General features: G+C 70.5%; 78 protein-coding genes, 1 pseudogene and 1 riboswitch. Of the genes and pseudogenes, 17 read left to right on the top strand and 62 right to left on the bottom strand.

The genetic code is table 11. The annotated features are described in order from the left end of the window. The 4 genes from mshC to PFX91_RS20640 all read right to left on the bottom strand — a co-directional run. Window positions 1-1,094, bottom strand: a 1,094-nt coding sequence (gene mshC / locus PFX91_RS20655; protein WP_285734343.1) for a cysteine--1-D-myo-inosityl 2-amino-2-deoxy-alpha-D-glucopyranoside ligase, incomplete at its 3' end; no start/stop codon positions are given. 106 nt (window positions 1,095-1,200) lie between these two features. Continuing rightward, complete coding sequence (locus PFX91_RS20650; RefSeq protein ID WP_285734342.1) at window positions 1,201-1,389, bottom strand: hypothetical protein; 189 nt, start codon at window positions 1,387-1,389, stop codon at window positions 1,201-1,203. Window positions 1,390-1,544: 155 nt separating this feature from the next. Continuing rightward, on the bottom strand, window positions 1,545-1,754 hold the full coding sequence (locus PFX91_RS20645) for a hypothetical protein (protein ID WP_285734340.1): 210 nt from the start codon (window positions 1,752-1,754) through the stop codon (window positions 1,545-1,547). 410 nt (window positions 1,755-2,164) lie between these two features. After that, window positions 2,165-2,983: an NRDE family protein gene (locus PFX91_RS20640; protein WP_285734338.1), complete on the bottom strand. Its 819-nt coding sequence runs from the start codon at window positions 2,981-2,983 to the stop codon at window positions 2,165-2,167. 293 nt (window positions 2,984-3,276) lie between these two features. On the opposite strand from PFX91_RS20640, the gene PFX91_RS20635 reads away from it, so the two are divergent. Next, the gene (locus PFX91_RS20635; protein WP_285734336.1) at window positions 3,277-5,901 is read left to right on the top strand and encodes an HAD-IC family P-type ATPase; all 2,625 of its coding nucleotides are present in this window, start codon (window positions 3,277-3,279) and stop codon (window positions 5,899-5,901) included. 50 nt (window positions 5,902-5,951) lie between these two features. Beyond that, the gene (locus PFX91_RS20630; RefSeq protein WP_285734334.1) at window positions 5,952-6,431 is read left to right on the top strand and encodes a nucleoside deaminase; all 480 of its coding nucleotides are present in this window, start codon (window positions 5,952-5,954) and stop codon (window positions 6,429-6,431) included. A gap of 13 nt (window positions 6,432-6,444) precedes the next feature. Here PFX91_RS20630 and PFX91_RS20625 read toward each other — a convergent pair whose 3' ends face one another. Together PFX91_RS20625 and lnt are read right to left on the bottom strand one after the other, a co-directional pair. Continuing rightward, window positions 6,445-6,978, bottom strand: a complete 534-nt coding sequence (locus PFX91_RS20625; RefSeq protein WP_285734332.1) for an FxsA family protein — start codon at window positions 6,976-6,978, stop codon at window positions 6,445-6,447. A gap of 87 nt (window positions 6,979-7,065) precedes the next feature. Continuing rightward, a complete protein-coding gene (gene lnt / locus PFX91_RS20620; protein ID WP_285734365.1) occupies window positions 7,066-8,760 on the bottom strand; it encodes an apolipoprotein N-acyltransferase in 1,695 nt (564 codons plus the stop codon). Window positions 8,761-9,368: 608 nt separating this feature from the next. Here lnt and PFX91_RS20615 point away from each other — a divergent pair. From PFX91_RS20615 to PFX91_RS20600, 4 genes are all read left to right on the top strand, one after another. Further along, window positions 9,369-10,589 carry an ABC transporter ATP-binding protein gene (locus PFX91_RS20615; RefSeq protein ID WP_285734363.1) on the top strand — a complete coding sequence of 407 codons (1,221 nt, stop codon included), beginning with the start codon at window positions 9,369-9,371 and terminating at the stop codon, window positions 10,587-10,589. A 317-nt stretch (window positions 10,590-10,906) separates the two neighbouring features. After that, window positions 10,907-13,009, top strand: coding sequence for a prolyl oligopeptidase family serine peptidase (locus tag PFX91_RS20610; RefSeq protein ID WP_285734331.1), 2,103 nt, complete (start codon window positions 10,907-10,909; stop codon window positions 13,007-13,009). Between the two features lie 233 nt (window positions 13,010-13,242). Further along, window positions 13,243-14,445: a cupin domain-containing protein gene (locus PFX91_RS20605; protein ID WP_285734330.1), complete on the top strand. Its 1,203-nt coding sequence runs from the start codon at window positions 13,243-13,245 to the stop codon at window positions 14,443-14,445. Between the two features lie 812 nt (window positions 14,446-15,257). Continuing rightward, complete coding sequence (locus PFX91_RS20600) at window positions 15,258-16,118, top strand: (2Fe-2S)-binding protein (protein WP_285734329.1); 861 nt, start codon at window positions 15,258-15,260, stop codon at window positions 16,116-16,118. A gap of 29 nt (window positions 16,119-16,147) precedes the next feature. Here PFX91_RS20600 and PFX91_RS20595 read toward each other — a convergent pair whose 3' ends face one another. The 11 genes from PFX91_RS20595 to PFX91_RS20545 form a co-directional block, all read right to left on the bottom strand. Further along, window positions 16,148-16,903 carry a hypothetical protein gene (locus PFX91_RS20595; protein ID WP_285734328.1) on the bottom strand — a complete coding sequence of 252 codons (756 nt, stop codon included), beginning with the start codon at window positions 16,901-16,903 and terminating at the stop codon, window positions 16,148-16,150. 158 nt (window positions 16,904-17,061) lie between these two features. Further along, on the bottom strand, window positions 17,062-18,360 hold the full coding sequence (locus PFX91_RS20590; protein WP_285734327.1) for an MFS transporter: 1,299 nt from the start codon (window positions 18,358-18,360) through the stop codon (window positions 17,062-17,064). A gap of 101 nt (window positions 18,361-18,461) precedes the next feature. Further along, window positions 18,462-18,719, bottom strand: coding sequence for a hypothetical protein (locus PFX91_RS20585; protein WP_285734326.1), 258 nt, complete (start codon window positions 18,717-18,719; stop codon window positions 18,462-18,464). A gap of 92 nt (window positions 18,720-18,811) precedes the next feature. After that, window positions 18,812-19,216, bottom strand: a complete 405-nt coding sequence (gene panD, locus PFX91_RS20580) for an aspartate 1-decarboxylase (protein ID WP_285734325.1) — start codon at window positions 19,214-19,216, stop codon at window positions 18,812-18,814. A 280-nt stretch (window positions 19,217-19,496) separates the two neighbouring features. After that, on the bottom strand, window positions 19,497-22,334 hold the full coding sequence (locus tag PFX91_RS20575; RefSeq protein WP_285734324.1) for a DEAD/DEAH box helicase: 2,838 nt from the start codon (window positions 22,332-22,334) through the stop codon (window positions 19,497-19,499). Window positions 22,335-22,346: 12 nt separating this feature from the next. Continuing rightward, window positions 22,347-23,243 carry a diacylglycerol/lipid kinase family protein gene (locus PFX91_RS20570; RefSeq protein WP_285734323.1) on the bottom strand — a complete coding sequence of 299 codons (897 nt, stop codon included), beginning with the start codon at window positions 23,241-23,243 and terminating at the stop codon, window positions 22,347-22,349. A gap of 90 nt (window positions 23,244-23,333) precedes the next feature. Continuing rightward, a complete protein-coding gene (locus PFX91_RS20565) occupies window positions 23,334-23,756 on the bottom strand; it encodes a DUF397 domain-containing protein (protein ID WP_285734322.1) in 423 nt (140 codons plus the stop codon). A gap of 105 nt (window positions 23,757-23,861) precedes the next feature. Next, window positions 23,862-24,692 carry a twin-arginine translocase subunit TatC gene (gene tatC, locus PFX91_RS20560; protein WP_285734362.1) on the bottom strand — a complete coding sequence of 277 codons (831 nt, stop codon included), beginning with the start codon at window positions 24,690-24,692 and terminating at the stop codon, window positions 23,862-23,864. 249 nt (window positions 24,693-24,941) lie between these two features. Further along, on the bottom strand, window positions 24,942-25,256 hold the full coding sequence (tatA, locus tag PFX91_RS20555) for a Sec-independent protein translocase subunit TatA (RefSeq protein WP_285734321.1): 315 nt from the start codon (window positions 25,254-25,256) through the stop codon (window positions 24,942-24,944). Between the two features lie 66 nt (window positions 25,257-25,322). After that, window positions 25,323-25,508, bottom strand: a complete 186-nt coding sequence (locus PFX91_RS20550; protein WP_285734320.1) for a hypothetical protein — start codon at window positions 25,506-25,508, stop codon at window positions 25,323-25,325. Window positions 25,509-25,600: 92 nt separating this feature from the next. Further along, the gene (locus PFX91_RS20545; RefSeq protein WP_285734319.1) at window positions 25,601-27,619 is read right to left on the bottom strand and encodes a helix-turn-helix transcriptional regulator; all 2,019 of its coding nucleotides are present in this window, start codon (window positions 27,617-27,619) and stop codon (window positions 25,601-25,603) included. A gap of 96 nt (window positions 27,620-27,715) precedes the next feature. On the opposite strand from PFX91_RS20545, the gene PFX91_RS20540 reads away from it, so the two are divergent. Continuing rightward, window positions 27,716-28,822: a DUF3866 family protein gene (locus tag PFX91_RS20540; protein WP_285734318.1), complete on the top strand. Its 1,107-nt coding sequence runs from the start codon at window positions 27,716-27,718 to the stop codon at window positions 28,820-28,822. A gap of 100 nt (window positions 28,823-28,922) precedes the next feature. Here PFX91_RS20540 and PFX91_RS20535 read toward each other — a convergent pair whose 3' ends face one another. From PFX91_RS20535 to PFX91_RS20510, 6 genes are all read right to left on the bottom strand, one after another. Then, window positions 28,923-30,077: a methionyl-tRNA formyltransferase gene (locus tag PFX91_RS20535; protein WP_285734317.1), complete on the bottom strand. Its 1,155-nt coding sequence runs from the start codon at window positions 30,075-30,077 to the stop codon at window positions 28,923-28,925. 179 nt (window positions 30,078-30,256) lie between these two features. Then, window positions 30,257-31,369, bottom strand: coding sequence for an FKBP-type peptidyl-prolyl cis-trans isomerase (locus PFX91_RS20530; RefSeq protein WP_285734316.1), 1,113 nt, complete (start codon window positions 31,367-31,369; stop codon window positions 30,257-30,259). A 148-nt stretch (window positions 31,370-31,517) separates the two neighbouring features. Beyond that, window positions 31,518-32,876: a Pup--protein ligase gene (gene pafA / locus PFX91_RS20525; protein ID WP_285734315.1), complete on the bottom strand. Its 1,359-nt coding sequence runs from the start codon at window positions 32,874-32,876 to the stop codon at window positions 31,518-31,520. Between the two features lie 112 nt (window positions 32,877-32,988). Continuing rightward, on the bottom strand, window positions 32,989-33,744 hold the full coding sequence (prcA, locus tag PFX91_RS20520; RefSeq protein ID WP_285734314.1) for a proteasome subunit alpha: 756 nt from the start codon (window positions 33,742-33,744) through the stop codon (window positions 32,989-32,991). A gap of 56 nt (window positions 33,745-33,800) precedes the next feature. Next, the gene (prcB, locus tag PFX91_RS20515) at window positions 33,801-34,643 is read right to left on the bottom strand and encodes a proteasome subunit beta (protein WP_285734313.1); all 843 of its coding nucleotides are present in this window, start codon (window positions 34,641-34,643) and stop codon (window positions 33,801-33,803) included. 164 nt (window positions 34,644-34,807) lie between these two features. Further along, window positions 34,808-35,011: a ubiquitin-like protein Pup gene (locus tag PFX91_RS20510; protein ID WP_285734312.1), complete on the bottom strand. Its 204-nt coding sequence runs from the start codon at window positions 35,009-35,011 to the stop codon at window positions 34,808-34,810. A 1,469-nt stretch (window positions 35,012-36,480) separates the two neighbouring features. Here PFX91_RS20510 and PFX91_RS20505 point away from each other — a divergent pair. After that, window positions 36,481-37,644: a S1 family peptidase gene (locus PFX91_RS20505; RefSeq protein WP_285734311.1), complete on the top strand. Its 1,164-nt coding sequence runs from the start codon at window positions 36,481-36,483 to the stop codon at window positions 37,642-37,644. A gap of 90 nt (window positions 37,645-37,734) precedes the next feature. Here PFX91_RS20505 and PFX91_RS20500 read toward each other — a convergent pair whose 3' ends face one another. After that, complete coding sequence (locus PFX91_RS20500) at window positions 37,735-39,348, bottom strand: amidohydrolase (protein ID WP_285734310.1); 1,614 nt, start codon at window positions 39,346-39,348, stop codon at window positions 37,735-37,737. A gap of 66 nt (window positions 39,349-39,414) precedes the next feature. After that, window positions 39,415-40,717: pseudogene (locus tag PFX91_RS20495) on the bottom strand (MFS transporter). A gap of 192 nt (window positions 40,718-40,909) precedes the next feature. On the opposite strand from PFX91_RS20495, the gene PFX91_RS20490 reads away from it, so the two are divergent. Continuing rightward, window positions 40,910-42,421 carry a PucR family transcriptional regulator gene (locus tag PFX91_RS20490; RefSeq protein ID WP_285734360.1) on the top strand — a complete coding sequence of 504 codons (1,512 nt, stop codon included), beginning with the start codon at window positions 40,910-40,912 and terminating at the stop codon, window positions 42,419-42,421. A gap of 51 nt (window positions 42,422-42,472) precedes the next feature. Here PFX91_RS20490 and dop read toward each other — a convergent pair whose 3' ends face one another. The 3 genes from dop to PFX91_RS20475 all read right to left on the bottom strand — a co-directional run bounded on the left by dop (window position 42,473) and on the right by PFX91_RS20475 (window position 47,198). Then, entirely contained in the window at window positions 42,473-43,990 is a 1,518-nt protein-coding gene (dop, locus tag PFX91_RS20485; RefSeq protein ID WP_352231708.1) for a depupylase/deamidase Dop, read from the bottom strand. 148 nt (window positions 43,991-44,138) lie between these two features. Further along, window positions 44,139-45,908, bottom strand: coding sequence for a proteasome ATPase (gene arc / locus PFX91_RS20480; protein ID WP_285734309.1), 1,770 nt, complete (start codon window positions 45,906-45,908; stop codon window positions 44,139-44,141). A gap of 363 nt (window positions 45,909-46,271) precedes the next feature. After that, window positions 46,272-47,198 (bottom strand): tRNA (adenine-N1)-methyltransferase, encoded by a 927-nt coding sequence (locus tag PFX91_RS20475; protein ID WP_285734308.1) that lies wholly within the window; start codon window positions 47,196-47,198, stop codon window positions 46,272-46,274. A 287-nt stretch (window positions 47,199-47,485) separates the two neighbouring features. On the opposite strand from PFX91_RS20475, the gene ppgK reads away from it, so the two are divergent. Continuing rightward, a complete protein-coding gene (gene ppgK / locus PFX91_RS20470) occupies window positions 47,486-48,250 on the top strand; it encodes a polyphosphate--glucose phosphotransferase (RefSeq protein ID WP_285734307.1) in 765 nt (254 codons plus the stop codon). Window positions 48,251-48,311: 61 nt separating this feature from the next. Here the strand turns inward: ppgK and PFX91_RS20465 are convergent, their stop codons facing one another. Further along, window positions 48,312-48,677, bottom strand: coding sequence for a hypothetical protein (locus PFX91_RS20465; protein WP_285734306.1), 366 nt, complete (start codon window positions 48,675-48,677; stop codon window positions 48,312-48,314). Between the two features lie 152 nt (window positions 48,678-48,829). Here PFX91_RS20465 and PFX91_RS20460 point away from each other — a divergent pair, with 152 nt between their 5' ends. Continuing rightward, window positions 48,830-50,152: a helix-turn-helix domain-containing protein gene (locus tag PFX91_RS20460; protein WP_502888345.1), complete on the top strand. Its 1,323-nt coding sequence runs from the start codon at window positions 48,830-48,832 to the stop codon at window positions 50,150-50,152. Window positions 50,153-50,184: 32 nt separating this feature from the next. Next, window positions 50,185-50,658 (top strand): DNA-processing protein DprA, encoded by a 474-nt coding sequence (locus PFX91_RS20455; RefSeq protein ID WP_285734305.1) that lies wholly within the window; start codon window positions 50,185-50,187, stop codon window positions 50,656-50,658. Window positions 50,659-50,671: 13 nt separating this feature from the next. On the opposite strand, the gene PFX91_RS20450 is transcribed toward PFX91_RS20455, so the two are convergent. After that, a complete protein-coding gene (locus tag PFX91_RS20450) occupies window positions 50,672-51,763 on the bottom strand; it encodes a site-2 protease family protein (RefSeq protein ID WP_285734354.1) in 1,092 nt (363 codons plus the stop codon). A 168-nt stretch (window positions 51,764-51,931) separates the two neighbouring features. Here PFX91_RS20450 and PFX91_RS20445 point away from each other — a divergent pair, with 168 nt between their 5' ends. From PFX91_RS20445 to PFX91_RS20430, 4 genes are all read left to right on the top strand, one after another. Continuing rightward, the gene (locus PFX91_RS20445) at window positions 51,932-52,768 is read left to right on the top strand and encodes a RecB family exonuclease (protein WP_285734304.1); all 837 of its coding nucleotides are present in this window, start codon (window positions 51,932-51,934) and stop codon (window positions 52,766-52,768) included. 38 nt (window positions 52,769-52,806) lie between these two features. After that, on the top strand, window positions 52,807-53,514 hold the full coding sequence (locus PFX91_RS20440) for a response regulator (protein WP_285734303.1): 708 nt from the start codon (window positions 52,807-52,809) through the stop codon (window positions 53,512-53,514). A gap of 267 nt (window positions 53,515-53,781) precedes the next feature. Further along, window positions 53,782-55,212 carry a threonine/serine exporter family protein gene (locus PFX91_RS20435; protein WP_502888344.1) on the top strand — a complete coding sequence of 477 codons (1,431 nt, stop codon included), beginning with the start codon at window positions 53,782-53,784 and terminating at the stop codon, window positions 55,210-55,212. A 181-nt stretch (window positions 55,213-55,393) separates the two neighbouring features. After that, the gene (locus PFX91_RS20430; RefSeq protein WP_285734302.1) at window positions 55,394-55,582 is read left to right on the top strand and encodes a DUF5999 family protein; all 189 of its coding nucleotides are present in this window, start codon (window positions 55,394-55,396) and stop codon (window positions 55,580-55,582) included. Between the two features lie 261 nt (window positions 55,583-55,843). On the opposite strand, the gene PFX91_RS20425 is transcribed toward PFX91_RS20430, so the two are convergent. The 10 genes from PFX91_RS20425 to PFX91_RS20380 form a co-directional block, all read right to left on the bottom strand. Then, a complete protein-coding gene (locus PFX91_RS20425; RefSeq protein WP_285734301.1) occupies window positions 55,844-57,112 on the bottom strand; it encodes a tetratricopeptide repeat protein in 1,269 nt (422 codons plus the stop codon). A gap of 225 nt (window positions 57,113-57,337) precedes the next feature. Then, entirely contained in the window at window positions 57,338-60,232 is a 2,895-nt protein-coding gene (gene gcvP, locus PFX91_RS20420) for an aminomethyl-transferring glycine dehydrogenase (protein WP_285734300.1), read from the bottom strand. 97 nt (window positions 60,233-60,329) lie between these two features. Then, window positions 60,330-60,418: riboswitch (glycine riboswitch) on the bottom strand. Between the two features lie 408 nt (window positions 60,419-60,826). Further along, complete coding sequence (locus tag PFX91_RS20415; protein ID WP_285734350.1) at window positions 60,827-61,315, bottom strand: MerR family transcriptional regulator; 489 nt, start codon at window positions 61,313-61,315, stop codon at window positions 60,827-60,829. Between the two features lie 468 nt (window positions 61,316-61,783). Continuing rightward, window positions 61,784-62,257: a bifunctional nuclease family protein gene (locus PFX91_RS20410; protein ID WP_285734298.1), complete on the bottom strand. Its 474-nt coding sequence runs from the start codon at window positions 62,255-62,257 to the stop codon at window positions 61,784-61,786. Between the two features lie 169 nt (window positions 62,258-62,426). Beyond that, the gene (locus PFX91_RS20405) at window positions 62,427-62,969 is read right to left on the bottom strand and encodes an FHA domain-containing protein (protein WP_285734296.1); all 543 of its coding nucleotides are present in this window, start codon (window positions 62,967-62,969) and stop codon (window positions 62,427-62,429) included. Window positions 62,970-63,579: 610 nt separating this feature from the next. Further along, on the bottom strand, window positions 63,580-66,081 hold the full coding sequence (locus PFX91_RS20400; protein WP_285734348.1) for a mannose-1-phosphate guanyltransferase: 2,502 nt from the start codon (window positions 66,079-66,081) through the stop codon (window positions 63,580-63,582). A 195-nt stretch (window positions 66,082-66,276) separates the two neighbouring features. Next, window positions 66,277-66,948, bottom strand: a complete 672-nt coding sequence (clsA, locus tag PFX91_RS20395; protein WP_285734346.1) for a cardiolipin synthase ClsA — start codon at window positions 66,946-66,948, stop codon at window positions 66,277-66,279. A 212-nt stretch (window positions 66,949-67,160) separates the two neighbouring features. Beyond that, the gene (locus PFX91_RS20390; RefSeq protein ID WP_285734294.1) at window positions 67,161-68,084 is read right to left on the bottom strand and encodes an ArsA family ATPase; all 924 of its coding nucleotides are present in this window, start codon (window positions 68,082-68,084) and stop codon (window positions 67,161-67,163) included. Beyond that, window positions 68,081-68,386, bottom strand: a complete 306-nt coding sequence (locus PFX91_RS20385; protein ID WP_502888346.1) for a cory-CC-star protein — start codon at window positions 68,384-68,386, stop codon at window positions 68,081-68,083. Before PFX91_RS20385 ends, PFX91_RS20390 begins: the two co-directional genes overlap by 4 nt. A 13-nt stretch (window positions 68,387-68,399) precedes the next feature. Further along, entirely contained in the window at window positions 68,400-70,217 is a 1,818-nt protein-coding gene (locus PFX91_RS20380; RefSeq protein ID WP_285734292.1) for a carbon starvation CstA family protein, read from the bottom strand. Between the two features lie 122 nt (window positions 70,218-70,339). On the opposite strand from PFX91_RS20380, the gene PFX91_RS20375 reads away from it, so the two are divergent. Beyond that, entirely contained in the window at window positions 70,340-71,134 is a 795-nt protein-coding gene (locus tag PFX91_RS20375) for a hypothetical protein (RefSeq protein WP_285734290.1), read from the top strand. A 53-nt stretch (window positions 71,135-71,187) separates the two neighbouring features. On the opposite strand, the gene PFX91_RS20370 is transcribed toward PFX91_RS20375, so the two are convergent. The 22 genes from PFX91_RS20370 to PFX91_RS23195 all read right to left on the bottom strand — a co-directional run bounded on the left by PFX91_RS20370 (window position 71,188) and on the right by PFX91_RS23195 (window position 95,301). Then, window positions 71,188-72,570, bottom strand: coding sequence for a flavin monoamine oxidase family protein (locus tag PFX91_RS20370; protein ID WP_285734288.1), 1,383 nt, complete (start codon window positions 72,568-72,570; stop codon window positions 71,188-71,190). A gap of 189 nt (window positions 72,571-72,759) precedes the next feature. Continuing rightward, window positions 72,760-73,527 carry a PRC and DUF2382 domain-containing protein gene (locus PFX91_RS20365; RefSeq protein ID WP_285734286.1) on the bottom strand — a complete coding sequence of 256 codons (768 nt, stop codon included), beginning with the start codon at window positions 73,525-73,527 and terminating at the stop codon, window positions 72,760-72,762. Between the two features lie 306 nt (window positions 73,528-73,833). Further along, entirely contained in the window at window positions 73,834-75,492 is a 1,659-nt protein-coding gene (locus tag PFX91_RS20360; RefSeq protein WP_285734284.1) for an RICIN domain-containing protein, read from the bottom strand. 320 nt (window positions 75,493-75,812) lie between these two features. Further along, entirely contained in the window at window positions 75,813-76,634 is an 822-nt protein-coding gene (locus tag PFX91_RS20355) for a class I SAM-dependent methyltransferase (RefSeq protein WP_285734282.1), read from the bottom strand. 25 nt (window positions 76,635-76,659) lie between these two features. Continuing rightward, on the bottom strand, window positions 76,660-78,285 hold the full coding sequence (locus PFX91_RS20350) for a class I adenylate-forming enzyme family protein (RefSeq protein ID WP_285734280.1): 1,626 nt from the start codon (window positions 78,283-78,285) through the stop codon (window positions 76,660-76,662). Window positions 78,286-78,347: 62 nt separating this feature from the next. Beyond that, window positions 78,348-80,135, bottom strand: coding sequence for a CoA transferase (locus tag PFX91_RS20345; RefSeq protein WP_285734278.1), 1,788 nt, complete (start codon window positions 80,133-80,135; stop codon window positions 78,348-78,350). Next, on the bottom strand, window positions 80,132-81,751 hold the full coding sequence (locus tag PFX91_RS20340) for a class I adenylate-forming enzyme family protein (RefSeq protein WP_352231710.1): 1,620 nt from the start codon (window positions 81,749-81,751) through the stop codon (window positions 80,132-80,134). The genes PFX91_RS20345 and PFX91_RS20340 overlap by 4 nt, the downstream gene beginning before the upstream one ends. Beyond that, entirely contained in the window at window positions 81,751-83,118 is a 1,368-nt protein-coding gene (locus PFX91_RS20335) for a protoporphyrinogen/coproporphyrinogen oxidase (protein ID WP_285734273.1), read from the bottom strand. Before PFX91_RS20335 ends, PFX91_RS20340 begins: the two co-directional genes overlap by 1 nt. Further along, window positions 83,115-84,104 carry a UbiA family prenyltransferase gene (locus PFX91_RS20330; protein WP_285734272.1) on the bottom strand — a complete coding sequence of 330 codons (990 nt, stop codon included), beginning with the start codon at window positions 84,102-84,104 and terminating at the stop codon, window positions 83,115-83,117. The genes PFX91_RS20335 and PFX91_RS20330 overlap by 4 nt, the downstream gene beginning before the upstream one ends. Further along, on the bottom strand, window positions 84,101-85,246 hold the full coding sequence (locus PFX91_RS20325) for a DegT/DnrJ/EryC1/StrS family aminotransferase (RefSeq protein ID WP_285734270.1): 1,146 nt from the start codon (window positions 85,244-85,246) through the stop codon (window positions 84,101-84,103). The genes PFX91_RS20330 and PFX91_RS20325 overlap by 4 nt, the downstream gene beginning before the upstream one ends. Beyond that, window positions 85,243-86,418 (bottom strand): DegT/DnrJ/EryC1/StrS family aminotransferase, encoded by a 1,176-nt coding sequence (locus PFX91_RS20320; RefSeq protein ID WP_285734268.1) that lies wholly within the window; start codon window positions 86,416-86,418, stop codon window positions 85,243-85,245. Before PFX91_RS20320 ends, PFX91_RS20325 begins: the two co-directional genes overlap by 4 nt. A 106-nt stretch (window positions 86,419-86,524) precedes the next feature. Further along, window positions 86,525-87,052 carry an EF-hand domain-containing protein gene (locus tag PFX91_RS20315; RefSeq protein WP_285734266.1) on the bottom strand — a complete coding sequence of 176 codons (528 nt, stop codon included), beginning with the start codon at window positions 87,050-87,052 and terminating at the stop codon, window positions 86,525-86,527. 177 nt (window positions 87,053-87,229) lie between these two features. Beyond that, entirely contained in the window at window positions 87,230-87,691 is a 462-nt protein-coding gene (locus tag PFX91_RS20310; protein ID WP_285734264.1) for a DUF6917 domain-containing protein, read from the bottom strand. Continuing rightward, entirely contained in the window at window positions 87,688-88,659 is a 972-nt protein-coding gene (locus PFX91_RS20305) for a Gfo/Idh/MocA family protein (RefSeq protein ID WP_285734262.1), read from the bottom strand. Before PFX91_RS20305 ends, PFX91_RS20310 begins: the two co-directional genes overlap by 4 nt. Then, window positions 88,656-89,789 carry an Ldh family oxidoreductase gene (locus PFX91_RS20300; RefSeq protein WP_285734260.1) on the bottom strand — a complete coding sequence of 378 codons (1,134 nt, stop codon included), beginning with the start codon at window positions 89,787-89,789 and terminating at the stop codon, window positions 88,656-88,658. Before PFX91_RS20300 ends, PFX91_RS20305 begins: the two co-directional genes overlap by 4 nt. Continuing rightward, complete coding sequence (locus PFX91_RS20295; protein ID WP_285734258.1) at window positions 89,786-91,078, bottom strand: M20/M25/M40 family metallo-hydrolase; 1,293 nt, start codon at window positions 91,076-91,078, stop codon at window positions 89,786-89,788. The genes PFX91_RS20300 and PFX91_RS20295 overlap by 4 nt, the downstream gene beginning before the upstream one ends. Continuing rightward, the gene (locus PFX91_RS20290; protein ID WP_285734256.1) at window positions 91,075-91,965 is read right to left on the bottom strand and encodes a sugar phosphate isomerase/epimerase family protein; all 891 of its coding nucleotides are present in this window, start codon (window positions 91,963-91,965) and stop codon (window positions 91,075-91,077) included. Before PFX91_RS20290 ends, PFX91_RS20295 begins: the two co-directional genes overlap by 4 nt. After that, a complete protein-coding gene (locus tag PFX91_RS20285) occupies window positions 91,958-92,971 on the bottom strand; it encodes a Gfo/Idh/MocA family oxidoreductase (RefSeq protein WP_285734254.1) in 1,014 nt (337 codons plus the stop codon). The genes PFX91_RS20290 and PFX91_RS20285 overlap by 8 nt, the downstream gene beginning before the upstream one ends. Window positions 92,972-93,261: 290 nt before the next feature. Next, window positions 93,262-93,579, bottom strand: a complete 318-nt coding sequence (locus PFX91_RS20280; RefSeq protein ID WP_285734253.1) for a hypothetical protein — start codon at window positions 93,577-93,579, stop codon at window positions 93,262-93,264. Window positions 93,580-93,861: 282 nt separating this feature from the next. Continuing rightward, the gene (thyX, locus tag PFX91_RS20275; protein WP_285734251.1) at window positions 93,862-94,659 is read right to left on the bottom strand and encodes an FAD-dependent thymidylate synthase; all 798 of its coding nucleotides are present in this window, start codon (window positions 94,657-94,659) and stop codon (window positions 93,862-93,864) included. A gap of 265 nt (window positions 94,660-94,924) precedes the next feature. Next, the gene (locus PFX91_RS20270; protein ID WP_285734249.1) at window positions 94,925-95,065 is read right to left on the bottom strand and encodes a GPGG-motif small membrane protein; all 141 of its coding nucleotides are present in this window, start codon (window positions 95,063-95,065) and stop codon (window positions 94,925-94,927) included. 149 nt (window positions 95,066-95,214) lie between these two features. Further along, window positions 95,215-95,301: an IS3 family transposase gene (locus tag PFX91_RS23195; RefSeq protein ID WP_352231709.1), complete on the bottom strand. Its 87-nt coding sequence runs from the start codon at window positions 95,299-95,301 to the stop codon at window positions 95,215-95,217. Between the last annotated feature and the right edge of the window lie 2 nt (window positions 95,302-95,303).

Raw genomic sequence — 95,303 nt, 5'->3', positions numbered from 1 at the left:
AGGTCCTCGGCCAGGGCCGCGCGCACCGCGGCCAGCAACGGGGCCGCGTCGGGGCCGGCCCCCAGTGCCAGGGCGGCCCGCCAGCGCTCGGCGCGGGCCGTGGCGGCCGGCAGTTCGGCGTCGGTCCACTCCCACGACGCACGATAGTGGTGGGCGAGCATGGCCAGGCGGATCAGGGACGGGTCCACGCCCTGCGCGCGCAGCCTGGAAACGAACACCAGGTTGCCCAGGGACTTGGACATCTTCTCGCCGTTCAGACCGACCATGCCCACATGCAGGTGGTTCTGGGCGTTGGGTCCGCCCGTGACACACCGGGTCTCGGCCGCGCCCATCTCGTGGTGGGGGAAGATGAGGTCGTCGCCGCCGCCGTTGAGGTCGAAGGCGGGACCGAGCCGGTCCAGGGCGATGGCGCTGCACTCGATGTGCCAACCAGGACGGCCTCGGCCCAACGGGCTGTCCCAGGCGGGCTCGCCCGGCCGTTCGGCGCGCCACAACAACCAGTCCAGCGGGTCCTTCTTGTCGGCGCGCCCGGGGTCGCCCCCGCGCTCACCGAAGAGCTCCAGCATGCGACCGCGGTCCAGGTTGCCGACCTCGCCGAACGCGGGGGCCTCGGCGACGGAGAAGTACAGGTCGCCGTCGAGCTCGTAGGCGGCACCGATGTCGCGGATGCGCGCGGCGAGTTCGCTGATGAGGTCGATCGACTCCACCACGCCCACGTAGGAGGTCGGGGGGATGATCCGCAGAGCGGCCATGTCCTCGCGGAACACGTCGATCTCTCGATGGGCCAGGTCACGCCAGTCGACGCCGGTGGCCTCCGCCCGTTCCAACAGCGGATCGTCGATGTCGGTGATGTTCTGCACGTAGTCGACCTCGTGCCCGGCGTCGCGCCACACCCGGTTGACCAGGTCGAAGGCGAGATAGGTGAAGGCGTGGCCGATGTGGGTGGCGTCGTAGGGAGTGATCCCACAGGCGTACATCCCCGCCTTGGGACCCGGCGTCGTCGTCCGCATCCGACCGGTGACGGTGTCGTGGACTCGGAGGGGACCGCCGGTACCCGGCAGGGGGACGATGTCAGGCGCAGACCATGAACGCATACCGGGAAGACTATCCGCCCGGCCGCGCGGGTGACCTCCAAGGGAGGGCACCCGTCCTACGTGATCCTCGCCCCACGCACGGAGGGAATAGTTCACCGGGGCGGATTCACCGGGGCGCGGCGACGTCGCGGCGCCTCCTGCCGATGAGTATCGCGCCGAACACCGCCGCGGTCGCGCACACCGCGGCCATCCCCTCGTTGCCCAGCCGCCAGTGCAGCAGTGCACCGCTGACCGAGACCACGTAGAGGAGCCAGTACGCTCCGCTCTCCATCAGACCGCCGTTTCGGCCCTCCATCTTCGCCCCCTGCCATGAACGCGTGTCGCCACGCGGGCCCGACGGCCGGTGCGCCGTCCCTCTCAGGGACGCTTCGGTCACTTTGGGGGTTGACACCGGTGTCGATCGTCACGGGCCGGGTCCGGGGGCCGGGGAGGCACATCGCGGATCGAGGGTCAGGGCCGGGCGTCGGCGGCGATCTCCAGCAGGTCGAGCTCTTGGCGCACACGTGCCAGTTCGGGGCTCTGGGGCGCACCGAACTCGAGGATGTCGGCGTGGTCGGCGCGCAGACGCCACCGCGCCCGGGACGTGTCACGGCGGGCGGCCCGCGCGGACGCGGCTCGGGCGTCGAAGAGTTCCTGGTCGTGAACGGTGATGAAGCTCATGGGCGGCCCTTCGGGGTGGGTGGACTGGCAAGGGGTCCCCGGGTCACGGTGTGACGAGCACTCCACGTCCCGGGCTCACCGTGAACACGATCCCGTCTCACGCCTACGGCACGGTTCCAGAATCCTTTCGCCACCTCCCAGGTCAGCGGGTACCGGTGAGGTGCGCCGTCACGGTGTTCCTGCTCCTCTACCCGTGGTCCCGCTCGGGAATGCACGACATCGGGGCGCCGGCGTCGCCCATCCGACGGACACGTCTCCTCACGCCGCTTCCGAGGGCGCCCGCCGGATCGTCGACGGGGAGCGTGCGCCCTGGTCAATCGCCCGTGGGGGGGGCGTCGGTCGTGCCCGATCACAGAGCGACCCACCACGGTGTGCCGTGGACGCACGGACGACGACCCGTCACCGCGGTCTCAGGCGGCGTCCTCCCGTGAGGACAGGTCGATCATCCGCCACGCCTCCGGGTCGGCCGGGGCGTCGGTGAAGGCGTAGCGCACGGTCTCACGGGCCATGGCAAGCAGGGTCACCGAACCGGTGGCCCAGATCCTGCCCTCTCCCAGGTCCGCACGGGCGATCAGGCCCGTGGGGTCGCCCGAGTCGTCGACGCCCGCCGAACGTGGTGCGGAACGGGCCGCCTCGGTGATCAGTTCCGGCCACCGCCCCCACACCTCCTCCACGTTCTCGGCGCGGGCCAGGTCGGTCGGATCCGGGCGGGTTCCGGCGAATCTCGGCGCGTGGCGGGCGGCCCGGGGGTCGTCGGGGTCCCATCCGGTGTTGACCACGACGCTCACCCCGACCGGAAGGGTCCGAACGTCCAGGCACCGACCGTCCCAGCTGTGCAGACCGACCCTGTGCGCGTCGGCGTCCAACAGGTGGAAGGGCGCGTACAGGGTGGGGTCCTCCCCGTGCAACGGGTCCCTCTCGGGTCTTCTGCCCGCTTGGGCCAGAGCGCGCAGCGGCAGCTCTCCCCTGCTGGCCGGGTAGGCGCCCTCCCAGGGCATACGCCCGTCCCAGGGCCATCCGTTGAGCAGCGCGGCCGCACGGACCCGAACGGGGTCGACCGCCAACCACGTGCCTCCGGCCAGGCGGTCACGACCGCCGATGAGGCCGGGCCGCTCCGGCCAGTGGTACGCGGGCCAGTCCCAGGGGCGCGAGGACATCTCGTCCCTGATCGCCGCGATGACCAGGGGCGTGTCCGCGCCGGGGTCGAAGCCGACGATGACGGTGCACATGAGGACCTTTGCTGTGGTTCTGTCGGAGAGCGCTGTCCGGGTGCCGGGCGCCGAGGACGAGGGGTCGAACGCAACGGTACCCGGACTCCACCGCCCCGGGCCATGGTCGGAAGCGGGAGCGCCCCGGTGTGACGCGCCCACCACACCGATCAGGGGGCGGTCCCGCCCCGCTCATGGCAGGAGTCTTCTAGGCTTTGTTCCTCCCTCCCCCGGTCCGGTTCGATCGTGCCGGTCGGACGCCTGCGTCGCGGCCCCGGACCGATCCCGACCTTTCGTCACCATCAGGAGTGTGCGTGCCCGAACGATCCGACCGGCCCGAGGGCGGTGCGCAGAGCACCGCGGACGGAACCCAGGGGGCCGCCCCGACCGTCATGGACCCCTCCGCGGACGCCGAGCCCCCGCCTTCCGACGTCGGCGCCGCACGAAGCGCCCTGGACGACAGGCCCGGACCACACGATCCCTCCGACGAGGCGGGGCTGAGCAGTGACGAGGTCGCCGAGCGTGTCGCCACCGGCCGGAGCAACGACGTGCCGGTACGCGCCGGTCGGACCGTCGCCCAGATCGTCCGCGCGAACGTGTTCACCCGTATCAACGCGATGATCGCGGTGCTGTTCTCCATCATCGCCGTGATCGGCCCGGTGCAGGACGGGCTGTTCGCGATGGTCATCCTCATCAACACGCTCATCGGCATCGTGCAGGAACTGCGGGCCAAGCGCACCTTGGACAGGCTCGCCATCGTCAACGCCGCGCGCCCTCGGGTGTTGCGTGACGGAGCCGTCACCCGAGTGGCCACTCAGGAGATCGTTCTGGACGAGATCCTGGAGGTGGGCGTGGGCGACCAGATCGTGGTCGACGGCACGGTCACCCGGGCGGGCGGGTTGGAGGTCGACGAGTCGTTGCTGACCGGCGAGGCCGACCCGGTGGTCAAGCTCGCCGGGGACACGGTGATGTCGGGCAGCTTCGTGGTGGCGGGCACCGGCCGGTTCCGGGCCACCAAGGTGGGAAGGCACGCCTACGCGGCACGTCTGGCCGAGGAGGCGAGCCGGTTCTCGCTCGTGCACTCGGAACTGCGTTCGGGCATCGACAGGATCCTGACCTGGATCACCTACGCCCTGTTCCCCATCGGGGGGCTTCTGATCTACAGCCAGCTGTTCATGGGCGGACACGTGAGCCTGGAGGATCCGACCGCGGGCGGACAGCTCTCCGGCCCGCTGGCGGACGCGCTGCGCGGCATGGTGGCGGCCCTGGTGTCGATGATCCCCGAGGGGCTGATCCTGCTCACCAGCATCGCGTTCGCGGTCGGGGTGGTCCGGTTGGGGCGGCACAACTGCCTGGTGCAGGAGCTGCCGGCGATCGAGGGCCTGGCGCGCGTGGACGTGGTCTGCACCGACAAGACCGGCACGCTGACCGAAGCGGGCATGAAGTTGGCCGAGGTCCGGGATCTGGGCGGGTACGGCGACGGGCCGGCGCCGGCCCGCGTCCTGGCCGCGCTGGCCGCCGTCGACCCCGACCACAACGCGAGCATGGCGGCGATCGCCCGGGGATGTGAGGCCATGGGCCAGGCCGCACCGGACTGGTCCGTGACGGCGCTGGCCCCGTTCTCCTCCGCCCGCAAATGGAGCGGGGCGAGCTTCGCGGCCCCGGGGGGCGAGGAGCACTGGGTTCTGGGAGCGGCCGACGTCCTGGCCGCGCCCGGGGACCCCGCGTCGGAGGAGGCCGCGCGTCTGGGGGCCCAGGGCCACCGGGTGTTGTTGCTGGCCCGTGCCTCGGTCCGGGTGGACTCCGAGGACGCCCCGGGGACGGTGGTGCCCGTGTCCCTGGTGGTGCTGGACCAGAAGGTGCGCGCGGACGCCGGTCCGACACTGGACTACTTCGCCGAGCAGGGGGTGGAGGTCAAGATCGTCTCGGGCGACCACGCGGCGTCGGTGGGCGCCGTGGGCCGTGAACTGCGTTTGCCTGGATCGGAGCGACCGGTGGACGCGCGGAGACTGCCCGAGGATGACGGCGAGCTCGCCCGCACGGTGGAGGAGCACGCGGTGTTCGGCAGGGTCGGCCCCGAACACAAGCGCGACATGGTCAAAGGTCTGCGCGGGCGCGGGCACACGGTGGCGATGACCGGTGACGGCGTCAACGACGTGCTGGCCCTGAAGGAGGCCGACATCGGCGTGGCGATGGGCTCGGGAAGTCCGGCGTCGCGTTCGGTGGCCCAGCTCGTGCTGCTCGACGACCGCTTCGCGGTGTTGCCGCGCGTCGTAGCCGAGGGGCGTCGGGTGATCGGCAACATCGAGCGGGTGGCCGGCCTGTTCCTGACCAAGACCGTGTACACGATGACGCTGGCCACGGTCGTGGGACTGCTCGCGGTGGCCTACCCGTTCTTCCCGCGCCACGCGACACTGATCAACGCCGTGACCTTCGGCATCCCGTCGTTCTTCCTGGCGCTGGCGCCCAACACCGACATCGTCCGTCCGGGGTTCGTGCTGCGGACGCTGCGGCTGGCGATCCCCTCCGGTCTGGTGGCCGGGTTCGCGGCCGTGACCACCTATCTGCTGGTGTTGGGCGGGCGGACGGTCCCCGAACCGGCGGACCGCACCGCGGTGGTGATCACGTTGTGCGCGACGACGTTGTGGGTCCTGCTTCTGGTGGCCAGACCCTACGTGTGGTGGAAGATACTGCTGGTGGGTTCCATGGTGAGTCTGTTGACGTTGGCCATGGTGACGCCACTGGGGCGGTGGTTCTTCGACCTGGACGTGAGCGATCCGACCAAGGTGCTCACCGCCCTGGCGGTGGCCTGTGCGGCGATCGCGGCGATCACGGTGATCCGTGTGGTGGACGACCGGATGACCGCCCGTTCCCGCCGGGCCCCGCAGACCGGGCGGCCTGAGGAGGACTCCGAGAGTCGCACCTTCGCACCGGTCTGAGACCGCGGGCCCCGGGCCCGCGCGAACACGTGGGGAGGAGACGAGGAGACATGGTGGACGAGACCGACCTACGGCACCTGCGGCGCGCGGTGGAGTTGGCCGCCGTGGCGCTGGAGAAGGGGGACGAACCGTTCGGTTCGGTACTGGTGGGCGCGGACGGCGAGGTCCTCTTCGAGGACCACAACCACGTCGCCGGCGGCGACGGCACCCGGCATCCGGAGTTCGCGATCGCCCGGTGGTCCGCGAACCACATGAGCCCGGAGGAACGCGCGGAGGCGACCGTCTACACCTCCGGCGAACACTGTCCCATGTGCGCGGCCGCGCACGGCTGGGCGGGTCTGGGGCGGATCGTGTACGCCAGTTCCTCGGCTCAACTGGTCTCGTGGTCGAAGGAGTGGGGCCTGCCTCCGGCTCCGGTGCGGGCCCTGCCGATCAACGAGGTCGTGCCCGGAGTCACCGTGGAAGGTCCGGTGGACTTCCTGGCCCAGGAGGTGCGCGCCCTCCAGGCCCGCTTCCACGGCCGGGGATGACCCCGGGACCGGGTCACTCCTCCTCGGGCTCGAAGCGGGCCTGGATGACACGGCCCCGGGCGGGCGATGAGGTGTCGTCGGTGCCGGGGCGGGGGCCGAAGCCCCCCGCCCCGGTGTGGGTGTCGGGTCCCGGCACGGTGGCGCCCCTGACGACGAACTCCTCCTGCATCCTGTCCTGCATCCGTCGTACACGTCGCCGGGCCCAGCCGGCGAACGCCCAGCGCAGCAGGGGGCGGGTGAAGGGCAACACCATCAACAGGCCCAGCACGGCCGTGACGAACCCGGGGACGACGAGCAGGACGCCGCCCGCCATGAGCATGAGCGGGTCGAGGAGGCCTCCGCGCGGCGGCTCTCCCGAGCTCATGGCCCGGTCCGCGTCCCGGAAGGCCCGGGTGCCGGCCCGGCGTAGCACGGCCACGCCCAGGATCATCGACGAGACCAGGGCCGCCAACGTCCACGGCACACCGATCCAGCCGCCGACCACGATCATCAGCCACACTTCCACGAAGGGCAGCGCCATCAGCGCCGACACGGTCAGCAGTGGCATGCGGAACCATCCTCAGGGTCGTCGGCCGAAAACGGGAGTCCTTTCCCTTGGAGGAACGCTCACGAGGGCCCGGAGGTTCCCCCGCGCTCAGGCGCGCCGGGTCCTTCCTCTCCGGCCGAGCAGCACGGCGGCGGCGACCGAGGCCGCCCCCACCAGGCCGAGCAGGGCCTCGGGAGCGGCACCGAGTCGGGTGGCGACGGTCGTGCCCTCCATGGTCCGCAGTCGCGCGACGTGGACGTCGGCCACGCCCTCCTCGGAGGTGTGGTCGAGGGTCCCGTCCGGGGCGACCACCGCGCTGACGCCGCTGGTCGAGACGACCACCGCCGGGCGTCCGTGCTCCACGGCGCGCAGCCGCGTGATGGCCAACTGCTGGTCGGTCTGACCGGTGAAGTTGTAGTTGGCGTTGTTGGTGGGGATCACGATGATCTCGCCGCCGGCGGCCACCGCCTCGCGCACCGGAGGGTCGAAGGCCACGTCGAAACAGATACCGACGCCCACCGTGTTCCCTCCCACCTCCAGAGCACCGGGCTCGGTGCCGGGGACGGCGTCGGAGCCGACCTGCTGCAAGCGGTCCACGAAGCGCGTGAAGAAGTCGCGGTAGGGGATGTACTCCCCGAAGGGCACGAGGTAGCGCTTGTCGTAGATCTGTCCCGGCCCCTCCCCGGGCTCCCAGACCACACTGCTGACGTGGCGGGTGCCGTCGTCGTTGAAGCGGCTCATCCCCCACAACAGCGGCACGCCCGCCTCGGTCGCGGCGTCGTCGATGATCTCCCACGCCACGGGATCACGGAAGGGGTCGATGTCGCTGGCGTTCTCGGGCAGCAGCACCATGTCGGGCCGAGGGTACTCGCCGGCCCGGACCGCGGCGGCGAGCTCGTGTACTCCCCGGGCGTGGTTGTCCAGGACCTGCATGCGCTCACCGAGGATGGACATCTCACCGACGTTGGGCACGTTGCCCTGGACCATGCCGACCGTGACGGTGCCCGTGGCCGTCGGGCGGCCGATCGCCGGAGCCAGGAGGCCTCCCGCGACGACCGCGGCGGCGACCGCCAGACCGACGGCGGCCCGTGCCAGGGCACCGGCGTCACGGCCGCGCTCGGGGGCGTCGGGGCCCCCTGGCCCGGGGCGGAGGGCGTGGAACGCGCGCAGCGCGCTCCACAACAGCAACCCGCCGGTGAGGGCGACGGTGAAGGAGACCAGCGCCGAGGATCCCAGTGCCGCGTAGCCCACGAAGGGTGTGTCGGGTTGGGCGAAGGCGAGCTTGCCCCAGGGGAAGCCCCCCAGGGGCCAACGGGCGCGCACCGCCTCCTGGAGCACCCACAGGGCCGCGGTCCACACCGGCCACCCGGGCAGCCTCATGACCAGAGCCAGCCCCATCGCCATGGGAAGGAAGTACACGGTCTCGGCGGCCGCGATGGCCAGCCACACGTCGATGCCGAAGATGTCCTGCCAGCGCACCAACGGCACCATGAGCGCGGCCCCGGACAGGGCGCCGAGCCAGGCGGCGTCGCGCACGCGGGCCCCGGCGACGGCGAAGGCGAGCAGGGCGGCGCTGAGCGGTCCCAGCCACCACAGGCCGTACGGCGGCAGCGCCAGGAGTTGGGCCAGCCCCGATCCGGCCGCGGCCAGGACGCGCCACGGCATGTCGGCCCGACCCCACCGGTGTCCCGGTGCGAGGACGTGGGAGCGCGCCGGGGCCACCGCACGCTCCCCTGCCGCCGGTTCCGGCGAGGGCCTGTCGGGGCCGGGGGCATGGCCCTGATCGGTGTGCTCGGCGACCACGTGGGATGCTCGCTTTCCGCTGACCGGTGAAGTGCTCGCGATCAGCATATGGGGGGACGCGGAAAAGGCCCGTGCCACCCTTCGGACCGGCTCCGTCCCGTCGGCGGCGAGCTCGGAAGACCGTTGTCTACTGGATGTTCGGGCCTTTTCCGGGTCCAACCCCCCGCCCGGTCACGGTGCTCCGCCCCTCACCCGATCCCGGCTGCACCTGGCGCGTGATGCAGCGTCCGATCGGACGAGTGGGGGCCGCATAACCGGTCCGTCCAGTGCTGGACTGGTCGTTAGGTTACCCAGACTCCCCGACCCGATGCCTCAACCCGGCTGCCGTGTCGTGGCCGCCGGCCCGAGGGCCCGGAGGGAAGAAAGTGATGAACCGTCGGACAGGCTAACGCACCTGGGGCCGCCACGCCAGCCGGGTCGACGGGGTGGACGGCCGACCTCCATCAGATCGACACCGACGCGAGTATGGACTTTCTGATCAAGATCGTGTCTGATGTGATCAGTAGAACAACTCATTTCGATCAAGTTCGAAAGCATCGGAAGGCGTGGCGAGGGTCCCACCGGATCCGTGTCGCCTTTTCCACGACCCGACCCAGGAGCTGATGACCATGGCGGAGATCGTCCTTGAGGGCGTCGACAAGATCTACGGCGGCGATGTCAAGGCCGTGGACAACCTGAATCTGAAGATCGAGGACGGCGAGTTCATGGTGCTCGTCGGCCCCTCGGGCTGCGGTAAGTCCACCGCCCTGCGCATGATCGCCGGACTGGAGGAGATCTCGGCGGGCACGCTGGTCATCGGCGACGAGATCGTCAACGACCGTCCGCCCAAGGACCGCGACATCGCGATGGTCTTCCAGAACTACGCGCTCTACCCGCACATGACCGTCGAGCAGAACCTGGCCTTCGGCCTGAAGCTGCGCAAGGTCGCCAAGCCCGAGATCGCCCGGCGCGTGAAGGAGGCGGCCGAGATGCTCGGTCTGGAGCCCTACCTCAAGCGCAAGCCGGGCGCGCTCTCCGGTGGCCAGCGCCAGCGTGTGGCCATGGGCCGTGCGATCGTGCGCGAGCCGCGCGCGTTCCTCATGGACGAGCCGCTGTCCAACCTGGACGCCAAGCTGCGTGTGCAGATGCGCGCCTCCCTCAACCAGCTCCACGATCGTCTGGGCGTGACCACCGTCTACGTCACCCACGACCAGATCGAGGCGATGACCCTCGGCGACCGGGTCGCGGTGCTGCGCGACGGTCGTCTCCAGCAGGTGGACACCCCCAAGCGCCTGTTCGACTCCCCCGTCAACCTGTTCGTGGCCGGGTTCATCGGGTCTCCGGCGATGAACTTCGTCGACGCCGAGCTGGTCCGTGAGGGGGACGGCGCGGTGCTCACCTTCGCCGAGCACAAGCTCCCCGTCCCGGTGAGCGTCCTGGACTCGCGTCCGAAGCTGCGCGAGTACCTGGGCCGTAGCCTCATCCTGGGTATCCGCCCCTCGGACTTCAACGACGCCGAGCTCGACGGCAACGGCGATCCGCGCATCCAGGTGACCGCGGGGGTGACCGAGGAGCTGGGCACCGAGATCAACGTGATCTTCACCGTGGACGCCCCACCGGTACGCCACGAGGACGCGGCGGCCCTGGCCAAGGACGCCGCGGGCGAGGAGGGGGACTCGGACGAGGCGTCCCTGCCGCTGGGCGGCGGCAAGTCGCTGTTCACCGCCCGCGTGAGCCCCCGCAGCGACGTGCGTCCGGGCCGCCTGATCAGCCTGTCGGTCGACGTCAGCCAACTGCACTTCTTCGACCAGGAGACGGGCCTGGCCATCGGCCACCCGGACAACTCCTGAGGGCGGCGGGCGGGGAGGGCGGTGACGCCCGCCCCGCCCGCACACCGGCGGCGAGGGCCTTCCGGTACCGGCGTGGACCACGACGTCCACCGCGGGAACCCAGAAGACCCTCTCCTCTCTCGCGCCCTTCCGCCTCGGCGCCCGACCGACCCCGCCCCTCCCTTTCCCTCGGCCCCGGAAGGGCGCGTGCGCGCACCCTGGAGCAGGGGCGTTCGTGCAGGGTCACGACGACAAACCTTCCTCCAGGGTCACAGTCATATCGCCGAGGGTGAGGCATCTCTTCCTTGACCCTCGGCTCAACGCACCCCAACGATGTGATGGTGCGTAATCGAGCCCACGGAGCCGCCCTCGCCCCCGAGCCGGCACCCGTCATCGACACACTGCATGGTCGACCCGTCGCCGATCCCTACCGGTGGTTGGAGGCCGCCGAATCCCCCCGGACCCTGCGGTGGCTGGAGGAGCGGAGCAGCGAGTACGAGCGCGAGGCCGCCACCTGGCCCCTGCGCGAACGCCTGGCCACGCTGATCCGTTCCCTGGTGGAGACCGACCTGTGGAGTCCGCCCGTCCACCGAGCCGGAACCGCGTTCGCCACCGTGCGCCCCGCCGGGACCGAGCACCCGCGCCTGGTCGCCCTGACCGACGACGGGACCGTGCGCACCCTGTACGACCCCGCGGCCGAGGATCCGTCCGGACGCACCACCCTGGACGCCTGGGAACCCGGGCCGGACGGGAGCCTGGTCGCGGTGCAGACCTCCTCGGGGGGCGTGGAGCGCGGCGGTCTGCGGGTGTTGCGGACCGACACCGGTGAGCAGGTCGGACCGCCCGTGCGGGGTGTGCGCTACTCCCACGTGGCGTGGGTTCCCGAGGGCGTCTCCTCCTTCTACTACGTACGCCGGGACGGAGAACGCGGCGTCCGCGGTGTGTGGCTGCGCCGGATCGCGGACGGGACCGAAAGACTCGTCCACGCCTGCACCGCGCCCGACACCGTGCCCGGGGTGCGGGTCCTGGGCGACAGATGGCTGCTGGTGACCGAGAGCCACGGCACCGGGCACCGCACGGACCTGTGGTTGGCCGACCTGGACCGGACCGCGCCGGAGCGTCCCGTTCTCAGACCCGTCCAGGTGGGCGTCGAGGCCGAGACCGAGGCCCGTCTGGGCGCCGACGGGCTGCTCTACCTCCGTACCACCCTGGGCGCGCCCTGGCGACGGATCTGCGTGGTCTCCCCCGGGGAGCCGGGTGTGGAGCACTGGCGCGAGGTGGTGCCCGAGGAGAACGGGGCCACCCTGGACGCCTTCGCACCGTGCGCGGAGGGTCCCGGTGCGACTCCGGCGCTGCTGGTCTGCCGCACCCGACTGGGGATCAGTGAGGCCGCGGTCCATGACGCCCGTACGGGCCGGCGGCTCCGCGCGGTGGAACTGCCCGGAGAGGGAATGGTCTCCGACCCCGTGACCGGGCCGGACGGATCGGTGTACCTGGGATACGCGGACGTGGCCACGCAACAGCGCGTACTGCGTCTGCCGCCCGACGGGCGTGGTACGCGGCCCTGGCCCTCCGACACGGGCGGGATCGCCTCCTCCCCGCCCGTGAGGCGCACCGTGCTCTGGTGCCGTTCCGAGGACGGCACCCGGGTCCCGGTGACGGTGTTCACCGCCGTCGACGGCGCGGGACCGGACCTTCGGCCTTCCGGTCCGGGACCGACCATCCTGCACGCCTACGGCGGATTCGGACGCCCTCGACGGTTCGGGTTCAGCGCGACGGTACTGGCCTGGCTGCTCGTGGGAGGCCGGTACGCGGTCGCCCACGTGCGCGGAGGCGGTGACTCCGGCCGTGAGTGGCACCTGGCCGGCGCGCGGCGGAACAAGCCACGCGCCGTCCAGGACCTGGTGGCCGCGGCGGACGCCCTGGTCGCCTCCGGCGCCTGCACCCGCCGGCAACTGTGCCTGTCGGGCGGCTCGGCCGGCGGACTGCTCGTCCTGGCCGCCGCGACCGCGCGCCCGGACCTGTGCGAGGCCGTGATCGCCTCCGCACCGCTGGCGGACATGGTCCGGTTCGAGCGCATGGGCCTGGGGCGGATGTGGACCCGCGAGTTCGGCACCGTGGCCGACCCCGAGGACTTCGCCGCCCTGCTGTCCTACTCCCCCTACCACCGGGCGCTGGAGGAGGCGGTGCACGCGCCCGGCCGACGCCTGCCCGGTGTCCTGCTCACCGGGTTCCACGGTGACACCCGCACCGACGCCGCCCACCCGCGCAAGATGTGCGCGGCGTTGCTGGCCGCGGCTGGGGAGGAGGGACGCCCACCGGTCCTGCTCCGGTACGAGCGCGATGTGGGCCACGGTCCACGCGCCGTCAGCAGGGCGGTGGGACTGGCCGCCGACGCGCACGCGTTCGCGGCCCATCGAACGGGACTGTCGGCACGTTGAGCGTGAGCGCGGTCCTGCCAAGAAGAACAGCGCACAGAAAGCGAGGTGTGGTTCCCATGGACCCGATCGAGGTCGAGGTCGAGGACCTGGCGGAGGTGACCTCCCGCGACATCACCGCGGGCGGTGACAGCGACGGCACCGACTCCAGCTCCGACTTCATCTGACAGACGTCCCGCCCGGCCCGTTCCCCCCTGGCCGGGCGGGGCCCTGACCACGCACGGAAAGGACGCGCCGTGAGTGATCCCGGCCATCTGTTCACCCGGACGCTGTGCGACGCCGTGGGTCGGGAGTCCCTGACCACACGTCTGTCGGAGGAGTTCGTCTTCGCCGACCTGGGCGTGGACGCGGTACGTTCGCTGCTGACCTTCGACGACCTCAACCGGCTCCTGGCCACGTGTTCCCCCGAGCCGCCGAGACTGCGCCTGCACCGGGACGGGACCCCGGTCCCCCTCGACCACTACACCGAGCCGGTGATCTCCTCCCGGAGCGAGCGGCGGATGGTGCGCCCCGAGGCCCTGTATCGGGAACTGCGGACGGGGGCGAGCCTGGTCCTGGACGGCCTGGACCGCATGCACCCACCGGTGGGCGCGGCGGCCGACGACCTGATGCGGTTGGTGCGTGAGCGAGCACAGGCCAACCTGTACCTGATCTGGGGCGAGTCACGCGGTTTCGACACTCACTGGGACGACCACGACACCGTGATCGTGCAGGTGGAGGGCACCAAGCACTGGCAGGTGCACGGCCCCGGATCGCGGCCGTACCCCATGAAGAACGACGTGGACCACGCCCACACACCACCACGCGACGCCGACGGCGAACTGCACACGGTGTGGGAGGGCGTGCTGCGGCCCGGCCAGGTCATCCACGTGCCCCGCGGTTGGTGGCACACGGTGACCGGCACCGGCGAGGTGAGCATGCACCTGACCTTCGGTTTCACCCGGGCGACCGGCGTGGAGTGGGCCGAAGCGCTGGTGCGGAGGCTCTTCGAGGAGGAGGTGTTCCGCAGGGACCTTCCGCGTTTCTCCGAACCGGAGGTAGGGCGCAAACACCTGGCGGAACTGCTGGCCCGGATGACGGAGCTGGCCGAGGAACAGGACCTGGACGACTTCCTGGCCGAGCGCGACGCGCGCTTTCCTCGCCGGACCTCGTTCTCGCTGCCGTGGCCGGTGGAGGAGGGGGCGCCGCCTCCCGAGGCCCGGGTGGAGTTCGTGCCGATCCTGCCACCGCCGCTGTCCCACGAGGGGGAGCGGGTGGCGGTCACGGTGGGCGGACGGCGCTACCGGTTCCCGGCCGTGGTCGCACCGGTCCTGGAGGCGATCGCCGAGCACCGGGAGCTGAGCGTGGACGAACTCGCCCGGCACGCGGGGGTGGACCCCGGTCGCGCGGCGCAGATCGTGTCCGTGCTCTCGCGACACCACCTGGTGTCGGTGCGCTGATCTCCCCGGGGCATCGGGGTTCGGGTCCGGGCACCCGACCACGGGTGTCCGGTCGCGGCCTCAGAACGCGCCTCAAAACGCCCTGCCCCGGGCCTGCGTGCCCACGTCGCCCCCGTCCGCACACCGGAAGAAGACAAGGGGGACCGACCACGGGTACGAATGCCGCTGCCTCCCGACACGCCGCCCCCGACCCCGCGCCCGCCCGTGGCAGTGCCCTGGGGCCCCGCCACCGACCCTGTGCGGCGTGACCCTCCTGCCCGACACCGTCGCGCCCCGTCCTCGGTCGAACCCCGTCGACACCTGACCTTCCGCCCGGCAGCCCGCCCGGTACCTCCCGCTCCCGGCCGGCCGCACCTTCGGCCGCGTTCTGCCGACACGGCCGGCGGTCCCACAGAGGTGGCCACGGCCGGGCACCCGGTGCTCGACCGTCGGCGCGGACGTGCCCGGGTGTTCGCCGAAGATCCCCTGTCGGAAGTCCCCGCCCCCACCCGCCCCACCGTTCAGCGACGGTGATCCCGGTCTTCCTCATCGATCCCCGACGACCTGCCGGACCGCTTCGCCCACCGCCACCGATGGGCCTCGCGCGGTCCCGCCTCGCCCGGCGGCGGCCCCGTCCCTCACCGGGCGGGAGCGCCCGGACCTGCCGTTCCTCGTCCAGGATCCCGAGGCGGGGGCGGGGAACGATCATTGCGACATCAGAGCTCGTTAGGGTAGCCTCACTTAAGAGACGCAGGAACCCGTCGCACATAGGTCACTGCGATCACACTCTTCCCGGATGTCACGACACTGTGCGAGAAGGGCAGGTTCACGCGGTGAAGACAGACCTGTTCGACGCGTTCCGCGACACCTGTGAACAGCTGAAGTTCGCGCCCCTGCCCGACCTGCTCTCCCTGGAGGAACTCCACTCCTCCCCGGTGGCCGACGTGCACTGGTACCAGGCCGGCGTCCTGGCCCAGGACGGCTGGCTGCCGGTCCTGTTCGACAAGCTCAAGACCGAGCACGGCCCGGGCCACCGGCTCCCCGCCGCCACGAACTTCCTGCGTGTCACCCTGCGCGAACCGATCTTCCTGGTCTCGGCGTCGCTGTACCTGACAGGGCGCGCTCCCCTGCTGACCCCTCACACGCTCTACCTGCCCTGGGACACCGTCCGGTCCCGGTTCGGCACGCCCACACTGGTCGACACCCGTATGGTGGTCCTGCCGGACGACCCCGCGGTCGACCATCCCGCCACGATCGTCGCCAGGGACGAGGACGATCAGCTGCGCATCGTCGCCGCATCCTTGTTCGCCACGTTCGAGCCCCTCCTCGACGCCTTGCACGCGCACTCGCGCGCGGGCAAGCGCACCCTGTGGGGATGGGTGCTCGACACCCTGCACTTCTACATGCTCAACCCGGCCCGGTATCTGGGACGGGACGCCGAACAGGCCTGGGATCTGGCCACCCGGCTGGGGGACGCGGTGATCGAGGCCGGGGCGGTGACCCGTAGACGGCCCCGCCTGTTCCCCTTCGCCCCGGACCACCTACGCGGGACCTGGGCGGTGCGCGGTACGTGCTGCTTCGACTACAAGGGCGATCCCGAACACGGGTACTGCACCACGTGCCCGCTCAAGTGCGACGGGGAGCGGCAGCAGGAACTGGTCGAGTGGCTGCGTGATCCGGCCCTGGCGCCCTGAGCGGCGGGGCGTCGGTCTCGACCCCGCCCTCAGGCCACGAACAGGGCGATCGTGATGACGACGCCCGAGATGAACAGGACGAGCAGGGCCACACCGCAGCCGACCCCGAAGATCCTGCCCCAGGGAACGGCCTCGGTCTCTCCCGTCCCGTGACCGTCCCGCGCGGGGCCGCCCGGGTCCGTGTCCGGGTCGTGGCCGGGCCCCTGAGCAGGGCCGCCGCCCCGCGCCGGTCCGGCGGACGGGCGGGGAGGCGTGCCCTCACCATCGCTCTCCCCATGCCCGGGGGCGTAACCGGCGCTCTCGTAGCCGGCCTGTCCGGGACCGTTGGGCCCCTCGGACAGCTCACCGCCCGTCTTCTCGGGAGGCGAACCTGTGTGCTCCCCTGCGGGGAGGCCGCTCTCGGAGGGAGTGCCGTTCCGCGGGGGAGGGTCCTCGGCGGAGGGCCCCTGGTGGGCGTGCGCACCCGTGGTCTTGGGCCCCGCGGCGTGCCGTCCCACGGAGGGCATGTGGCCGGGGTGCCCGCGCGGCGGCTCTCCCAAAGGGCGCCGTCCCTCCGTGAGGGGGTCGGTCGGATCGCCCGGTCGCCACTCCTCGGGCGGATGACGGTTCACCGGAGGTTCGGGACCCGATCTGCCGTGCGGCGGTTCCCCCAGGGGTTGTCGTCCCCCCATGAGGGGGTCGCCCGGATCGCCCGGTCGCCACTCCTCGGGCGGATGACGGTTCACCGGGTCCCGATGCCGCCCCGGCTGCTCCCCCGTCACGTCCTCGGGTTCGCGATCGGACACTGGGAACACCTTTCATCAGCGCGGATCCGCCAACCGGTCACCTGCTCGGTCCGGAGAGGCGCTTCACGCCTGTACGGTAACGCCGCGAACCCGGTTTCGGGTGGAGATCGACGGGCGTTTTCGGTAAAGATCCGCCCGCCTCCACCACGCCGAGGCCTTCACCCCGTGGGAGCGGGCCTCGTGTCACGGTCGCGCCGCGCCCTGCCCGCGCGCAGGGCGAGCACGAACACCGGCAGGGTGAGCAGGGCCGCGAAGAGGTTGAGACCCCCGAACCCGACCTGGACCAGCGCCACACCCGACAGCGCGCCACCGGCGGCACCACCCAGGTTCATGACCAGGTCGCTGACGCCTTGGGCTCGGGGACGGACCTCGGCGTCCAGGGAGTCGGCCAGCAGAGCCGTCCCCGACACCAGACCGAACGACCATCCCAGTCCCAGCAGGACCAGCCCGACCGTCACCAGGACCTCGTCGTCTCCCGCCGTCCCGGCCACCGCGGCGGAGACCACCAGGACCACCTGACCGGTCATCAGCATCGACACCCGACCGAACCGGTCGGTGAGCCATCCCACCACCGGCGACAGCGCGTACATACCGGCGATGTGCAGGGAGATGGTCAACCCGATCACCGTCAGCGCCGAGCCGTGGTGCGACATGTGCACCGGGGTCATGGTCATGACCCCGACCATGACCGTGTGACTGACCACGATGCCCGCCACCGCGAGCAGGGCTCGGGGAACGGACCCGATCACTCTCAGCGCCCCGAGCACGGACAACCGTACCTGCGGGGTACCGCCGTCCCGGGGCCGCGCGGCGACGGCCGTCACGAGCGGATCCGGGCGCAGCAGCACGAAGGTCAGCACCGCCCCCAGGGAGAAGCCGGCCGTGGTGAACAGCACCGGCCCCAGGAGTTCGGGCAGCCCCAGGAACGCCGCCACCCTTCCGCTGGGAGCGATCAGGTTGGGGCCCAGGACCGATCCGACCGTGGTGGCCCACACCACGATGGACAGGTCCCTGCCACGGCTCCTCTCGGAGGCCAGATCTGCGGCGGCGTGCCGGGCCTGGAGGTTGGTGGCGGTCCCCGAACCGATCAGCACCATGCCCACCAGGAAGAACACGAAGGTGCCCAGCATCGTGGCGATGATGGCGACGGTGCCGCCGAGCACGCCCAGGACCCACCCCGCCGTGAGACCGGGACGACGCCCGTGCCTGGCGGCCAGGGAGGCCAGGGGCAGGGCGAACAACGCCGCGCCCAGGGTGATCATGGTGGTGGGCGCCCCCGACCAGGCGTCGGAACCGGTCAGTTCCAGGGCGATGAGAGCGCCGACGGCGAGCATGGACCCCATCCCGACACCGCCGGCGACCTGGGCGAGCATGAGGGCCAGGACGGTACGACGTTGGAGCCGGGCCCGTGCCTCTTCCGTGAGGTCGCCCCTGAGCCGAGCAGTATGTACCGACACGCATCCACCCTTACGATTCATCCCACCAAAAGAGGAATCGTAGCCTGAGGGAGGAAAGACCGACCATAGCGGGACGGGACACCCTCCTTGCGGGCATCGGTTCAGCCGCGCCCGTAACGCCACCGCAGGAAATCGTGTTCCCGTTCGACGTAGCGCATCTCCGAGTACAGAACGTGCGGATCGTCGGCGCTGATGACGACACCGTTCTCAGGGATCACCGGCCAGCACGCGAACGCCCAGAAGCAACGGGTGTAGGGACCCCACAGGACCACCCAGGCACCCTGTTTCTGCCATTCGATGTGCTCGGCGATCCGGCGCTGTTCCTCGTCCCCTGTGTCGTCCATGCCGACCTTGGACATACCCGGCATCGGGCGGGCCGATCAGGCCGGAACCGGCCACGGCGAGGGACTCCGGACCCTTTTGCGTGCGGTCGTCGGCGGCCGGTGCGGGGTCACCGGCCCGAGACCAGCTCGCTTCCCGGAACGGGCTCGGCGGGGTCGTCGCCCAGGGCGATGATCCTGTTGTCCCGGTCCACGTGCACGATGTGCTGGACGTGCTCGGCACGCTCGGCCTCGGTGAGCTGGGCGTAGGAGATGATGATCACCAGGTCGCCGGGGCTGACCAGCCGTGCCGCGGCACCGTTGATACCGATGACGCCGCTGCCGCGCTCACCGGTGATGGCGTAGGTCACCAGACGGGCGCCGTTGTCGATGTCGACGATGTGGACCTGTTCGCCGTCGACGATGTCGGCGGCGTCCATCAGGTCGGCGTCGATCGTGACCGATCCGACATAGTGCAGGTCGGCCTGTGTGACCGTGGCGCGGTGGATCTTGCCGTTGATCAGGGTGCGCAGCACTGTTCGAGCCTCGTTTCAGGTGTTTTACGAACTACAGGCCCCAAGGGTCCCGTGTCCTTCCATGATGCCCCTATCCGTCCGCCTCTTCGTCCACCGGGGTCGCCATCGCGTCCAACACCCTGGTGGGTCCGGGTGTTCCACCGGCCGTGCCCGTGCGCACCGCCGTCACGGGGCCGGGCCCGCGCATGGCGGGGGCGAGGGCTTCAGGGGGTGACCGGGCGCATCCGATCGCGGAAGGGATCCGGCGACGTCACGGTCGCGACGTCGCCGGATGCTCCCCTCACGCGAACGAGGAGTAGGCCACGACCCCGCGACGGACGAGGTCACCGGCCTTGCGCGCGGTGGAACGCACCTGCGCGTCGCCGGTGGCCCCGGCGATCTGGCCCAGCATGTCCACCAACATCTTGGCGGTGCGCACGAAGTCGCCCGCGGGCATGTCGGCCTGGCGCAGGATGGCGTCCAACCGGTCGCCGGCGGCCCACCGATGAGCCGTCCACACGAAGCCCAGGTCCGGCTGACGCAGGAACGACACCCGATGCCGGGACTCGACCTCACTGAGCTCGCCCCACAGACGCACCATCTCCGCGAGCGTCTCGTCGATCCGTCCACCGGGCAGGCGCGGATAGGCGTCGTCCCCGCGGCGGGCCTCGTAGACGAGTGCGGCGACGCAGGCCGCCATCTCCACCGGGGTCAGGTCCTTCCACAGCTCCCGTCGCAGGCACTCGGCCACGAGCAGGTCCAGCTCCGAGTAGATCTTGGCCAGGCGCGTCCCCTCCTCGGAGACCTCCTCCCCCGACAGGTATTCCAGGTCCTCCAGGACCCCGCACACGCGGTCGAAGGTGCGTGAGATGACGTGTGAACGCCCTTCCACCCGGCGACGCAGACCTTCGGTCTCCTTGCGCAGGCGGAAGTAGCGCTCGGCCCAGCGGGCGTGGTCCTCACGGTCGGCGCATCCGTGGCAGGGGTGGGCACGCAGCTCGGCACGCAACCGCAGTACCTCGGCGTCCTCGCCCGCGTCGCGCCTTCCCCGTTCGTAGAGGGGGTCGGAGCCCTGCTCCCTGAGCTTGTTGCGCAGCGTGGAGGCCAGGTCCTGACGCGAACGCGGCGACTTCGCCGAGAACGACTTGGGCACGCGCATGCGTCCGGACGGACGCACCGGAACGGTGAAGTCACTGGCGTTGATCCGTTTGACCTGCTTGTCCACGGTGAGCACCAGCGGCGCGGGCAGGTCGAGCCTCAACCCCGGATCCAACACCACCGCGTGGCCGGAGTGACGCCCTGAGGGGATGCGGATGATGTCGCCGGTACGCAGCTTCTCCAGACTCTCCAGGGCCTCGTCCCGGCGTCGGAGCGAACGGTTCCTGGAGAGCACGGCCTCACGGTCGCTCAGGGCACGACGCAGCGAGGCGTACTCCATGAAATCGCCCAGGTGGCACGTGGCGGCCTCGGCATAGCCCTCCAACGCCTCCTCGTGCTTGCGCAGTTGCTTGACCAGGCCGACCACCGCGCGGTCGGCCTGGAACTGGGCGAAGGAGGCCTCCAACATGTTGCGGCTGCGCTGACGACCGACCTGGCCGACCAGGTTGACCGCCATGTTGTAGGACGGTTGGAAACTGGAGTTGAGCGGATAGGTGCGCGTCCCCGCCAGGCTGGCGATCGTCTCGGGGTCGGTGCCGGCCTGCCAGATCACCACCGCGTGGCCCTCCACGTCGATGCCGCGCCTCCCGGCGCGTCCGGTGAGCTGGGTGTACTCACCCGGGGTGAGCGGGGCGTGCGTCTCACCGTTCCACTTGTCGAGTTTTTCGATGACCACGGTGCGGGCGGGCATGTTGATGCCCAGCGCCAGGGTCTCGGTGGCGAACACCGCGCGGATGAGCCCCCGGGAGAACAGGTGCTCGACGATCTCCTTGAAGGTGGGCAACATTCCGGCGTGGTGAGCGGAGATGCCCGCCTCCAGGGCGCGTATCCACTGGTCGAAACCGAGCACGGCCAGGTCGGAGGCGGGGATGTCCGCGCATCTGGTCTCGGCGTACTCGCGGATCTCGTCGGCCTCCTCCGGGGTGGTGAGCACCAACCCGGCCGACACGCACTGGCGGACGGCCTCGTCGCAGCCCGCGCGGCTGAAGACGAAGGTGATCGCGGGCAGCAGCCCCTCGTCGTCCAACTCCTCGATGACGGTGGGGCGTGAGGGCGGGGCGAACCGGGAGCGGGGGCGCACGTTGCCACGGGCACGCGTCTGCGGATGGCGACGGCGGTTGGCCAGTTGGGTCAGGCGCGAGTCGTCCTCGGCCATGCGGATCAGGCGCGGGTTGATGTGCAGTCTCTGCCCTCCCACCTCGATCTCGCGGGGTCGCCCGCCCTGGCGTCGACGCTCGCGTCTGCGCTTGTTCCCGCGGCCTCGCGACTCCTCCCCGGAGTCGACGGTGGACTCCTCCTCCACGTTCACGAACAGGTCGTGGATACGGTTGCCGACCATGACGTGCTGCCACAGCGGTACGGGGCGTTTCTCGTCGACGATGACGGTGGTGTCACCGCGCACCTGCTGGAGCCACTCACCGAACTCCTCGGCGTTGCTGACGGTGGCCGACAGGGCGACCATGCGCACCGACTCGGGCAGGTGGATGATCACCTCCTCCCAGACCGCGCCGCGGAAACGGTCGGCGAGGTAGTGCACCTCGTCCATCACCACATAGGCCAGCCCGCCGAGGGTCGCCGAGCCCTCGTAGAGCATGTTGCGCAGCACCTCGGTGGTCATCACCACCACCGGGGCCTCGCCGTTGATGCTGTTGTCCCCGGTCAGCAGTCCGACCTGTTCGGTGCCGTAGCGTCTGACCAGGTCGTTGTACTTCTGGTTGGACAGTGCCTTGATGGGAGTGGTGTAGAAGCACTTGGTGCCCTCGGCCAGGGCCAGGTGCACGGCGAACTCCCCGACCACGGTCTTGCCGGAACCGGTCGGCGCGGCCACCAGCACTCCATGGCCGTTCTCCAGGGCCTTGCAGGCCCTGATCTGGAACGGGTCGAACTCGAACCCGTAGAGGCCCTGAAAGGCCTCGATCGCGGCGCTGGAAGCCCCTTGGCGCCGACGGAAGGCGGCATACCGCTCAGCATGACTACTCATATGGTTTCCAGCCTATGAGGTCAGTTCCAGCATCTCGACCGCTTTGGGCACGACTTCGCACACCAGTGGCGGCTCTCCCATGCGTTCCCCGTCGGCGTAGGCCGCACCCGAATCGGCACGAATGGTAACGGTACGCCCACGTTCGGCCACCACCTCGCCCAGTCCGATGTGTCCCCCACCGAACACGCGCGGGAACACCCGCAGGAAACGGCCCAGTCCCACCTGGCGCACGAAGACCACGTCGACGAGGCCGTCGTCCGGCTCGGCCTCGGGACACACGCGCATGCCACCGCCGTAGGCGGCGGTGTTGCCCACCGCGACGAGCATCCCCGGTTCGGCGATGCGGCGTCCGTCCACGTCGATCTCGAAGTCGATGGGACGGAAGGAGCGCAACTCCGCCAGGAGCCCGGCCACGTATCCGGCCCGACCGAAACGGAACCTGAAACCGTTGACCCGCTCGTTGACGCGGGCGTCGAAACCACAGGCCAGAACGCTGAGGAAGTAGCGATGCGTGCCGTCGGCCAGACTCAGCCGCACGACGTCGGCGGGCCGGGTACGACGCCTCAGGATCGCGGCGGCCACGTCACCGGCCGAACCGCGCGGGCGGCCGAAGGCACGGGCGATGTCGTTGCCGGTCCCCGCGGGGACGGCGGCCAGGGGCACACCTGTGCCCACCACCGCCTGTAGTGCCTGATGGACCAGGCCGTCACCGCCCACGGCCACCAGGGCGTCGGGACGGTCGGAGGCCGCCAGACGGGCCAGGCGGCGACTGTCGACCGCCGAGCGACCCGTGTAGACGTGCACACGCGCTCCTGCTTCGCGCAGCGCCTCCTTGAGACGCACCCCCGTCACGGCCGCGCGGCGCCGACCGGAGTGCGGGTTGACCAGAAGGGCGATGTGAGGGGGCATACGGATCCTTGCTACCTGGAAGACGGAGGTGACGAGGGTCGTGGGACCTCGACGTGCACCCGCACTCGCGCCGGGGTGCGCGAGGGGTCCTCAGGAGCCGTCGGCCCGTCCGCCCTTCGCCTCCTCGCGTTGGCGACGGTGGTACTCCTCCATCGCCTTGGGGGTGTTGAGCGGAGAGGGTACCCAAGCCACCTCGACGTCGACCTCACCGCGTTGGATGCGGCGTTCCTCCTCGGTGAGGTACTCCTCGGGGATGTCGAACTCACCGTCCCGGGCGCCCAGGACGAAGGCCTCCCACTCGGCGGGGGTGAAGAACAGCGTTCCCTTCTCGGGGGACTTCCCGTCACGCACCGCACGGAAGCCGTCATCGAAGGTGGCGACCTCGACCACCGCCTCGGACTCGTCCTTCGAGAGGGAGGACCGCATCCAGACCGCGTCGGTGGTGTCGTGCCACTTCTCGTTGCCCATGGCCTCAGGCGGGAGCTCCCGCCTGGCCTCGGCCTGCTCGCTCATCGCACTTCCTCTTCCCGACAACCGTTCCCGGCCGGGGTCCCGGACCGGTTGGGACGGCGCCATCGGACGTCCCACCGCTCGACCCTAACCTGTGGCCCGGGTTCTTCAGGTGCGTTTTCCGGACTGTTCCCCGACGTCGGGGCCGTCCAGAGGCGAGGGCGTCTCGTCGAGCTGGGAGATCTCGTCGTCGTCCAGGTCCGCGTAGGGATCCTCCCGGCGCCTACGCCGGTCGTTGAGGAAGGCGAACAGTTCGGCCAGTTCGAAGAGCAGCACCAGGGGCACGGCCAGGGCGAGCATCGAGATCGGCTCGGCGGGAGTGATGATGGCCGCGACCAGGAACGCGCAGAAGATGATGACCCGGCGCCACTTGGCGAGGGTCGCGTGCGGCAGGACCCCCGCGAGGTTGAGCAGGACCACCAGCAACGGCAGCACGAACCCCACACCGAACATGACCATCATGATGACCATGTAGTCGAGGTACTGACCGATGGTGAGGAAGGTCAACGCGTCCTCGGGCAGGAACCCGAAGAGCATGGTCAGGGCGTAGGAGGTGATGTAGTAGGCCAGGGCCGCGCCGAGCGCGAACAGCAGGGCCGCCAGCGGGGCGAAGATGTAGGCGTAGCGCTTCTCACGCGTGTGCAGCGCCGGGGCGACGAAGGCCCACAGCTGGTACATCCAGAAGGGAGCGGAGACGAGCGCGCCCACGAACAGCCAGACCTTGAAGGCCACGAAGAAGGCGTCGAAGGGCCCGGTGACGATGAGGGAGCATCCTTCGGAGTCGACCGCTTCGGACTCGGGCAGCGAACAGTAGGGCGCCTTGAGGAAGTCCCACACCTGGTCGTAGACCAGGTAACCGACCACACAGCCCAGGGTCAGGGCTATCATCACCTTGAACAGGCGGTTGCGCAGCTCACGCAGGTGATCCATGAGCGGCATCCGGGCCTCGGGGTTGTCCCGACGCCGTGCCCTTTCGGTCACTCTCTCGTCTCCTTCGGCCCGCGCCGTCGGCGGGCAGCCGTACCACGTGCCCCGGCCGTCCCACGCGCCGTGATCGCCCCGGGACGGCATGGGCGGTCATCACCCGGCCGCGGGGTTCTCGTACGCGTCCACGTCCCCACGTCCAAGACGCTCGCGTCCCACGCCGACCGGGCACCGGCCCGGGCTCGGCCGGCACCGCTTTCGCGGCTAGCTGCCGTAGGTGCGGTTCGTGGTCTCACCGGACTCGTTGACGATGCGCTGGCCGGGAGGCAGCTGCGGGTACCCCTGCTGGCGGGGCTGCTGCGGCTCCTCGGAGGCGTTGTGCCGGGAGGCCTGCTGATCGCGGCCGCCGTCGGTGCCCTCGGTCTCGTTGTCCTCGTCGATCAGGCCCTTGCTCTCCGCCTTGAGGATGCGCGCGCTGCGCCCCAGGGAACGGGCCAGGTCCGGAAGCTTCTTGGCTCCGAACAGGAGAAGGGCCAGGATCACCAGAATGGCGATGGTAGGTCCGTTGAACGGTCCCATGGTTCTACCTCTCTGTGGGGCGCGACCAAGCGTCTTCGATGGTACGCGCATTCGGACGCGAGGCCATCATGCCCCCGCACCACTTCGGCCGATGCCCTCACGCGGGCTCGCGCCACTCGCCCGGCACTTCTCCAAGGCCCGTGCCGCCGTCGTCGACAACGTGCCCGTGGCACGGCGCGTACGCAGCACCAGCAGACCGATGGCGGTGAGTCCGGTCACGGCCGCACCGAACAGGACAGCGAGGATGATCACCCTCCAACCCTAGCGCTTCCGACATGATCTCCATTTCGCCTCGGAGAAAACGTCCGACCCCTACCAGGACGCCGACATGCCTTCGAGGGTCCTCACGAACTCCAGGGCCTTCGATAGTGCTCCAGCGTCCGCCTCGCCTCCGCCCGAACCTCCTCTGCGAGTTCCGCCGGGGCCACCACACGCCCCCGTGCTCCCAGACGCAACGCGAGCCTCACCACCCAGGCGGGGGCGGGGGTCCGCAGGGTGGCGCGGACCCTTCCGTCGGGCAGATCGGCCACCGACTCGCACACGTAGTCCTCGGTCACCCAACGGGCGGTCGGCTCCAGGTCCAGGGTCACCTCGGTGTCCAGGTCCGAGCGCTGGAGCACACCACCGGACAGGTCACGACGGCCCACACCCTCGGGCACCTGGGCGGCGTAGGGCAGCACGGTCAGTTCCAGGACCCGGTCCAGACGGAACAGGCGCACGTCACGGCGCAGGTGGCAGTAACCCTCCAGGAAGGGGTAACCGTCCTGGACCACCAGGCCCATGGGGTCCACGTCACGCTCGGTGACCTGGTCCAGGTAGCCCGACAGGTAACGCAGGTGCAGCCGCTGGCCCGACTCCAGGGCGTCGGCGCAGCGGCGACGGAGCCGGTCGATCTGTTCGTCGTCCTCCACGCGCACCTGGACCGAGTCGGCCAGGGAGCCCAGGGCCGCGCCCGCCGCGGTGCGCAGTTTCTCGCCCACCCTCTTGAGTGCTCCGACCTCCAGGCCCTCGGTCTCGGGCAGCGCCTCCAGAAGGGACAGGCCCACGATCAGGCTGGCCGCCTCGTCCGCGGTCAGGTGCAGCGGTTGGGCGAGGGTGTCGGCGTTGCCGATGATGATCTCGCCGGTCTCCTTGGCCGCGTCGAGGTCGACGTCGATCAGGTCCCCGGGTGTGTATCCGGGAAGACCGCACATCCACAGCAGGCTGAGGTCGGCCACCACCTGCTTCTCGCTGAGTCCGAAGTGCCGAGCCACCTCGGGCACGCGTACGTCCTGGCCCAGCGCGTAGGGCACGAGCATGAGCAGGCGGCGTAGCTGGTCGGCCGACCGCGGGCCGCGCGCGGGCGGCTCGGAGTGCTCGGGAACGGCGAGATCGTCGAAGTCCCCCGCGTCGGGAGCGGCCTCGGTGAGAGCGGTCAGGTGAGCGATCATCGCCTCACGGGCCTCGGCGGGTTCGACGATGACCGCCCGGGATCCGAAGGAGGCCACGTTCCGCACGAGTTCGGAGGTGTCGGCGTAGGGGCAGCTGAGGGTGTCCCAGCCGCCCCCCGAGCTGTCGCGCTCCCCCGGTACCACGCGCAGCGCGTTGCGACGCAGGGCGTAGGCGGAGTCGGTGCGTACCCGCAGCAGGGCGGTGCGTTCGGGTTCGGCCTTCTGGCCGGCGACCACCGAACGAAGGTCGACGCCCTCGGGGACGACGACGTCGGGGCCGCCTCGCAGGATCGTCACCTCCCCACGGACCCGGCCGAGGCGGAAGACCCTACGGGCCCGGCGGTGGCGATCGTGGCCGACCATGTACCAGTGCCCGCGCAGGTTGACGATGCCCCAGGGTTCGACCTCCCGGGTCTCGGCCTTGGTCTGCCCGGGCTTGCGGTACTCGAAGGAGACGGGACGTCGGTCGCGCACCGCCTGCCACACGGGTCCGAAGGAGGGCTCGTCCGTGCGCATGGCCGGGGTGAGGGCCGGGGCCGCCTCGTCGTCGACCGGGACGCCGGCGGAGCGGAGTTTGAACAGCGCGTCGGCCGCGGCCTCGCCCAGTGCGGCGTGCCGCCAGGCCCGGGCCGCCAGTCCCAGGATGAGGGCCTCGTCCGGCAGGAGCTCGATCTCGGGCAGCTCGTAGTCCGCGCGGGAGATGCGGTAACCCTCCTCACCGCTGATGGCGTCACCGGTACCGACCTGGATGGGGATACCGCTGTCACGCAGCTCGCGCTTGTCCCGTTCGAACATCCGCTTGAAGGCGGATTCGGTCTCGGCCTCGGCGTAGCCGTACACCGTCCGTCTGATCTCCTGGGCGGTCAGGTGGCGACGTGTGGACAACAGGCAGATGACGAGGTTCAGCTGTCGTTCCGTCTTCCTGCGCGACATCGTCCGCACCCTTCTCGGCCGTGGTGGAGGGACCGGTCCGGGCGCCTTGGTGTGTCGCCCCGTCACCGGTTCAGCAACGACGGTACCGTGCTCGACATGATCCGGTGGCGCCGTGGACAAGTCCGTCAGATCCTCCCCTCCTGGTCGGGGGTCGTCCTGTGCTCGGTGGCGGTGGAACCGGCCCCCCGAGCCGCCTCGGACACCGGTGGTCCGGCCTCGGAGACGACGTGTCGGGCGCTGGCCTACACCGACCTGGTCGGCTCCCCCCAGGTCGGCGATGAGGTGCTGCTCAACACCGGGGCGTTGGACCTTGGCCTGGGCACGGGCGGATACGCGCTGGTCGTGGCCGTACCGGATCGGCTGCCCGCCGACCGCCAGGCCCCCGGGCACCTGGTCAAGGCCCGGTACACGCCGCTACAGGCGACCGTGCTGGGCGCCGACGAACAGGGCTCTCCCCATCACCGGACCCTGCGTTCGGCCGAGGGCGTGGACGGTGTGCCGGTGGTGGTGGCCGACCTGCACTCGGCGCTGCCGGCCGTGGTGGCGGGGGTACGTGAGCGTCGGCCCGGGGCCCGGATCGTTCACGTGATGCTGGACGGGGGCGCGCTTCCCGCGGCGTTCTCCAGGTCGGTGGGCGCGCTGCGCGAGGAGGGGCTGCTGTCCGGATGCGTGACCACGGGGCAGTCCTTCGGCGGTGACCTGGAGGCGGTGACCCTGCACTCGGGGCTGTTGGCGGCCCGCCACGTGCTGGACGCGGACGTGGTCGTGGTGTGCCAGGGCCCGGGCAACCTGGGCACCGGGACGCGGTGGGGTTTCTCGGGGGTCTCGTGCGGTGAGGCGGTGAACGCGGCGGCGGTCCTCCAGGGACGGCCGGTGGCCTCGTTGCGGATCAGCGAGGCCGATCCCCGTGAGCGGCACCGGGGGGTGTCCCACCACAGTCTCACCGCCTACGGTCGAGTGGCGCTGGCCAGGGCGCGGGTGGTCGTCCCACTGCTGCGCGGAGCGTTCGGCGAGCGGGTACGTGCCCAGGCCGAGGCGTTGGGGGAACGACACGATCTGGTGGAAGTGGAGGTGGAGGGCCTGGAGGAGGCCGTGCGGGCTCTGCCGGTGAAGGTCTCGACGATGGGGCGTGGGCTGGAGGAGGACCGTGCGGCGTTCCTGAGCGCCGCGGCGGCGGGCCGTCACGCGGCCGACCTGTTGTGACCGGGACCGTGGGCGCCCCACCGGTCGCCGGTGGTCCTGCGGGCCACGTCCGACCCGGCCGTGGTGCCCGGTGACGGTCACCGCGGCCGGTTCCGTACCGTCACTGGCCGTCGGTCCTGCCGTCCCCCGTCATGGCGGTGTCGGCCGCGGCGTCCGGTTCGGATGAGGAACGCGGTCCCGGCACCGCGCCCCGCTCGGAGGCGGGACCGAGCGACGTCGAGCGCTCCACCGCGTGCGTGGACGGGAGCGCCGATCCGTTCACCGTACCCACCGTCTGCCCCGGGAGGGGCACCCCGCGGGTGGCCTCCACCAGAGGGGCGGAGGGCACGTCGAAGAAGGCACCCGGCCGGAACATGGCCAGCGAGGCCGGTTCGGCCTTCACCCCCTCGTCCACCCTCAGTGCCTCGGGCACGAACACGGTCCCGTCGCCGCAGGTGACGCCCCACTGTCGGTTCCTTCCCGCCGCGACCACCTGTCCGGGCGCTCCTCCTCGGATCCGGTCGGTCAGTCGCCCCGCGCACAAGGTGATCCGCGCACCGCCGAACATCGCGAACGCGCCCGGGTAGGGGTCGGCCAACGCACGCACCATCCGGTCCACGTCGCTTCCGGCCGCGGTGAGGTCGAGCCGGCCGTCGCTGGGACGGCGACCGGGCCACACCGAGACGTGTCCGGTCTGTGGGCGCCGGGGTGCGGTGCCTTCCAGGAGGCCCTCCAGGTGCCGTACGAGCAGTTCCGTCTGGAGCTGGCCGACGCGTTCGTACAACCTGGTGGCGGTGAGGTCGGAGGCCACGTCGAACCAGGCCTGGTCGACGATGTCGCCGGAGCCCGGCTCCCCTCCCAGGTGGAGGAGGGTGACCGCGCTGGAGCGCATACCGCGCAGGATGGTCCAGGGGATGGGCGCACGGCCGCGTCCGACGGGCAGCGGAGCGGGGTGCAGTCCGACTCCGCCCAGGGAGAGGCGGGACAGGACGTCTTCTCCGATCCGCTCCGACCAGCCCGCGACGACCATCAGGTCGATGCCGTGCTTGGTGAGGGCTTCGTGCACTTCTTCGGAGTCGATGTCGGCCGCCCTCAGGTGTGGCAGGTCGTGTCGGCGGGTGACCGCCTCGTAGTCGAGGTATCCGGAGCGGTGCGCGAGTTCGGCCGGGTAGGACACCACCAGGTCCGGGGGGCGCCCCTGTGCGCAGAGTTCCTCCAGAGCCGGAACACCGAGGCTCAGTCCGGACACATAGCAGTAACGCCGCCGGTCTGACATCAGCTCCCCCTCGCCTGACCACTGATGTTCCGACTCTACGCACCGGCCGGGAGAGCGCCGGGGAGGGAGGAAAGGTGTGTCTACGGCCGAAGGGGCGGCCCGTGGCGGGGCGGAGGAACGGTCGAGGCCCCGGGGGTCTCCCCCGGGGCCTCGGATCGCTCCCGCGACGTCGGTGTGGCCTACTCCTCGTCCTCGCCGCCGTCCTCGGGGGCGTCGGCCTCCTCGTCGGCGCCTTCCTCACCTTCCTCGCCCTCGATCTCCTCGGGCTCGGGGGGCGGCGGGTTGTCGTAGGCGCCGAGGATGTCGACGACGAAGACCAGCGTGCCGGCGGGGGCTCCTCCGGCCTCCTCCTCGCTCTCCCCGTAGGCCATGTCGCCGGGGACGACCAGCATCAGACGGCTCCCGACCTTCTGGCCGACCATGCCCTCGTCCCAGCCCTGGATGACGGCTCCGGCACCGATCGTGGTGTCGAACGGGTCGCCACCGCGGCTCCACGTCGAGTCGAACGACTCGTGGCCGCCGTTGTCGTCGGCCTCCCACCGCACTCCCGTGTACTGGACGATGACCTGTTGGCCCTCTTCCACCTCGGCGCCGCCGCCCTCGATGAGCGGGACGACCTCCAATTCCTCGGGAGGGTCGGTGTCGGGGATCTCGATGACGGGTTCGGAGTGGCCCTCCTGGGTGACCTTGGGCAGGTCCCCGCCCCCCTCCTCGGTCTGCTCCCCGGGTACGACCGCGCCCTTGTTGTAGCGCTCCATCAGGTCGATGACCAGGACGCTGGCGCCCTCCTGGGCGGGCTGGCCGGCCATTTCCGCCTGCTGGCGCTCCTCCTCCGTCATCGGCGGGAAGACGTACACGGCCCGGCTTCCGATGGGCTGGTTGACCAGCACGTCACCGATCTGCTCGGGCATCTGCTCCATACGCACCAGATCGGGGGCGCCGGTCTCGTAACTGGACTGGCCCTCCACGGGTTCCCCCTCGCCGGGGCCGGTCCACTGGTACTGGATGACGTTGGCGATCAGCAGGTCGTCGGCGCGTACCAGCTCGTCCTCGCCCGACCCCTTGCTGACGATCCCCGAGAGCTCCTCCTCGGGTGGTTCGGTGTCGGGGAAGGTGATCTCGGGTTCCTCACCGACCGGACCGGTGACGGTGGGGATCCGCGAGTCGAGCTGCTCCTCCCCCATACGCATGAAGGCGGGGGTACGCCACTCCTCAGGAATGTTCGCGCAGCTGGATATCGCCAGGGCGATGGCGGTCAGCGGCACCGCGAGGGCGGCAGCACGTCGGTGCATGGGTCACAACCTCTGATCTCCGGCTCAGGACAGGGTCACACTACCGAAAAGAAAGACCGTAACCACCCCCAGGAACGTTACGAACCGGACGGCCCCGCCGCGGACGGTCCGTCACCGCCGGGCGGGGCCCGATGCCAAGGTCCGAAAGTCACATTCCGGCGATGAGTTTCTCCACCCGTTCGTCCACCGACTTGAAGGGGTCCTTGCACAGCACGGTGCGCTGCGCCTGGTCGTTGAGCTTCAGGTGGACCCAGTCCACCGTGAAGTCGCGGCGTTGCTCCTGGGCCCGCCGGATGAACTCGCCGCGCAGCCGGGCCCTCGTGGTCTGCGGCGGTACCGACTTGGCCTCGAAGATCTTCAGGTCCCCGACCACCCGGTCCATCTGACCGCGGTTCTGCATCAGGTAGAACAATCCGCGATCGCGGTGGATGTCGTGGTAGGTCAGATCGAGTTGGGCCACCCGGGGCGAGGACAGCGAGAGGCCGTGCTTGTCGCGGTAGCGCTCCAGCAGCAGGTACTTGGCGACCCAGTCGATCTCCCTGGAGACCGTCTCCAGGTTCTGGGTCTCGACCGCCTCCAGGGTGCGTTGCCACAGCTCCAGGACACGTTTGCCGGTGGCGTCGGTGCCGTGCCGGTCGACGTAGCTCTGCACCTTGTCCAGGTACTCGCGCTGGATCTCCAGCGCGCTGGCCTCGCGTCCGTTGGCCAGACGCACCTTGCGACGGCCGGTCATGTCGTGGCTGACCTCGCGGATGGCCCGGATCGGGTTCTCCAGCGTGTAGTCGCGCATGACCACCCCGGCCTCGATCATCTGTAGCACGAGGTGGGTGGAGCCCAGCTTGAGCAGGGTGGTGGTCTCGCTCATGTTGGAGTCACCGACGATGACGTGCAGGCGGCGGAAGCGCTCGGCGTCGGCGTGCGGCTCGTCCCTGGTGTTGATGATGGGGCGTGAGCGCGTGGTGGCCGAGGAGACGCCCTCCCAGATGTGCTCGGCACGCTGGCTGACGCAGAACAGGGCCCCGCGAGGGGTCTGGAGGACCTTGCCCGCGCCGCAGACGATCTGCCGTGTGACCAGGAAGGGGATCAGCACGTCGGCCAGTCGACCGAACTCGCCGTGTCGGCCGACCAGGTAGTTCTCGTGGCAGCCGTAGGAGTTGCCCGCCGAGTCGGTGTTGTTCTTGAACAGGTAGATGTCCCCGGCGATGCCCTCCTCGTGCAGACGCTGCTCGGCGTCTATCTGCAGCCCCTCCAGGATGCGCTCGCCGGCCTTGTCGTGAGCGACCAGGTCCATGAGGTCGTCACACTCGGGGGTGGCGTACTCCGGATGGCTGCCCACGTCCAGGTAGAGGCGGGCGCCGTTGCGCAGGAACACGTTGCTGCTGCGCCCCCAGGAGACCACCCTGCGGAAGAGGTAACGGGCGACCTCGTCGGGGGACAGGCGCCGCTGTCCCCGGAAGGTGCACGTGACCCCGTACTCGTTCTCCAGCCCGAAGATCCGTCGCTCCACGCGGCCTCACCAACTTCCCATCCGGGGTGCGGACGGCGGAGTCCCACCGCCGGCACCCCCTCTTCCGGTGCGGCGCCTCGGGCACGCCGCACCGGCGGTCATCGTTTCCAGGTCATTCGTCGGCCTCGTCCGTGGTGCCGGTACCGCCGCCGGAGGAGACGGGGCTCCCGGTGGCCTTGCCCTCCTCCAGGAGGCGGGCCAGCCGCCGGCCGTGGACGCGACGGAACTTGCGGTGTTCTCGTGCCCGCTCCAGAACGGCGACCTCCAGGTTGGCGGCCTCCAGTTCGCGCGCCTCACCGTTCTCGTGCGCCAAGGCGTGCGTGGCCGCGTTGAGTGCCGCGCTGAGCGGAGCGTCGGCGGCGAAGCGGTCCTTGAGCACACCGGACACGTGCTCGGAGGAACCGCCCACCGCCACGAAGCCCTGTTCGTCGACGATGGAGCCGTCGAAGGTGATGCGGTAGATCTCGTCCTCGTCGGGAGTGTCACCGACCTCGGCGACGACGAGTTCCACCTCCCAGGGCTTGAGGCTCTCACTGAAGACGGTGCCCAGGGTCTGGGCGTAGATGTTGGCGAGCTGACGCCCGCTGACGTCGCGACGGTCGTACTGGTACCCGCGCACATCGGCGAAACGCACGCCCATGAGACGAAGGTTCTCGAACTCCGGATAACGACCGACGGCCGCGAAGGCGATGCGGTCGTAGAGTTCGCTGATCTTGTGCAGGGTGCGGGACACGTTGTCCGCCACCAGGAGGATGCCGCCCTCGTATTGCAGGACGACGGCGCTGCGGCCGCGCGCGATGCCCTTGCGCGCGTAGTCCGCTTTGTCCTTCATCTGCTGTTCGGGGGCGACATAGAACGGCATCGACACCGCGGATCGTTTCCTTGTCTAGTCGGAAGATGTCTGTTGTGGGGACGGGTGCCCGCTCAACTCAGCGAGGCCGTGGGCCCGTCGGGGCTGGCCGCGCGTCCCTCCACCACCTCGGTCGCCAGGCGGGCGACCTCTTCGGTGGGCAGGCGACGGTGACCGTCCTCGGTGATGACGTCGACGAGGGGGAAGATCTTGCGGTGCAGGTCCGGCCCTCCGGTGGCGGAGTCGTCGTCGGCGGCGTCGTAGAGGGCCTCCAAGGCGACCTTGGCGGCACCGGTCCGGTCGAGGTCCTCACGGTAGAGCTTCTTGATCGACCCCTTGGCGAAGACCGAGCCGGAACCGATGGAGTGGTAGCGCTGCTCCTCGTAGCGCCCTCCGACGGCGTCGTAGCTGAAGACACGCCCTTGGTCGCTGCCTTCGTCGTAACCGACCAGGAGCGGGACGACCACGAAGCCCTGCATGGCCATGCCCAGGTTGCCGCGGACCATCTGCGCGAGTTTGTTCGCCTTACCCTCCAGGGAGAGCGAACGGCCCTCCATCTTCTCGTAGTGCTCCAGCTCCACCTGGTAGAGGCGGGCCAGTTCGATACCGATCCCCGCGGAGCCCGCGATGGCCACCGCGGAGAACTCGTCGGTGCGAAAGACCTTGTCCATGTCGCGGTTGGCGATGACGTTTCCCTGTGTGGCACGGCGGTCCCCCGCCACCAGCACGCCCCCGGGGAAGGTCAGGGCGACGATGGTCGTGGCGTCGGGAGTGAGGTGCTCGGTCCCGCCGCCCGGGGGCAGCTTGTGTCCGGGCAGCAGCTCGGGTCTGACCGAACTGAGAAACTCGGTGAAGGACGAGGTTCCCGCACTCATGAAAGCGGCTGGCAACCGTCCGCCCTCGAACCCTTCGAACACGCGTCTCCCTTCACTCGCGCCCCACCCCGACGTGGGGGCGGGTGGGGCGCCTGTTGTCCTTGTTCACACGGCGGCCCATGTCGGCCGTCGTCATTGACCCTAGTCGTGTGCGCGGCGGCGCCGACGGCGCTGAAGTGCGCTGTCAGCGAACCGCCGCGCGGCGGCTACTGACCGCCCTTTTGCACGAACTGCCGGACGAAGTCCTCGGCGTTGCTCTCCAGCACGTCGTCGATCTCGTCGAGGATGTCGTCCACGTCCTCGTCCAGCTGTTCCTTACGGTCCTGGACATCCGCCGAGGCCTCGGTCTCCTCGACCTCCTCGTCGCGGCGCGAGGCGTGCTTCTGGCCGCCGGTATCCTTCGTCGCCATAGCCTGTTACCTCCCGTTCGGGCTCCCGTTCGGGGCTCTCGCCCTTATCTTGGCCCAACACCGCGCGGCTCAACCCCCTTCCCGGGGCCCGATACTCGCTAGTTACCTCGGATCACCCCATGTGCCCGTGCATGTTCCCGTACACGCGCCCGTGTCCCGAGGGTCCATGGTCGGCGTCGTCGGACGAACGCGGTGGAGGTGCCTTGGTGAGCCGGGCCGACGTACGCCCGGGGCCACCGGTGCACGCCGTCGTCTCTTCAGGCCCACACCCCGATCCTCGGAGCCGCTCCTGCGCATCGACGAGGTGACGGACGCCCCGGGACCGATGACCGCATCCGGCCATCCGATACCCCTTGCGCCCTCCGTGTACGCGTGGATCGGAGACATTGATCTGGAGGAACTCCAAGGTCAGACACATGGTCGCCCCAGGCCCCGGGAGCCCGTGCGATGGGTCGTCCGACCAGCCCATCATCCGAAGGAACGATCTGCCCTCGTCCTTCACCCGTCCCAGGCGCGCACTCCTGGCGTGTGGCCGTTCGTCGGGTGTCGCGACGACGCACGTCTGGGCGAACGTCTCGGAAGACCCCATCTCGGGTGCGGACCCCCGCCCCCGGAGATCCGACGTCCTCGCCGGCGGGCGTCGGACCTCAGGGCCCCTTCCCCCTCAGAGGGGGACAGGGACTCGTGAGCGGCGGCGCGCCGTTCCGGTTCCATCACCGACCGACACCACGGCCCCCTCCGGGCCCGCGAGGAGGCCGTCCCCCGTGACCGGCCGACCCGGTGTCCGCGTCGTCCCCGCCCATGACGGTGGACGGGGACGCCCGCCTTGGGGACCAGCCGGGGAAGAGGCGGGACCGGCCCCTTCGACGGCACTCCGCTCGGCTTGTGGGGTCGCTCGGACACGGAGGCTCCCGCACGCGGGGTTCAAGGGGTCGCGCGAAGCGGCGCTCGGGGAGGGCGTTGGACGCGACGGGCCCACGGGACACCACTCCTAGGGTCCTACGTCCGGAACCGGCCACGAGTTCGCACGAGTGTGCGCATGGCAAACCGGTCACAGGCCTCAGAGAGGAAGCCTTGACCTCTGGGGTTACACCTGCGTGACCGAACCCTCACCAATGGTACTCGGTACCGTGTCCGCATCCGGCCACGGAACACCCCTTGCGCTCGACGCCCGACTTCGGTTCGTCACACGGCGACTGCGAAAACCACAAGGTCGCACGCACCCCGACTACAGGTAGCCATCATGATACAGAGGGTCATGGGATGATCCTCTGTTCTACTAAATGGAACCACACCAAGAGGGTCTTTCCACCACCAAAGTGTGCACTTATGGTTGGGAATCGTTTACCGGATGTATCGGTGAACTTCGTGAATCGGACCAACTCCGATCCATGAAAGGGGCTTTTTCGCACCTACCGGAGCGGAAGTTCCCCTCCCCCGCTATTCCCCCCTTGGAGAGTTAGGGACCTATGCGACCCTCCCCCGTTATCTCCGCCGTAGGCACAGGAGCACTGGCCTTCGGCTTGGCACTGTCCATGGCCCCCGGAGCCCTCGCGGCGCCCGGACCGGTACCCCAGAACCCCGTCGCCGACGACACCGTCGCCGCCGCCGGCATGATGGACGCGCTCAAGCGCGACCTCGACCTGACCCCGTTCGAGGCCGAGTCGCTGCTCGAGGCCCAGGAGACCGCCTTCGAGGTCGACGCCGAGGCCACCGAGGCCGCCGGTGCGGCCTACGCCGGCTCGCTGTTCGACACCGACACCCACGAGCTCACCGTCCTGGTGACCGACACCGCGGCCGTTGAGGCCGTGGAGGCCACCGGCGCCGAGGCCACCGTGGTCTCCTACGGCACCGAGGGCCTGGCCGAGGTGGTGGAGGACCTCAACGAGGCCTCCGTCCAGGAGGGCGTGCTGGGCTGGTACCCGGACGTGGAGAGCGACACGGTCGTGATCGAGGTGCTGGAGGGCTCCGGCGCCGACATCGACGGTCTGATCGCCGAAGCCGGGGTGGAGGCCTCCGCGGTCCAGGTCGTGGAGACCGACCAGGCCCCGCAGGTCTACGCCGACATCATCGGCGGCGTGGCCTACTACATCGGCGGCGGCCGCTGCTCGGTCGGGTTCTCCGCGACCAACAGCGCCGGCCAGCCCGGCTTCGTGACCGCGGGCCACTGCGGCAGTGTCGGCTCCGCCGTCACCATCGGCAACGGCCGCGGCACCTTCGAGCGCTCGGTCTTCCCCGGTAACGACGCCGCCTTCGTCCGCGGTACCTCCAACTTCACCCTGCGCAACCTGGTGTCGCGCTACAGCTCCGGCGGCACCCAGGCCGTGACCGGCACCACCCAGGCCCCCATCGGCTCGGCGGTGTGCCGCTCCGGCTCCACCACCGGCTGGCACTGCGGCACCATCCAGGCCCGCAACCAGACGGTCCGCTACCCGCAGGGCACCGTCAACGGCCTCACCCGCACCAACGTGTGCGCCGAGCCCGGCGACTCCGGCGGCTCCTTCATCTCCGGTTCGCAGGCCCAGGGCGTCACCTCCGGTGGCTCGGGCAACTGCCGCACCGGCGGCACGACCTACTACCAGGAGGTCATGCCGATGGTGAACTCCTGGGGCGTTCGGATCCGCACCAGCTGACCCGTCCCTTCCCCTGTGACACGTCCCCCGTCCGCGCGTTGGCGCGGGCGGGGGACGCCCCTGTGGGCGCCCTTCCGCTCCGCCTCGGGGTCAGGCGACGCGGTGGACGATCCGCCCGTCGAGCACCGTCATCCACGCGTTCACCTCGCGCAGTCGCTCCTTGGGCAGGGACTCCACGTCCTGGTCCAGGACCACGACGTCGGCCAGGTACCCCGGACGCAGCGCGCCCAGACGGTCCTCCACGCCCAGCGAGTAGGCGGCGTCCAGGGTGTGGGCCCTCAGTGCCTCGTGCAGGGTGACCGCCTGCTCGGCGCCGATCGCCTCCCCCTCACGCGTGGTACGGCACACCGCGTTGGCGACGGTGTCCATCGGGCGCAGGCTGGAGACGAAGGAGTCGCTGGAGAGCACAGGACGCAGACCCAGGTCGATCTCCTCACGCATGGGCTGGAGTCGGTGGGCCCGTTCCCCCAGGCGTCGCATGAAGTCACCGCCGCTGTCATGAAGGAAATTGGGCTGGTTGACGGGGATCACCCCGTACTCGGTGAAACGCCTGGCCTGCTCCGGAGTGGGGTAACCACAGTGCTCCACCCGCGGACGCGGGTCGGGACCGCTCACACGTGCGGCCGAGGCGATGGCCGCCAGGGTGTTCTCCATGGCGACGTCGCCCTGGGTGTGAACGGCCACCTGCCAGCCCTCCCGGGCCGCACGCGTGACCAGGTCGACCAGCTGGTCGGGGTGGTGGTAGAGGCTGCCCTCGAACTCGCCGTGCTCACCGTAGGGAACGCTGAACTTGGCGGTTCCGCCCAGCAGGGTGCCGTCGGAGTAGAACTTCATACCGGTCAGGCGCAGCCAGTCGTCACCGAAGGGGCTCGCCAGTCCGGCGGAGGTGAGCGCCTCCAGCTGGTGGGAGAGCGGCATACCGAACGTGCGCAGCGGCAGGGTCCCGGCCGCACGGGCGGCACGGTACACCCGCAGCTCACGGGCCGAGACCTGCGGGTCGCACACGGCGGTGACCCCCGCCGACAGGTAGGGGGCGGCGGCGTCCGACAACCACCCCAGGAGCTGTTCGGCGGGCAGGTCGGTGTGGAAGTTGGGTCCGTGGCAACCGATGTCCACGGCCAGGGGCAGCAGTAGCTCCATGGCCGAGTCCAGGACCATGCCGGTCAGACGTCCTCCCTCGTCGCGGACGAAGGAGCCGCCCGCCGGGTCGGAGACGTCCTCACCGATACCGCTCCAGACCAGGGCCGCGGAGTTGACCACAGCCTGGTGACCGGAGACGTGGTAGACGATCACCGGATGTTCGTTGGTGGCCTCGTCCAGATCACGCCGTGTGGGACGGCCCCCCGGGAACTTGGCGTCGTCCATGTGGAAGGCCCGGATCCACTGCCCCGCCGGGGTCCGCTCCGCCTCGGCGGCGATGACGGCGACCAGGTCGGCCGCACTCGCCACGCGGGGATACCCGGCGTCGACGGCGGCCAGGGACTCGGCGGTGGACAGCAGGTGGTTGTGCGGGTCGATGAACCCGGGCAGGACGGTCCGTCCACCCGCGTCCACCTCCACGGCCCCGGGGCCGGCGGCGGCACGGGCGTCCTCCAGGCTCCCCGCCAGGCGTACCCGCCCCTCGCGCACGGCCACGGCACCGGCTCGCGGATTGGTGTCGTCCATGGTCAGGACCTTGGCGTTGTGGATGAGCAGACTGGACACGGGTGCTTTCCTCCTCTGTGCTCCGACACCGGTCCGGTGGTCCGGCGACGATGCCGTGACGGGGTCTCAGGACGCGGTGGCCAGATCGGCGTCGCGGTACCAGGGGGCCTTGACCAGGCAGGCGATGCTGACCAGGGCCATGAGCATCAGCAGTCCGGCCACGGGCAGGATGCTGCCGGTGGCGGCGAGCAGGGCGGTGCACACGATCGGGGACAGACCACCGAAGATCGCGCCCGCGACCTGGTAGGCGATGGAGATGCTGGTGTAGCGGGTGCGCGGCGGGTACATCTGGGCCAGCACACGGGCGATGGGGCCGTAGACGGCGGCCATGACCAGACGCATGAGACCCAGCATCAGGAAGATCAGGGCGGTGCTTCCGTTGTCCAGGAGCAGGAACTGCGGAAGAGCCAGCACGATGACGCCGACCAGACCGGCGACGACGACGCGGACGGTCCCGACGCGGTCCGCCAGCCAGGCCACCAGCGGGGTGGCCACGAGCTCGACGAACGCCGCCATGCTCAGCGCGTTGAGGATGACCTGCTCACTGATGCCGACGTCGGTGACGGCGTAGCCCTGGAGGAAGGTGGTGACGATGTAGTAGCCGCCGACCGCCACCGGAAGGATGCCGATACCGAGCAGCAGGGACCGCCAGGAGCCGCGCACGGCCTCGCGCAACGGCAGCTCCTCGGGCAGGTCCTGCTTCTCCTGCATCGCGGAGAAGACCGGGGACTCCTCCACCTTCAGACGGATGAGCAGCCCCACCAGGACCAGCAGGATCGAGGCCAGGAAGGGCAGACGCCAGCCCCAGCTGTAGAGCAGGTCGGTGTCCCAGGCCGCGATGAGCCCGAACGATCCCGTGGCCAGTAGCGCACCGGCCGGGTTGCCGAGTTGGGCGAAGGAGCCGTAGAAGGTCTTGCGATCCTCCGGAGCGTGCTCCACCGCCATCAGGACGGCGCCGCCCCACTCCCCGCCCACGGCGATGCCCTGGATGAAGCGCAACAGCACCAGCAGCAGCGGAGCCACGAAGCCGATCTGCTCGTAGGTGGGCAGCAGACCCACGCAGAAGGTGGCCACACCCATCATCAGCAAAGTGATGACCAGGGCCGACTTACGTCCCAGGCGGTCGCCGAAGTGTCCGAAGACCAACCCGCCCAGAGGCCTGGCGAAGAAACCCACCGAGAAGGTGGCGAAGGAGGCCATCAGGCCGACCAGGGGGTCGGTGCCCGGGGGGGAAGAAGAGGACGCCGAACACCAGGCCGGCCGCCGTGGCGTAGATGTAGAAGTCGAACCACTCGATGGTGGTTCCCACGAAGGCCGCCACCGCCGCACGAGCCGGGTGCGGGGAAGTGGGGGCGTTCCGTTCTGACATGGCTGCTCCGTTGGGCACTCGACTGGACCTGGTGCGCGGGCCGGGGGCCGGCGCACCGATGACCACGGCCGATGATTCACGTTCTGTTGTGACCGTAGACACCGAAGGACTCTTCGGCCTGGGACGATATGCACCTCCTAGCCTGTTACACAGGTGCGAAACGCACAGTGCGCGACGTGGGAGGAGGCGGGGTTGACCATCACGGTCCGTGACATCGTCGCCGACCCCTCCCTGGAGGTACGGATCGCGGCGGGACACGCCGGACTGGACCGCGCCATCAGGTGGGCGCACGTCACCGAACTCCCCGATCCGGTGCGCTGGCTGCGCGGCGGAGAGCTGGTGTTGACCGTCGGTCTGGGGCTGGGTTCGGGTGAGGAGGAGCGCCGAGCCTACGTGCGCCGGTTGCACGGAGCCGGATGCGCGGGCCTGGCCTTCGCGATCGACATGTGGGTTCGCGAGGTCCCGCCCGAGGTGCTGGCCGAGGGCGAGGCACTGGGACTGCCGATCCTGCGGGTGGAGGGAGGGACCTCCTTCATCGCGGTGGTGGAGACCGTGGCCGACCATCACGCGGCCGAGCGCACACGCGAGCAACAGCACGTGCTCACCGCCCAGGACGCGATGGCACGCGCGTCGCTGCGTTCGGGGCCGGCCGGGGTGATGCGCGAGCTGTCCTCGGCCACCTCGGGAGAGTCACTGCTGTCGGACCGTAACGGGATGACGAGCATCGCCTTCCCTCAGGCCGAGCCGCCATGGCACGCGTTGGTACGCTCCACACTGGTGAGACGTCCGCGGGGGATGACGCTCCTGGCCGACGGTGAGGCGACCGTACTGCTCCAGAGCCTGGGTCCCAGCGGACACACGCTCGGTTGGTTGGCGTTGCGCCGTCCCGGTGAGGTGACCCCGTACGTACGGATGCTCGCCAACCACGCGGCGTCGCTGCTCGCGGTGGACCTGCTCCACTCACGGGACACACGGCGTGCGCTGTACCACGCACGTGCTCCGGTGCTCCTCGCCGCGCTGACGGGACGCACCCGGCCACCGCTGACCCTTCCCCCTCCTCCCTGGGAGGTGGTGTGCCTGCGCGGTCCCGATGCCCGGCGGTCGATGGACCACGCGGCGGACGCGCTGACCGAGGTGCTGGGCGACACCGAAGCCGCCCACAGGAGCGGTCTGTGCGTCGTGCAGGACGACGTGGTGGCGGTCCTGCCCGACCCGGGCGGCACCCGTCTGGGGCGTCGGTTGTTCTCGGCCCTGTCCGGTCTCACCGCAGGGCCCCGCGCCGCCGGTGCCTGTGGTGCCCGCGATCCCGACGATCTGCCCTCGGCCCTGGAGCGGGCCCGCCAGGTCGCCACGGAGGGCTACCGGCACGTGGACGAGGCCGACGCCTGGTCGTTGCTGCGGTCCATGGTCCCCGACGAGGGGGTGCGCGCCTTCGACCAGGCCGTCCTCGGTCGGCTGCGTTCCCACGACGCGCGCAACGGCACCGAACTGGCCCACACCCTGCGCCACTACCTGGACAACAGCGCCCAGGTGGAGGCGACCGCCCGGGACCTGCGGATCCACCGCAACACCCTACGGTCGAGACTGCGCGTCGCCGAACGGGTCATGGACCGCACACTGTCCGAACCCCGGACCCGTCTGGAACTGTGGACCGCCCTGAGTCTGGAACCGATGCGCTGCCACGACGGCAGCTGGCACACGTGAGGCTCCGGACGTGGCACGGGAGGTCGGGACCCCCGACCTCCCGCCCGTGGGTCAGTGCCCGCCCGTGAGCACCGAGACCAGGTCGGCCGCCGTGTCGGAGGCGTCCAGCAGGCCTCCCACGTGCTCCTTGGTCCCCCGGAGCGGGTCCAGGGTCGGTACCCGCTGTAGGGAGTCATGGCCCGGAAGGTCGAAGATCACCGAGTCCCAGGAGGCGGCGGCCACCTCGTCGGCGTACTTGGCCAGGCAGCGCCCGCGGAAGTAGGCCCGGGTGTCCTCCGGGGGCTCGGTGACGGCGCGTTCCACCTCCGCCTCGTCCACCAGGCGCCGCATCCGCCCGCGTTCCACCAACCGGTTGTAGATCCCCTTGTCGGCGCGCACGTCCGAGTACTGCAGGTCCACCAACTGCAAGCGCGGGTGCGACCACTCCAGACCGTCCCGGGTGCGGTAACTCTCCAGCACCTTGAGCTTGGCCACCCAGTCCAGCTCGTCGGCCAGGCTCATCGGGTCCGTGCCCAGCCGCCGCAGCACCGACTCCCAGCGATCCAGGACGTCGGCGGTGTCGGGGTCCACATCGGTGCCGAAGCGGTCCTCGACGTACTTGCGGGCCTGGTCCAGGTACTCCGCCTGCAACTCCAGGGCGGTCACCCTCCGCCCGTCGCGCAGCCGCACCCGGTGGGTCAGTCCGGGGTCGTGCGAGACCGCCCTCAGGTCGGCGACCGGGGTCTCCAGGGACAGGTCCGCCTCCAGGAAGCCGTCCTCGATCATCGACAGCACCAGCGAGGTCATGCCCAGCTTGAGGTAGGTGGAGATCTCGCTCAGGTTGGCGTCGCCGATGATCACGTGCAGACGCCGGTAACGGTCGGGATCGGCGTGCGGTTCGTCCCGGGTGTTGATGATGGGACGCTTCAGGGTGGTCTCCAGCCCCACCTCGACCTCGAAGAAGTCGGCGCGTTGGGAGAGCTGGAACCCCGCCCCCTGCCCGTCCGAACCGATGCCGACCTTGCCCGCGCCGACGATGACCTGCCGGGAGACGAAGAAGGGAATCAGGTGTCGGACGATGTCACCGAACGGCGTGGACCGTTTCATCAGGTAGTTCTCGTGGCAGCCGTAGGCGGCGCCCTTGTTGTCGGTGTTGTTCTTGTACAACTGGATGGGTTCGATCCCCGGTGTGGCACCCGCCCGCGCGGCCGCGTCGGCCATCACCCGCTCTCCGGCCTTGTCCCACAGCACCGCGTCGCGCGGATTGGTGACCTCCGGCGCCGAGTACTCGGGATGGGCGTGGTCCACGTACAGACGGGCCCCGTTGGTGAGGATGACGTTGGCCAACCCCAGGTCCTCGTCCGTGAGCTGACTGGGGTCGGCCGTCTCGCGCGCCATGTCGAAGCCGCGCGCGTCGCGTAGCGGGTTCTCCTCCTCGAAGTCCCAGCGAGCACGCCTCGCCCGGGCAGCCGAGGCGGCCCGATAGGCGTTGACCACCTGGGTGGAGGTGACCATCGCGTTGGCCCCGGGGTTGCCTGGTACGGAGATCCCGTACTCGGTCTCGATACCCATAATCCGCCGCACACTCATGATGAGAGGTTATCCACCGTGGCCCGGTCTTGAACGCTTCCGCGCCAATTGTGGCCCAAGTGCCGTGTTCCCGGGCGTTGCGCGGTTTCGGCGCACGACACGGCGAGGGACCCGCCGAAGAGTTCGGCGGGTCCCTCCCCTCATACCGTCACAGGTACTGACCGGTGTTGGGCACCGTGTCGATGCTGCGACCGGAGTCCGCGCCCTTCTTGCCCGTGACCAGGGTCCGGATGTAGACGATCCTCTCGCCCTTCTTTCCGGAGATCCGCGCCCAGTCGTCGGGGTTGGTGGTGTTGGGCAGGTCCTCGTTCTCGCTGAACTCGTCGACGCAGGCCTGCAACAGGTGCGAGACCCGGATGCCCTTGGACTTGTGGTCGATGAAGTCCTTGATGGCCATCTTCTTGGCCCGTGCGACGATGTTCTCGATCATCGCTCCGGAGTTGAAGTCCTTGAAGTACAGGACCTCCTTGTCACCGTTGGCGTAGGTGACCTCCAGGAAGCGGTTCTCCTCGTCCTCGGTGTACATGCGCTCCACCACGCGCTGGATCATCGCGTCCACGGTGGCCTTGGTGGAACCGCCGTGCTCGGCGAGGTCGTCCTCGTGCAGCGGCAGGTCCTCGGTGATGTACTTGCCGAAGATGTCACGGGCCGCCTCGGCGTCCGGCCGCTCGATCTTGATCTTGACGTCCAGACGGCCGGGCCGCAGGATCGCCGGGTCGATCATGTCCTCGCGGTTGGAGGCGCCGATGACGATGACGTTCTCCAAGCCCTCCACACCGTCGATCTCACTGAGCAGCTGCGGAACGATCGTGTTCTCCACGTCGGAGGACACACCCGAACCACGGGTACGGAAGATCGAGTCCATCTCGTCGAAGAAGACGATGACCGGGGTGCCCTCGGACGCCTTCTCCCTCGCCCGTTGGAAGACCAGGCGGATGTGACGCTCGGTCTCGCCCACGTACTTGTTGAGCAGCTCCGGACCCTTGATGTTGAGGAAGAAGCTCTTGCCGACGTCACGGCCGGTCCGCTCGGCCACCTGCTTGGCCAGCGAGTTGGCGACCGCCTTGGCGATGAGCGTCTTACCGCATCCGGGGGGTCCGTAGAGCAGCACGCCCTTGGGCGGACGCAGCTGGTGCTCGTAGAACAGGTCCTTGTGCAGATAGGGCAGCTCGACGGCGTCGCGGATCATCTCGATCTGCCCGGCCAGACCACCGATATCGGTGTAGGAGATGTCGGGCACCTCCTCGAGGATGAGCTCTTCGACCTCGGACTTGGGAATACGCTCGTAGACGTATCCGGACCGGGGCTCCAGCAGCAGCGAGTCGCCGGGGCGGATCGGCTCGTCGCGCAGCGGTTCGGCCAGCCGGACGATCCGCTCCTCGTCGTGGTGGGAGATCACCAGGGCACGTTCGCCGTCCTCAAGGATCTCCTTGAGCATGACGACCTCACCGACGGTCTCGAAGGACTCCGCCCCCACCACGTTGAAGGCCTCGTTGAGCATGACCTCCTGCCCCGGACGCAGGCCGTCCAGGTCCAGTGAAGGACTGACGTTGACCCGCATCTTGCGGCCGTTGGTGAAGATCTCGACGGTCTCGTCCTCGCGCGAGCCGAGGTAGACACCGAAACCGGACGGCGGTTGGGCCAGCCGGTCGACCTCCTCCTTGAGCGCGAGGATCTGCTCACGCGCCTCCTTCAAAGTGGAGACGAGCCGTTCGTTCTGTCCGTTGGCCGCGGCAAGGTCGGCCTGCGCCTCGCGCAGACGCTCTTCCAAAAGGCGTACATGCCGGGGAGAGTCAGCGAGTTTGCGTCGCACCACGCTGAGTTCCTTCTCCATGTAGGAGACCTGGGCCCTGAGTTCTGCGACTTCACGGTCCTGGTCGCTCTGACGCTCATCGTCGCGCTCGGCCACGTCCGCCACCTCCCTATGAGGAACTACATCGGAGCCTACCTACCCCCGCCCATTTCCTAACCTCCTGAGGCGGACGAGTGTCGTAGGCCTCATTTTCAGGTCTTGCGTCACCACAGGTCAGGGTGCTAGCGAGGGACCCGACGTAATGAGAAAGTAACCTCCGGGTCCGGCCTCGGGCAAGCTTTTCGCGCGCTCGCGCGACCTTCCGGCGCACGTCAGCGGGCCTGCCCGCGCGGGCGGAAACCCTCTGGACGTTCGGTGCCCCGCCTGCCTGTCCGCACCGCGCCGGCGGCGGTCGGGGCGCGGGCGTGCACGGGCGCCCTCGGAGGGGTCCGCGGGCGGGCCGCCTCCCAGAGCGCCTCCGTCGGAGCGTCAGCCCTGCGGACCGGGGGACTCGGTCTCCTGCGGGGCGTCGCCGCCGCCCCGCTCACGCGTGGCGACGAAGTCCTTGCCGTAGGCGCCCTTGGCCGGGCGCCGACGCCGCTCGGGGGCCTCGATCCCGTCGGCCAGGCGCCGCGCGACCACCAGGAACCCGGTGTGCCCGATCATGCGGTGGTCGGGTCGCACGGCCAGCCCCTCCACGTGCCAGGTGCGCAGCATGGTCTCCCACGAGCGCGGCTCGTAGAAACGGGCGTCCTCGCGCAGATCCTCCACCACACGCGACAGCTGGGTGGTGGTGGCGACGTAACAGCACAGCAGACCGCCCGGGATCAGGGCCCGGGCGACCGCGTCCAGGCATTCCCAGGGGGCGAGCATGTCCAGGAACACACGGTCGACGTCGGTCTCGTCCAACTCCTCCACCAGATCGCCCACCGTGAGCCTCCAGGCCGGGTGCGGACCGCCGTGGAAACGCTCGACGTTCTTACGGGCGATCTCGGCGAAGTCGGCACGGCGCTCATAGGAGTGCACCATGCCGTGCTCGCCGACCGCGCGCAGCAGCCAGTTGGACATGGCACCCGATCCGGCGCCGGCCTCCACCACGCGTGCGCCGGGGAAGATGTCGGCCTCCACCAGGATCTGTGCCGCGTCCTTGGGATAGACGATGGTCGCGCCCCTCTTCATCGACAGGGTGTAGTCGATGAGCAGGGGACGCAGCGCCACGTAGTCCGTACCGGTGTTGGAACGGACCACGCTGCCCTCGGGCCGCCCGATGAGGTCGTCGTGCTCCACCTTGCCCTTGTGCGAGTGGAAGGCACCGCCCTCGCGCAGTGTGATCGTGTGCATCCGCCCCTTGGGGTCGGTCAACTGCACGGTGTCGCCGTCGGTGAAGGGGCCGCGGCGGCCATGGATACCGGTCAACGTCGTTCTCGTCTTCCCACGTCGCACTTGCCTGGCAGAACGGTCGTCCAGCGTATCGGCCCCCGCAGGCCGTAACGAACGGGTCGGAAGGGCCGGGAAAGGACACGACACGGCCGAGGGGGCGGGCGAAGACCGGCAGTGGGGCGGCGGATCGGACCCGGGCATCACCCGGGACGAGGGTGGCGCGTGCGAAAAACCGCTTCCCGGGGCAGTATCGGCTGCGGGGCCGCGATCGCGCTCACGCACCGCACCACCCACCGCACGAGGACCACGGGAGACGATCACGCATGTCACAGTTGACCACGGGGTTGGGAATCGACATCGGCGGCAGCGGGATCAAGGGAGCGCCCGTCGACCTGGCCACCGGCGACTTCCTCAAGGAACGCAAGAAGATCCTCACCCCCGAGCACTCCACACTCGACACGGTGGCCGCGATCGTGCGTGAGATCGCCGAGTACTTCCCCGAGGCCTCGAAGGCACCGGTGGGCGTCACCTTCCCCGGTGTGGTCCAGCAGGGCGTGGTGCGCACCTCGGCCAACCTGGACAAGCACTGGATCGGCACCGACGCGCGGGTGTTGTTCAGTGAGGCGGTCGGCCGACCGGTGCGCGTCCTCAACGACGCCGACGCCGCGGGCGTGGCCGAGAGTCGCCGCGGCGCCGCGAAGGGGGTCCCGGGGGTGGTGTTGGTGACCACTCTGGGCACGGGGATCGGCAGTGCCCTGTTGGTGAACGGAAGACTGGTGCCCAACACCGAGTTCGGACACCTGGAGGTCGACGGCCACGACGCCGAGACCCGTGCCTCGGCGGCGGCCAAGAACAGGGAGGGCCTGTCCTACGAGGAGTGGGCGACCGAGCGCCTGCAACGTTACTACCGCGTGGTGGAGGACCTGCTGTGGCCGAACCTGATCGTGGTCGGCGGCGGGGTGAGCCGGCAGGGGCACCGGTTCCTTCCGTTGTTGGACATCCGAACCCCCATCGTGGCCGCCGAGTTGCGCAACACCGCCGGAATCGTCGGCGCCGCCCTGGCCGCGGCGGAGCAGGAGTCGATCTGAGGCGCTCCACCGGCACGGGGCGTTCCGAGGAGGGGCCTTCAGGCCCCGTGCCCGTGCTCGCTCAGGTCCGGTCGACGGACATCGCCAGCGCGCCCACGACCCGCCGTGCGGCGTCGGCGGTTCGGGTGACCGGTGAGATCGGTACCCCCGCCAGCGCCGGGGGCATCCCCTCCTTCGGGGGCCAGCGCATCCACCACCACAGGTCCCCGCGGTGCGGACGCAGCAGGACCTGCTGGGAGTGGGACCGAGGTCCCACGTCGACCGCTCCGCGCGCTCCGTCCTCACGGACCTCCCACCCTCGCGCACGCAGCTCGGTCGCCAGTCCGCGCAGGACCAGGCCGGTCGACTCTCCCCGACTCTCCGTCTCGGCCCGAGCCGGGTTCCGCCTCGGGCTCGGACTCCCCGCGGGCGGGGTCTCAATGGTCACGGGGCTTTCCCTCCCAGGCACTACCGGGACCAACGACCCTTGTACTCTGCCGTATCGAGAGTGTGGACGAAGAGGCCTATGCCGATCCCGCATAGGGCCTTCTTTCTCCCATATAGCCCCCAAGACCCACCGACAGTCCCTAACCTAAGCTCATGCCCCAACCAGACGGCGGTCCTCCCGTGGACCTGTGGACGCGGCCTCGCATAGCCCAAGCGCTGGCCACCTGTGACATGGCGGCGGTGCTCGAGGGGGTGCGCGCCGCACGCGGTTGGTCCCAGGGCGACCTCGCCCGCGCGATCGACTACTCCCAGAGTTGGGTCTCACGCGTGGTCAACGGACAGCAGTCACTGACCATCGACCAGGTGCGCGACCTCGCCGAACGGTTGGACATTCCGCTGCACCTGTTGCGCTTCGGCGGGGCCCCGGCCCGGGCCGCTCCCGCCGCGAGGGGGGTGAACACCACGAGACGCCGCGACTTCGCCCGCGTGGTCGCCACGGGCGCCCTGCTCACCGCCGCTCCCGCGACCACGCCCGGAGGGACGCCCGACGCCGACCACCGCCCGGTCGACGTCACCACCGCCCACGCCCTACGCGCGATCACCGGTGGCCAGCGTCGCATGGACGCCGGCTCCTGCTCCTCCCATCTTCTGCCCAGCGCGGTGGCGCACGTGCATCTGTGCGAGCACATGCTCAAGCAGGCGCACGGGACCGCGTTCAGTTCGGAACTCAGCGCCGCCGCGAGCGAGGCATCGGGGTTCACCGCGTGGCTGTACGCCGACCAGGGCGACATGGGATCGGCCCGCGCGCACTACCGCACGGCCGTGAACCGGGCACGCCAGGCGGGCGTGCGCCTCCTGGACGTGTACATGTTGGGCTCCCTGGCCGCCTTCGAGGCCGACACGGCGGAGGATCCCCATCTGGGCCTCGGCCTGGTCCAGGAGGCCCAGCACGTCCTCGGCCCCTCCGCCCATCCCACGGCCCGCGCCTGGCTCGCCTGTGTCGGCGCCCTGGCCCATGCGGGGACGGGCGATCGCTCCGCCGCCGTCCACGCCCTCGACCAGGCCGAGAGGGAGGCGGCCAGGTCGAGCAACACCGCACCGCCCTGGCCATGGGTCTTCGCCTTCGACCAGGCCAAGGTGGCCGGTTACCGTGCCCTGGTGGACGTACGTCTGCGCCGGCCGCACCAGGCGCGCCGGGCCTTCGCCGAAGCCCTCGCACCTCGGGCGGTCAACCCCAAACAGTCCGCCGTCCTCCAGGTGGAGCTGGCGTCGGCGCACGCCGACGCCGGTGATGTGGACGAGGCGTTCCGGTTGGCACACGAGGCGCTGAGCACCGGGATCCGGTTCAGGTCCGAACGCGTCATCGGACGCGTACGGTCCTTCCGTCGCCGCTACGCGGGTCCCCCCGCACGCTGTGTGGCCGACCTGGACGACCGACTTCTGTCCCTGGTCTCCGGTATCCCTGCTTCCGGGTAGAGAAGCCACGAAACGAACAACAGGGAGGTTTCGTGATCCGCATCGGAGTCACCGGCCACCGTGCTCTGACCCCGCGACTGCACAGCACCGTCACCGAGATGGTCAGCGCCCACCTCAAGCCCTACGGCTGTGAGATGGTCGGCCTGTCCTGCCTGGCCGACGGCGCCGACGCGGTCTTCGCCGAGGCCGTCGTCGAGGCCGGGGCGCCACTGGAGGTGATCATCCCCGCGACCCGCTACCGGGAGGCCCTTCCCGAGGAGCACCGTCCCGTCTACGACCGCCTCCTGCGCCGGGCCGTCCTGGTGCACGAACTGCCGCACACCGAGTCCACCTCCCAGGCGCACATGGCGGCCGGGAGACTGCTCGTGCGGCGTTGCGATCAGCTCGTGGCCGTCTGGGACGGGCTGCCGGCACGGGGACCGGGCGGTACCGCGGACGTGGTCGCCTACGCACGAGCGCTCCACCGCCCCGTGTCGGTGCTGTGGCCCCAAGGAGCCCATCGCTGACCGGAGCCGCCGCTCAGCCGCGGCCCGACATGGCGGCGTTGACGTCCACGGCCCGCAGCACCCCGTGCACCCGTCCGTCCTCCTCCACCACCAGGTACTCGGGCAGCGGGTGCACGGTGAGGGCCCCCAACAGCTCCTCCCCCTCCATCTCCGCCGAGACCACGGAGTGCTCCGTCACCGCACGGGCCACGCTCGACACCGGGACCCACGGCCGGCGCTCCCGGGGAAGGGCCCCGGCCGCCGTCGGGTGCACGATCGCCAGGGCCGTGCCGTCGGAGTCGGTCACCACGACCTCGGTCACGCCCGACTCCCCCGCACGGCGCTCGGCCTCCGCCAGCGGGGTGTCGGCCGGCACCATCACCGCCCTACGGGCCAGAGCACGCGCGCGCAGCTCCGGAACCCGCTCACGCACCCGTGCCGTGCGCAGCGCGTCCGTGGCGCCCATCCACATGAAACCGCCCAGGACCAGGCCCCACACCACGGCCCACGGACTCAATCGCCCGCCCGCCGACCACGTGAGCAGGAACGGCAACGCCACCACCACCAGGGCCAGGACTCTGCCGCCCCAGGCCGCGACCACGCTCCCCACGAAGGGCCTGCCGGTCGCCTTCCACACCCCCGCGCGCAGCAACCGCCCACCGTCCAGAGGAAGACCGGGCAACAGGTTGAACACGCCCACCAGAAGGTTGGCGACCCACAACTGGAACAACAGCTCGCCCACGACGCTGCGCGGGTCGGCGAACAGGTACGCCCCGAAACCGCCGGCCGCCAGAAGAAGGGAGAACAGCGGCCCCGCGAAGGCGATCCAGAACTCACGCCCCGGTGTGGGCGCCTCACGTTCGATCTCGGAGACACCGCCCAGCACGTACAGCACGATGCGCCGCACCGGCAGACCGTACATGCGCGCGACCACCGCGTGGGCGAGCTCGTGCACCAGGACCGAGACGTAGAGCAGGACCGCGAAGAGGAACGCCAGCAGGTAGGACCAGGGTCCCAACGCCAGTCGGCCCTGCACCACACCCCCGTAGACCAGGGTGATCAGCACGGCCACGATCAACCACGAGGATGTCACGTAGACGGGGACCCCGAAGGGGCGTCCGATCAACAGCCCCGTGCTGGAACGGTCACCGGGCCTCGGTGCGGATGCGTCACTCTCGGTCGTCACACCCTCAGCCTACGGCCGACGGGCCCTGAGGACGTCCCCGGTCCGCCACATCCCAGGAGCGCCCACGATCCGCTTTCACGCACCACTCCCGTCTCATAGGCTCCTCCTATGACCACCGCGCTCCTACCGTCGGCCCTCTCCCCCTCCCGGGCGGGCGACTTCCTGCAATGTCCGCTGCTGTTCCGCTTCCGCGCCATCGACCGGCTGCCCGAGAAGCCCAGCACCGCGGCCCTGCGCGGCACCCTCGTCCACGCCTGTCTGGAACGCCTCTACGAACTGCCCGCCGAGGCACGCACCCCCCACAACGCCCGCGGCCTCGTCGATCCCCAGTGGAAGAGGCTGAGCGAACGCAGACCCGAACTGGTGGAACTCTTCGCCGATGAGGAGGAACTCGGCACCTGGTTGGAGTCGGCCCGTGCCCTGGTCCGACGCTACTTCGACCTGGAGAACCCCACCACCCTGGAACCCCGCGACCGCGAGATGCGCCTACAGGTGTCCCTCCCCACCGGCCTGCGTCTGCGCGGCTACGTGGACCGGCTCGACGTCTCGCCCTCCGGACAGATCCGGATCGTGGACTACAAGACCGGCAAGTCGCCCCTTCCTCGTTTCGAGGACAAGGACCGCCTCCAGATCTTCTTCTACGCGGTGATGATCTGGCGCGATCTCGGTGTCGTCCCCACCCGTCTCCAACTCGTCTACCTGGGCGGTGACGGTGCGGTGCGCTGGTACGACCCCACCGAGGACGAACTGCGCGCGGCCGAGGCCGAGATCTCCGACATCTGGGCGCAGATCGAGACGGCCGGCCGTACGGGGATCTGGCGGCCCAGGAAGAGCAGGTTGTGCGACTGGTGCGAACACCAGGCGCTGTGCCCGGAGTTCGGTGGGACCCCGCCGCCCCTGCCCGTCCTCAAGGCCGGCTCCTCCCGCCCGAACACCACGCACTGATCTTCGGCCCGCGTCCCCGATACGGCACAATCACCCTCGTGCCCGTCTCAGTACTGCTGGTCGACGACCAGCCCCTCGTCCGCGCCGGTTTCCGCATGATCCTGGAGTCCTCTCCCCACCTGTCCGTGGTGGGTGAGGCCTCCGACGGTCGCGAGGCGGTCCGCTCGGTCCGCGCCCTGCTCCCCGACGTCGTCCTGATGGACGTGCGCATGGTCGGAACCGACGGGATCGAGGCCACCGGGCGGATCCTGTCGTGGGCGCGTTCCCAGGGGCATCGGATCCGGGTCCTGGGGCTGACCACCTTCGATCTGGACGAGTACGCGATCGGGATGCTGCACGCGGGCGCCACCGGCTTCCTGCTCAAGGACGCCCCGCCCGCCGAACTGATCACCGCCGTCGAGGTGGTCGCGGCCGGAGGCGCGAGCATCTCCCCGCCGGTCCTGCGCCGTCTGCTGGACCGCTTCGCCCCCCTTCTGTCCGACGGTCCCACCGACACCGAGGCCGGGCGGAGCCCGCTCAGCACCCGCGAGCGCGAGGTTCTGGGACTGCTCGCACGCGGATGGTCCAACGCCGAGATCGCCGCCCACCTGGTGCTGGGAGAGGCCACCGTCAAGTCACACGTGGGCAGCATCCTCTCCAAGCTGGGGCTACGCGATCGGGTCCAGGCCGTGGTGTACGCCTACGAGAGCGGACTGGTGCGCCCGGGCGAGCACGGCGGAGCCGGTGGCGCTCCCCTTTACCCGTGACCGTCACCGCGATGACACTCCCGCATAGGCCCCGTACGGTCCGGCGCGTCGCCCCCCGGCGCGACCGCCCCGATTGCCAGGATGTCAGCGTCGACCTCCTCCCGACCCGAGGATCGGGGCGTCCTTCCACAAAGGACCGGTGACCGAACTCACCGGCCGCGGACCCCGTTCCAGGCGAACCCGCCCGCTGTGGACAGCGTCCCCTCAAGGGTTTGATCATTGCGCCGACCACTATCGGGTACAGGCGGGGAGGGAACGGAGACAGGGATGCCAGGCAAGCCGGAACGGCACGTACCCCCGAGCGAGGACCGCATGCTCAGCAGGATGCGGGACTGGCGGGCGGCGCACGAACGGGAACTGACCCCCGACGGGCTCGACGAGGACGAGGACGTCAGCCTTCCCGACGCACGCGCCATCGATCTGGTGCTGCGCGTCGGCGAACTGATGCTCGCCAGTGGTGAGGGCACCGAAGCCGTCAGCGAGGCCATGCTCAGCCTCGCCATCGCCTTCAACCTGCCGCGCTCGGAGGTCTCCGTCACCTTCACCACCATCACCCTGTCCACCCATCCCGGCGGCGACCACCATCCGATCACCGGCGAGCGGGTCGTGCGTCGCAGGACCCTGGACTACTTCCGCGTCAGCGAACTGCACACCCTGGTACAGGAGGCGGCGCTGGGCCTGCTGGAACTGGAGGACGCCTCCGCCCGCCTGGCCAGGATCCGTCGGGCTCGGATGCCCTATCCCAACTGGCTCATCGCGGTCGGGTTCGGCCTCATCGCCTCCAGCGCGAGCGTGATGATGGGGGGCGGTTTCATCGTGGCGACCGTGGCGCTGCTCGCCACCGTGCTGGGCGACCGCACCGCCGTCTTCCTGGCCAAGCGCGGTGTCGCGGAGTTCTACCAGATGGCCGCCGCGGCCGTGGTCGCCGCGACGATCGGCGTGGCCCTGCTGTGGGTGAGCAACACCATGGACCTGGGGCTCAAGGCCGGGGCCATCATCACCGGGAACATCATGGCCCTCCTTCCCGGGCGCCCGTTGGTCTCCAGCCTTCAGGACGGTATCAGCGGCACCTACGTCTCGGCGGCCGCCCGCCTGCTGGAGACCTTCTTCACCCTGGGCGCCATCGTCTCGGGCGTGGCGGCGGTGGCCTACACCGCCCAGCGCCTGGGCGTGCACATCGATCTGGAGACCCTGCCCTCGGCGGGCACCTCGATGGAGATCCCGGTTCTGCTCGGCGCGGCCGGAATCGCGATGGCCTTCGCCATCTCGCTCGTCGTACCGCCGAGGATGCTCCCCATGATCGGCGTGATGGGCGTGATGATCTGGTTGATCTACGCGAACATGCGCGAGGTGCTACAGGTCCCGCCGGTGGTGGGCACGCTCGCGGGGGCGATCGCGGTGGGCGTGGTCGGCCACTGGTTGGCCCGCCGCACACGCAGGCCCGTGCTGCCCTACCTGGTACCGGCGATCGCGCCGTTGCTTCCGGGAAGCATCCTGTACCGGGGTCTGATCGAGCTCACGCAGGGCAACGCGGGGGCGGGCCTGCTCGGTCTGGCCGAGGCGGTCACGGTGGGTCTGGCCCTGGGCGCCGGGGTCAACCTGGGCGGCGAGCTGGTACGCGCCTTCCAGCACGGCGGCCTCGCCGGCGCGGGCATGCGCAGTCGACCCGCGGCACGCCGTACACGCGGCGGATACTGACCCCCGACCGGAGCGGCCGACGGGGCGGAGACCTTCACCGACCTGCGGATCTTCCGTGCGGGACGAGGGAGGCGTACGGACAGGCCCATCCCGGCCGACCCGAAACACGATGAACATGTGATGTCAGACACTATCCTGAGGTCAGCTCGACGATGAGCCTGTGGACCGAAAGGCCTGTTCCATGTGCAGCCACGAACCTCCCTGCCCGTCCTCCACGGACACCGGCCGCGAGGCGGCCCGGGTCGTATCCAGCCACCCCGAACAGGGTTGGAGCCTGCTCTGCAACGGTGTCGTCCTTTTCGAGGACACCGGTGAACTCCTCCCCGACGGGGCGGTCGTCGCTCCGCGACGACCCAACGTCGCCGCCTGACCACGACACCACCGGATCGCCGTCCGCGAGGTCGGCGACACCGCCCGTGGGGCCCACGCCCCCGGGCGGTGTCGCGTCACCGGGGGGCGAGGGACTTCTCGGCCGCGCTCCACCCCGCCGCCCTCGAACCTCGCTCCGTGCCGCCTCCGGCCCGCTGCTCCGTGGCCCGGAGCCTTCGGCGTCCGACCACCCCCGGTGGCCTCGGAACGCCCTGGGGCCTGCTCACCTTTGGGCAGGACCCTCGGCGACCCGAGCCGGACCTCACCGCCGTTCCTGGTCGGGCCAGTCCTCGGGCAGCACGTCCCGACCCCCCATCGCCTCGCTCAACCGCCGCCGGAAGTCGGCGTGCACACCAGGGCCCCACAGCAACCCGCTCGGGGTGCGCAACGCCTGCTCCATGGCCGCCCGCAGAGCGTCCGGCCGGGCCTCCGCCTCCACCACGGGCAACGCCAACAGGGCGTGCATCCGAGTGATGACCGCGAACAACTCGCCCGCCAGCGCGGGCGAACTCGAGGTCACCACCGCCTCCTCCAGGTAGGGCTCCCACCACGGCGGTCGCGCCTCGCCGTCCCCTTCGTCCTCCTGGTGCGGGGCGAACCCCCTGCGCAACCGCGAACGCACCCGCTCCGCGGTCTCGTCCCGTCCGGTCAACCCCCAGCGCCACACCCGCTCCGCCGCCGTGGTGTCCCCGCGTAGCGCGAGCAGTCCGGCGAGGAGTTCCACCGCCGCGGCCGACGTACCGGGGTCGGAGGCGGAAACGGTCTCCTCCGGCCCCTCCCCATCGTCGGGCGGATCGACGATCGCTCCGACGTCGGCGATGGCGTGTTCGAGGTGGGCGGCCGCGCGCAACAGACGCAGGCGGGGGTCATCGGCCACCGTCAGACCGCGTTCTGCGGCCACCACGGCCGCGCCGGGCAGGCCTCTGCCCAAAAGACGCTCGGCCAGGTCTTGGGAGGCGTCGACGACCGTGGCGGCGTGCAGGCGACCGATCTCCCCGGGCGCGGACGGCAGGGTGAGCGCCGCCTCCCAGTGCTCCTCGGCTCCCACCGGGTCACCGCGCTCCTCGGCGGCACGGGCCAGTCCGTAGTGGGCCACAGCGGTGTGGGCCGGTCCCCCCAGTTCGAGCAGTCGGCGCCAGACGGCCTCGGCCTCCTCCGTCCGGCCGTCCTGTTCAAGGGACAGGGCCAGGTGGTGGGCGGCTCGCGGGGCGTGACGCTCGTCCCCGGTGGCCAGGGCACGACGGGCCGCCTCGCGGGAGGCGCCCGGGTCGTCGCGTCGGTCCTCGACCACGGCCAGACCGAGCAGGGCGCGAGCCTGCACGCTCGGGCGAGAGGCGCAGGACAGGGCCCGCCGGTAGAGTTCGGCCGCGCGTGCCAGGTGGCCGGTCGAGGCGAGGTCCTGGGCCTGGTCGCACAGTCGCGAGGCGTCGCGCTCCCGGGTCGGGGCCTCGTCCCCGACGTCCTGCGGGTCGGTGGCCGAGGGCGGATCGGTGGGGCCGGGGCGCGCGGAGGATCCGGGCGTCGTGGTCATCGTGTCGTGCTTTCCAGGGGGCGTTGGTTCGCGTGGTGGGAACGCGACCGGTCTCGCGGCAACCCTAACGCGCGAAGGGTGCGAAGAAGTCTCTCCCTCGCCTGTTCCCGTCCTGTTCCCGCCCATGCCGAAGAAAGAGGGCGGGCCCCGTCCTCACGACGCGGACCCGTTCGGGGAAAGCAGGCGGGGCGCCGCCCCGAAGGTCGGCGCCCCGCACGAGGGTCCCTACAGTTCGAAGGCCTCCGGCGGCGGGCAGGAGCAGACCAGGTTGCGGTCACCATAGGCCTGGTCGACCCGGCCGACCGGCGGCCAGTACTTGTCCATGCGCAGCGACGCCAGCGGGTAGGCCGCCTCCGAACGGGTGTAGCCGTGTTCCCACTCGTCGGCGGTGACCGCCTCGGCGGTGTGCGGAGCGTTGCGCAGCGGGTTGTCCTCGGCGTCCCATTCGCCCTCGGTGACCTTGTCGATCTCGCCGCGGATGGCGATCATCGCGTCCACGAAGCGGTCCAGTTCGGCGAGGTTCTCGCTCTCGGTCGGTTCGACCATCAGGGTGCCGTTGACCGGGAACGACATCGTCGGCGCGTGGAATCCGTAGTCCATGAGCCGCTTGGCGATGTCCTCGTTGCTGATACCGCTGGCCTTCTGCAACGGGCGGACGTCGAGGATGCACTCGTGAGCGACCAGACCCCCCTCACCGGTGTAGAGCACGGGGTAGTACGGCTCCAACCGCTTGGCCACGTAGTTGGCCGACAGCACCGCGATCTCGGTGGCCGATCGCAGCCCTTCCTCTCCCATCATCCGCATGTACGCCCAGGAGATGGGGAGGATGCCCGCCGAACCGAACGGGGAGGCCGACACCGGCCCCACACCCGTGTGCGGGCCGGCCTCGGGCTGGCTCGGGTGGTTGGGCAGGAAGGCGGCCAGGTGGGAGCGCACCCCGACCGGCCCCACACCCGGACCGCCACCGCCGTGCGGGATGCAGAAGGTCTTGTGCAGGTTCAGGTGGCTGACGTCGGCCCCGAACTCGCCCGGCTTGGCCCAGCCCAGCAGCGCGTTCAGGTTGGCCCCGTCCACGTACACCTGACCGCCCGCCTCGTGGACCAGGCGGCACACCTCGGTGATGGTGCTCTCGTAGACACCGTGCGTGGACGGGTAGGTGACCATGATGGCCGCCAGGTCGTCGGCGTGCTCGGCGGTCTTGGCGCGCAGGTCCTCGATGTCCACGTTGCCGTCGTCGTCGCAGGCCACGACGGCCACGCGCATACCGGCCATGACCGCGCTGGCGGCGTTGGTCCCGTGCGCGGAGCTGGGGATCAGGCAGACGTCGCGATGGGCCTCCCCCCGCGAGCGGTGGTAGCCGCGGATGGCCAGCAGGCCGGCGAGTTCGCCCTGGGAACCGGCGTTGGGCTGCAAGGACACCGCGTCGTAGCCGGTCACCTCGGCCAGCCAGGCCTCCAGGTCGCGGATCAGGGCCACACTGCCGGCGGCCTGGGCCAGCGGGGCGAACGGATGCAGGTCCGCGAACTCCGGCCAGGTGATCGGCTCCATCTCGGCGGTGGCGTTGAGCTTCATGGTGCACGAACCCAACGGGATCATCGTGCGGTCCAGTGCCAGGTCGCGGTCGGCCAGGCGGCGCATGTAGCGCAGGAGCGAGGTCTCGCTCCGGTGGGTGTTGAAGACCGGATGGGTGAGGTAGGCGCTCTCCCTGGCCAGTTCGCGGGGCAGGCGTTCGGCCCGCGCGTCCACTTCCAGGCCCACCCGGGAGGGCCCGCGCCCCGCCTCACCGAAGGCGGCCAGGACCTTCTCCAGGTCGTCCAGGGTGGTGGTCTCGTCCACGCTCACACCGACCGTTTCCTGATCCACGGTCAACAGGTTGTAGCCGGCCTGTAGAGCGTCCTCCACCACCTGTGCCGCGTTGGGCACGCGCACGCGCAGGGTGTCGAAGTAGGAGGAGTGCAGGATCCGGAAGCCGCGCTCGGAGAGCGCGTCGGCCAGGGCCACGGTACGGGTGTGCACCTGGCGGGCGATCGCGCGTAGGCCGTCCGGGCCGTGGTAGACGGCGTACATCCCGGCCATGACGGCGAGAAGCACCTGGGCGGTGCAGATGTTGCTGGTGGCCTTCTCACGGCGGATGTGCTGTTCACGGGTCTGTAGGGCCAGGCGGTAGGCGGGCTTGCCCACGTCGTCCACCGAGACGCCGACCAGACGGCCGGGCAGCTGGCGGCGCAGCTTCTCACCGACGGACATGTATCCGGCGTGCGGTCCGCCGAAACCGAGCGGGACACCGAAGCGCTGGGTGGTGCCCACCGCGATGTCGGCACCCAGCTCGCCCGGGCTGCGGAGCAGGGTCAGGGCGAGGAGATCGGCGGCCACCACCGCCAGGGCGCCGCGCTCGTGCGCCTGGGCGATGAGGGAGGAGTGGTCGCGGACCACTCCGCTGGACGCGGGGTACTGCACCAGCACACCGAAGGTCTCCCCCTCGGGCAGTCCCTGGGCCAGGTCGGCGACGACGATGTCGATGCCCAGGGGCTCGGCGCGGGTGCGCAGCACCTGGAGGGTCTGCGGGAAGATGTCGGAGTCCACGACGAAGACGTCGGCCTTGCTGCGGGAGGCGCGCCGGGCCAGCGTCATGGCCTCGGCCGCGGCCGTGGCCTCGTCCAGCAGTGAGGCGCCGGAGACGGGCAGTCCCGTCAGGTCCGAGACCATGGTCTGGAAGTTGAGCAGGGCCTCCAGACGTCCCTGGGAGATCTCGGGCTGGTAAGGCGTGTAGGCCGTGTACCAGGCGGGGTTCTCCATGATGTTGCGCAGGATGACGGGCGGGGTGAAGGTGCCGTAGTAGCCCTGACCGATCAGCGAGGTGCGCACGTCGTTGCGGGAGGCCAGGTCGCGCAGTTCGGCCAGGGCCTCGGCCTCGCCGATCGCCTCGGGCAGGTTCAGCGGTGCGCTTCGCCCGGGACCGGTGAGAATGGACTCGGGTACGGCGTCGGCCATGAGCTCGGCGGTGGAGCCGTAGCCGACGGTCTTGAGCATTTCCTGGGTCTCGGCCGGAGTGGGGCCGATGTGACGATCGGCGAAGGTCCGGGCGGGCGTTCCCGGAGTGTGCACGGGCCGGTCTGACACGGAGACCTCCTGGTGACAGGCCGAATCTGGTCGGCGGTGTTCCTCACGGTCTCCCCCTCTGTCACCGGGCACCACGGTGCCACGGCTTCAGAGCGGCCTACTCCACGCGGTCCATGGTGCCTGAGAGGTTACTGGGGAGTATTGCCCCGTCGGCGCCCCCGAAGGGGTCTCTCTCGCGTGGTATCGACAGCCACATGACAGTCTGTACCTCTGTAGAAGAAAGACGAATGTCGGTTTTCATCCTTCTTGTGACTACGACCGTACTCGATTCTCACGCCGTGGACCGCGTCCGGGCAGGCGTTTCCCGTCAATCACACCGCCGACCTCGACTTTCCCGCCAACGGTGACGTGCCGACGGGGTCCGTCCTGTCCGAAGCCGACGGAAGGGCCACCGCGTACGGCATCCCGCGGCCTCCGGCACACGGGAACCTCCGGCGCCTACGGCGTGCCGGCTCCTACCTCGCAAACCCGCCTCCGGCGCCTCCACGACCCCGTGGGCGTCTTCGCGGTGCCCCCGTCCTTGGAGAGTCCTCCGCCGCGCTCCACTCCGGTCGCAGGACGAGGCGTCGGGCGGGGTTCCACGGAAAAAGGGGCCTAACCGGTACGGCGCTCCCTGCGCCGCCTGGCGAGTTCGTCCACGGGTTGCGGCGCCGCGGCCGGTAGGTCGGTCCGTTCCTCGGCCGGGACCACGCCCAAGGCCTCCTCCAGCTCCCGCCAGACCTTGGCCAGTGCCAGGCCGAACATGCCCTGCCCGCGCTGCATGAGGTCGACGACCTCCTCGGGAGAGGTGCACTCGTACACGCTGACGCCGTCGCTCATCAGGGTGATACGGGCCAGATCCTGTGCCGGACGTCCACGCAGGTGGTCGACCGCGGTGCGGATCTGTTGCAGGGAGATCCCGGTGTCAAGGAGCCGTTTGGCCACCTTGAGCAACAGGATGTCGGGAAGGCTGTACAGGGGGGCGTTGTGGGCTCCGGTGCGCACGCTCGGCTCCACCAGGCCGGTTCTGGCCCAGTAGTCGAGCTGGCGGTAGCTGATTCCGGCGGCGGTACACGCCGCGGGGCCCCGATAGCCGACGTCCATAGGCAGCGCCACCACGTCCTCTTCGCACAGCAGGCCCTGCTGCCCCGCTAGCCGCAGCGCGGACCGCCTGTCATGGGGATCCCGCTTGCCGCTCGCTACCGCCACGCCGACCTCCGGCTTCTCGTCCCACGGCGGTCTCGACAGGGGATGTCCACTCAGGGATTTGGGTGCGCCGTGGGTTCTACTGCACCGACGGTAGGGCGACCGACCGGCAGCGTCAACGACACCATCCGGCGCGTCGCCAAGTACGCACGTCGGTGGCGTCCCGGAGCCGATCCGGCGACGCTCCTTGCGCCCGCGGGGTTTCGGCCCTGACCACTGCGGTCATTCTTCTGCCCTCAATCTATCACCGACCCCGCGAACAAAGCCGCAGGTCACAGCGTGTGCCGCCGGAGGAAGACCTTCGGTGCCGCGTACGCGTGGGTTCCACGGACGGTGCCCGTGTCCCGTACGAAAGCCGCTCGAGGCTCACTCCGTGCGTCTGCCGAAATCCTCCGGCGAGATGTTGTCCAGGAACTCCCGGAAGGCCTCGACCTGGTCCTCCTGCTCGTCCGGGATCGGCATCCCCGCCTCGGCGATCACGTCCTCGTGCGCGTAGATCGGCGCCCCCGTCCTCAGGGCCAGCGCGATCGAGTCGGAGGGACGCGCGCTCACCTCCACGCCGTTGCTGAAGACCAGTTCGGCGTAGAAGATCCCGTCGTTGAGACCGGTGATGTTCACCGTCGTGAGCGAGGTGTCCAGGGCTTCGAGCACGTCGCGGAACAGGTCATGGGTGAGCGGTCGGGCGGGTGCGACGCCTTGTTGGGCCAACGCGATCGCGGTGGCCTCCACCCCACCGATCCAAATCGGCAGATAGCGGTCACCGTCGGATTCCTTGAGCAGGACAATCGGCTGGTTCGAGGGCATCTCAACCCGGACGCCGACGACCTCCATGTGCTTCACAGCGTCTCCGTCCCATGAGTCGTCATGCCGGCTGGGCGCTCGTCCCTGCTCCTCCTGTGGATCAGGACCCGAGGGCGAAATCGGCACCCTTCGTTACAAAGCTCTCCGGAGGCGGGGGGCCGCAAACCTCATCGGCCCGCCCGCCGCCGTCCGCGACCCGCCTTCCTCCTCAGCGGCGCGGTTTGGTCAGCAAAACCATGCGGAACTTACCGATCTGGATCTCGTCCCCGCCACCGAGCTGGGCCTCGTCGACCGGCTCGCGGTTGACGTAGGTGCCGTTGAGGCTGCCCACGTCACGGACACCGAACCCGTCGCCGCGCCGGAAGAACTCCACGTGGCGTCGGGAGACGGTGACGTCGTCCAGGAAGATGTCGCTGTTGGGGTGGCGACCGGCGGTGGTCACGTCACTGTCCAGCAGGAAGCGGCTCCCGGCGTTGGGGCCGCGCCTGACCACGAGCAGGGCCGTCCCCGGCGGCAGCGCGTCGGAGCCGGCGGGGTCCTCGCCCCCCAGCTCGTCTCCGGACTCCTCGTCCTCCAGGGCCTGTATGCCCGAGATGGAGATGGTGGACGTGACGTCTCCGCCGGAGTCCCCGCCGGAGCCGGGTCGGGGCCCCTGCTGTCCGGCCCTGCGGAGGGGAGTTCCACAGTGGGAGCAGAAACGGGCATCATCCGCAACGGCGTGACCGCACTGCGTGCAGTAAACGCTCGACATAGGTCGGCTCGGCCTCCTACCGCACGGGGCGGTGCTTGATTCGGCTGGTCGGTGGCACGCGCCGGGCAGCGCACGGGCACCTTGCCCACACAACGCCCGGAACGTAGCGAGACGTTCCCGCTGTCGCGCCAGCGGTGCGCCTCGCACGGTCGGTCGCTAGGTCTCGCCCCCCATGTGCACTCCTCGTCGCCCCCGGTGAGGGTGTCGGCCTCGGCCGGGACCGGCCCGGTGGGCGACTCGGCGCTCCGGGGAACACTCGACTTTAAACCATATCCCTGTCCAGGAAGGGTTTTGCTCTCCCCCGGCCTGCCGTGGACACGCCCCGGGCGACCGCGGTGACTCCACCCTCCGAGGCTCCGTCCGGCACGGGTGGCCGCCGGAGGGAGAACAAGACCCGTCCTGAGGGTGATGCTCCTCCCAGGGGTTTGGTTCTGGATGGATTCCCCAGGATGCGCGCCACCTTCACCGAACCGTCACGACCTGCGGCTACGCCCATCCTATCCACCCGACCACGCCGGGGGTACGGGCCTTTCGCGCACACCGCGCCCCCCGGGGGGAGGCCCACCGCGCGGACGCGCACACGGCCGTGTGCGCGTCCGCGCGGCCCGGCTCAGCCCTCGGCCCGCTCCACGACGGCCGCCCACTCGTCCAGCAGCCGCCGCGCGGTGTCGGTGGTGGGACCCTCGGCCCACAGGTGGGTCACGGCCTCCGCGGTGTCGGGCAGGACCAGGGCCCAACTCCCGTCCGGCTCGATCACCCGCACACCGTCGGTGGTGTCGAGTTCGCGATCGCCCGCGGCCTCCACGACGGCCCGCATGACGCTTCCCTTGACCGCCCACGGGGTGGGCACCGAACGACGCAGCAGGTGCGCCTGGGGAATCGTGCGGTCGATCTGGCTCAACGATCGGCGGGTCCTGGCCACCAGGGCCAGCAGTCGCACGAACGCCGCGATGGCGTCGCTGGTGGGGCCGAAGGACGGCACGATGAAACCGCCACGCCCATCACCCGCGAAGATGATGTCGTCCTCCGCGCGGACCGCCTTGGTCAGCTCGTCGGTGGCCGTGGCCGTCCAGCGCACCTTGACCCCGTGCGCGGCGGCCACCGTCTCGGCGACCCTGGTGGTGGTCACGGGCAGGGCCACCGTTCCGCCACCGTACTCGGCGCAGACCAACTCCAGGACGACGAGCAGGGCACGGTCGCCGTCGACCAGTTCGCCCTTCTCGTCGACGATGGACAGCCGCTCCGCCACGGGGTCGAAACGCACCCCGAAGTCGGCGCCCGAACCCGACACCAGCTCGCCCAGGCGTTTCAGGTCCCGCTCGTACTTGGCGACCGTGTCGGTGGGCGAGGACTCGTCCAGGCGATTGTTGACGGTGAGCACGTCCACCCCGATCCGCCCCAGCAAGGAGGGCAGGATCAAGGAGCCGCTGCCGCCCGCGCAGTCCACCACGACCTTGAGCTCGGCCTCGGCGATGCCCGTGGTGTCCACCTTGCGCAGCAGCTCGTGCGAGTAACCCTCCACGTTGCGCGACGGGAAGGTGAGCTCCCCGATCTCGCCGGGGAAGGCACGACGGTACTCGGCGCGGGAGAAGACACGGTCGAGTTTGCGCTGGGCCGCCGGCGACAGGTCCGCCCCGTCGCCGTCCAGGAACAGGATGTCCACCGACTCGGGGTCGCCCGGGGTGGTGCGCACCGTGATACCGCCGCTGACACCGCCCTGGGAGGTGTGGAACCGGGCCACCGGCAGCGGCACCACCTCCAGGTCACGGACCTCGATGGCGGCCGCGGTGAGCGCGCTGATGATGGCCCGTTTGAACGTGCGTGCGGCGCGCGAGACGTCACGCGAGGTGGTGACGATCGCGCCCTTCTTCAGGGTGGTGGCGTAGGCGTTGGCCAGGCGCACCGCCAACTCCGGGGTGATCTCGACGTTGATCAGCCCCGAGACGCCCCGAGGGCCGAACAGCGAACGCTGTCCGCGCGACTCCCAGATGACGTTGGTGCTGACCACCGCCCCGGCCTCGATGGTCTTGAACGGGTAGACCTTGACGTCGTTGTGGACGTAGGCCTCGGACTCGATGACGCAGTCCTCGCCCACGACCGCGCCCTCCTCGATCCGGGCGGCGGCCATGACGTCGGTGTTCTTGCCGATGACCGCGCCGCGCAGGTTGGCGCCACGTCCGATGAACACGTTGTCGTGCAGGACGGTGCGGTGGGCGAAGGCCTCCGCGCGCACCACCGCGTTGCTGCCCACCACGGTGAACTCGCGCAGTTCGGCCCCGGCCTCGACCTTGGCGTAGTCACCGATGTAGAGCGGTCCCTGGAGGATCGCCTGGGGATGGACCTGTGCCCCCTCGCCGACCCACACCCCCGGGGAGACCTCGAAACCGTCGATCTCCACGTCGACCTTGCCCGACAGGACGTCGGCCTGGGCGCTGAGGTAGCTCTCGTGGGTGCCCACGTCCTCCCAGTAGCCGTCGGCGATGTAGCCGTAGAGGGGCTCGCCCTCCTCCAGGAGTTGGGGAAAGACGTCGCCGGACCAGTCCACGACCTCGTCCTTGGCGACGCGTTCGAGGACCTCCGGTTCCATGATGTAGATGCCGGTGTTGACGGTGTCGGAGAAGACCTGGCCCCAGGTGGGTTTTTCCAGGAAGCGCTGGATGCGGCCCTGCTCGTCGACGATGATGATGCCGAACTCCAGCGGGTTCTCCACCCGCTTGAGGCCGATGGTGACCTTGGCCCCGCTCTCACGGTGGAAGCGGACCATGTCGGTCAGGTCGATGTCGGTGAGCGCGTCGCCGGAGATGACGATGAAGGGCTCGCCGCGCAGGTGCTCCTCGGCGTTCTTGACGCTGCCCGCGGTGCCGAGCGGGACCTCCTCGGCGACGTAGGTGAGTTTCATGCCCAGTTCTTCGCCGTCACCGAAGTAGTTGCGGATGAGGGTGGCGAGGAACTGGACGGTGACCACCGTCTCGGTGAAGCCGTGCTTGCGCAGCAGGAGCAGGACGTGCTCCATGATGGGCTTGTTGACCACCGGTAGGAGTGGCTTGGGCTGGTTGGCCGTCATGGGACGCAGGCGGGTCCCCTCTCCGCCCGCCATCAGGACGGCTTTCATGGGAGGCGCTGCGTTTTCTGTGCCTTCGGTCTGGCTCATCGCCCATACCTCCGTACGGCTGTACCGCCGGGAAGATCCTTGGGAGGATGATGCTCGGAGATCGCGCGGTAACGCGCCGTGGGACATGTTCTCATTGCGGAGACGACACTCCCTTTCCATCCGACTGGACTCGTGGTGAGCCGACCCGTCGGCGGATCAGGGGCCGGTTCGCCCCTGGTCCGGGGCGTGTCCGCGCACGGAGTCGCTGTCCTCGCCGGCCCTTGGGCCACCGATGTGATCAGCGCGTTCGTCGCGGCGGGTCTGGGCGATCAGGCGCAGACCCTGTACGGCGTAGAGCAGTCCGGCCCACCAGTACAGAGCCGTTCCCCAGAGCGCGAAAGCCCAACCTATAATCCTCGCCACATCTGCGATCACCGACGCGTAACCGGCGATGAAAAGCAGCGGGAAGGAGTAGAGAAGGCAGAGTGTGGCGGCTTTTCCGGCGAAATTCACCGGAAGGGGCCCGTAACCGAAATGACGCAGAATCGGCAGGGCGCCCAGGATGAGGACGTCGCGCAGGACCAGGATGGCCATCAGCCACCAGGGCACGATGCCGCGCACGACCAGACCGAGCAACGCGGCGAAGATGTAGAGGCGGTCGGCGAGCGGGTCGAGGATGATCCCCAGGCGGGAGGTCTGGTTCCAGGCCCGGGCGATCTTTCCGTCGAGCCAGTCGCTGAGTCCGGCCAGGGCCAGCACGAGCAGCGCCCACCAGTCGGCCTGGGGCACCAGGACGAGCCACAGGAACAGCGGCACGCCCAGCAGCCGCAGCATGCTCAGGAGGTTGGGAACCGTCCAGACGCGGTCACTGACCACATCGCCCCCCACCGTGAGTCTGCCATCGTGCGCGGATCGCCCCATGGCGCCAACGATAACGGGCGGGAACGTCGTTTCCCGCCTTCGTGGGTTCCACCGGCCCTGACGTGGTCCGGAGGACAGCCGCAGCCTGATCGTACCCTGTACGGCTTCCCGACTCCCACCGCCTCGCTCCTGCCCCGTTCAACGCGGGACGCCGGACCGGGGTTCCCGGTACCGCGAGGTCACCGTGGCGCGAGGTGGTCCGCTAGAGCGCGCAGACGGCCCGGGCCGGTGGGTTCGGTCTCTTGGAGCGGGATCTCCACGGTGCCCAGGTGCGCGAAGCGTTCCCTGGTGGCGGCCAGGGCCTCGGCGGTGTCGGGTCCTGAGGTATGACCGGCGGGGATCTGGTTGACGACCACCGGGGCGAGACGGAACCCGGAGTCGGTGAGCCGTTCCACGGCCCGCGCGGTCTCGGCGAGCACCATACGGCGGGGCAGCGTCACCAAACGCACCACCGCGTCGCGGCGCATGCGGTCCGCTGCGCGCTCCAGGCGGTGACGGCGAGCGTGCAGACGCTCGAGGAGAGGATCGGACTCCTCCTCACCGCCGACCACGTCGGCGAAGGCCTCGGCACGGCGAGCCCGCTCACGCCGGCGGGCCAGACCCACCACCCAGGGCGTCAGGAGGGCGGGCAGGTCGAGCAGGCGCAGCAGGTGCCCGGTGGGCGCGCTGTCCACGACCAGGGCCTCCCATGTGCTCCCCACCTCCTCCATCCGGTCCACCAGCAGGTCCGCGAGCGCGGACTCGGCCATGCCCGGGCTGGAGCCCGCCTGCTCCAGGTGCCGGCGCACGGCGGGCATCACCTCGCGTGGGACGGCCCTGTGAGCGTCCTCCAGCACCTGGGCGATACGGCGGCGCACGGCGGCGTCGGGGTCGGGTTCGGCGGCCCACAGGCCCGGCGCGACCTGTACGGGCTCGTCTTCGAGCTTCGCCTCCAAGACGTCGCCCAGGGAGTGGGCGGGGTCGGTGGACATGACCAGCACCCGGCGCCCGGTGTCGGCCAGGGCAAGGGCCTGGGCGGCGGCCAACGTGGTCTTGCCGACCCCGCCCTTGCCTCCGACGAAGGTGATCGCGAAGGGGCGGTCCGCGGCGTCGGGGTCGGTCAACAGCAGCCTCCCGGGGCTCCGAAGTCCTCGCGTCCCATCCTGCGGTGCCACTCGTGCAGGTCGGCCACCATGTACGGGATCAGGTCCAGGGTCTCGTAGGCCACCGGGTTGTCCACACCCAGGGTCTCCAGCATGAGAAGCGCCCGCAGGGTGTCCTGCTGGGTGCGCGCCTCCCGTGCGCGCGCGTGTCCCCAGCGCGCCTCGAAGACCGCCTGATGGAAGGCCTCCACACGGCGCCAGGCGGCGACGAGGCGCCGCCAGGACCGTCCCAGGGGGGAGGACCCGACGGCGCCCACGGGCACGGGACCGGAACGGTCAGCGGTCGCCACCCGCGTCCTTTCCGGAGGTCTCCCCGCCGGTCCCCTCCTGGACGGTGGCGGCTCCGGTGTCGCCGTCGACCGGGGCGGGGGGGCTCTTCCACGCCTTGTACAAGGCGACGGCGGCCTCGACCATCATCCACAGGGCCAGCACGAGGATGATCCCGTCGAGCGGGGCGAGCAGGAAGGTCTGCATCGCGTCCCCCGACCTGGCGAACTCGCCGAGCTGGATGACCAGCGCCCAGGCGGTCATGACCGCGAGGAACACCAGTGGAAGGAGGATCATGATCGGGTTGCGACCACGCTTGGCGACCCACACGGCGATCACGGCCAGCGCCAGGCCCGCGGTGAGCTGGTTGGTGGTGCCGAACAGCAGCCAGAGGGTTCCCACCGCGAAGTCGCCCGGCACCAGGGTCAGCGCGAAGGGGATGAGGACCGCCACGAGGGTGGCGGCGGTGATGTTGCGCGCCAGGAAGGACAGCAGCCGACGCGGGGCACCGCCGGAGGCGAAACGCTCGGCGGTGATCGTGGCGATCTCCTGGATGATGTAGCGCTTGAGCCGGACCGCGGTGTCCAGGGTGGTGACGGCGAAGCTGACGATCACCAGCGCCCCGAAGACCAGCGCGGTGCTCTCGGGAACGCCGATGTTGGAGGCGAAGCCGGCGACGCCCTCGACGAACATGCCCTGCGGGTCCGACGAGGCCGCCTCCCAGTCGACGTAGAGGCCGTTCCAGTCGGTGCCGCTGTTGGCGGAATAGAGCACGACGCCCGCGGTGCAGGCCAGGATCGAGCACAGGGCCAGGGTGCCCTCGCCCAGGGAGCTGACGTAGCCCACGTAACGGGCGTCGGTCTCCTTGTCGATCTGTTTGGAGGTGGTGCCGGAGGCGACCAGGCTGTGGAAGCCCGAGACCGCGCCGCAGGCGATGGTGATGAACAGCAACGGGAAGATCGACGGTGAGCCCGCCGGGGTGTCGCGAAAGAGCGGGGCGGCGATCGTGTCCATGCCCACGACGACGCCGACCATGATGATCAACAGGGCGATGACCATCTGCTGCTGGTTGATGTAGTCACGAGGCTGGAGCAGCAGCCACACCGGCAGGCGCGAGGCCACGAAGGCGTAGACGAAGACGAGGACGATCCACAGGAAGTTCTCCTGGAGCCCGACGGCCTCGGCGACCGGCGCCAGGCTGAGCGGCAGGAGCTGCCCCAGGGGAATGCAGACGTAGATCAGGCCCAGGGCGATGAGCGACGGCACCAGTGCCGCGGTGCGACGACGGTAGATGACCTGGCCGACCGCGATGGCCAGTGGAATGGTGACCAGGGTGGGCAGCACCGCTTCGGGGGTGCGCACGAACAGCCCCGCGACGACGATGGCGAACACCGCGTTCACCATGGTCACCAGGAAGAAGATGATCAGCAGGAACAGGATGCGCGCCCGCGGTCCGATGACGTCACCCGTCAGGGTGCCGATGCTGCGTCCCTTGTTGCGCAGGGAGACGACGATGGAGCCGAGGTCGTGGGCACCGGAGGCGAAGATCGTGCCCAGGACCACCCACAGCAGCGCCGGTCCCCAGCCCCAGAACACGCCGATCGCCGGTCCGACGATGGGGGCGGCGCCCGCCACCGAGATGAAGTGGTGGGCCAGGACGATGTGCTTGTTGGTGGGGACGAAGTCCACTCCGTCCTTGAGGGTGTGCGCGGGTGTGGTGAAGGACGGGTCGAGAGCGTAGACGCGTCGGGCCAGATAGACCGAGTAGAAGCGGTAGGCGAGGGCGAAGAGCGCCAGGGTACCGAGCAGTACGGCTACGGCAGGCATGGGATTCCTTCGGGGTGGACGCCTCGGGGGGAGGGGGTGGCTGTTCGATCGCCGTGCGATGTGTCGTTCGAGTACAGTCCCGAGAAATTAGCATGAGGCGCACATCACAGAAAAGGACGAACGTGAAAGATCTGGTCACGGCGTGGCGTGGTTCCTACGCGGGCGAGCTGTGCTGGCTGACCGCGGACGGACCCGCCGCCGTCCCGGTGGTGCCCCTGTTCACGGACCGACCCTGTGCCGCCCTGCCCCTGGCCCACCTGCCCGAGATCGACTCGCTTCCCGCACGTGCCGCGTTCTGCGTGAGCGCCCCCGCCGGTCCGGGCTCTCCCACCGTGGTCGCCACCGGCGCGATCAGCGTGAGCCTGGATCTTCGGGGTGAGGAGTTCGGCGAGGGTCTGGTGGAGCAGGAGGTGCTCAAGCACCCTCCCAGTCGCCTGCGCGTGGGCAGCCTGATGGCCCGTAGGGAGAACTGGTGGTGGATGGCGCGTGCCCTGGTCCGGATGACCTCGGTCGACGACGTGCGGAACCTTCCCGCCCGTACCCGCGCCGAGGACGCCGTCCTGGTACGTGAACGGGACGCGGACGTGCGCGTGGACGTGGTGACCGCCGAGGACTGGTCCGCGGGGCCCGGTCGGGAGGTGGAACTGTGGCGGCGCGACGGCGGTGACCTCGACGGACGAGGCGGACCGGCGCTGGTGATGGGCCACCAGGCCAGTCCCGACTTCGAGCGCTGGGAGCGCTGGTTCCGCGGTGGAACGTTGTCGGGTCAGGTCCTGAGGGTCGACACCGCCGAAGGGGACCCCGACCCCGCCCCCCGTCCTTTTCGTCTCCTGGAGCGGCTGCGCAACCACCGGGAGGTCGAGCGCGCCTGCCGCGCCGGCGTGGCCGCCGTGGAGCGCCGCCGCCTGGGGCGTTGAGGGCCTCCTTCGCACGTGTGGGGTCCTGACCGTCCTCGCCCGGTGTGTCGGGCTCAGAGCGCGAGGATGCGGTCGGCCTCCCGGTGGCCGGAGAGCAGGGCTCCGTGCACGGTGCCCGCGTGTTCGGTCTCGGTGGCCTCTCCCGCGAAGAACACCCTCTCCCCCATCGGCTCGCCCAACGCCGCCCTGTCGCCGTCGCCCGAACCCACCGCCGTGTAGGAGAACGAGCCCTGGGAGAAGGGGTCCTCCATCCAGTGCGTGAGGTGATGGTCCAAGGGATCGGGCGCCTTGCGGAACATCGCACGCAGGGAGGCCATGGCGTGCTCGACCGCCTCCTCCTCGTCCTTTTCGGCGATGAACCGCGCGGCGCGACCACCGTTGCGGCTCACCAGGATCGGCGCGTCCAGGACCCGCTGTCCCGCGTACCAGTGGAACCACGCCCCCTGCTCGGTGCCCAGGTGGACCAGTACCTCCGCATCCCCCCAGAACACCTCGTCGAAGCGCAGGAAGAGCTTCTCCAAACGGCCGCTTCCCAGCCGCTCCACCGCGTGGCGCTTGTCTTCGGGAAGCGGCGGGTCGAAGTCGACCCGGCCGGCCTTGAGCACACCCAGGGGCAGGGTCACCAGGACACGATCGGCGGTCAGCGTCTCCTCTCCTTCGGGGGTGTCCACGCGCACGCGGACGCCGTCGTCGTGGTGGATCGCCCGCACCACGTGTTCCAGTCGCACGTCCAGCCCCCGCGCCAGGTGGTCGGTGAGTCGGCCCATGCCGTCGGGGAAGACGACGTCGTCACCGCCGAACTCGTGCAGGGCGCCCACGGCGGCGAAGGCGACCTCCTCGGCGTCGGCACCGTGGTCGTACTCCACCAGGCGGTGCACGATCTCGTTGGCGTCACGAGCCCTGGCCCGTACCAGGTTGGCGTCGTAGAGGGCCTGCTTGATGCCCTCCTCCATCGACTCCTGTTCGTCGGCCTTGACCTTGTCCCAGTACATGTGCTCGTTCAGCAGGTGGACGTCCTCCATGTTGCGGCTGTGCCGATCGAAGAGCAACCGTCGTCCCTTGGGGTCGTAGGCGGTCTCGGTGGAGCGGTTGAACACGGCGGTGCGGAGCCCGACCTCCTCCACCAGACTCGTCAGGGGGTTCCCCTCGTCCCCACGCATCCAGGAGGCGCCCAGGTCCAGGGTGGCCGTGTCCTGCCACGCGCGCACCGAGTGGATACGCCCGCCCAGGCGGTCACGGCCCTCCACCACGGTGACGCGCTCGCCCTCCTCGGCCAACCTGTCCGCGGCGGCCAGTCCCGCCATGCCCGCGCCCACCACGATGGTGTGTCCCCGTCCGGACGCGGCCTCGCGCCCACGCGGTGGGGCCTGGGGTCGCTCGCTGCGCTCCTCCGTCTCCTCGTTGGCCTCCGTGCCGGGGCTCTCGGGGTCGGTCATCGGGATTCCTCCATGGGTCGGGTGTGGTTGAGCGACGATGAGAGCCCGGTCAAGGGTCCTGGGCCGCGTGCGCGGACCCGGAAAGGACACCCCGACCGCACGCGACCGGTGCGCGCCCGGACCGGCCACGTGCGGCGGTGTGCCCGGCTCCCGCCGGGTCCGCCCGGAGGCGGTCCGGCGGGCCGTTCCTCACTGGGTCGTGGGCGGCTCGCCCTCCTCGTCCTCCAGTTCCACCCGCTCGCGGCGACGTTCGCCGCTGACGTGCTCCTCACGGGTCACGTCGCGCTTGCGCACGCGCACCTCCTCGACGGGGACCTGTTCCTTGGAGACGACCGGCCGCTCCTCGTAGAGCGTGAAGACCTCCTCGCTCTCCCCCATCTCCTCCGCCTCGCGGGCCGCCTCGGGGTCCTCGATGCGACGGCGTTCGACCTGGAGTTCGTCGTGGCGCAGCGGCACCGACTCGTCGAACCGCTCGGTCTCCACGTACTTGTGCAGGCGGGCCCGGCCCGTCTGGCGACGCTCCACGCCGATGTCCACGCGCTCCTCCGAACGCGTCATCGCCGCCTCGTCGGTCTCCATCCCCCCGGTGGCCTCGTCCTCGGCTCTGCCGGTGGGCTGCGGTCCGGTGGCCTCCAGCGGCGGGCCTCCGTGCTGGGCGTAGTACTCGCGGACGATCTGCTCCTCTTCGGGGGAGATGTGGCGGTCGGCGTCGATGCGGGGCGCTTCCTTGACGGTGTTCTTGTCATAGGGCACCCGGATGTCCTCCTCCACGGGCTGGGAGCCCTGGAGCGGAACGAGGGTCTCGTTCCTGCCGAACAGGCCGGTGTGCACCGACACCCAGGTCGGCTGGTTGGTCTGGTCGTCCAGGTAGACCTGGTTGATCCGCCCGACGTTGTCGCCCTCTTGGTCGAGGACGTGATGTCCGATCAGGTCTGCGGGCGTGCGCTCACGTGCCACTGTGTCCTCCCGTTGTCCTTTGTGCGAAAAGGGCGCGGGTGGCGCCCAGGACCGTCCGCCCACTGGCCTACCCGCCCTGACCTGGTCGGACCAACGACTTCGGCCGGCCGCTAACCAGACATGGGGAAGCGTTGACGGGGGTTTTTCCAGAACGCCTCGCGGTTGGTGCGCGCCTTGTTCCGCGTTGACCCGGAAAGGGGCACGGACACCATGACCGCACCTGAAGTCATCAAATGATGACAAAGAGTGATGACAGGGTGGAGCGAGGGTCGGGGACCGACAAGAGCGGCCCCCGACCGCAGAAGGTCAGCAGGTGTTGTCCCTACTGTTACGGAAGGTGACGTCGCGGACCACCGTGCCGATCGCGCACGGGTTCTCGTTGAGGGCGGTGTCGACCAGGGTCAGGTTCCGGAAGGTGACGCCGGAGGTGTTGGCGAACTCCGAACGTGCCGCGATCCTCACGTCCCCGGGACCGGCGATCGTGCCGCCCGCCAGGGTGACGTTGTGACAGTTCTCGATCAGGACCGCGTTGCTGCCGGTCCGGGCGATGTCCACCCGGTCGATGACCGCGCCGCCGCTCTCGGAGACACAGAAGACCCCTCTGCCGCCACCGCGGGCACGAACCTCACCGACCCGGATGTTGGTGGGGTGACCGCTACCGATACGCCCGTTGCGGTTGGCCATGCGGAAGGCCGCGTAACCGGTGCCCGTCCCCGCGCCCTCGGCGTCCACCACACCGATCGAGGCGTTGACGGTGTTGTTGAGCAGCAGACCTGAATAGCCGGTGTCGCGGGCGGTGACGGTGCCGATGGTCACTCCGTCCACGCTGTAGGTCTCCACCCCATGATTGTCGGTGCCCGACACGTAGACGTCGTCGATACTGATGTCGCGCGTGGTGCGCGCGGCGTCGCTGCCCCGGCTGTCGATGCGCATGCCCAACCCCCTGGACAGGCGCAGGTCGATCTGTCCGAAGTGAACGTTCTGCGAGCCGCGCACGAAGACGCCGAAGTAGGGAGATCCGGTGACCGACAGGTGCGGCACGGAGACGTTCTGGGCGTTGCGGATGCGTACGGCCGCGTGGTCGGTGCCGACCGACCCGCTGACGTGGATGGTGCCGCACACCTCCAGCAGGGTGTGACTGGGTAGGTCCAGCGAGGTGTTGGCGGGCATGGTGCCCGAGCCGCGCACCACCACGCTCTCCTGGGAGGAGCGCCCCGCCGAGAGGCTGTCCACCGCGGCGCGTACGGCCGCCGTCATGTCACCACCGCTGTAGACGGTGCGACCACCGTTGCGCGCGGTCCAGGTGGAACCGCTCTGGTCGACCTCGGCGTCATAGGCGCCACCGCCGCACGCACCGGGCGAGGTGCCCGCCCCGTCGACGCGGACCAGGTCCCAGACCTGGTTGGCACCGCCGAGCGAGTCGAACTGGGACAGGCGGTCGCCCGCGGTGGTGCTCCACTCCCACACCTCCAGGGCCTTGCCGCTGTTGCGGTTGATCAGTCGGACGCCGCCGCCGGTGTCCACCGGGCGCCACTGCTGGTTGGCGGACCCGTGATCGGTGAACTGGCGGATCTCGGCGCCGTTGGCGGTGGAGTGCTCCCAGACGTCGACGGCCTTGCCGCTGTTGCGGTTGACGATGCGATAGTAGCCCTCGCCCGCGGGGACGAAGCGGAACTGCTGCCAGGGCCGGTCGGTGCGCTGCCATTGGATCAGTTCGGCCCCGTCCTGGGTGGAGCCGCTTCGCACGTCGGCGACCAGGCCGCTGTGGTGGTTGCGCAGGACGTAATGGGCGCCGGTGTCGATGTCGGCGGCCTGTGCCGGCGTGGCGGCCAGGGCGGACAGGCCGCCCGTGCACAGCAGGACGGCCATGGCGGCGTACAGGAACCGCCACAGGCCCCACGGACGACTGGAGGAAGGGGGCGAGGAGGACCTCGGAGAACGGGAGGTCGGGGGGTCGATGGGCACTGCTGCTCCTCATGTGCGAGTCCCGGACGACGGTGTCCGGAGGGGGAGGGACAGGGAGCGCTCCCAAGAAGCTGGAAACTAACACGGAAAGCGCTTTACCGGTAGCCGTGGAACTACGCGACGCCACGGCGGCACCCGTGTACGGAGCCCGCCCCGCCCCGAACGCGCCGCGGCCCACCGCAGGAGCGGGCCCCTCCGCACGGCGCGATCCTACGCGCCCCACCGGAGCGGAGCGCGCACGTGGGCGAGGTGATCCCACGTGCCACCCGGCGTCCGGACCGGCCCGGTCGACGGCCGACCGGGCCGCCGACCGCCGCTCCTCAGCCCGGGCGGCGGCCCTGGACGGAGTAGATCACGCAGGAGCAGGCCCGGAAGGAGGGGTCGGTGAGCAGAGCGCGCACGTCGGCGAGCTTCTCGTCGGTCATCCCCTCGCGCAGGAACGCCTCGCGCAGATGACGGGTGTGGTGGGCGATCAGGTGCACGCCGGGCGACGCGGCGTCCCACAACTGCACGTGGGGCCGGGGGTCGATGTCGACCAGGCCCGCGCGACGCATGGCCTCGGCGGCGTTGGCGCCCCAGGCCGGGTCGGCCCCGGCGCGGACCATCAGCCTGGTCTTGGCCTCCTGAAACTCCTCGTAGAGTTCCCGGGAGGCGCTGTCGGGCATGAGCAGCGCGGGCCCGTACCCGATGTCGAACTCGTCGAGTTGGAGCACCCCTCCCGGTTTGAGCGCGCCTACCAGGCGCTCCAGGACGGCCGTCCGTTCGGGCAGGTGCAACAGGACCAGCCGGGAGTGGATCAGGTCGAAGGCGGCCTCGGGCAGCGGGTCGCGGACGATGTCGTGGCGTAGTACCTCCAGCCCCTCGGCGTCGGGGATGCGCTCGGGCTTGATGTCGGTGGCCAGCACGCTTCCGGTGGGGGCGACCCTGCGCGCCAGCCAGAGCGCGACGCTGCCGCCCCCGGCCCCCACCTCCAGGCAACGCCATCCCGGTCCGACCCCGGTCTGTTCCAGGCGTTCGATGGTCATCGGGTCGTAGGCGGCGGCCAGGAAACGGTGCTGGTCATGGGCGTGCGCGCTGTGGTTGTCGAAGACGTAACGCGCCCCGGCGCGCGGGCGTGGGGCCGCCTGGGCCGTGTCGGTCAACGGGTCCTCCTCTGGTGTGGAACGGTCATGGGCGTGTGCCGACGGCCTGGGCCGCGATACGGGTCAGGGTGGCGGTGCACACCTTCCCCGTCGGGCCGAGAGGCAGTTCGGGCAGGATCAGGACGTGTTCGGGGAGTGCGTGCGTGTCCAGGCCGCGCTCCCGAGCCAGGAAGGCGGCGAGTTCCTCCAGATCGGGCGCCTGCGTTCCGGGGACGGGGACCACGCAGGCGCACACACGTTCGCCCAGGTCGGGGTCGGGCACCGCGACGCAGTGAACTTCGGCCAGACGGGGGTGGGCGCCCAGTTCGCGCTCCACCTCCACGGGGCAGATGTTGATCCCGCCGCGGATCACCGTCCGGCGCAGACGGCCGACCACGTGGAGCGTCCCATCACGCTCCAGGCGCCCCAGGTCCCCGGTGCGCACCCATCCGCCCGGCGCCCGACGCTCGGCGTCCAGGTCGGGGGCCGCGACGTGGCACAGCGGCGTCATCGGGCCCAACGCCCAGATCTCTCCGGTCTCCCCCATGGGCAGGGGACGGCCCGCGGGGTCGCGGATGCTCATCCGCGCCACGTCGGGGGCGGGGCGGCCGGCCACCCCCGGTTCCCAAGCGCCGGGGTCACGGCCGGTGTGGCAGTTGACCCCGTCGGTGGAGCCGTAGACGTTGACCACCGGCCGGTCGAAACGCGCGACGCAGGCGTCGTGGACCTCTCGGTGCAACGGCGCCCCGCTGGACACCACCACGCGTAAGGAGGAGGTGTCGGCATGGTCGGGCAACGCGGCGACGCGCCGCAGCATGGTGGGCACGCCGATCAGGTGGGTGGGCCGGTGGCGTTCCACGGCCCTCAGCGCGGCGGCCGGATCGAAGCGGGAGAGGACCACCAGGGTGCCGCCGTGCCGGGCCAGGGTCACCGGAACTCCGAGGGAGCCGAAGGAGGAGGCCAGCGAGACCAACAGGAGGGCGCGCATCGGTCCGGGACCGGCGTGCAGCGCCCCCACGTAGTTGCCCCGGCCGCCCGCCATGGCGTTGTGCGTGTAGGCGACCATCGAGGGTTCGCCCTCGGTCCCCGAGGAGATCAGGATGCGGGCGGGGGACTCCGGATGGGGCCGTGCCGGCCGCCAGTCACCGACCGTTCCGGGATCGGGACCGTCCAGGCTGTGGGCCCCGGGACGGGGCCGGCCGAACACCCACACCTGCTTCAGGTGGGGCAGTTCCGTTCGTGGGATCTGCCTCGCCCTGTCGGGGGTGGTGATGAGCGCCGTGGCACGCGCACGGCCCAGGATCGCGCGCACGTCCGCGGCGGAACGTTCGTGGGGGACGGGCAGCGAGACCGCGCCGACGGCCGCGACGGCCAGGTCGGCCACGACCGCCTCACGCCCGTTGGGCAGCAGGACACCGATGACGTCGCCCTCTCCCCTGCCCTTCGCGGCCAGCGAGGCGGCGGCCGGGCGCACCCGCCCGTCCAACCCGGCGTAGTCGAGCGCGCCCCGGTCGTCGATGACGGCCTCCCGGTCGGGGTGTTCCCGCACGTGTTCGCCGAACAGGTCGTACAGGTCCCTGTCGGGACACCAGCCCCTGTCGACCCATCGGGCACGCAGGTCCGGTGAGACCAGGTCGGTCAGCACCAGTCCGTTGGACGACGTCCACGTCATCGGTTCTCCGTGTGTTCGGTGATCGGTACGCGCACGGGCCTGTCGGGCTCCGGCCCGGGGGGTCATCGCCGGGCGCCGACGGTGACGTCGGGAGCGGGGGTGCGCGGAGCGGACCCGCCCCGGTGCGCGCCGCCGTCGTCGGCGTTCCTCCTCGTGTGCGCGGGACCCGCGGCGGGGGCGAAGCTCCACGGGGCACGGACGCAGGACGCGCCGTCGACCGTGTCGAAGGCCCCGGCGAACTCCGGTGCGGCCGCCATCGCCGCCAGGTCATCGACCGGCGCGGGGCCGCCCTCCTCTCCGCCCGCCCTTCCGCGTCCGGCGCGGCGCAGCAGCCGGGCCGCGTCCGCCAGACAGGTTCTGGCCCGTACACCCGCACCGGTGCGGGTACGGGTCAGCAGCGCGGCCACCGCCGCCTCGGCCGCCAGGACGCCGCCGAGCACGTCGGTGAGGGTCAGCAGGGAGGGCGCGGGCTCCTCCGACGGTCCGGCGAGGAGGTCGGCCACCCCGCCGTGGGCCTGGACCAGGTAGTCGGTGGCCAGCGCGCCGGGGCCGGGCGACCGTTCCGCCCAACCGTCGGCGTGCACGTGGACCAGGCCCGGTGCGAGGCGGACCAGGTCCTCGGGCCCCAGCCCGAACCGTTCCGCGCGTCCGGGGGGCCAGTTGTAGAGCAGGACGTCGGCCGTGGCCGCCAGTTCCCGTGCCGTGCGGCGCCCTTGGGAGGTCTTCAGGTCCGCCTCGACCACCCCCTTGTCCCGGTTCAGGGCCAGGAAGCGGGCGGAGCGCCCTCCCGCCATCGGCGGCACACCGCGCATCGGGTCGCCTCCGGTGGGCTCGATGCGCACCACCTCGGCACCGAGCATGCCCAGCAGGAGTCCGGCGAGCGGTCCCTGGATCCGGGTGGTGGCCTCCACCACCCGCAGCCCGGACAGCGGCGCGACCGCCTCGGCGTCGAGCGGGGCCGGCCTGGGGGCCGGTGCGCTCTCCAGCAGCCGTAGTCGCCACTCCGACTCCGGTGCCGGTTCCTCGGCCTCCTCCACGGTGCGTACCGGGGCGACGCTCATCCCCGACCGTCGCGCGGCCGCGTTCAACCGGTCCGGTCCCACGGCGGCGACGGCGGCGGGCAGTTCCGGAGGCAGCGGGCACACCGCGGTGGCGAAACGCCGCTGGAAGGGGGGCCAGCCGGCGGAGATCGCCGCGGAAGGGGCGCCCAGGTCCCGCCAGAAGCGCAGCCACACCTCGGCGTCCAGGGTCTCGATCTCCACACGCGTGCCGTCGGCACAGCGAAACGGTGGGACCGGGGTCCCCCGCGCGGGTACTTCCCGGTCCCTCGGCGGGCCGTGCTCCCCGCCCGCGATCGCCGAGACGCTGTCCGCCGCCACGTGGGGACCCGCGGCGAGCAGAGCGGCCGCGGCCACCGAGACCCGGGAGGCCAGCGCGTCTCCCCCGCGCGTCAGGGCCAGCGCACAGGCCGCCACCGCCTGCGCGGTGAGCACCCCCGCGCACACCGACGCGTAGTCCACCCCCAGGAACCGGGGAACGCCGCGGGACCTGCCGTGCAGGTGGGCGAGCCCGCACACGGCCTGGACGTCACGCTCCCCGGTCAGGGGCAACGCCACCGGGCCCCGCCAGTCGACACCGCAGCCGACCGGCTCCGGCACGGTCCCGCCTCCGGGCATGGCGGTCAGCCCGATCCATCCGGCGGGGGCTTCGGGCGGCGGGGTTCCCGGTCCGTGGAAGACCTCGCATCCCAGCGCCGCCAGACGCTCCGCCGCCACCCGCAGCGGGACCGAGTCGCCCACCGCGTGCGCGGTGGCCCCCGCCAGCGGGCGCGGAGAGGCACCCGCACTCATGTCCAACGCCCCGTCCCGCGGGTGTCGGGGCGCAGGCCCAGGGTGTCGCGCAGCACGGACCGGCGGACCTTACCGGTACCGGTGCGTGGCAGCGCGTCCCAGGTGGTCACCACGGGCGCGGCCATCTCCGGCAGGTCGGCGACGGCGTCGTACCAGGCCAGGGTGTCGAGCCGGCCGCTGCGGGTCGCCACCACCGGGACCGGTGGGCCGTCGGGGACGCTCAACACGACGCACTCCAGCACGTCGGGCAGGCGTTCGTCCACGACGTCCTCGATCTCCAGGCAGCCGCCCTCGGCGAGGGCGTCCACCTCGCGGTCCACCAGCCTCACCCCTCCGGTCCGGGTGAGGACACCGATGTCTCCGGTGTTCCACCACTCGCCCACCATCTTGGACCGCCAGCGTCCCTCCTCGCCGACGTAACCCAGGCACAGGGCCTCGGTACGGCAGAAGATCAGACCCGGCACGCCCGCGGGGACGGGACGCATGGTGACGGGGTCGACCGCGCGCAACCGGGTGCGGGTGGGCACCGGGTGGCCCAGGTGCCGTGTGGTGGGACGGCGGCCGTCCCGTGCGGCCAGGGACCGCCGGGTCAGGAAGCGGAAGGTCAGCGGACCGGTCTCGCTCTGGCCCCAGCCCTGCATCCACACCGGCCGACGGTGCCCGGTGGTGTCCAGGAAGGCGCGCACGGTCGAGGGGTGCATGGCGTCGAAGGTGCTGACGTAGAGCCGCACCCGGTCGAAGGGGGCGTCCTCCCGCCGTGCTCGGTCCCGCCATCGCACGAAGGTGGAGGGCTGGGCCTCCAGGGTGGTGGGACGGTGTCGGCCCAGGTGCGGGCCGGCCTCGGCCCAGTCGGCGGTGCTGACCACGGACAGCGCGCCGGGGAACAGCCACAGCACGCCGGCGGTCCAGGCCAGGGCGCGCCCGTGCGCGAAGGAGATCGCGGCGGTCACCGTGTCGTCGGGGCGGCTTCCCAGGACGGGCCAGCGGTGTGACTCGAACCCGGCCAGGCGACGCATGAGGGTGCGGGTGGAGTGCGTGACCAGTTTGGGCACCCCGGTGGTGCCCGAGGTGTGCATGATCGCCAGCGGCGCCTCCACGGGAGGCCTGCGCGGCGGCGGTGCGGTGGATCCCCGCACGTCGTCCAGGACGAGGACGCGCCTCGACGGATCCTCGCCCGCGCCGTCGAGGACCAGGGTGCGGGCGGCGTGCACCGTCAGGTCGTTGCCCGTGCCGCGGGCCGCGGCCACCAGCGCGGCGTCGGTGACCAACAGTGCCGGGTCCAGGCGTTTGAGCAGGGCCTCCAGGGTCTCCGGTTCCAGGTGCGCCGACAGCGAGGCGGGCACCGCGCCGAGTCGGGCCGCCGCACAGGACAGCAGCACGTAGTCCCAGTGGTTGCGTTTGGCGATGGCGACGCGGTCGCCGGGGCGCACCCCGGCCGCGGCGAGCCAATCGGCGGCCTCGCGTACCACCGCGGCCGCGCCCGGTACGTCCAGGTCCTGTCCCAGTCCGGGGGCGATGTCCAAAGGCCTGCTCAGGTGGACGGCGGTACCGCTGCCGCGTTCGGTCAGGTCGTCGAAGAGGGTGCCCAGGTGGATGGGCTTGGTGAACAGTGTGATCACTCCTCGGTGGGGGTGGTCGCGGCGGGGGTCCTCTCCGCCGTGGAGGTGAGGAAGGCCAGGATCCGTTCGGAGGCGATCGCGGCGGAGGAGATCGCGCCCTCGCTGCACGGGCGCAGAGCCGTCCAGTCCCCGGCGTAGTCCACGGCCGCGGGTGGACGCGTGACGAAGGCGGGGCGCCGTCGGATCGCCTCCGGCCCCGGTGCGGGCAGCCCGTACCGGAAGCGGTGGACGTACACGGCCTCGATCCGCCTCCGCAGCCCCGGCATCAGGTGTTCGGCGCGGGCGGCGAGCGTGTCGGCCGCGTGCTCGTCGGAGGCGTCGAGGAGTTCGGCGGTGCCCCGCGGTGAGGCGATCAGGGAGACCAGGCCGTGGCCGTTCCCGGCCCTGTCCGGGTGCTTGTTGTGGTCGACGGTGACGGCGTTGAGCAGCGGATCCTCGGGGGCGGGCACCAGGGTGACGAATCCTCCTCGGGCCCTGACGGGCTCCACCGGACGGTCCAGCACCAGGGAGATCCGGAGCATGGGCGCGTACCCGCAGGCGTCCAGGTAGTCGCGTTCGGTGTCGGGTGCTCGGGGATGCAGCCGTGCCGCGATCGGGGCGGGCACGGCCAGTACCGCGGCGTGTGCGGTGACCGTGCTCGCCGGGGAGTCCAGCCGGACCCCTTCCGGTAGGACGGTCACCCCGGTCACCGGATGGCGGGTGGCCACGTCGAGCCGGGAGGCCAGGGCCCGGGTCAGGGTGTCCATTCCGTCACGGTAGGTACGCCATCGGGCGCTGCTGCCCGCACTGGCCAGATGCGCGGCGAAGGGCGCGGCGGCCACCTGGTCGGGGTCCCATCCGAAGAATCCGGCGGCCAGTGGACCGAGCAGTCTCTCGCGCAGTTCGGGGTGGTAGGGGCGCAGCAGGTCGGCGAGGGTGCGGGCGCCCAGCGGTGAACGCTCGGGACGTTCGGGGTCCAGCCCCGCCCGAGCGAGCCGCAGTTGCAGGCGCAGCAGGTCGGCCCGTGCGCGTGCGGACAGACCGGCTCCGGTGAGCAGGCCCAGCGGACGACCCGCGTACGGACGGACCCGTCCGCGGCGCCACACGGCCAGGGCACCGCGGATGCGGGGCACCGCGCCCCGGTCGGTGTCCAGGCCCAGTTCCCCGATCAGCCGCCAGGTGGCGGGGTAGGAGGTCGCGGGGGGCAGCATCTCCGCGCCCGTGTCGATGAGGCAGCCGTGTTCACGCAGGGTGCGCATTCTTCCGCCCACGGCTTCGGCCGCCTCCAGCACCCGTACCGAGCGGCCCGCGCCGGTCAGGGCGTGGGCCACGGCCAGCCCCGCCGGGCCCGCGCCGACCACGGCGACGTCGACCCGCCCGCTCACGCCGCCGTCCCCGTGAACAGGGGCACGATCAGGTGCGCGGCGATCAGCAGCACCACGGTGACGCGGTGGGTGTGGATGGCCAGGCGCCGCGCGAGCAGGATGTCGCCGCGCACGAAACCGATGAACAGTTGGGTCACCCGCATCACCAGGACGGGGGCGAGTACGACGGGGAACCACCACGGGGAGATCCCGGCCATGAAGGATCCGGTGATGAGCGCGCTCTCGGCCGCGGTGACCGCGACGATGAAGGCGGTGTTGAGACCCCGTGGTACCCGCGCGGCGACGGTGATCCGCCCGGCGGCGCGATCCCCGGCGGCGTCGTTGGTGTTGGAGTACAGGCCGAACAGCATGGGGCCGAACCCGAACAGCAACGCCTGGACCACGACGAAACCGTCCAGTTCGCCGGTGAGCAGCCCGTAGGGGACCAGCACCCAACCCACGCCCAGACCGATGAGGAACAGCTCCTGCAAGCCCCGGTAGCTGATCTTCAGGCCCCAGGAGTACTGGACGGAGGCGATCACGCACAGGGCGGCCAGGGCCACCGCCCACACCGGCCGGTGCGGGGCGGCCCAGACCACCAGGGCCCACAGCCCCGCGCTCACGGCGGTGGCGGCCCAGGCGAAGCGCAGGGCCTGGGGCTCGGTGAGCGTTCCGGCGACCAGGGGTTTGCGCGCCAGGCGGCGGCGGGCCGCGTCCGATCCGTAGTTGGCCGCGTCGCTACCGTCCCGGTGGCCGGTGACGTCGTCGAAGGCGACCATCGCGGCGACCACGGCCACCTCGGCGAGCAGGATGAGGGCGAGCAGGCCGAGGGTGCGCGGCTCCCAACGCAGCGCGGGCGCCAGCATGGCCAGCACCAGGGGCAGACCGATGTAGTAGTCGACGATGTCGAGTTTGGCCAGCCGCGCGTAGGCGGCCAGGGTGCCGCGGGCCGGTGCGCTCGTGGGCGCTTCGGGCACCGCGGGGGGTGCGGTGAGCCGGTCGGTCATCGGGCACTCTCCTCGGCGAACGCGCACACGGTGTCGGCGACGTGTTCGACCTGGGCGTCGCTCAGGTGGGGGTACAGGGGCAGGGAGACGTTGCGCCGGGCCGCGGACTCCGCACCCGGCCAGCGTCCGTGGGCGGGGGCGTGTGCGGCGAATCCGGGCTGGGCGGGCAGGGTCCGCGGGTAGTAGACGTGGGTGGCGACCCCCCTGGCGGCCAGGTACGAGCGCAGTTCCTCGCGCCGCTCGGTCAGCAGGGTGTAGACGTAGTGACAGCGTCCGTCCCCACCGACGGGCGGCGCCGTGATCCCGTTCTCCACCAGCGGGGCGAAACGGCGGGAGTAGTACGCCGAGATCTCGGCCCGCCGGGCCAGACGTGCCTCGAACCCCTCCCACCGGTGGAGTTGGAAGGCCGCCATCACCTCGTCGAAGCGGCTGTTGTACCCCACCTGGTGGTGCAGGAAGCGGTGTTGGCCGTCCTGGCCGTGGTTGCGCAGCATGCGCGCGCGGACGGCGAGTTCGGCGTCGCCGGTGACCACCACACCGCCCTCGCCGGGCATGCCGAAGGTCTTGACCTGGACGAACGAGTACACTCCGGCGTCGCCCCACATCCCCGCGGGGCGTCCCGCGAGGGTTCCGCCCTGGGCCAGCGCGGAGTCCTCGACCAGGCGCAGCCCGTACAGGGAGGCCAGTTCGCCGAAGCGGGGCATGTCGGCCATCACGGAGAACACGTGTGCGGGCATGAGCGCCCTGGTGCGTCCGGTGACGGCCTTCTCCGCCGCGTCGGGGTCCATGGTCATCGTGACCGGGTCGACGTCGGCGAAGACCGGGGTCGCGCCGCGGGCGATGACGGTGGCGGCCAGTGGGGCGCAACCGAAGGCGGGTACCACCACCTCGTCCCCGGGGCCCACGTCCATGGCGGCCAGGACGAGTGTGAGCGCGGAGGTCCCGCTGGAGCAGGCGACCACGTCGGCCGCGTCCAGTCGGTCGCGGAGCACCCGTTCCAGTCTGGCGGTGTGCTCGCCGAGGATGAACTTCTGCGCGGCCCCGGTCCCGGTCGCGTGCACGACCTCCAGCAGGGTGTCGAGGTCGGCGTCGAACAGGTCGGGGGGAAAGAAGGGGATGTCGTGCGCGGTCGCGGTGCTCACCGGCGCCTCCCGGCGTAGAAGTCCTCGATCTCGTCACAGACCCGGTCCACCTGTGCCTCCGTCAGGTCGGGGTACAGGGGGAGGGCGAGGGCCTTCTCGCACGCCTCCTCCGCGCGCGGGAAGTCCCCGGGAGCGTGCCCCAGGTGGGAGAAGCACGGTTGCAGGTGCAGCGGGACCGGGTAGTAGGTCTCGGTCCCCACGCCCGCCCGGGCCAGATGTGCGGCCAGGGCGTCACGGTCCCGGACCTGGAGGAGGTGCACGTAGACCACCCGACCGCCGCCGGGGTGCGGTGCGGCGGCGCTCGGCACCGTGAGCACCCCCGGTACCCGCCGCAGGCGGGCGTCGTAGCGCGCGGACAGCCGGGCCCGCCGGTCGATGTCGGCGTCGAGCCGGGAGAGCTTGGCCAGCAGCACGGCGGCCTGGAAGTCGTCCATCTTGCTGTTGCAGCCCGCGAGGACGGTGGGGTTGGCGATGCCGGGGAAATCGTCCAGGGTCCGCCCGGAGCGTCCGTGGTGGCGCAGTGCCCGCGCGGTCTCGGCGATGCCGTCGTCGTCGGTGAGCAGCGCGCCGGCGTCGCCGATCGCGCCGAGCGTCTTGGACGGGAAGAAGGAGAGCACCCCTCCCGAACCGAGCAGACCGGCGTGGACGCCGTGCAACCGCATGCCGATGGCCTCGGCACTGTCCTCCACCAGCGTCAGGCCGTGCCGGCGGGCCACCTTCCGCAGGCCCTCCATGTCGGCCAGACGGTCGAACAGGTGCACGGGCATGATCATGCGGGTGCGGGGGGTGAGGACCTTCTCCACCGACAGCGGGTCGATGCCGTACCCGTGCTCCTCGATGTCGGCGAAGACCGGGACGCCTCCGGCGAGCACCACCGAACTGGCCGTGGCGACGAAGGTGTAGGCGGGGACGATGACCTCGTCTCCGGGGCCCAGCCCGGCCGCGCGCAGCAGCAGTACCAGCGCATCGGTTCCGGAATTGACCCCGACCACGTGACGCGCACCCGTCCAGTCGGCCAGTTCCTGTTCGAATTCGGCGACCATAGCCCCGTGGGAGAATTTCCCCCGTTCCATGACCCGCAGGAGGTTCCGGCGGATCTCCGGCCACAGGTCTTGGAAAGTGGCCGGCTGGTCGAAGAAGGGGACATCGATGCGTTCTCTCCTCTCGGACACGGGTCCGGGAGGTGAAAGCGTTCTCTTCACGTTCGTGGTTTTTCTTTTTCGGGGGGAGACGGGTACCGGGGCCGGCCGCGGCGGGAACGCCGCGGCCGGAAGGGGGTCAGCTCCCCAGGAGGGGGATGTCGTTCCTGCCGAGGTGGTAGTCGCGGACCGCGTTGACCAGCTCGGTGGTGGACAGTTTGCCGCTGCCGTCGGTGTCCATCTCGGCGAAGGCACGCTCGGCCTCGGCACCGCTGAGACCGATGGCGTCGAACCACTTGGTCATCTCGTCGGGGTCGATCTCGCCGTCCCCGTCGGTGTCGAGCACGTCGACGATGGCCTGGATGGTCGGCTGCACGACCGAGGCGAACCCGGCGTCGCCCTTGCTGATGATCTCCTGCTCGGCGACCGCGACGAACTGCTCCCGGTTCATCTGCTGCGTCCCGGCGGCCTCGACCAGACGCTCGAACATGGACAGATAGGCCTGCCTGAGGGCGTTGCCCTTGGCGGTGCCCTCGGCTCCCAGGCGCGAGATGATGCCGTCGGCCTCGGTCTCGAAGTCCGAGCGCTCGATGACTCCGTTGCCGTTGGAGTCCCAGAGGCGGAAGCGCTGCTCGAGTCGGCTGTCGGCCTTGGTGGCGGTCGTCATTCGTTCGTCCTCACATTCACCCCGAAAAAGGGCACATAATGACCACTGAAAAAGAAAACAACTTCACATCCAGACGCCGAAGCGGCCTTTCATCAAAGAGGGTACCCCGATGTCGGCGGATCATTGAAGGGATCCGAGAAACCGATCCCGCTCTTCTTTGATATTTATATCGGACATTTACGCGCGAATATCATGTTCTTCGAAAAACGATTCGCCGGGGGCGTCGGGGAGGGGGTCGCCCTGACGGAAGACCAGACGCTCTCCCGGCATGAGCGCCAGATCCCGTCCGGTCGGCGCCGGGTCGGCGTGGACCAGAACGTTGTAGTGGTTGGGCATGTGGCAGCCGTCGAACCCCAGTACCACCCCCACGCGGCGGTCCCCGATCCACACCTCGTCGCCCCGGTCCACCACCCCCGCGGCGGTGATCTCGACGAAGCCGAGGAACCCCACCCTGTCGATCCGGGTGCCCTGAGCGGTCCCGGTGTGGTCGGTGGCGACCAGCTCGTGCACCTCGCCCGCGCGCACACATCTGCTCGCGTACGGTTCGAGCCGCATGCCCCGCTCGCTCCTGCGGTGCACCAGGACCTTCACCAGGGTCGCGGTGACCTCCCGCTTGGGCCCGTCCTCGTGCGGATTCATCCCGTCGCCTCCCGTGTCCTCTCCTCGTACGCGGTGCTCTCCCATCGGTAGGCCTCGCCCACCAGTCGCAGCGCGGACGTCCCCGCCGGGTCCTCGACCAGGCCGCCGCGTACACGGCGGCCGAACTCGGTGAGCACGCCGACGTACTCGTGCCACAAGGACTCCTTGAAACCGCTGTGGCCGTCCAGCATGTCGGCCCGCAGCACCGTGCCGTCGGCGATGCGCACCTCCACGTCCTTGCGTTCACCGGGGTGGGACCAGTCCAGGAGCACGCGGGCGACGGGCCCGCCGGGGACCAGCGGACGGTGCGGCCCGCTCTTCCTCGCGCGCAACGCGATGTCCGCCCACCGGTCGACGCCCGTCCCGTCCCGGGCGATGCGCGCCGCGGTCACCTCGACCGGACCGAGCAGCCACTCGACCAGGTCGAAGGCGTTGGGGCCGTTGTCGGCGACGCACCCTCCGCCGCAGCGGGCCGGGTCCAGGTACCAGGTGTCGGTTCCGGCGTGCTCCTCGATCCGTTCCAGGTAGCGCACGGTCACCTCTGCCACCGGTCGTCCCGTGATCTGCTCCCGTAGCCGTGTGACGGCGTCGTTGTACCTGCGGTGGAAGGCGGTGAACAGGGGCACGCCTCGTGCCCGGGCAAGATCGGCGAGCGCCCGGCCCTGCGCCGGGTTCATGGCCAGCGGCTTCTCCACGCACACGGCCGTCCCCCGTCGGAGGGCGTCGGCGCACACGGGTGCGTGCACGTCGTTGGGAGCGGTGACCACCACCGCGTCCAGGCGCTCTCGATCGAGCATCCGCGTGTGTTCGACGTAGCCTGGAACGTCGGGCGCCCGGGCGTCGAGCGCCGTGGAGTCACGGTCGCACACCGCGGCCAGAGTCATTCCCGGCACCGTGCGCAGCGCGGCGAGGTAGAACCGGGAGATCACGCCGAGGCCGACGACCCCGACGCGCAGGGGTGACCTCACCGCCGGACCTCCTTCGTCGCCGGGGCGGGCAGTCCGACCCTCACGGCCTCTTCCCACAGTTCGGCGTGCACCGACGCCTCCAGCGGCACGCCCTCGCGGCGCCTCTTGCGTGCCCGGTGGTACTCGTGCCAGCCGGGGTAGCGCACCGGCTCGTCGGGGTCGCTGGGCGGGCAGGCCAGGATCGAGCCGAACAGCGTCCCGGCGTCGGCGTCGGTCCCCTCCCTCAGGGCGTCGGGGGCGACGGCGGCGACGAAGAATCCGATGTCGTCGTCGCGTCCGCCGGGACGACCGTCCCCGTCGAGGGCGTCGGGGTGCGGCCCCAGGCCCGCGCCGGGGACCAGCGCGGACAGCACCTCCACCATGAGTCCCAGCCCGAACCCCTTGTAGCGGCCGACCTCCCCGCCCAACCACATCAGGTGTGCGCGCCCGGCGTCGAAGGAGGCGGCGTCGGTGACCGCCGCGCCCGTGTCGTCGCACAGCAGGCCCTCGGGCAGGGGACGGCCCTCGCGGGCGGCCTGGCGGATGCGTCCGGTCGGAGCGGCCGTGGTGCTCATGTCGAGCAGGAACGGGGGGTGGCCGCCGGCGGGCGCGGCGACGCTGAGGGGGTTGGTGCCTAGCATCGCCACCGCTCCTCCGGGGGGCCGGGCGATGCGTTGGCGTCCGCAGTTGCTGGCCACCACGCCGACCATGCCGTGCTCGGCGGCCCGCAGCGCGTGGTACCCCGCACAGCCCAGGTGGGTGGCTCCGCGCACCGACACCAGCCCGATGCCGTGGCGCGCCGCGCGCTCCACGGCCAGGTCCATCGCCTCCGACGCCGACCAGAGCCCCAGGGCCCGACGGGCGTCCCAGAGCACCGCGGCGCCCAGGTCGGTCAGGGTGCGCGGTTCGGCCACGGGGTCGGCCCTGCCCTCGTCGAGCAGGGGCAGGTAGAGCCGGGTCAGATTGGCCAGGCCGTGCGAGCGCGCCCCCGCCAGGTCTCCGTGGCAAAGGGCGCGCGCCGACTCCTCGGCCCGTCGCCGCGGCAGGCCGCGGTGGATGAACAGTCCGGCGGTGAGATCGAGGAGGTCGTCGTGGTCGACCACGACGGTTCCGTGGCCCGGTGGGGCCTGTGGCGGGGAGGTCGTGCTCACTGTCGTCCGTTCCTTGAGTCGATGAAGGCGGTCAGGAGACGGGCCACCGCGTCGGCGAACCCGTCGAGCTCCTCGGCCCGGGCGAACTCGCCCTCGGCGTGCGCGTTGTTGGCGGACAGGTCCCCCGGCCCCAGCACGACGGTGCACGCTCCGGGGACCCCGTCCATCCAGATGGCGTCGCAGGTGAAGGCCGCCTCGTCCTCGGGCCAGGGCGCGATCCCGGCGCGGCGCAGCAGGGCGTGTCCCCAGGGGTCGCGGTCCCACAGGGCGGGCAGCCCGCGTTTGGTCCACTCCAGTCGGGTCACGGCGCGGGCGTCGGCGGCGGTGCGGGCCATGAGCGTGGTACCGGCGAAGACCTCGGTGAAGGCCGTGAGCCCCTGGTCCAGCGCGTCGTGGAGCGCGTGTTCGCGTGCGCGGCCCTGCTCGGCGTCGGCGTAGGAGAGGTTGAGCAGCAGGGAACCTGTGCCGTAGACCCTGTTGTGCAGCTCACCGGTGTGCAGTCCCGCCACGCACACCGAGGCCCCGTGCCCGTCCAGGGCGCGTGCCAGGTGTTGGGCCACGAAGCCCAGGAGCACGGTGGCGTTGTGTCCGGTGTGCGGCCGGTCGTCGACGGCGTCGTCTCCCTCGACCGACACCCGGGCGGTCATCGACGCGGTGCTGCGGGGCAGGAAACGCATCCCGGTGGGTTCACAGAACACGTTGAGGCGACCGGTGTGGCCCTGTTCGACCAGCACACGGGTGCCCAGCGTGCCCATGGCGCCGCCCTCCTCCCCCGCCACGACCTGGAGCAGGACGGCGACGTCGCGGCCCAGGGCGGGCAGGCGTTCGCGGGCGGCGCGTATCCCCGCCAGCAGTGCCACCGCCGGTCCCTTGGCGTCGATGGCACCGCGTCCGTGGAAGCGCGCGCCGTCGAAGTCGACCGGTTGTCGTCCGGCGACCGTGTCCAGGTGCACGTTGAACATCACGGTGCGTTCGGTCGGCAGTGCGGGCCCCAGCCGCAGCACCAGGTTGGGCTGGCAGTCCAGGAAGTCGGGGTCGGTCATGGCCCGGCGTACGGGAAGCGGAACGTCGGGGCGGTCCAGGTCGGCGGGGGCGGCGGGGGCGTGGTGGAGCACGTGGAAGCCGATGTCGGCGGCGGCGCGGGCGTAGAGCGACTGGGCCTCGCGCAGTCGGGGCGGCGGCCCACCGGGACCCGTCTCCAACGGCCCCGCGGTGGGCAGCTCCAACAGCCGCAGCAGAAGGTCGTGGTCGGTGGACGTCAGGTGCGCGTGGGCCAGGGCGGTGGTCATGTGACCTCCCGCGCGGTGGGCGTGGCGGGGACCGGGTGGAGGGCGTGGCCGAGGAGCCGCTCCAGGGCGCGCCCGTAGGCGACGAAGGCGTCCGGATCGCCGCTGCCGGGGTCCGCGCCTTGGCCCCGTAGGTGCGGGCGCAGATGCAGGTGGGGTTCGATGGACAGCGTCCCGTCGTAGCCGTGCCGGGCCAGCAGGCGCAGACACTCGGCGGTCCCGGACTCGCCGGCCCCGGGGAGCACGTAGTCGACGCGTCCGCCCGGCCCGGACACCGCGTCCTTGACGTGGACGTGCACCACGTGGTCGACCAGCTCGCGCAGCATGTCCGGGGCGTGGTAGCCGTGGGCGACGCCGTTGCCGGTGTCGAACAGCAGCCTCAGCGCGGGGCTGTCCACCACCTCCACCAGCTCCAGGGCCCGTTCGGCGTCGTCGCCCGCCCAGCCCGCGCAGTTCTCGTGCGCCAGGACCAGTCCCGCGTCCTCGGCCCGGTGGACCAGTTCGCGGACGCGCGCGTGGACCAGGCGCTTCCAGTCGGCGTCGGCCAGTCCACCGGAAGGGTAGGACATGATCCGCACCAGCCGGGTGCCCAGCACCCGGCAGCGCCGCGCCAACACCTCCAGCTCGTCCAGGTCCCAGGAGAAGTCCGCGGTGGCCGGTCGCGACCAGTCGCCGATCCGGGAGGCGACGGCGACCACGGTGATCCCGGCGTCCAGGATCTGCTCCGCGGCCTGGGCGAAGGCCCGTTCCTCCATCGCGGCGACGGCGGTCCCGTCGACGGAGCGCAGTTCCAGGCGGTCCCAGCCGAGCTCGGCCAGGGCGGCGAGCTGTCCCGGCAGGTCGGGGGCGGCCTCGTCCCCGATGCCGGCCAGACCGACACGATCAGGCACCGACGGCACTGTCCACCTCCCGGTTCCCGGCTCCGTCCCGGCACAGGTTCTTGGCCTCGGCCAGCAGCCGGGTCGCCTCCACCTGCACCGGGAGCGTCCCGTGCGCGCGGTGCGTCCACGCGTAACGCGCGTAGGCGTCGTGGAGGAAGGCGGGAAGGACGTCGTCGGTGAAGACCGAGCGGGTCGGCCGCCTGCCGAAGGCCTCCACCACCAGTTGGGAGGTGTGGTCGGCCGCGCTACAGGGGTAGTGGCCGGTGACCAGGGCCCGGTCGAACTCCAGCACGATCCGGCGCTCGCGGACGGGGGAGGTCAGGTCCGTCTCGATCCGGGTGCGCACTCCGCCGTGGTGTGCCAGGTCGAGCCGGGCGCGCCCCAGGCCGGGCAGTCGGATCCGGTCGGTCACCATGTCCTCCAGGCGGACCGAGGTGACGTCGGCTCCTCCGGCGAGGGTGACGACCACCGCCAGCGCGTGGGGCACCTCCACGTCGAGGGCCGTGGGGTGGCCGGGGGTGCGTGTGGTGCGGGTGAAGCGGGGCTTGTTCTGGGTGACCGTGATGGCGCGCAACCGCCCGAAGGCGTCCGTCCGGTGTGCGGCGTGCAGACGCCGGGTGAGCGCGCTGCTGAGCCACTGGGTGGCGACGGTGATGTCCAGGTCCCAGCGTCTGCGCAGCCGGGCGATGGCGGCCAGCCCCACCAGGTCCAGGGCGAGGGGTTTCTCCACGATGATCATGCGGTAGCCGAACCGGGCCAGGCGTTCCAGCGGCCCCGAACGCAGGTGCGGCGGTGTGCACAGGTGGACCACGGTGTCGCGCGGCGGTGCGTGGCGGGTCGCCTCCTCCAGGGAGTGGACCATGAGCGCGCCCTCCACCCGGGCGCGGAACGGGTCGAACCCCACCACCGGCTCGGGAGCGAACAGGGCGGGATCCTGTGCGCGCGCCTTGGCGAGCGAGGGCAGGTGCAGTCCCTCCCCGGATCTGCCCAGTCCGACGACGAGGGTGTGCAGCATACGGGCGAACACCTTTCCGGTTCTCTCCTCCGTCACCCGGGAGGAATTGCCCGGGTGTCTGACGAAAACTCTCCCGCCCAGCGTCGGGCACTGCATCGAGGTCGTCAAAAAATAGAACGCGTTCCCATAACCAAAAACCGAGAAAAGGACGTACCGTCACATCCGAACGCGCTTACGGAAAATAAGGAGAATCCATTGCGACGGATTCGTCATAATGTGAACGAAAGAGGCGAAATCGGGACGGCCCGGGTTCTGCGGGCGCGGTCCGACACCAGCAGAACCCGGCGGGGTCAGGACACCGAGAAACTGAACAGACCGCTGGGCGGAGCGTGCCAGCCCCGGTCGGGGGCGACCGTGACCCCCGGCCCGACACAGGTCCTGCCGGCGTGCATGCGCACGTTCTCGTCGGTGAGGTTGACCAGCACGTGCGCCGTCGCGGGAAGTCGATAGCAGCTTCCCGAGGGGGGATCGGGGTAGCGCAGCAGTTCCTCGAACTCGGTCGTGAACACCACGACCTCACCGGTGGCGGCGTGCGCCGGAACGGCCCCCACCACGGTTCCACCCACCGCGAGCGCGAACACCGCGGCGGCTGACGCCAGAGCTCTCATGAAAGATCGCCTCCTTCTTCTCTCCTTTTTCCACGAAAGTCCGCACCACCCGCGTCAGCACGTGCGCGGACCCTTCGGAAACGATCGTCCTTCAAACCGTTCGCGAAGACCACCTCGAACCAAAAGGGCAAGGAATTTCGGGCCGCCCATACTTCACACAAAAGGGACAGAAGCCAAAAAAGAGAAAACACGGCGAAATAATAAATTCAGGGAGATGTCGCATTCACCGGAACACGAAGAAGCCCGCCCCCCGAGGGAGCGGGCGTCACCGTGCACCGAGGCTCAGACCTTGCGCCACTTCGGGACCCAGGCGCCGTCGTGCACCTCGTAGTCGCCGAAGAGCGCCGGGGCCTCCTCCTTGAGCGCCTGACCGATGAGGTGGAACAGCAGGCGGATCTCTTCCTCCGCCCCGGGCGCGGTGCGGGCCTCCAGCGTGTGCCGCAGGGTGCGCACGTTGGCCGTCCACACCAGACCCGTCGCCACGCCCTCGGGGGCGAAGCGGCGCATGAACGAGGTCTTGTGCTTCTTCTCGGCGAACTTCACGCCCTCCTCGTCCAACCCGAAGTGCTCGGCCATCCACAGCTGGAACTCCTCCATCCGCTCCAGCATGGCGGTGGCCCGTTCCATCAGCTCCGGGTCCTTCTCGGCCCACTCGGGGAACCAGAACGGCAGGTCGGTCAGGCGCACGAAGCGCAGTGACTCCTGCGAGACCGCCACACCCGGCCGGTGACGGATCAACTCGTGGGTGAGCACCCTGGACACGTTGTGCAGCACGAAGCTGAAGCTGATGTGCTCCAGGACCGAGCCGTGCATGCTGGCCAGGAGGTTGCCGAGGTAGGCGTCCTGGTCGCTGCGCACCCGGGTGACGTTGGGGTTCAGGCCCGGCTCCCAGGAGCGGTAGCACAGCCGTCCGGCGAACTCGGCGAGGTTCTGCGGATCGTTGAGGTGGGCGTCGAGCTCACCGCGGTCGAAGCGCTCCAGCCACGCCTCTCCCCCGACCTCCTTGAGGTAGTCGGCGATGGCGTCGTAGTCCACCTGTGGACGCGCCACCAGACGGACCTGCGGCTCGACCCTCTTCACAGCATGCCTCCCGTTCGTGTTCCCCGCCCGAACGCACGCCTGAGGGCCGTGACCCCGAATGTGGGGGCACGGGGCGTGGTGGGGGCGGCTGACCAGCCTCCACGAGGGTACACGGGGCCGGTGTCGGTCCGCGGAAGGAGCCGGAGGGAGCCCACGACACGGGCCGGGCGCTCCACCGGCTGATCCGGTCGAGCGCCCGGCCCGTGTTCGGATGTGGGGGTCGTGGCCACGGTCCGCGGCCTTGGGTGGAAGCGCGTCCCCAACGTCAGAGGCCGTAGAAGTAACCGGGTGCGACGAAGAGCCCGACGACGATGGCGATGATGCCCCAGAGAAGCTGGCCTCGCAGCACTCCGAGAACGCCGGCGACGATGAGGATGATTCCGAGGATTGAAAGCAAGATACCCATGCACAACCACTGACCCGTAACGAATTGGTCAAACTTACTGGCTGGATTTTTTCACAAAAAGGGGTATTTGTGCAGGTGAAGGCCTGGGTCAAGGGCCCGCGCGGCACGTGATGAACTGGTCCCCGATAGTTGGACCGGCTAACTAAAGGTTAGGCCGCCAGGGCCTGAGCCCGGTACTGCACCGGGCTCAGGCCCCCAAGGTAGCCATGGGCGCGTTCGTGGTTGAACCAGGCGATGT

Source organism: Nocardiopsis sp. ATB16-24, assembly GCF_030271535.1.
Lineage (GTDB): Bacteria > Actinomycetota > Actinomycetes > Streptosporangiales > Streptosporangiaceae > Nocardiopsis.
This window is presented reverse-complemented; position numbering and strand designations above follow the sequence as displayed.

Coding starts and splice junctions, on each gene's coding strand:
- PFX91_RS20650 (WP_285734342.1), bottom strand. CDS start 1,389: ATGGAGGGCCGAAACGGCGGTCTGATGGAGAGCGGAGCGTACTGGCTC.
- PFX91_RS20645 (WP_285734340.1), bottom strand. CDS start 1,754: ATGAGCTTCATCACCGTTCACGACCAGGAACTCTTCGACGCCCGAGCC.
- PFX91_RS20640 (WP_285734338.1), bottom strand. CDS start 2,983: ATGTGCACCGTCATCGTCGGCTTCGACCCCGGCGCGGACACGCCCCTG.
- PFX91_RS20630 (WP_285734334.1), top strand. CDS start 5,952: ATGGTGGACGAGACCGACCTACGGCACCTGCGGCGCGCGGTGGAGTTG.
- PFX91_RS20625 (WP_285734332.1), bottom strand. CDS start 6,978: ATGCCACTGCTGACCGTGTCGGCGCTGATGGCGCTGCCCTTCGTGGAA.
- PFX91_RS20615 (WP_285734363.1), top strand. CDS start 9,369: ATGGCGGAGATCGTCCTTGAGGGCGTCGACAAGATCTACGGCGGCGAT.
- PFX91_RS20610 (WP_285734331.1), top strand. CDS start 10,907: ATGGTGCGTAATCGAGCCCACGGAGCCGCCCTCGCCCCCGAGCCGGCA.
- PFX91_RS20585 (WP_285734326.1), bottom strand. CDS start 18,719: ATGTCCAAGGTCGGCATGGACGACACAGGGGACGAGGAACAGCGCCGG.
- PFX91_RS20575 (WP_285734324.1), bottom strand. CDS start 22,334: ATGAGTAGTCATGCTGAGCGGTATGCCGCCTTCCGTCGGCGCCAAGGG.
- PFX91_RS20570 (WP_285734323.1), bottom strand. CDS start 23,243: ATGCCCCCTCACATCGCCCTTCTGGTCAACCCGCACTCCGGTCGGCGC.
- PFX91_RS20565 (WP_285734322.1), bottom strand. CDS start 23,756: ATGAGCGAGCAGGCCGAGGCCAGGCGGGAGCTCCCGCCTGAGGCCATG.
- tatC (WP_285734362.1), bottom strand. CDS start 24,692: ATGCCGCTCATGGATCACCTGCGTGAGCTGCGCAACCGCCTGTTCAAG.
- tatA (WP_285734321.1), bottom strand. CDS start 25,256: ATGGGACCGTTCAACGGACCTACCATCGCCATTCTGGTGATCCTGGCC.
- PFX91_RS20545 (WP_285734319.1), bottom strand. CDS start 27,619: ATGTCGCGCAGGAAGACGGAACGACAGCTGAACCTCGTCATCTGCCTG.
- PFX91_RS20540 (WP_285734318.1), top strand. CDS start 27,716: ATGATCCGGTGGCGCCGTGGACAAGTCCGTCAGATCCTCCCCTCCTGG.
- PFX91_RS20535 (WP_285734317.1), bottom strand. CDS start 30,077: ATGTCAGACCGGCGGCGTTACTGCTATGTGTCCGGACTGAGCCTCGGT.
- PFX91_RS20530 (WP_285734316.1), bottom strand. CDS start 31,369: ATGCACCGACGTGCTGCCGCCCTCGCGGTGCCGCTGACCGCCATCGCC.
- PFX91_RS20510 (WP_285734312.1), bottom strand. CDS start 35,011: ATGGCGACGAAGGATACCGGCGGCCAGAAGCACGCCTCGCGCCGCGAC.
- PFX91_RS20505 (WP_285734311.1), top strand. CDS start 36,481: ATGCGACCCTCCCCCGTTATCTCCGCCGTAGGCACAGGAGCACTGGCC.
- dop (WP_352231708.1), bottom strand. CDS start 43,990: ATGAGTGTGCGGCGGATTATGGGTATCGAGACCGAGTACGGGATCTCC.
- ppgK (WP_285734307.1), top strand. CDS start 47,486: ATGTCACAGTTGACCACGGGGTTGGGAATCGACATCGGCGGCAGCGGG.
- PFX91_RS20460 (WP_502888345.1), top strand. CDS start 48,830: ATGCCCCAACCAGACGGCGGTCCTCCCGTGGACCTGTGGACGCGGCCT.
- PFX91_RS20445 (WP_285734304.1), top strand. CDS start 51,932: ATGACCACCGCGCTCCTACCGTCGGCCCTCTCCCCCTCCCGGGCGGGC.
- PFX91_RS20435 (WP_502888344.1), top strand. CDS start 53,782: ATGCCAGGCAAGCCGGAACGGCACGTACCCCCGAGCGAGGACCGCATG.
- PFX91_RS20430 (WP_285734302.1), top strand. CDS start 55,394: ATGTGCAGCCACGAACCTCCCTGCCCGTCCTCCACGGACACCGGCCGC.
- PFX91_RS20425 (WP_285734301.1), bottom strand. CDS start 57,112: ATGACCACGACGCCCGGATCCTCCGCGCGCCCCGGCCCCACCGATCCG.
- PFX91_RS20415 (WP_285734350.1), bottom strand. CDS start 61,315: ATGGACGTCGGCTATCGGGGCCCCGCGGCGTGTACCGCCGCCGGAATC.
- PFX91_RS20405 (WP_285734296.1), bottom strand. CDS start 62,969: ATGTCGAGCGTTTACTGCACGCAGTGCGGTCACGCCGTTGCGGATGAT.
- PFX91_RS20400 (WP_285734348.1), bottom strand. CDS start 66,081: ATGAAAGCCGTCCTGATGGCGGGCGGAGAGGGGACCCGCCTGCGTCCC.
- PFX91_RS20380 (WP_285734292.1), bottom strand. CDS start 70,217: ATGCCTGCCGTAGCCGTACTGCTCGGTACCCTGGCGCTCTTCGCCCTC.
- PFX91_RS20370 (WP_285734288.1), bottom strand. CDS start 72,570: ATGACCGACCCCGAGAGCCCCGGCACGGAGGCCAACGAGGAGACGGAG.
- PFX91_RS20350 (WP_285734280.1), bottom strand. CDS start 78,285: ATGACGTGGACGTCGTCCAACGGACTGGTGCTGACCGACCTGGTCTCA.
- PFX91_RS20345 (WP_285734278.1), bottom strand. CDS start 80,135: ATGAGTGCGGGTGCCTCTCCGCGCCCGCTGGCGGGGGCCACCGCGCAC.
- PFX91_RS20330 (WP_285734272.1), bottom strand. CDS start 84,104: ATGACCGACCGGCTCACCGCACCCCCCGCGGTGCCCGAAGCGCCCACG.
- PFX91_RS20315 (WP_285734266.1), bottom strand. CDS start 87,052: ATGACGACCGCCACCAAGGCCGACAGCCGACTCGAGCAGCGCTTCCGC.
- PFX91_RS20310 (WP_285734264.1), bottom strand. CDS start 87,691: ATGAATCCGCACGAGGACGGGCCCAAGCGGGAGGTCACCGCGACCCTG.
- PFX91_RS20295 (WP_285734258.1), bottom strand. CDS start 91,078: ATGACCACCGCCCTGGCCCACGCGCACCTGACGTCCACCGACCACGAC.
- PFX91_RS20285 (WP_285734254.1), bottom strand. CDS start 92,971: ATGCTGCACACCCTCGTCGTCGGACTGGGCAGATCCGGGGAGGGACTG.
- PFX91_RS20280 (WP_285734253.1), bottom strand. CDS start 93,579: ATGAGAGCTCTGGCGTCAGCCGCCGCGGTGTTCGCGCTCGCGGTGGGT.
- PFX91_RS20270 (WP_285734249.1), bottom strand. CDS start 95,065: ATGGGTATCTTGCTTTCAATCCTCGGAATCATCCTCATCGTCGCCGGC.